We start from the raw sequence: 115343 nt of genomic DNA on the forward strand, positions 1-115343 counted from the left end.
GCAAAACCTGTTCTGCTGCTGGCTGTGGGCATAAAGTGGACAAGCTGCCACTGTCGGTGCGTGAATGGACTTGCCCCGTTTGCGGTGCAGTCCATGACCGTGACGTAAATGCCGCCAAGAATTTAGAAGAATACGCCGTGAGTTACACGGTGTCTGCCTGTGGAGGGGAAGGCTCTGGTCTTGGGCGCAAGCCGAAGACGAAACCAGCCCCCGTGAAGCAGGAATTCAACACCATGACTACTTTTAGTTAGCTATAGGTAGATTTGGGTAGGTTTGAAATAACGGTAAGCATGGCTGGAGCAGGGTAGCTGTCGCTCAGCGGAAATGTTTGCGCCCACACAATCTGTCGGGTCGGGCTGTGTACTAAGCTACTTTTCAGGCTATACCCTTGTGGTTCAGGGTATAAGTCAAAAAATAACGCAAAATCTGCACTGTATTTATGCCATGCGGCTTCCGGCCAGTGTGTGTTTTGCTCTGGTGTCTCATCAGCAAGCATGATCTGGCAAAAGTTGAATGCGGAAGCAGCTTTGACATAATCCTGAGTCAAGCGAGCAATAAAAGACCATCCCTTACTGGTATCCATTAAAAAATGACGCGGGATACAAACAATGCCGGGGCCTTGGGATTGATTTGACGGTGATTCTTCTGCAATGACGGTGTTCGTGGCGGTGGGGCTGGCATGTTGGGTAAAGATTGGCTGGTAAGTACCGGTAGGTAAGACAATACGCAACGGATTAAAACGGCCTTCAGTGGCGTAATATACTTCAACCGCCCATAATTGCAGATTCCTCAAAGGTCTGAAAGTTGAGAGTCAGCAAGGAGTCCAAGGCTTTTTTATGCGTAGTGTGGGTTTGTGCCAAACAGGCATCAATGGCCTGCGCAAACGCGGTAAAGTTTTCATGGTAACGTGAATACAGGCATTCCTTCTTCACAAACTTCCAGAGGCGCTCAATCAGGTTCAGGTTGGGGGAATAAGCGGGTAGGAACAACAGTTCGATCCCGAGTGTTTGGGCGAATGTTTGTACCAGGCTACAGCGCTGGTAACGGGCATTGTCCATCACCAAGGTCACCGGGACATCCAGGGCCAATGCCTTGATTTGCCGAAGCAACTGACAAACACTTTGGGAGTTGATGTAACTGTCATTGGTCACGGTGACCAGTTCATGGGTGACTGCATTCAACGCACCGAGGACATTGTAGCGCTGGCGTCCGGCAGGGGCGCGGATGAACAGCCGGGTGAAACACCACAGGAACCCCAGAAACGGGGCCAGGACAAAATGGGCGGCGTCGACAAAGAAAACGGCGCGTTTTCCGGCCTTGGCCTCCTCAAGACGCGGCTCCAGCTCTTTTTTTAAAAGTCTCCTGGGCAGCAGGGTCGGCTTTCGCCGGTATCATCCCCACCTTCCTGACGGACAAACCCAAGTCATGCAGGAATAGCCGCACGGCTTCCCGCTTGAGTTCAAGGCCGGTTAAGCGCTGTATATCAGCGATCGCCTGACTGATCCGGGTCGGTGGATGCTTCTCAAAATGTTTCTTCAGGGGCTCACGGAAAGGTTCCAACCGGCGGGTTGGGCGACGGAAATCCAGTTGTTCCAAGGCAGCGATCCCACCTTGTTGGTAACGTTTCAAATAACGGGTGACCGTCGTTGAACTCACCTGTGCCAGCCGTTCAATGTCCCCATGCGCCATTCCCTGGCTTTTTAGCCACAACACTTCCATCCGTTGGCGGACGCGAGGGTGGGCATGGCGGTAACGCCCCTCATTCAAGGCGGTTTGATCGGATTCGCTGAAGTCTATCTGGATCATGGAAAGGACGACCGGTTGCCAATAACAGCCGTACTTTGCTTGAGGGCTTCTCATTATTCAACAGCTATTCACGGGCAAAGTATAGTTTTCTAATTGTTTACGTAAGCGTCCTGCCTGCATTCGTATCAATGGATCAATGCCAGCATCAAAATCGGCGGGTTTACCCAAACCCTCTACCGCAATAGAATATTGATCAATGTTGGCTTGGCTTTCCCCTAACGCTCTTTCAACAATATACGACAAGAATTTTTGCAGCATCCTATACGAACGGAAGCCGCGACTCTCAAGTATGCGCCCTAATTCAGCACGGATGGCGGTGTTATCTCTCTGCATGAGAGCCATTCTATCTCTACATTCATCTTTTTCAAAAAAAAGCCATCCAGCAACGTTTTCTGGATAGCCACTTAACTTTAAGGACAAAGACTTGAAGGTTAGAGAGTGTGTAAATGCTTACAGCCCTGAATGCTAACAGGTCAATCATTGAAGCAATAGTAACAGATATTTGTTATAAACAATGTTCAGCGGCGATGCTTTAAAATGGGGAAGTTCAGCCCATATTGGCTCTATTGAAATCATTGCGTTTGAGGATAAAACATGAGTAACCTATTGAATTTAGTATGCCCTGCGTGCAGTGTCACCAATCGCATTCCAGCAGAGCGCCTTGGCGAACACGCTAAATGTGGTAAGTGTGGCAGCGCTTTGTTTAACGGACACCCGACTGAGCTAACCGCTGCCAATTTCGCCAAGCACATCAGCCGCAATGATATTCCGGTGTTGGTAGACTTTTGGGCACCCTGGTGTGGGCCATGCCGGATGATGGCTCCAGCTTTTGAACAAGCGGCTGGGCAACTAGAGCCGCAAGTGCGTTTCACCAAATTGAATACCGAAGATCATCAGATGGTGGGAGCGCATTACAATATTCGTAGCATTCCTACGATGGTGTTGTTCCGGGGCGGGCAAGAAATTGCGCGTCAGTCTGGTGCAATGGGGGCGGCGGATATTGAGCGTTGGGTGCGTAGCCAGCTTTAATCCGCGTATACTCTGTGGTTATTCATTATGGCTACAGAGGTTTTCTTATGTCCCCGAATTTTCTTAACGGCATCACGTTGTTGTTGGTTTATCAATTAGTGGGCGAAGTCAGCACGCGCTTGCTGAATTGGCCTGTACCAGGGCCAGTATTGGGTATGCTGTTATTATTCATCACTTTATTGCTGAGCGATGGCTTGGCGTCTGTAGTGGAGCCTGCCTCCAGTGCCTTGCTGAGCCATTTGTCGTTGCTGTTTGTGCCTGCTGGTGTAGGGGTGATGGTGCATGTTGGGCGTATCGGCTCGGCATGGTTGCCGATCAGTATGGCATTGATTTTCGGTACACTCATCACAATGGCAGTGACGGCTTGGGTGATGGTGGGAATGCAACGCTTGTTGGGGAGGAAGTCTACACATGATGCCTGATACAAATCTGGAACAAGTTTGGGTTTACCTGTCTGCCTCGCCGTTGTTTGGTTTGACCATGACCTTAATTGCCTACGGCATCGCTTACCGGGTGTATGTATGGAGTAAAGCGAATCCCTTGCTGAATCCGGTGGTAACGGCGGTGATTTTACTCATTGCCTTGTTAGTACTGACGGATACGCCGTATCAGGATTATTTCGAAGGCGGGCAATTTGTGCATTTTTTACTAGGGCCTGCGACAGTGGCATTGGCTATTCCGCTGTATCGGCAATTGGGTAAGTTGAAAATGCTGTGGTTGCCGGTGTTAGTGGCTTTGTTGGTTGGCGTGACAGTGGGCGGTGTTAGTGCCGTGGGGATCGCATGGTTATTAGGGGCAGATACGCCAATTTTACTATCGCTTGCTCCAAAGTCGGTCACAGCGCCTGTGGCTATGGGGATTGCGGAGCGCATCGGCGGTATTCCGTCACTCACTGCGGTGTTGGTTGTGATGACGGGGGTTATTGGCGCGGTGTTGGGGACGAAATTGTTCGATGTGTTACGTATTCGGGATTGCAGTGCGCGTGGGATTGCGATGGGCGTAGCGGCACACGGTATTGGTACGGCACGTGCGTTTCAAGTGAGTACGGAAATGGGCGCTTTTGCGGGGTTGGCAATGGCATTGTCCGCATTGCTGGCGTCAGTCATTTTGCCGTGGTTGTTAGGGTGGATGAGGTAAGGCAGTGATGGTTTTGAATAAAACCTTGGCGGCGTGGGGAACACCTGCGTTTCAGGCGGTTTTTAAAGCGGAAGTGCAAGCATTGGGGGCGGAAGCCTTACCCTTGCAAGCCGGATTGGCGCATAGCAGTCAAGTTGTTGGTGATGAAATAACCATCATGGTATTGGATGCGACAGAAACACCCACACAGCTTCAAGTTCGCACTGGTATTTTTTATGCCGGAGTGATTGTCGGCAGTTGTTGTGCGGATGACCCCAGCCCTTTGTGTGAGCAGCCCGAATATTGCGAACTGCGCATTGAGATTGAGAAGTCAGGTGCTGGGGCAACAGTTACCCTAGTGGGTTAGGGCGTGGTGGCACTGACTTGCGGTGCGGCGTCCATTTTGGTTAATTGGATCGGCAAGGATTGCTCCGCATTGTCATAATAGCCGTTAAGTTTTGCTGTATTGCCCCCCGCTTCACTGATCATGAGGTAGAAGCGGTGTTGTTGTTGCGCATCCGCTAAGTACAGAAAGGGGGATGTATTGAGTTGCCCGTTGAGATAGCTTGGGCTGGTCGCTGTGTATGTTTTGCCGTTAAGGGTAAAACTGGCGGCTTGTGGGGTGATTTTCAGGGAGAGATTCGGCGATAGGGTGCTCCATTCACCGTCATAGGCCGCCGTTTCTTCGGCAAAAGCGGTACTGCTGAGTATTGTGCTTGTCAGTAAATAACTACAGACACGCACGACGGTTTTGAACCGTTGTTCCTTTTTCATGATGTTCTCCTAGCGATTTGGGTATTATTCGTTTAAAACTATTTTAGTTGATTTATACCGATAAAGGGAAACAGGGAACCATGAATTTGAGCGTAACCACTCGCCAACGTTGGGCTTGGGCATTTTATGATTGGGCTAACTCGGCTTTTATTACCACGGTAATGGTGGCGTTCTTCCCGATTTTCTTTCGTCAGTATTGGGCGAAGGGGCTACCGTCAGAAGATATTACCTTGCATTTAGGCACGGCGAACGCCATGGCTAGTCTTTCCATTATGTTGCTGGCGCCATTTCTGGGGACAGTTGCGGATCAGGGGGGGATCAAAAAGCCTATGATGGCAGGGTTCGTTACCTTGGGGGTATGCGCGACGTTGGGATTGACGCTGGTAGGTGAAAGCCAGTGGCAATGGGCGATGTTTGCCTTTGTATTAGCCGTGGTGGGATTTTTAGGGGCGAATATTTTTTACGATTCGTTGCTCGTGGACGTGGCTGAGGAAAAGGATTTTAACCGGGTATCTGCACTGGGTTACGGTTTGGGGTATTTGGGCGGAGGGTTGTTGTTTGCTTTATGTGTTTTGCTGACCTTAAAGCCGGAGTGGTTTGGGTTGGAAGATAAAGTAGCTGCTGTGCGTTGGGCCTTTGGGGTGACAGCATTGTGGTGGGCAGTATTTTCGGTGCCTCTCTGGTGGTGGGTACGGGAACGTGTGCCTGTGCAAGCTGTGCGTCCGCCCTTGTTCACCTTGTTGCGTCAATCGGTGCGACAGTTAGTGGCAACCTTTCGGCATATTCGTCAGTTGCGTGTGGTTTGGCTATTTTTGTTGGCGTATTGGTTTTACATCGACGGCGTGGATACCGTGATTCTGATGTCGGTGGATTATGGCAAAGCGATTGGTTTTGCAGATGATGGTTTGATTACGGCTTTGTTGATTACGCAATTTATCGCGTTTCCTGCGGCCTTAGCCTTTGGTTGGGTGGGCAACAGAATAGGTGCTAAGCGTGGGATTTTGTTGGGGCTAGCAGGCTATGTGGTGATTACCGTGATGGCATCACAGATGACGAATGCTCATGAGTTTTATTGGCTGGCAGGCGTGGTGGGCTTGGTACAAGGTGGAGTGCAGGCATTGAGTCGCTCCTTGTATGCGAGTTTGATTCCTGTTGAACAAGCAGCAGAGTTTTTTGGTTTTTATAATATGCTGGGGAAATTTGCGGCCATTATAGGGCCATTATTGGTTGCATGGGTCGGGGCTTTGACGAATTCGCCCCGTTCAGGCTTACTGGCGGTGCTACTGTTGTTTGGTCTGGGGGCTTGGCTATTATGGAAAGTGCCGCGCCGTTAGTTGCAAACAACCAGAAGTCGGGGGATTTCCCCCGATAAGTTATGGCAAGCTAATGCTTGATTCAGCTCAGTATTTTTAAGCCGGTAGCAAATGCTTCGTTTGATGACTGGCATGAATCGGTTGTTGCGCCGGGAGTGGTCTGCCGACCATGTGGCCTGTTTCATCATAACGGTAAATGAGAGTGCCTTTTTGGACATTGATGGCGTTGGGGCTGAAGCCTTTGAGGCCATCTTCAGGCCAACGTCCCGGTGCTGAAACGGAAGTAATTTGTTTGCCATTATGGTCATAAATGTAGATGAGAGTGCCTTTTTGTACGGCATATCCGATGCTCATATCTGTTTCCTCTTCCTAGTGGTAATGTTTTTATATTATTGCGCTGGGGCTTAGCTGTTAAAGTTTGTCATATCAGTGCGCTCTCTGAAGTGAAAACAGACTAACGTAGGGTTGCCCCTTGTGTTAGCAGCAATAACCAGTGGTAAGATAGTGCCTTTATGTAATGCCCTCATGGAACAAGAGTTATGCTGGACCCAAAACGTTTAAGAACCGAACTGGATGAAATCACCGCGCAATTGGCGCGACGTGGTTTCAAGCTGGATGTTGATACCATTCGTGCGGTTGAGGAGCGTCGTAAAGCCTTACAGGTCGAAACCCAAAACTTACAAAATGCACGCAATTCTCGTTCTAAAGCCATCGGTCAGGCCAAAGCCAAGGGCGAAGACATTCAGCCGTTGCTGGCAGAAGTGGCTGATATGGGGGATACCCTGAAAGAAAAAGAGCAGCAGCTCGCCTGTTTGCAAACCGAATTGGATGCAATCGTGACTGGCATTCCCAATGTGTTGGATGCGTCTGTGCCAGATGGTAAGGATGAAAATGCTAACGTTGAAATCCGTCGCTGGGGTGAGCCGACGGCTTTCGATTTTGAACCTAAAGATCACGTTGATCTCGGTCTGCCCAATGGTTGGATGGATTTTGACGCAGGTGCAAAACTCACCGGCTCCCGCTTTGTGGTGATGCGTGGTGCAATGGCGCGAATGCATCGGGCATTGATCCAATTCATGCTGGATACGCATACCCAAGAGCACGGTTACACCGAGGCGTATGTGCCGTATATGGTGAATGCTGACAGTTTGTACGGCACGGGGCAGTTACCTAAGTTTGCTGAAGATTTATTTAAGTTGGAGGGTGATCAGGGGTATTACCTAATTCCGACGGCTGAAGTGCCTGTAACCAATCTGGCACGGGATACCATTATTGATGCGTCTGAATTGCCAGTGAAATACGCTTGCCATACGCCGTGCTTCCGTTCTGAGGCGGGGTCTTATGGCAAGGATACCCGTGGTTTGATCCGCCAGCATCAGTTTGAAAAAGTGGAAATGGTGCAATTGGTGCGCCCAGAAGATTCCACGCAAGCGCTGGAAAGTCTGACGGGTCATGCCGAAGCGATTCTGCAAAAGTTGGGGCTGCCGTACCGGGTGATTGTGTTGTGTGCAGGCGATACCGGCTTTTCCTCGATGAAAACCTATGATCTTGAAGTGTGGTTGCCGGGGCAACAAAAATACCGTGAGATTTCATCGTGTTCCACATTTGGGGATTTTCAAGCGCGGCGTATGATGGCGCGTTACCGTAACCCTGAAACCGGCAAACCTGAATTGCTGCATACGTTGAATGGTTCAGGGCTTGCCGTAGGGCGCACCTTGGTTGCTGTGTTGGAGAATTATCAGCAAGCCGATGGCAGTATCCGTATCCCTGCCGTCCTACGTCCTTACATGGGTAACGCTGAGTACCTCTGATAAGTCAGTGAAATAGTGTGCTAACTTGATTCTGCGCAATGTAAACCGCGCAGGGTCGGGTATGATGCAGGCTTTTCACCCCGTCCGGCAAAGCCAACGATTGGATATTGCAACATGAGTATTGAACAAGCCATCCAGCCTAAAGCCTCTCTTCAACCGCGTTCGGTAGAAGGGCGTTTTCGTAACATTAAAACCGGCATTTTGTTGCTGGGCTATGCGGTGTTTTTTTTATTGCCTTGGATTCGCTGGGAACGTGCCGTGGGGCCTGATCAGGCGATCTTGTTTGATATTCCTGGGCGGCGTTATTACATGTTCGACTTGGTGATGCACGCGCAGGATATTTTCTGGCTGACGGCGTTGTTATTCCTTGCAGCGGTATTGTTATTCTTTGTGACCACGCTGTTTGGGCGGGTGTTCTGCGGGTATTTCTGTTTCCAAACTTTGTGGACGGACGCATTCCGCTGGATTGAGCGCTGGGTGCAAGGCGACCGGGTAGCACGGTTGCGTTTGGATAAGCAGCCGTGGAATGCGGAAAAGATTCGCAAGGTCGGTCTGACTCATGCCTTGTGGCTGTTGTTGGCGATGTGGACAGGGTTGAGTTTTGGCCTGTACTGGGGAGATGCGTTTGAACTGACGGCTGGCTTTTTTACCGGCACAGCGCCCTCGGCACTATACGGCACCGTCATTATTTTGATGACCACCACTTACCTGACGGCGGGTTGGGCGAAGGAATATGTGTGCTTGCACATGTGTCCTTACTCACGTTTCCAAAGCGTTATGTTTGACCAAGATACCATGATTGTGTCGTATGATATGAATCGGGGTGAAGGTACTACTGGGCGTGCTAAGCCGGTGAAAGAGTTGCGCGATCAGGCGTTCCGTCAGGAGAAAGGTCATGGTGACTGCGTGGACTGTGGTTTGTGTGTGCAAGTTTGCCCCACCGGTATCGACATTCGTAACGGTTTGCAAATCGGTTGTATTCACTGTGCGCTGTGTATTGATGCCTGCGACGGCATTATGGATAAGCAGGGCTGGAAACGTGGTTTGATCCGTTACACCTCTGAACACGGTTTGGAAGGTAAGAAAACTAAAATACTCAAATTGCGCACAGTGGGGTACGGTTTGGCGACGTTGCTGGCAACGATTTATCTGGTGTGGAGCATTGTCAGCAGCAAACAACTGGAAGTGACCGCTGTTCAAATCCGTAGTCCCTTGTACGTTACCTTGTCAGATGGGCGTATTCAAAACAGCTACGAAGTCAAAATTAACAACAAAACCATGGAGGCAGCGCGTTATACCTTGGCAATCGAGGGGCTGCCTAATGCTGAAATGGAATTACAGATCAATGATTTGAGCGTGAAACCGGATTCAACACTGCGCGTCTTGGCAAAAGTCCGCTATACTATGCAGCCTGGTGAGGCAGGCAAAAATCACGACTTCCAGTTCAGGCTCACGCCTTTGGAAGGTAAGGTGGTAGAGCCGGTCATCATCCCTTCACACTTTATGACTCCGTAAGGTTGCATGGAAAATCAAAACATAGCATTCACACTAGGGGTAGGCGTACTGGCTTCGCTTGCCCTATTTGTGTTGTTTTACAAAGTCTTGAAACGCCCCGGTAAACTGGCTTCGTTACTGACCTTTTTGGTGGTATTGGCGGTTTACGTACCATTAGCCGTGTTGTATTGGGCAAGTTTGGATGTGTTCGCCATCCACTTTGCCTTTTTCACCATGGCGGCGGTATTGCCGGGTATTATTGTTGGCAATCGGCGTGGCTCAGATACCGATGGTGGCAGGTTGCATTGGGGGCCGGGGATTATCATTGGCTTTTTCATGATCCTCGTGATTGTGGATTCCACGATTATTACCTTGGCAAACAGTGGTGCAAGTGCTGACTTTATCCGCAAGTTTTTGCCGGAACCGCGCCGTGAAAGTGCACAAAATGTCACCTCGGCTTTTCCTGGTACTGTATCCAACGACTACCAGAAAAAATATGACTTGTATAACAACTACATTGGTCAGTTGAAAACGCAGCAGGAACGCGGTTGGCAGGTTGCTGATGGTTGGTTGGAAAAGCCGCAGCCGAACAAGGTCAGCATGTTCCGTATCCACGTGACCGATAAAGCAGGTCAAGCGGTTACCAGTGGAAATGTACAAGTATCATTTCTACGACCTTCCAATAAAGCGATGGATATAACGTTGGACTTGCCGGAAGCAGCGCCCGGTTTCTATGGTCAGCCGATTGCTTTGCCTGCACCGGGGGCTTGGAATATGGTCATGACCATCAGACGTGGCGATGAAGTTCATGAGGTTAAAGGTGAAACGTGGGTCGGCGACCAACCGTGAGTTTGTATGACTGAAACTGCCTTGCAGGTCGCACCCGGCGATTGTTTCCATTGTGGGCAGCCGATTCCCCCCGGATCGCATTATTTTGTCCGCATTGACCACCAGCCGCGTGAGATGTGCTGCACGGGCTGTCAGGCAGTGGCGACGGCAATTGTCGAAAATAACCTCACTGATTATTACCGTTTCCGTACCGAAATCAGCGATAGACCTGATGATTTAGTGCCAGAAGCGCTGCGTCAGTTACAAGTGTACGATGCCCCTGAATTGCAGAAATCCTTTGTGCGTGAGACGGGTACAAATATCCGCGAAGCCTCGCTAATTCTGGAAGGCATTGTCTGTGCTGCTTGTGTTTGGCTCAATGAGCATCACGTCAAGCAACTCGATGGGGTGCTGGATTTCCGCATCAACTATTCCACCCACCGCGCTACCTTGAAATGGGATAATGAACGCTTGCATTTGAGCCAAGTGTTGCAAGCTATTTCCGAAATCGGTTATCACGCCCACCCCTTTGATCCCGGTCGGCTTGAATCCCTGCAAAAAAAAGAAAAATCCGCTGCGTTGCGCCGCATTGCGATCGCGGGTTTGGGCATGATGCAGGTGATGATGATTGCGGTGGCCATGTATATCGGTGCGGTATCGGATATGGATACCGGAATGCGCGATTTTTTGCGCTGGATTAGTCTGGTGATGACCACGCCTGTGGTGTTTTATTCTGCAAGGGTGTTTTTCAGCTCGGCTTGGCGTGATTTGCGGCGCGGGCGCTTTGGCATGGATGTGCCAGTATCATTGGCAATCGCGATTGCGTTTACTGCCAGTGTTTGGGCAACATTCACGGGGGGCGGCGAGGTCTATTTTGACTCGGTGACGATGTTCACGTTTTTTCTGCTGACCGGTCGCTATTTGGAAATGGCAGCGCGGCATAAATCCGGTCAGGTGGCGGAGGAATTGGTACGCTTAATGCCTGCCACGGCAACGCGTTTGCGTGATGGCGAACAGGAAGTGATTCCGGTCAGTCAGCTTGAACTGGGTGATCAGGTGTTGATCAAACCGGGCGAGGTCGTACCAGCGGATGGTGTCGTTACCGATGGTACGAGTAGCACCAATGAATCGTTACTGACGGGTGAAAGTTTGCCTTGCCACAAACAATGTGGCGATGCGTTGGTCGGCGGTACGGTGAATATGGAAAGCCCGTTGACGATGCGCGTCGATAAAGTCGGCGACAGTACCGTGCTGGCGGCCATCATCCGTTTACTGGAACGGGCGCAAGCCGAAAAACCGGAATTGGCACGCTTGGCGGAAAAAGTGGCTTCGCGCTTTGTGCCGCTGATTTTAGTGACAGCTTTGGCAGTGTTTGCTTGGTGGTATCAACACCAACCCACGGAAGCGTTTTGGATTGCGTTGTCTGTATTGGTGATTACTTGCCCGTGTGCTTTCTCCTTGGCAACGCCAGCCGCTTTGACTGCTGCCACAGGTTTACTCACGTCTAAAGGTGTGTTGACGACCCGTGGTCATGCTTTGGAAACTTTGGCGCGAATCAATCACATTATTTTTGATAAAACCGGCACGCTTACGCACGGGCATTTGGAAGTGGTTGACGTGCAAACCTTGGGCGCTGATTCAACCGCCGTATGCCAGCAACTAGCGGCTGGGCTGGAAATGGCTTCAGAACACCCGGTTGCTCACGCGATTGTACGTCTGAGTGATAGCCCTGCCAGTGTCGTTGATCTGACGGCAGAATCTGGGCGCGGCGTGAAAGGCGTGTATGCAGGCAAGCATTACCGTATTGGTACGCACGCATTTGTCGAAGAATTGACGGGCTGTCAATTGCCTGAGAAAGTGTCAGCCGCTGGTGAGCGTTCACAAATTTTTCTCGGCTCAGACGCTGGCTGGTTAGCGGTGTTTAGCCTTGCGGATCAGTTACGCGCTGAAGCGGCACAAATGGTGGCAGAGTTGCAAGCCATGGGGGTCACAGTGACCTTACTCAGTGGTGATTCCCCGAACGTTGTGGCAGCGGTTGCGCAGCAATTGGGTATTGCTCATGCACACGGTGGTCAATTGCCAGATGCCAAGTTAGCGTATTTGCGTGATTTGCAAGCTCAAGGCGCGGTAGTGGCAATGGTCGGCGATGGGGTGAATGATGCCCCTGTGTTGGCGGGTGCACCCGTGTCGATTGCGATGGGCAGTGGCTCACAATTGGCGCAAGCCAGTGCCGATATGGTGTTATTGTCAGAAAATTTGCGGCAGCTACCGTTTGCTGTGCGTACTGCGCGGCGGATGCAAACCATCATAAAACAGAACTTTTTATGGACGATTGCCTATAATCTGGTGGCGATTCCTTTGGCGGCGACCGGCATGATTGCGCCATGGATGGCAGCAATTGGCATGTCAGCAAGTTCTTTAGTGGTGGTGCTTAATTCATTACGCCTGAAAAATGAGTAATTTCAGTCTATAATGTCATGTTTGGTTAGGATGCAATACGATGGAAGCTTTATACCTACTGATTCCGATTGCACTCGGCGTAATGGTTGTGGTCGTCGTCGCCTTCATTTACACCGTTAAGAGTGGGCAGTATGACGATCTTGAAGGGCCTGCGCATCGTATTTTAATGGATGATGATGACCCACGGATTCCGGGTAATCAGTCTGCTACCCCTGTAAAGACTGACGATAAGATCAAGGAAAAAAATCCTTAGGGCTTTTGAGTACAAGAAATATAAGTGCGCCGCTTGTCGCCACTTATCACCTCTACATCATTTTATTCATAAAGCTGAACATATCATTAACCATAATGCGAAAATTGTTCTATGCTATCTATAACAAAATCCTCTGGTAGCAACTGGTAGGTTTTTTTGATAGATTTTTTTAAACATTGATCAGTAGTAAATATCCGGGAATGGATAACCGGAACAGGGATGGCAAGGATGGATTCTCTGTGGGGTTTGCTAGGACTGGTAATAGGAGAATAGGTAATCATATGGCTGATAGAAGATTACAAGTCTTTCATGCTGTTGCTCGGCTATTGAGCTTCACCAAGGCGGCAGAAGTGCTGCACATGACGCAACCGGCGGTCACATTTCAGATCCGTCAGTTGGAAGATCAGTTTGACACCCGTCTGTTTGACCGGACGCATAATCGCGTTTCCCTCACAGAAGCTGGGAAAATCACATTCGAGTACTCCGAGCGTATTTTCGAGCAATACAGCGAAATGGAAAATGCCATTCGTGAAATGACGAATGACATCAGTGGTTCATTGACCATCGGTGCGAGCACGACCATTTCTGAATACATGCTGCCGTCATTGTTGGGTGAGTTCAATTCCAAAAACCCGGATGTCAGATTGCGTCTGCGTGTTTCCAATACTGAGGGCATTGTTTCCATGGTGGAAAACAACGTCATTGACCTTGGTGTTGTCGAAGGTATGGTCAATAACAAAAACCTGTTGGTAGAAGTCTGCCGTCAGGATGAGTTGGTGCTGATCGTTCCGCCGACGCACGCACTGGCGAGCAAAGCAGCGGTTAAACTGAAAGATGTGTTGGAATACCCGTTCATCTGCCGTGAAGAAGGTTCAGGCACACGTGAAGTGGTTCTCGACTACCTGTATGCCTTAGGCATGGACAAACACGCGATGAATGCTTGTTTGGAACTGGGTAGCCCAGAAGCGGTAAAAGGTGCAGTTGAAGCAGGCATGGGTGTTTCCATTGTCTCTAGTGCTAGCATCGGTAAAGAACTGAAACTCGGTTCACTGGTTGCTATCCCGCTTGATCCGCCACTGACTCGTGACTTCTCTTTTGTGCGCCAGCGTCAAAAGTTCAAAGTCCGTGCGATGGAAGAGCTGCTGGAGTTTGCACGCAGTTATTGCGAAAACCTCAAAAAGCAGAAATAAAATCCGCATTGGGTGCAGCGTGACGCGCTGTACCCCGGATTATTTGCATGACACAGGAAACCCCCATGTTACCCGGTATGCCACAATCAACCGGCTCTGCCGAAGAAAAGCGTCTTCGCAAGCTATACCGCGACATGAGTTCAAACGATCAGGCAACCCTGCTGCGGTTCGCCGAGTTTCTCGCAGGCTCACCTACGCCTGAGTCTGAACCCATGACCGAATTTCCCACCCCCGAAGCTATTCCACGCCCCGAACAGGAAAATGTGGTCAAAGCGATTAAGCGTTTGACGGCTACTTACCCGATGATTCCGCGTGAGCGTTTATTGAATGAAACCTCTAGCCTGATGACCGCGCATGTGATTCATGGCAAGTCAGCGACGGTGGTAATTGATGAACTGGAAGTGATGTTTGCACAGCATTACACCACGCTGAAGACTGAATTCGAGCAAAAAGCGTAGGTCGGGCTTCAGCCCGACATTTCCGTAATAGCAAGCATTCACGCTGATTGTCGGACTAAAGTCCGACCTACTCCAGCCCGAAGACTCGCGCGCGGATGTGTCCAATCTGATCACGGACTGAGGCTGCTTGTTCAAACTCCAGATTTTTGGCGTGCTGGAACATTTTTTCTTCCAGCTTTTTGATCTGCTTAATGGCTTGATCGGGCGTTAAGCTGCGGTATTCAGCCGCTTCTTCTGCTACTTTCTTTTCGCCGCGTGTTTTGCCTTTGCCCTTGGTGGCATTGGCGTAAGCGCCTTCCATGACATCGGCAATGCGCTTGCGAATGGTTTGCGGGGTAATCCCCTGCGCTTCATTGTGGGCAAGCTGTTTGGCGCGGCGGCGGCTGGTTTCATCCATTGCTTTGCGCATGGAATCGGTGATTTTATCGGCGTACAAAATCGCTTTTCCTTCGGCATTGCGGGCGGCGCGTCCGATGGTTTGAATCAGGGAGCGCTCGGAACGCAGGAAACCTTCTTTGTCAGCATCCAGAATCGCCACTAGTGAAACTTCTGGTATATCAAGACCTTCCCGCAGCAAGTTAATGCCAATTAATGCATCGAACTCGCCTTTGCGCAAGTCGCGGATGATTTCGACGCGCTCTACGGTGTCGATGTCGGAGTGCAGGTAGCGCACCTTGATATTGTGTTCCATCAGGTAATCGGTGAGGTCTTCCGCCATGCGCTTGGTCAGGGTTGTGACCAGTACGCGCTCATTACGTTTGGCGCGTTCGCTGATTTCGGACATGACGTTATCGACTTGCGAAATGATCGGGCGAATTTCCACTTCGGGGTCAACGAGTCCAGTCGGGCGCACCACTTGTTCGGCGATATTGTCGGAATGTTCCAGCTCGTATGTGCCGGGGGTGGCGGAAACGTGGATGGCTTGCGGAATCAGTTTCTCGAATTCGTCAAAGCGCAGCGGGCGGTTGTCGAGTGCCGAGGGCAGGCGGAAACCGTAATCGACCAGTGTGCTTTTGCGGGAATAGTCGCCTTTGTACATGCCGCCGAATTGCGGGATGGTGACGTGGGCTTCGTCGATAAACACGATAGCATTGCGTGGCAGGTAATCGAACAGACACGGCGGTGGTTCACCCGCAGGGCGTTTCGAGAGGTAGCGCGAATAGTTTTCGATGCCGGAACAGTAGCCGGTTTCGACGATCATTTCGATGTCGTATTGGGTACGCTGTTCGAGGCGTTGCGCTTCCACTAAGCGGTCGTTTTCGCGCAAGACTTTGAGGCGCTCTTTGAGTTCGGCTTTGATGTGGTCGATGGCGGCTAACAGCACTTCGCGTGGGGTGACGTAGTGCGTTTTCGGGTAAACCGTGAGGCGTGGCACGCGGCGCAGCACTTCGCCCGTCAGCGGGTCGAAATAGCTGAGGTTTTCGATTTCATCGTCGAAGAGTTCGATGCGAATCGCTTCTTTGTCGGATTCGGCAGGATGCACGTCGATGACTTCGCCGCGTACCCGAAACGTACCGCGTTGCAGGTCGAGGTCGTTGCGGGTGTATTGCATTTCGGCGAGGCGACGCAGCAGGGTGCGTTGGTCGATACGGTCGCCGCGCACCAGAATCAGCAGCATTTTCAAATACGATTCGGGGTCGCCCAGACCGTAAATGGATGAAACCGTGGCGATAATAATGACATCTTTGCGCTCGAACAGGTTGCGGGTGGCAGACAGGCGCATTTGTTCGATGTGGTCATTGATGGCGGAATCTTTTTCGATGTACACGTCTTTGGACGGCACATACGCTTCCGGCTGGTAATAATCGAAGTACGAAACGAAGTATTCCACCGCATTGTTGGGGAAGAATTCTTTCATTTCGCCGTAAAGCTGTGCCGCCAGCGTTTTATTGTGTACCAGAATAATCGCGGGGCGCTGGGTTTGCTGGATGATATTCGCCATCGTGAAGGTTTTGCCCGAACCGGTCACGCCCAGCAAGGTTTGGTGCAGCAAGCCGTCGTTTAAGCCATTGACCAGCGAGCGAATCGCTTCCGGTTGGTCGCCAGCGGGCTGGTAGGTGGTGTGGATCTGGAAGGTTTGTTCCGTCATGGAGGATGCCTGCACAATCGTGACTGAGCATCAAGCCTAGTCAATACATTGAGAAATGGCAATTGACACCTCTACGAATACCCTCTACTTTCGAGTGAGTCTAAGCAAAATAATGAGGAGTAGAGCGTATGAAATGCCGTGCAGCCGTGGCGTGGGAGCCAAAAAAACCACTGGTGATTGAAGAGATTGAAGTTGAAAAGCCGCGTGAAGGCGAAGTCCTGTTGCGGGTGGTGGCTTCGGGCGTGTGTCATACCGATGCTTTTACCTTGTCCGGCGATGATCCTGAAGGCGCATTTCCGTGCATCCTCGGTCACGAAGGTGGATGTATTGTCGAAGAATGCGGCCCTGGGGTGAAAAACCTTAAACCGGGCGATCATGTTATCCCGCTATACATCCCTGAATGCGGTGAATGTGAATATTGTCATTCCACCAAATCGAATTTGTGCCAATCCATCGCTTCGACGGTGTGGACGGGTTACATGCCAGACCATACGCGCCGTTTTACCTGCAAAGGGCAGCCGATTTATCACTACATGGGCTGTTCCACGTTCTCGGAATACACGGTTGTGCCGGAAATTGCGTTGGCAAAAATCAACCCTGCTGCACCCTTGGACAAGGTGTGCTTGCTGGGTTGTGGCGTGACCACAGGCATTGGCGCGGTGCTGAATACGGCGAAAGTTGAGCCGGGTTCTACCGTGGCGGTGTTTGGTTTGGGCGGAATCGGCTTGTCGTGCATCCAAGGCGCGGTCATGGCGAAAGCAGGGCGCATTATTGCCATCGACATTAACCCCGGCAAGTGGGCAATGGCGCAAGCACTGGGCGCGACCGATTTTGTTAACCCCAAAGACGTGAACGGTTCGATCAGCGAATACATCAAGGAAATCACCAACGGTGGCGTGGATTATTCCTTCGAGTGCATCGGCAATGTCCACGTGATGCGCGATGCGTTGGAATGCACCCACATGGGTTGGGGCGTTTCCACGGTGATAGGGGTTGCGGGGGCTGGGCAGGAAATTGCTACCCGTCCGTTCAACCTTGTGGTGGGGCGTACTTGGAAAGGCACTGCCTTTGGCGGCGTGAAAGGGCGTACCGAATTGCCCGGTTACGTGGAGCGTTACCTGAGCGGCGAAATCGAGCTGGATAGTATGGTTACGCACACCATGCCGCTGGATGACATCAACCGTGCGTTTGATTTGATGCACAGCGGCGAAAGCATCCGTTCCGTGATTATTTTCTAAGGATCGCGCATGAAGCTGATTGAAAGTGTTAAAGAATTCGGTGGCTACCTCAACCGTTACACCCATTATTCGGTGGCGTGCCATTGTGAGATGACGTTTTCGGTGTACTTGCCGCCACAGGCTGCGCACGGCAATGTGCCTGCGCTGTATTGGCTGTCGGGATTGACCTGTACCGATGATAATTTTCGGGTGAAGGCGGGTGCGCAACGTTACGCTGCCGAGCAGGGCATTGCGCTGATTATTCCTGATACCAGTCCGCGTGGTGATGACGTGCCGGATGTGCCGGAACGTTATGATCTGGGGCAAGGTGCAGGATTCTATGTCAACGCGATTCAGCCGCCGTGGGATAAGCATTTCCGCATGTACGATTATGTGGTGGAGGAATTGCCTCATTTGGTGGAGACGCATTTGCCGCTGATTCCGGGGGTGAAATCCATCAGCGGGCATTCGATGGGAGGGCACGGTGCATTGATTGCCGCGCTGAAAAATCCCGATGCTTACCGTTCGGTGTCGGCGTTTGCGCCGATTTGCCACCCGCTGAATGGTGCGTGGGGTAAGGGCTGTTTCGCGGCGTATTTGGGTGAAAATGCCACGTTGTGGGAGGCGTATGATGCAACGTGCTTGGTGCAGGCGGGGGCGCATGTGCCGGAGATCTTGATTGATCAAGGCACGGCGGATGAGTTTCTGGTGGAGGGGCAATTGCTGCCGGAGGTGTTCCAAGCGGCTTGTTTGCAGGCTGAGCAGCCGTTGTCATTGCGGATGCAGGCGGGGTATGACCATAGCTACCATTTTATCGCTACGTTTATGGGTGAACATATTGCTTGGCACGCTAGGGCGTTAGTCTGAACTAGGATTTTCAAGATTAAAGGATTTCCATGATGGGCGCTCCGACTATCCTGCCCATCCTTTAATCCTAGAAATCCTAGTTCAAAACAAATGATGAAGACGATTTAAGCTATCCCCAACCACTTGTGGGTTTGCACACTCAACTTCCATTGCGGGTATTGCATACAATACGCAATCGCCGCTTTGGTGTTTTGCGCTTGTGCCGCTCCATCCATTGCTTGCAGGTAGAAATGCTGGAAATCCAGCCCTGCAAAGCGTTCTGGCATGGCGAGCGGCTGCGGGTATACCAACTTCAGTTCATTGCCATGCGTTAGTACGATCTCGCTGTCGGCTTTGGGGCTGACGCAGAGCCAGTCGATGCCTGCGGGGGCGGGTTTCGTGCCATTGGTTTCTACGGCAATCTCGAAGCCTTCTTGGTGTAAAGCGTCGATCAGGGCTTTATCCAATTGCAATAGCGGTTCGCCGCCGGTGAAGACGATGAAACGGTTCATGTCTTGTTTTACGCCGATCCACCATGCTTGAATGATCGCCGCGACCAGTGCCTTGGCATCGCGGAATTTGCCGCCGTTGATCCCATCCACGCCTACAAAATCGGTGTCGCAGAAGTTGCACACGGCTTTGGCGCGGTCGGCTTCTAGCCCTGACCATAGGTTGCAGCCAGCGAAGCGGCAAAAGATGGCGGGGCGACCGGCGTGGAAGCCTTCGCCTTGCAGGGTGTAGAAAATTTCTTTGACGGAATAGGTCATACAGGCAGTCCCGGTTCGTGTGCGCCCCATGATAATACCACGCCGCAGCCCGGTGTTTCGTACAGGTCGATGCGGTCGAGTTGTGGCAAGCCTGCGGTGGCTTGGGCGCGTATCCAGCGGGCAACGCTGGCGGGGTCGGGTTCGTCTAGCCCGGTTAGGTCGTTGAGGTTGTGGTGGTCGAGCTGTTGGTAGATCGGCTTGAATTGCGTTTTTACGTCGCCGTAATCGATTGTCCAGCCCATTACGGTGTCGAGCGGGGCGGTGAGGTGCAGGCGGAGTAAGTAGCTGTGTCCGTGCAGGCGGCGCACGCTGTCAGAGGAGTCGGCGCGGGTCAGGGTTAGGGCGCTTTCAAAGCGTTGGTCTTTCCAGATGCGGTAATGTTGCCCGTCGTAGTGGCTGCCTGCGGTGACGGTTTCGTAGACGCTGACCCATGAGAGCGCGTCGAGTTCGGGCTTGAGGCGTTCCCATAGCCATGCGGCGAGGGTTTCGCTGGTGGGGTTGTCCAAGCCTTGGATGTCGTTGAGGCAGTGGTGGTGCAATTGGTCGTGCAGCGGTTGCCAGACGGCTTTGATGCGGTCGAAGTCTACGCCCATGTCTTGCGCTTGCAGGTTTTGGTTGGCGTGGAGGATGACTTCGAAACCGTGGCCGTGCATCCGTCCGCATTGGTGTCCGGGGGCGACGTTGGGGAGGCGGTGTGCGGCTTCAAATCGGAAGCGTCGCCAGATGTGGGCGTTGTCAGCAAGGTCGAGGTCTGCGCCTTGGTGCAAGGTGCTTTGCACGCCGACTGAAGCGACGCTGGGAAGGGCAAGGCGGGCGCGTATCCAACGGGCGAGGTTTTCATCCGTGGGCATCGGTAGGAATTGGTTGAGGTCGTTGTAGTCGAGCGGCGCAACGCTGTGGGCGAGCTGTTGGCGTAGGGCTTCGACGGAGCTTGTACCGATGGCGCGGACTTTGGCGAGAAAGCTGTGTCCGTGCAGGCGGCGGGCGGGGTGTGCGGCGGAAAGGGGGGATTGCCCTAGGGCATTTTCGACGCGGCAGGCGGCTTCAAAGGGGGCGGCGGCGACGTAAAACAGAGTTTCGTTCATGGGGTGGAGGGGGCTTGCTGGGAATCAAGCGGGAATTATGGCGTAGGCGGGGGCGTTGCGCTATGTTTTCGGTATACTCGACAGACTTGCATAAAATTAACTGTAACCTGTTGTGTTACATTGCTTGGCGGATTATAGTAGCTAAAAGGAAGCAAGATGATCATTAGCTTTATTCATAAAGGGTTAGAACGCTTTTACCTGACAGGTAGTAAAGCAGGTATTCAACCTGAACACGCTCCGAAATTGCGTCGAATTCTGACCGTTTTGGAAACAGCCCAGATACCAGATGATATGGATTTGCCCGGCTACCGACTTCATCCCCTGCAAGGCAATAGACAAGGAACATGGTCTGTTAGGGTCAGCGGTAACTGGCGTATTACGTTTCAATTTACTGAGCAGAATGTTGAACTTGTCGATTATGAAGACTATCACTGAGGAAATACGATATGCCGATGTATGATCCTGCCCATCCGGGTGAAATCCTTGGAGAAGATATTCTCAAAGAGTTAAATATAACCATTACCGCAGCCGCTGAAAAACTTGGCATTAGCCGGAAGACACTTTCTGCTATCGTTAATGGTCATGCCCCCATTACAGCAGAAACCGCTATCAAATTGGAGAAAGTATTTGGCAAGCCTGATGCTGAGCATTGGCTACGTATGCAAATGACTTATGATTTGTACCATGCTCGTCAGAAAATGGCGGCATAATGTCAAATCTGGCGGGTGCGGTGGTGGGTAAGATCGGTATATTCGACAGGCTTGCAAAGCTGATCTATCGGCACGGGTGTGCCTGTATGCTGCAAGAAGCCGCGCAATGATTTTGCTGGATAAAGTCCCTTTTCTTTGGCTTCGAGTATGACAATCTGAACGATATTGCCGTCTTTATCGTAGCTGATATTGATATTCCAGCTCTGCGAGACTTCACGGACAATCGGGTTATTGTTGAACCGTTGAACAAGGATGTCATCATCTTCGTAGTATTTAATGTTCATCGTTTAACTCCCAGTTGATCATAGCCGTCTTTCCCACGTATCAGCGCCGTAGACAAACTTTCTCGTGTTAGCGCATGACGGAATCATCTTTATTCGGTCATCGAGCAACTTGTTGGTGCAAAATCATTATCACCAAATAATCTGGACAGGATAATGCTTGAAAACCCCATCACCACTCAGAAACACCATTTCCTCAACATTGGCTTGGGCAATCAGAAGACGATCAAACGGGTCTTTATGAACATCAGGTAAAGCAGCAACCCCCAACACATGGGCTGTCTGTATCGGTAAAATCTGAATGGCATTTTTTTGCACTTGTTCTGAGACCAGCCTATCCAACGGCAGATGAAGTTCCAATTTGCCTAATTGATGCTTTATCTGCATCTCCCAAATGCTGGAAACGCTCAAAAATATCTCATTTTGAGTATCTTCACACAGTGCCAGCACCTTGGCGGGAAGTTTGTTTGGTTGGCTGTCCCACCATAAAAATGTGTGGGTATCTAACAGCAGCCTCATTCTGTACCCAGCCAGAAATCGTCTGATAAGGGCGCATCGAAATCAGCAGTCATCACCGCACAACCAGCGTGTAAGCCAGCCTGACGTGTTGTTGGCACAGCAGATTGGGCAAGGGGCGCACTGTATTTATTGAACAGAAATTCAACAAAATTAAGTATTTCTCGTTGAACACTCTCCGGCAAACGGCGGGTGTGTTCAGTGATTAGCTCTACTGTACCCATAATGGTATCACTCCAGCTATTTCTCTTGGATCAGTATAGCCAAGGATACCCCTGTTGACCATTCTCGGTGTGGCACGAACCTTCCCGCGTATCAGCGCGGCGCACGAATCCAATATTTTCGGCGTTTGAATCTGGCATGGATTTTCTCAGGTTAGCACATGAGGAACTTATACCATCGGTAAATGAAAATTCGGCGCGGAGTTTACAGACGAATTCAGAAGTAGGGTTTTCAGTGTCTTTCATCGGGTCATTCCTCTTAGGTTGCTTTGGGCATATTCCATCGCGGGAGTATGGTGCAATTGGTCGTGCAACGGTTGCCAGACGGCGGCAAGGTGGTCGAAGTCTACGCCCATGTCTTGCGCTTGCAGGTTTTGGTTGGCGTGGAGGATGACCTCGAAACCGTGGCCGTGCATCCGTCCGCATTGGTGTCCGGGGGCGACGCTGGGCAGGGCGAGGCGGGCGCGTATCCAACGGCGAGGTTTTCATCCGTGGGCATCGGCAGGAATTGGTTGATGAAAGCGCATGCGGGAATGCGCGTTGTGGCGTGAACCTTGCTACTATCGGGCAAAACGAACGAGGTAGGTTTATGCACACACAGCACCACGATTTGATCCAAACCATCCAACGCAATTGCCATATTGCCGACGCACGCCACGCGGGTGATTACACCTTATGCGTGTATTTGCTGAAAATGCGCGAATTTTACCGCTGGGAAAAAGGCATCCTCCTCAGCGAAGTCGTGACCAGCGATGACGTGGGCGAATGGCTCACTCAGCGCGAAGCCGTGTGGGATGCGCTGGATACACAAGATTACGCCCCGTTACCGCTCAATGGCAGCGGTGAACACGACCCGTTTGCCAATGAAACCATCAACGCCGCGTTGAATAGCGCAGGGTTGGTCTACAGCGCTGGTTACGGTCGGCGTTGCCGCCCGCTGTTTTTCCTGGCGGAACTGGAACAAGTGATCGAACAAGATGGTTACACCATTCTGGTCGCAGGGCGAGAACTGGCGCGGGATGTGGAAGCGCCACCCGCCATGAATCAAGGCAAACAGGTCTTCATTCGCCGCGAATCCTTACGCCGCATGGTGTGGGAAAAAGTTGACGAATGGCGTTGGAGCGGGCTGGATAACCCGATGGGCCGTGCGTTGGCGCACTACGATTTCGATGCGGATGTGGAAGCGGCGTTGGATGCAATGGCGGCGGCTGAAATTCAAACCGTGATTGCGCACGAAATCGGCGAAGTGAAAGCGGGGCAAGCCTTGGGTGATGCGGCATGGCAAACCATGTTGTTTGCTTTGCCGCCGTCGCACGCTGACATTATGTTGCGGGCGGTGCGTGATTTACTGGCGGATTGTTTGCATACCTTGCCGGAATTGTTGGTGCGTGGGAACGCTGCGTCGATCCATTTTTATTTCGGCAATCTGGCAGCGATGCGCAAGAAACTGGCTCCGCAGTTGGTGGCGGCGTATCAGCATTGGCATGAGACGGGCGATGCGGAGAAGATTGCTGCGTATGCGGAGTGGGGGCGTGAGCATTGGGCAACGGTTGGGCGCAAGGCGTTGGCGGTGTTTCAGGCTAAGGGTGTGGCGGCGTTGGCGGAGATTGAGGCGATGGTGTCTTGTGGATAAAACCTTCAATGACACTACGCTAAGTTCGCGCCCAGCACTCGCTGCCAGCTTGTTTCGTGATGGTTTGATGTCATTAGGCAAAGCAACCCAATTTAGCGGATTAAGCATGAGCGCTTTCATCACGCATTTGGCGAGTTTTGGCATTGAAATTGCCCGACCCGATGAAACTACCGCACATGAAACTCAAGATTTGTCGGCATGGCTGTCATAATCAGCGACATTGGTCCGCTCTATTGGCATTTGCGGGCATTCATCAGCTAATGATTCTGCAACAACTGTTTACTTGCAACGCAAGTTGGCATTTGTCGGTACGGTGAAAGTGTTATGGATAGCAGAGCAGCGGCATTTGATAAATGATGCAGCCGTGCTGTTAGATGCGATGGCGGCAAATGGTTATTACTTGTCCCGCCAATTGTTGCAGCAAATCAGCGAGTGAAGTTAGTGAGACTCTTGCCAACTGCAACTAACGTAGTCGGGCAGTGTCATTGGGTATCTCTTGTGATACGACGCGGTGGTGCTTCTAATTGTGGTTCTGAACCTCCCGATAAATCGAGGTGTCGGGCGCACACTTACTTTGGATGATATTCGGCATTATCAGAAAATCATTGTGGCGTTGAAAGAAACTGACCGTCTGATGCAAGAAATTGATCAGGCATGGAAACCTTAAACATGTTAGCAGTAAACTCTTTGCGGGAACGTTTGGTAGAAGAAGCTTACCAGATTAGTGATACCAAATTTGCGGAACTATTGGATGAGTTAAAACATTGCATCCGCCAACCAAACCTTGGAAGCCGTGTTGGAAAAAACCGTGGATGTATTGCACCTGCGCGGACTCACCAACTCACGCCTGAAAGCCCGTATCGAACAGGAAGCCGTTTATGTATGACCGTGAACTGCTGATTGAAAAGCTGCAAACCTTGCTGGCAGCACTGCGCCGCATCCCTCGCCGTTTTGCTTCAATCACTGAACCTTCCGATTTCTATCTGACGGAAGACGGCGAGGATAAGCTGGATGCCATTTGCATGATTTTAATTGCAGAGCAGGTGAAGAGCTGAAAAATATCGACCGTAAAACCGAAGGTAAACTTTTCCCGCAATACCCAGCGGTAAGATGGCGTGGGGCAATGGGAATGCGGGATGTGCTGGCACACACCTACTTCCATGTTGACGCAGAACAGTTATTCAATATCTGTAAAAATGACATTCCCACCATGATTGCGGCATCATTGCCCAGCCCGGCAGAATCCGTTTCCACATTCGCCCAGCTAGAAAAAACCTGTTCAGCGGTCGGGCTGCGCAAGCGGTTTTGCGTACAGATGAATAGGGCGCGGATCATTGCGGGTGACTCATGATTAACGAAATGGCGGAAATCCATCAAAAAACGGGTCAAACCCAAAGTCTGGTTCAGGCAAGCGCACGTTTTTCAGCCAAGCTTTAAGGTATTTCACATCCTTAAATAGCCGCAAATCTTGCTGGATACGTTTAATTTCTGCCTGCATCGTTTGAATGTCTTGCTTGAGTAACATCGCCAGGCGTTTGGGGGAAAGCGGTTCAAACGGTGGAATTTGCACCATCATGCGGATTTGGTCTTCTTTAAGCATGACTTCTTCTTGTAATTCAGCCAGTTGGTCACTGAGGACTTTGTTGTAATGCTTGAGGCGTTCGGCACTCAGGCTGCTGAGTTTGCTTTGGTCGATTTGCTCAACCGCGAGTTGTAATTCCAGCAGTTTCAGCAAATCTTTATTGGCGTAAGCGACGGTTACTTGCTGCATCAGTTCGGTTTTGCGTTCGCGTTCTATCGGGTCTTGTTCGCGGTCGGGGTGCAAGGCACTGGTGAGTTGGCGGTAAACGGCTTGGATGGATTTGCTGACATTGGCGGCTTCTTCCGCATCCTTGGCTTCTTTTGCCAGTTGTTTGGCGGATTTTTTGCGTTGGGGGCGGGCAGCAGCAGCGGCTTCTGCCTCGGCTTCGCGCTGTTTGACCTTTTCGGCGAGGCGTTCGGCGGTTGCTTGCGGGTTTTGCAAGTCGAATTCATCATCGTCCAGGCTTATCCCGAATTCTTTTTCAAGCATGGATTTCATGAACTCGTTTGCCATCATTTGTTCTTCTTCCGCTTCGGTATCGTAGTCGCTGGCGGTGTATTTGTTATACATGGCTTTTAACTCGTCGTCGTCACCGCTGCGTAGCAATTCTTCGCAGAGTTCCACGATGAGGTGCGTGAGTTTTTCTTGTTGGGTTTTGGTGAATTTATTGGCGGTGAATTGCTGATCCAGCAGGTGAGCCATTGCCGTTTGCTGTTCCTTCATGCTTTGTTTTAACGGCTCTAGCTTGTCGACGGCATCGGTGCGGCAACGCTCGAACGTTTCCTGCCACTCTGCCAAGAGTTGTTTTTGCGCGTCGATCTTTTTGATGAGGCTGTTGAACTTCTTTTGTGCGGGTGACAGTACCGCTTGTGCGGGAGCGGTGTGAATGTGGACAACTTTTTTGCTGGACATGGGGCTTCCTAATACTGATTTTAGCGGTAGTGTGGCATCAGATGACGCTTTGTTCCAGCAGGAAATCTGGGGAAAGTTTCGTTTGGTCAGGAATGCACTGGCAGTCGTGAGAAAACGACCTAAACTTGCAGAATGTTACGAAAATTTCTGAAGATTGTGCTTATTCTGGCCTTATTGCTGTTTTTGGTGCAAATCGGTTTGCACTTATATCGTACTTGGCAGGATAAGGTGGAAACGTTACCAACGGGGCAAGTGCGAAAGCCTGCTACCTCAGTGGTATCACTGTTGGGAATTAATACCAACGAAATCAGCTATAACGATGCCAGTCTGCCGTTTGTTGATTTGTTTCGTTCTGCCAATCCGTTTCAGGAAAATGTGCTGCGCTTGAAGGCAGAGTCTGTCACCTACGATATCAATGGCTGGTCGAATAATCTCAACGGCGGTGAGGCCGGTACGCGCTTTCTCGGTGAATTGCCCGCCGATGCACTGCCTGCTGGTGAATACACGGTGCTGTATGACGGTGAGGGGGAAATCCGTTATGGTAATGATGCCAAGCTGATTACGCATTCGCCGGGGCGCGACACCATTACACTGGAAGCGGGTGTGAATGCACGTTTGGATGCTAGTCTCGTGATCGCTCGCAGTAATCCAGCGGATTATGTGCGCAATATCCGTATCTTACCGCCCGGTGGTATCTGCCAACACAATCCGTTTCAGCGGGTGACGGATGCATCGGCTTGTGCGGGGGATGCGGGTATGTATTTGTCGTTCGCGGATCACTACGCCGAGATTGTCTTCAACCCTGACTACCTGGATTTTATGAAAGATTTTCAGGCAATCCGCTTCATGCCAATGTCAGGCATTACCCGCAACCCTGAGGCGCATTGGCAGGAGCGCCCCAGCATGGATGAAGCCACTTGGGGCGGTACGTATGGTGCTCGCGGCGCACCGCTGGAAATTATGGTGGAACTTGCCAACCGTTTGCAAAAGGATGCTTGGTTCAACCTGCCGCACGCGGCTGACGACGACTATGTGCGCAAATATGCCACCTATGTGCGCGACCATCTTAACCCTGAACTGAAAATCTACCTCGAATATTCCAATGAAATTTGGAATACCAACTTTAACCACGGCGAATATACCCAGAAAAAAGGCATTGAAATGGCGTTGGGGCTGAATGCTGCCGACGTGGGTTATGAGTATTACACCATCCGCGCCCGCGAGATTTTTGCCATGTGGGAACAGGTATTCGGTGGGCGGGAACGTTTCGTGCGCGTGCTGGGCGCTTGGGATACGCGCCCTGATTTTGCTGAAAAAGTGCTGAGTTACGATGACACGTATCAGTCGGTGGATGCGTTGGCAATTGCGCCGTATTTCGGCGGTAATATCAAAGGCTATCGTGAAGCAGAAACCGTGGAAGATATTTTTCACCTGACCACAGCGCCGGACTCTTACCGTTCATTGCCGGAAGTATTGGAAAAAGTGCAGCGTCATGCGCAACTGGCGCAACAGTTTGGAGTGACATTGCTAGGCTACGAAGGTGGGCAGGGCTTGGTGGATTGGGCAACCCGCAAGCCGGATCAGCACCCGAATCCGCTATTTTTCGCTGCTAACCGTGATCCGCGCATGGGACAACTTTACACCGAATTTCTGGAAGGGTGGCAACGGGCAGGCGGGCAATTGATGATGCTGTTTTCCGCGCCCCGTGTTTGCCAATGGTACGGTTGTTGGGGGCTAAAGGAACACATTCGTCAACCGCGTGAACAAGCGCCGAAATACGCCGCCGTGTTGGATTTTATGGCGACACACGCACCTCAGCCTTTACCTGTGCCACAGAAGCCAGCCCATAATCCATTAGCCATTGCCCCGCGTAATCCAAATGACCCCGTGATTGTGTGGCGACCAGCATTTGACCCAGAGCGGGTATTTGTCATCGAAAACCCGATTACTTTGGATTTATTGCTGGAAGGGTCGGCGTGGGATAAACGTAACCTGTTTGGGAAATGGCAAGGGCGCTGGGATGACGATTTCCTGTTCCTGACCGTGCGCGTATACGACAGCAAACGGGTGTTTGATTCGGCGCATCCGGCGGATGATGATTCCGTGGGGTTTTTGATTGACACGGATAATAGCCGCGATGCCACGCTGGACGGCAAGCACGATTTCCACCTGATTTTTGCCTGTGATCGTGAGCAAGTGGTGTTGGGGAAAAATTCTGCGCCACTGTCTGCGGAAGCGTTGCGCAGTATCCGTTTTGATACGCGGGCGTTTTACGACGGTTACGTGTTGGAGGCGTGGATTCCTTGGCAAGCCTTGGGCATGAACCCTGCTATTAAAGATCGTGTAAGCGTCAATGTGGAAGTGAACGATGATGACGATGGCGGCACACGCGATGGCAAAATCGCGTGGATGGCGCAAGACAAACAAGCCCTAACCGACCCACGCCAGTGGGGTGTGGTGCTATTTAGTGGTCGGTGAGGCATTGATCAAGCGTGGTTTGGTTTTCGTTTTGGGTAGCAGTTCCATTTTGGCTTTTTCCTGGCGAATGCGTAACACATAGCCGCCCAGTGCGCCCCCAGCCGTGGTCAACATCAGCAACCCTAGCGTGATGAATTGCGTGAGCAACAACAAGCCACCAATACCGGCAGCCCCCGCAAACGCCATGCCCACTTTGATATTGGCTTGGGTCGAGGTGCGGCGTACTTCCTGAATGGTTTCCTGATGCGCTTGTTTAATCACGCGGTGTTTGGCGCGTTCGGCATTGACGCGCAGCGCTTCGCGTTCTTTGGCGTGGCATTCTTGCAAGCGGCTGATTTCATCTTTGTTGTGGTGTGCCGCCATTGAACTGAACCACGCGGCGGTGAGTACGCCCACAATGCCAACGGGAATCACCAGTCGCAACCAGCCCCAGCCGCTCAATTCGGCGGGCGCAATCAATACCAATACCACGGTTATGACTTGTAGCAATAAAATGCCGGGTAGAAATTTCAGCACTGTGAGTGTCCTTTTCTTCTGTCAGGTTCGGATTCGGGGATTATAATGCTTGTTGGATTCAACAGGACATTACCATGCTGCCGAAAGACCTTGTGGATGAACTCATGCACTTCCGCGCCGAGCGTGATTGGGCGCAGTTCCACACCCCGCGCAACCTTGCGATTTCGCTCTCTTTAGAGGCGGGCGAGGTGTTGGAATTGTTCCAGTGGGAAGACCGTCGTGGTACGGCGTTGGATCACATTATGCCGCAGTTGCGGGATGAAGTGGCAGATGTGGCGACTTACCTGACGTATTTGTGTGCGGATTTGGGGATTGATCTGGAAGCGGCGGTGCGCGAGAAGATGGTGCAAAATCGGCGTAAATATCCGGTGGCATTGGCGAAAGGGTCGGCGAAGAAATATACCGAATTGCGGGCAGGAGACGAAGCATGACCCCATTCGTCCACCTCCGCCTCCACACCGAATATTCGTTGGTTGATAGCACCATCCGCATCAAACCACTGATGAAAGTCGCCGCGAGCAAAGACTTACCCGCTCTCGCGATTACCGACCAAAACAACTTTTTCGGCTTGGTGAAATTCTACAAAGCCGCAATGGGTGCAGGCATCAAACCCATCTTCGGTCTGGATCTGTTGCTGGCAGATGAACAAGGCACGGATACCTTGTTTCACACGATTTTGCTATGCCAAAACAACACCGGCTACCGTAACCTCACCAAGCTCGTATCCCGCGCCTACCAACAAGGGCAGGTACTGGGCGTGCCGCGAGTGCAACGCGAGTGGATCAAGGAATTCAGCGAAGGCGTAATCATGCTCTCCGGCGGACGCGAGGGCGATATAGGTCAAGCCTTGCTCTCCGGCAATCAAGAACTCGCCGACAAGCGCCTGCAAGAATGGTTGGAAACTTTCCCCGATCGTTACTATTTAGAACTGCAACGCACCGGACGCGATGGCGAAGAAGACTACATCCACGCAGCCATCGACCTTGCCCTTGCACACGACATCCCCGTGGTCGCCACCAATGACGTGCGTTTCATTGCCGAATCCGATTTTGCTTCCCACGAAGCGCGGGTTTGTATTCGTGACGGCTACGTGCTGGCTGACCCCAAACGCCCCAAACGCTACAGCCCGCAGCAATATTTGCGCACGGGCGACGAAATGGCGGAATTGTTTGCTGATATTCCCAGCGCGATCAGTAACACGGTCGAAATTGCTAAACGCTGCAATGTGTCACTGACCTTGGGTAAAAATTACCTGCCACAATTCCCGATTCCTGAGGGCATGACCGAAGCGGAGTATTTTTGCAAAGTCAGTGAGGAGGGTTTGGAAGAACGCCTCGATTTCCTGCTCGGTGACAAATACCCGCGTGGTACGCCTGCCTTCATCGAAAAGCGCAAAGTGTACGACGAACGCCTAAAAATCGAACTCGACGTAATCAATAAAATGGGGTTTCCCGGCTACTTCTTGATCGTTGCGGATTTCATCCAGTGGGCGAAGGATAACGGCATTCCGGTCGGCCCTGGGCGGGGGTCGGGTGCGGGTTCATTGGTGGCGTATGCGTTGAAAATCACCGACCTTGATCCGTTGGCTTACGACTTGCTGTTTGAACGCTTCCTCAACCCTGAGCGCGTGTCCATGCCTGACTTCGACATTGACTTTTGCATGGATAACCGCGACAAAGTAATTGATTATGTTGCCAGAACTTACGGGCGTAATCAGGTTTCGCAAATCATCACTTACGGTTCGATGGCGGCGAAAGCGGTAGTGCGTGACGTCGGGCGGGTGTTGGGGCATCCCTACGGGTTTGTGGATCGGATTGCCAAACTGATTCCGTTTACCATTGGCATCACCTTGGAAGACGCGCTGGGGCGTACCCCCAAGTCCGAAAAAGATTCCGAATTGGTATCCCCCGACCTGATCGACTTGTATAACAAGGATGAAGAAGTTAAGTCGTTGTTGGATTTGGCGATTTCTTTAGAAGGCTTGTCGCGTAACACCGGTAAACACGCGGGTGGGGTATTGATTTCCCCGACCGATTTGACCGATTTCACCGCGATTTGCTGCGAAGAAAACGGCGAAGGCGTGGTGTCGCAATTCGACAAAAACGACGTGGAAGAGGTCGGGCTGGTCAAGTTCGACTTTTTGGGCTTGCGCAACCTCACCATTATCGACTGGGCGTTGCAAACTATTAACCGCCAGCAAGCGGCGAAAGGCTTGCCGCCGGTCGACATTAACCGCATTCCGTTGGATGACAAAGCCAGCTTCGATCTGCTCAAGGCGCAAAAAACCACCGCTGTATTTCAGCTTGAATCACGCGGCATGAAAGACCTGATCCGCCGCTTGCAACCGGACGTGTTCGAGGATGTGGTGGCATTGGTGGCACTGTTCCGCCCCGGTCCGTTGCAATCGGGGATGGTGGACGATTTTATCAACCGCAAAAAAGGCATTGCCAAGGTCGAATACCCGCATCCGAGCCTAGAGCAAATTCTCAAACCGACCTACGGCGTTATTGTTTACCAAGAACAGGTTATGCAGATTGCGCAAGTCCTTGCCCAATACACGCTGGGTGGTGCGGACATGTTGCGCCGTGCAATGGGTAAAAAGAAACCGGAGGAGATGGCAAAACAACGTTCCATTTTCATGGAGGGGGCGCGAAACAATCATGTCGATGAAAATCAGGCTGGCTATATATTTGATTTAATGGAAAAATTCGCGGAATATGGTTTCAACAAATGTGTGGTCGCTTCTACTTGTATCATGAATGCTGATACAGGGTTTATGACTACCGTTGGGGAGCTGTTCAAAAACCGACGGGCTTTCACCATCCATGCCTTGAGTGATGATTGGAAATTACATAAACGTCAAGTGGTGGATGTTATGTGGAACGGGCGCAAACCCGTTTATGAACTGCGCACCCGTTTGGGCAAACGTATTACGGCTACCGCCAATCACCCGTTCCGTACCTTGCATGGCTGGAAAAACTTGGGCGATTTGCAAGTCGGGGAACGCATTGCCGTACCGCGCTGCTTGCCTGTTAGCGGACTGTCGCATTGGTCTCAGCATGAGTTGATTACGCTTGCTGGGCTGTTATCGGAAGGCAATACCTGCCACCCCTCATCCTTGTATTTCTTCAATAATAACCGTCAGATGATTGATGATTTCGCGGCAGCAGTGGCGGAGTTCCCCGATACTGTCGCCCGCATTGATACCCGCAGCAATGGGCGGCTTGAGGTTTGTGTCAATACCGGACGTAAAACCCGCTTCCATGCCGGACAAGTGCCGTGGAATGCCCGTGCAGCAGTCGCAGTGCAAGATGAACCGCCTACCCGCAGTGGTGCGTATGTCTGGGCGGAAACCTTGGGGTTGCTGGGTAAAAAAGCGACTGAAAAAGTTATTCCCGCTGAAGTATTTGCCCTGCCAGATGAAGATATTGAGCTGTTCTTGGGGCGCTTGTGGTCTGGTGATGGTTTTATTGCCAATGCAACGCTGCATGTGCCATTTTATGCCACTTCGTCGCTGCAATTGGCAGATGATGTGCAAACCTTATTGCTGCGTTTGGGGATTCCTAGCCGCATTCACTCCAAGCAATTCCGTTATCGCGGTGGACATCGTGCAGGTTACACCGTGCATGTGTTAGGGCAGGGTAGTGTGGAAACCTTCCTGCAACGAATCGTCCCGCACGTTATTAGTCGGGAAACACAGCTTGCGCATTTGCATCAGCATTTGCACACCACAGATCGCGGGCGCAGTAGCAAGGACACCATTCCGGCGGATGTGCGTCAGTGGGTTGCGGAAGAGCGCCTCAAGGCAGGTTTGACTTGGAACGAATTGGAATGTCGATCGGGTCTGTCGATGAAGGAATTTTACGGCAACGGCAGTGCCAATAAACAGGGTTTTTACCGTGACACCATTGCACGGCTGGCGGAGATTTTCCATTCGGCACGGTTAAAGACAGTGGCAAATTCAGATGTTTTCTGGGATGCCGTGGTCAGCATTGAAGCGCGTGGCGAGGAAGATACCTATGACCTGACGGTGGAGCAGGATCACAATTTTGTTGCGGATGGCATCATCGTCCACAACTCCCATTCCGCCGCCTACGCCCTTGTTGCCTTCCAAACTGCATGGCTAAAAGCCCATCACCCCGCCGCATTCATGGCAGCCGTCATGTCGGCGGATATGGATAACACCGAAAAAGTGGTGACGTTGCTGGATGATTGCCGCCAGCTTGGGCTACAGGTGTTGCCGCCGGACATTAATCGCTCCGAATACCAATTCACGGTGGATGATCAAAACCGCATTATTTACGGGCTGGGGGCAGTGAAAGGCGCGGGTGAAGCCGCCTTGAGTGTGTTGGTGGAACAGCGCAATAAAAACGGGGCATTCCAATCACTGGCGGATCTCTGCAAACGTGCTGGCACACAAAAGGTCAATCGTCGTGTGCTGGAAACCCTGATCAAATCAGGCGCTTTCGACAGCTTGGGCGGGACGCGCCGCGCCATGCTTGAATACTTGCCCGAAGCCATGCGCATGGCAGAACAATACAACCGCAATCAAGGCACGGGGCAAACCGACCTGTTCGGCGGATTATTTGGCGGCGGCGTGGCGGAATCGACCCCAGAGGCGACCATGCCCAGCCGTGAGGAATTTCCTGAAAAAGAACGCTTGCGTTTGGAAAAAGAAACACTGGGTTTGTACCTGACAGGGCATCCACTGGATGAATACAAGGAGGAAATTGCCGGATTAGGCAGTCGCAAAAAACTGGTGGATATTGCCGAAGATGACAGCACCAAATACCGTCGTGAGCCGGTGATGTTAGCTGGTTTGGTGACCAGCGTGCGCACCCAATATACTGACAATGGTAAACGCGCTTTTGTGCAGCTTGACGATAATACCGCTTATTATGAGGTGATGATTTTTACTGACACATTTACCCAATATGGACATTTACTGGAAAAAGAAGCCTGTATTGTATTGGAAGGCTCGCTCGATACCGATCAACGCACCGGTAAGACACGTTTGAGGGTGGAAAAAGTCCATGATATGCGTTCGATACGCGAGAATTTCTTACGCAAACTGGTGTTGCGGCTAGAGGAGCAACAGATACAACAAGGAATTTTACCGGTGTTGCGGCAATATTTGAAACCTGCTGAGGTTGCTGGCACGTTCCCAATTGCGGTTGAATACCGCAATACCCAAGCACAAGCGGAAATGCGCTTGGCAGGGCAGTGGACAGTGCCGCTAGATGATACAGGGTTGCATGATCTGCGGCAGGTATTGGGTAGAGAAAACGTGAGTTTAGTGTTTTAACTCACGTTGCTAACGTGCTTTGGTCAGTATGACGCCGACCATATTGGTTCGTGCCTGCTTCAGGCGTTCAAATGCCGCATGTAATGGGCGGCGGCGGGTTTGATTGCACGCCACGACCAACAACGTTGCATGGACGCGATTGCTGATAAGTAATGCATCCGCCATTCCCATCACGGGGGGCGAGTCAATAATGATCACGTCAAAGCGGGAGTCGTTTTGTTCCGCATAATTAATCAGTTGTGTCATGCGCTCACTGGATAGCAGTTCAACTGAGTGCGGGGTAATAGGGCCAGAAGAAATAATATGCAATTCAGGAATAAAGGTGGGACGAATCAAGCCTTCCAGTTCATCCAGACCTGCCAAATAATTACCTAATCCTTTGATATTATCCACGCCGAAATGTTTGTGTAAGGTAGGACGGCGTAGGTCAGCATCAATCAATAAGACATTTGCGCCTGATTGGGCAAACGTTGTGGCTAGATTAATACTGGTGCTGCTTTTGCCTTCGCTGGCATCAGTACTGGTGATATTAATAATTTTAGGGCGTTTCTGGTGAGTGATGACTAAAAAGTTGTTGCGTAGAGAACGAAATGCTGCGGCCACATGAGAATCGGGGTGGTTGGCGCTTTGAAAAGCATAACTCCCCGCTTTTTTACGGATGGCGGGTGCAATGCCTAGCAAGGGAAGCGGTAGCACCTTTGAGAGTGTTTCAGATGTTTTGATAACGGCATCCGTTCCTTCGCGGATAAAGGCGGCAATGACGCCAGCACACAAACCTAAAATAAAACTTAGAATAAAATTGCGGACTAGATTAGGCTGTAAGGCTTCGCTGATGAAAAGCGCAAAGAGGAATACGCCAAGATAAACGCTCAATAATGTTTTTTCGCGGCGTTTAGCAATAATACGTAATTTGTGTAGCTCGTCCCCTAACGAAGTACCTCCGGTATGAAATGTCGGTACTTGCACAAATCCCCCTTCTGCTGAGAATGTAGTCTGCCGTTTGGGCAATACGTTTGGCGTGTTCATTGTCCCCTGATTTCCTATTTTAGCCCTTGGATTGTTTTATTATACATAAAAAAATATGATTTGCATGTTTGAGAATCTGCATAAATAAACGTAATTCATCGCGCTTTATACAATAGATCATTCCACGACCATTAAGTTTCCATGAAACCGCACATAGACACTCTGTCGGGCAGCGCGTAAAATGCACTTCTACTAAATTCTTTCGACGGGATGAGCCATGCCTCATCCCGTTTCGTATGTAGACTTCGGAGGTTCTTTTGAACAAGCAAGCACTGCTGGTGCTGGAAGACGGGAGTGTTTTCCACGGGCGTTCCATCGGCTGTGATGGCCAAACCACGGGTGAAGTGGTCTTTAATACCGCACTGACAGGCTATCAGGAAATCCTGACTGACCCGTCGTATTCACGCCAAATCGTTACCTTGACTTACCCGCATATTGGTAACGTCGGTGTCAATCAGGAAGATTGCGAATCCACCCAAGTCCACGCGGCTGGCTTGATCGTGCGCGATGTGCCTGCGGTTTACAGTAGCTGGCGTGCGGAAGAATCCCTGCCAGACTATTTAGCCCGCAATAACGTTGTCGCGATTGCCGACATCGACACGCGCCGTTTAACGCGCATTTTGCGTGAAAAAGGCGCACAACGCGGCTGCGTCATGGCGGGTGAAAACCTTTCGGTGGACATTGCACTGGACGCAGCACGTTCCTTCCCCGGCTTAAAAGGCATGGATTTGGCGAAAGAAGTCACCGTCAAGTCCAGCTATGTGTGGACAGAAGGCAGTTGGCAATTAAACCCCGCCACCCCACGCCCTTCCACCGCGACAACGGCTGAATTCAACATCGTCGCTTACGATTACGGCATCAAAACCAATATCCTGCGCATGTTGGTGGATCGTGGTTGCCACGTTACTGTCGTGCCTGCGCAAACCCCAGCGGCAGATGTACTGGCGATGAAACCAGACGGCGTATTCCTCTCCAACGGCCCCGGCGACCCAGAACCGTGCGATTACGCAATTGCTGCCATCCGTGAAGTACTGGAGCAAAAAGTCCCAACGTTTGGCATCTGCCTTGGTCATCAATTGCTCGGCCTTGCCAGTGGTGCGAAAACCGTCAAAATGAAATTCGGGCATCATGGCGCGAACCATCCGGTGCAAGATTTGGACAGCAAGCGCGTCATGATCAGCAGCCAAAACCACGGTTTCGCGGTGGATGAAACCACGCTGCCAGCCAACGTGCGTGCCACGCACCGCTCACTGTTTGATGGCACTTTGCAAGGCATCGAACGTACCGACTGCCCCGCACTGAGTTTCCAAGGACACCCCGAAGCCAGCCCCGGCCCACACGACGTAGCCCCTGTATTCGACCGTTTCATTGAGATGATGAGAGCTGCACATGCCTAAACGCACTGACATTAAAAGCATTCTGATTATTGGTGCAGGCCCGATCATTATCGGTCAGGCGTGCGAATTTGACTATTCCGGGGCGCAAGCGTGTAAGGCGTTGCGTGAGGAAGGCTACCGCGTCATTTTGGTCAACTCCAACCCCGCGACCATTATGACCGACCCGAACATGGCGGATGCGATTTATATCGAGCCAATTCGCTGGGAAACCGTCGCCAAAATCATTGAAAAAGAACGCCCTGACGCGCTATTGCCAACCATGGGTGGGCAAACCGCGCTCAACTGCGCCCTTGATCTTTCTCGCCAGGGTGTGCTGGAAAAATTCGGCGTGGACATGATTGGTGCGAACGAAGTCTCCATCGACATGGCAGAAGACCGCCAGAAATTCAAAGTGGCGATGGACGAAATCGGTCTAGAATCCGCCCGTTCCGGCGTAGCGCATTCGATGGACGAAGCTCGCGCTGTGCAAGCCACCCTCGGTTTCCCCGTGGTTATTCGCCCCTCATTCACGATGGGCGGTAGCGGTGGTGGTATTGCCTACAACAAGCAGGAATTTGAAGCCATCGTGGCGCGTGGTCTGGATTTGTCCCCCACCACCGAAGTTCTGCTGGAAGAATCCCTGCTCGGTTGGAAAGAATACGAGATGGAAGTCGTGCGTGACCGCAACGATAACTGCATTATCATCTGTTCCATCGAAAACCTTGACCCGATGGGCATCCACACGGGTGACTCGATTACGGTAGCCCCGGCGCAAACCCTGACCGACAAGGAGTACCAGTTACTGCGGAATGCCTCCATCGCGGTCTTGCGCAAGATCGGCGTGGATACCGGCGGTTCTAACGTCCAATTCTCGGTCAACCCGAACAACGGGCGCATTATCGTTATCGAGATGAACCCGCGTGTGTCGCGTTCCTCCGCACTCGCTTCCAAAGCCACCGGCTTCCCGATTGCGAAAGTCGCGGCGAAACTGGCAGTCGGCTACACGCTAGACGAATTGCGCAACGAGATTACTGGCGGGGCAACGCCTGCGTCATTCGAGCCATCCATCGACTACGTTGTAACCAAAATCCCGCGTTTCACCTTCGAGAAATTCCCGCAAGCCGACTCGCGTTTGACCACGCAAATGAAGTCCGTGGGCGAAGTCATGGCAATGGGGCGCACCTTCCAAGAGTCGTTCCAGAAAGCCCTGCGTGGTTTGGAAACCGGTATCGACGGCTTGAGCGAGCGTATTGACCCGCAAGACCCAGATGCGAAAGACACGCTGCGCCGTCAACTGACCGAAGCCAGTTCCGAACGTATTTTGTACGTGGCGGATGCCTTCCGTTTGGGCTTGAGCATCGAAGAATTGTTCGCGCAAACCAGCATTGACCCGTGGTTCTTGGTGCAAATCAAAGAATTGGTTGATATGGAAAACGGCTTGAAAGACCGTTTGCTGAATAGCATTAGCGTTGACGAAATGCGCAACTTGAAGCGCAAAGGCTTCTCCGACCGCCGCTTGGCTAAACTGTTGCACGAAACCGAAAAAACGGTACGGGTGGCACGTCACAAGCTCAATGTGCGCCCGGTGTATAAGCGCGTCGATACGTGCGCGGCGGAATTTTCTACCAATACCGCATACATGTATTCCACTTACGAAGAAGAGTGCGAATCCAACCCGACCGACCGCAAGAAAATCATGGTGTTAGGCGGCGGCCCCAACCGTATCGGTCAAGGCATCGAGTTCGACTACTGCTGCGTTCACGCGGCGTTGGCGTTGCGCGATGATGGCTTTGAAACCATTATGGTGAACTGCAACCCAGAAACCGTTTCCACCGATTACGATACTTCCGACCGTCTGTATTTCGAGCCGTTAACACTCGAAGACGTGATGGAAATCGTCGATCTGGAAAAGCCTTACGGTGTGATCGTGCAATACGGTGGGCAAACCCCGCTGAAATTGGCACGTGATTTGGAAGCCTTGGGTGCGCCGATCATCGGTACATCGCCGGATTCCATCGACTTGGCGGAAGACCGTGAACGTTTCCAGCAATTGATCCACAAACTCGGCTTGAAACAGCCACCGAACCGCACCGCGAGAAGCATTGACGAAGCGGTACGCTTGGCAGACGAAATCGGCTACCCATTGGTAGTACGCCCGTCTTACGTGCTGGGTGGACGGGCGATGGAAATCGTTTACCACGAAAACGAATTGCGCCGTTACATGACCACGGCAGTTTCCGTGTCCAACGATTCGCCGGTATTGCTCGACCGTTATCTGGATGACGCGATTGAAGTGGACGTTGACGCAATTTGCGACGGTGAAAACGTGTTAATCGGCGGCATTATGCAGCACATCGAACAGGCTGGTATCCACTCCGGTGACTCGGCGTGTTCTTTACCGCCGTATTCCTTGCGTGCCGACATTCAAAACCAATTGCGCGAGCAAATGTCACAGATGGGCAAAGCCCTCAATGTTATCGGCTTAATGAACGCGCAATTTGCCATCAAGGGTGACGACGTATACGTGCTGGAAGTGAACCCGCGTGCTTCACGTACCGTGCCATTCGTGTCCAAAGCCATCGGTCGTCCGCTGGCAAAAGTCGCGGCACGTTGCATGGCTGGCCAAAGTTTAGCGTCGCAAAATGCACTAAACGAAATCATCCCATCCTATTACGCGGTGAAAGAAGCGGTATTCCCATTCATCAAATTCCCCGGCGTTGACCCCATTCTTAGCCCGGAAATGAAATCCACCGGCGAAGTCATGGGCGTGGGCAGAACGTTTGCTGAAGCTTTCGGCAAAGCGCAATACGCAGCGGGCGAAGTGTACCCAACCTCTGGGGTAGCTTTCATTAGTGTGCGTGAAGCGGATCGCCGCCACTTGAAAGAAATCGGTGAAATGTTGGTCGGTCAGGGTTTCAGGATCGTGGCTACCCGTGGCACGGCACGCGAATTGCAGAACGTCGGTGTCACCTGCGAAATCGTCAACAAGATGCGTGAAGGCCGCCCCAACATCGTCGACATGATTAAGAACGAGGAAATCGACCTGATCGTGAACACGACCGAAGGCGAGCAGTCCACCCGCGATTCGTTTGAGATTCGCCGTGAAGCTTTGCAGCACAAGATTACCTACACCACCACGATTGAGGGTGCGCGGGCACTGTGCAAGGCAATGGCCTACACTGACAGTGAGCAGGTTTATTGCTTGCAAGATTTACATCAGGAAATAACACAACAAGGGGTTTGAAGCGATGAGTACTAGACCACCGCTAACATTGAAAGGTTCTGAGCGTTTGAAGGCTGAGTTACAGCGTTTGAAAACTGAAGAGCGTCCGCAAATTATTCAGGCGATTGCGACTGCACGCGAACACGGCGATTTGAAAGAAAATGCCGAATACCATGCAGCACGTGAGCAGCAAAGTTTCTGCGAAGGGCGTATTAAGGAGTTAGAAAGTACCTTGTCGATGGCGCAAGTCATTGATGTGGTCGCGGTTGGCGCAATGAATCCCGGTAAAGTGGTTTTTGGCGCAACCGTTGAATTGGAAGAAGTCGAGTCCGGTGAAACCATTACGTATCAAATCGTGGGTGACATTGAGGCTGACATTAAGCATAACCGTGTTGCTGTATCTTCCCCGATTGCCCGTGCCATGATTGGCAAGGAAGAGGGCGACGTTGCGGTGGTGCAGGCGCCGGGCGGTGTGCGTGAATATGAAATTGTTGCAGTTACTTATCAGTAGTGGCTAATAATTTTACTCATATCGGTTTGTTGCAACACGGTGCGGTGGAAGCCGGAGATGTGTTTTGTGGCGAACTTGAAACCCCGCTTAGCAAGTTGGGTTGGAAGCAGCTTAAGCAAGCCTTCGGACGGTCGGGGGCTGATTGGGATGCTGTGATTACTTCACCCCGGATGCAGTGTGCTGCCTTTGCGGAATGGTTTTCCCAAAAGCATGATTTACCGCTGGTACGGGATGAACGCTTGCGGGAAATTCATTTTGGTGAGTGGGAAGGTTGTACTCCACAAGAGGTGATGGCCACTCATCCTGAGCAGTTGGCCGAATGGTGGGTGAATCCTGCGCAGGTGTCGCCGCCGGGAGCGGAGGGGTTTGGTGAGTTTCGTGCACGTGTCTTGGATGCATGGATGGATCTGGGGCGTGCCTACCGGGGTGAGCGGGTGTTGGTTGTTACGCACGCTGGGGTGATTCGCGTGATTCTGGCGCATGTATTGCAAATGTCGGATGAGCGTTTGTTGGCGCTCAATATCGAATACGGTGCATTGACGCGCTTACGGGTGCTGCGTGATCGCAGTGGTGAATGGGCCAGTTTATTAGCGCATGGTTGCGGATGATCACCGCAATCTTCCGTTCTTTACAGGTGGCGGTGCGCGTATTGACGTTATTGCCAGCCCCACCGGTTACGGATTTTTCTGCGGAGGAAAAAGGCCGGGGTTTGATTTGGTTTCCGGTGGTGGGGGCATTAATGGGGGGCATTCTTGCCCTTACTGCTTGGAAGTTGGAAAGTATTGAACCTATGTTGGCCTCGGTCATTTTGCTGACGGCTTGGTTATTTATCAGCGAATTACATCATCTGGATGCATTGGCTCGCAGCATTAATGTATGGCTGTTTGGCGGGTGCGGTGCAGCAGAGAAAAATGAACTGGGTGACAAGTTTTTGCCCGCGCCACATTTCGGTGTGATGGGGGTGATGGCACTGATTATGATGGTTAAATTTTCAGCACTTTCGGTGTTGATTGAATACAAGCTGTGGCCGTATATCCTGTTGGCACCGATTGCAGCACGGCTGTTAGTGGCTGCTCTGATTGGTTTTACGCCAAGTGCCCCTGGGGAGTCTCTTGCACATGAGTTTCGGGTCGAATTTCCGTATGTGGCGCTTTTCCTTTGGTTATTGTTGGCCTTGCCCGTGGCCTTGGTGGCGGGTATGCCCTTGTTAGCGTTGTTTGTATTGCTGTTGCTGATTCGGTTGCGCATGAAACAGACGTGTGGCGGGCTTACTTGGGAGTCGATTGGTGCAAGCATTGTGTTATTGGAAGCTATAGGCTTGTTTGTGGCGGCAGTGACTGCTTGAGGCGACTAATCCCCACCTTGGTGGTATGGTATTGGCATAAGTGTTAGGATAACGTTGTTATTTTGCAGCTTTAAAGGCAGGGCATATTAATCATGTCAGAAGAACAGTTCTCCACAGAAAGACGCATCTTGATGGCGATGCGTAAAACCCTCGGCGGCATTATCCGTGATTTAACACCTTCCGATGCTGCGACTCGTTATCCATTGTCTGATGCGACGGTGGAAGACGTGAAAAAATGCTTCGATCTGATTGCGGCACGTGAGCGTGAATTGGCGCAATTTGCTGGGGTGAGCGAAGAACGCCCCCATTTTATTGATGAAGTCAGTGCTCCCAAAGTGGTGTCGATTGCTGGCCTGAAAAAGAGGGATTAATCATGCAAACCTTTTCAGCCGAGGAGATGGGGGCGTTGACGCGAGCCGTGATCAACCACATGGATGAGTGGAAGATCAGCGCGGAACAGATGTTGATGATTTTGGGTTTGGCTGAAGAAGTCCGACCGCGTCATTTGCAACAGTACCGTCAGGGCGATAAAACTTTTCCGCAAACACCTGACATGATGGATCGTATTGATCACATTGTTGGCATTGCCGATGCGTTACGCACAACCTTCCCGTTCAGCAGTCAAATGCGCGTCATGTGGTTAAGCAAACCGCACCGCCGTTTTCAGCGTCGTGATCCGTTAGCGGTGATGTTGACAGAAGGGGTGGATGGTTTGATGAAAGTCCGTATTGAAGTCGATTGCGCCTATGGCTACGCAATCAACGACGCTTTACATGCCGCTGCTGAAGAGAAGAAAAAAGCAGCGGCTGCTTGAACGCTACGCTAGGGCAGGGCTTGATGCTTCAAGCCCGCCCTCATGACTTTGCTTACGCTGCATCGCCTTCAGTTGCAGCGTCTGGTTTTACTGCTTCTTTGACCATTTTCTGCAATTCACCGTTTTGGTACATTTCCAGCGTAATGTCGCAACCACCAATCAGTTCACCGTTGATGTAAACCTGTGGGAACGTCGGCCAGTTAGCGTATTGTGGCAAGTCTTGGAAAATTTCAGGGTCGCCCAATACATTCACGTAAGCAAATTCTTCACCACAGGCCATCAAGGCTTGGGATGCGCGGCTGGAAAATCCACATTGCGGCATTTGCGGCGTGCCTTTCATGAAAATAATGACAGGGTTGCTTTTAACGGCTTGGTCGATACGGTCTAGTGCGCTCATTCAGGTAATCCTCGTTATTGATAGATGATGATTACATTCTACCTGTTGGCTGAAATAAATAAACGTCAGATTCCATGAGGAATAGGCGTGTTTCAGTGTTTGCGGCGTTGTTTCATGGCTTCAAATTCGCCGCGTGAGGTTCTTCCTGAAAGTGCTGTGCTACACTGCGCCTTAACACACTATCCACGAGTACCGCATCATGGAAGCTCTCAAACTCAAAACCGTCGATGATTTATTGCTGGAAAATCAGCAAGATCAGCGCATCGAGTTAATTAACGGCGAAATTGTCAAGCGCCCGATGGCGCGTTCCGAACATGCCTTGGCACTAGCGGGGTTGTCGGGGCAATTCTTACCGTTGTCGCGTAAGGGCAGGGATGGCGGCTGGTGGATCATGAGTGAAATCAGCGTGCGTTATTCAGAACACCATTGCCCGACGCATGATCTGGCGGGGTGGCGCAAAGAACGTGTTCCCAATCGACCGACGGGGGTGATGGACATCTTGCCCGACTGGGTTTGCGAAATCACCTCGCCGGGGCATGAACGCAAAGATACCTTTACCCAATTGCTGCGTTTACAGGCATACCAAGTGCCGCATTACTGGCTGATTTCGCCGGAAGACAAAACCCTGATTGCTTATGCGTTGGATAATGGGCATTACCGCGTGGCGTTTTCGGTGGAATGCCATGATGCAGCGGCTTGCAGTCAGCTTGTGATACCGCCGTTTGCGGGGCAGGTGTTGGATTTTGGGTATGTGTTTGGGGAAGATGAATAATCTATTTTTCAAAAATTACGCCGCTTTCTGAATTTTGGGGGTGGTATTCTCCAGCGCATCAAACAAGCCGTCGATCACGTTATCCTTACCCGCAAACAGTGCATCGGGGCCGCCGGAGTGCAAGCTGGTAAAAGGTGCTTCATACAGTGCGCTGGCTTCCATAATCCCGCGAGCGGTCAGTTGTTCGATGATCATTTCAATGAAGCGTATTTGTGCTGGGGTCAGGCTTTTGTCATGCAGGAATTGTGAAAAGGCTGCGTGTGCTGCGCTGTGATCCATTCCCACCATACTACGCACGAAATGCGGGAGCGAAGGGGCTTCGTGGCGGGCTAATAAATCCGAAAACAAGGCATTCCCTTCATCTTCACCAATCTGGATCAAAGTGGTTTCCAAGCCTTGCAAATCCGTTGCAGTCAGTGCCTTGTTAGTGCGCAAGCGATGAATCACAAGGCTATCCAAATGGGAGCGCAAGTAATCTTTGACCTTTTTATCGTACTGAGTACTGGTCATTTTCGGCATGTCAAAGGGCGCATCCTTTTTGATGTCAAGAATCTCGTCTTTGAAGTTGGTGTAGACAATCTTGCGCTCTCGTTTGTCAATGAATGGCACGAGCGCGGGTGTGAACAAAAGTGCGGTGTCCTGTAGACTAAGATGGCATCCCCTAAAACCAGAGAAAAAGGACTTTCCCATGTTGACAGTTAGCTCCCGCGACCAAAAACTTTTAGAAGCCTTGAACCGCAACCCCGCATTAAAAGCTCGGATGGAAGGGCTAATCGAGGTGGTTGAAAATGCCGGTGATGACATTATCAAAGCAGCAGACGCCGAACAGCGGGTGATAGAAGAACTGCGCCAAATGGGAAATGATGCGATCACTGCATGGGCAAACAAACGTGTAGAAAAATGCACAGCCCCAGCCTGTGAAGAAGGCATTGGGAAGTATGTAAAGAGTGGAAAAAAAACTGTCATTGGCACACGACCTACGGAAAAATCCACATAAGCGAACCGGTCTACCGGATTCCCGGCAAGCGTGTCCGCCCCTTTAGCCAGAGTGCCGAGGTTGTTTGCCGAGGCTGTTCGCTCCCGCTGCAACGGGCGGTGACGGACTTTGGGGCGGACTGTTCATTTGCTCAAGTGCCTGATAAATTAGAAGAACATTACGGGATACGGCTGGCATCCAGCAGCATCCGACACATCACCGAAGGTCACGCCAAACGCATCCATGAATCCCAAGTGTTGATAAAAGACTATCCAAGCACGTTGGGAAAAGCCTATGTCATTGCCGAAATGGACGGCAGCATGATCCCCATCGTCGAGATTGACGAAACAGCCCCCGACAAGCGCAAAGGCAAAAAGGAAAGCTGGAAAGAAGCCCGCCTGTGTCTTGCCCACGCCAAAGGCAGTGCTACGCCAACGTTTGGCGCAATATTCGGTGGCACGGTAGAAGATGCTGGAAAAATCTTATTCGACACCGCCTGCCGTGCTGGATTTGGAAAAAGCACGTTCCTCCATGCGGTGGGTGATGGGGCAAGCTGGATCAACCGTCAAGTGGATGAACAATTTGGCACACAAGGACATTACCTGATTGATTTTTATCATGTTTGTGAATACCTATCAGCAGCATCCGCAAGCTGTTCATGCCTCAAGGACAAGGATAAATGGTTTGCCAAACAGAAAAAAGCCCTACAGGATGGTCAAGCTCAAGCGGTCATCGACACACTGAAACCTTTCCTCGAAGCAGAAACGGTAGAAGACAGTAACGCCCCAGTACGAGCTTGTCACCGTTACCTGAGCAACCGCATTGAGCAACTGGATTACCCGACAGCAAAATCCCTCGGATTGCCCGTGGGGTCGGGCGAAATAGAAAGTGCACACCGTTACATCATCCAGCAACGCTTAAAAAAATCGGGGGCATGGTGGAAAAGTGATAATGCGGCGGATATGTTGGCGTTGAGGGTCATGCGGGGAAACCAGCAATGGAAGCATTATTGGCGAAACACCGCTGAGGCGGCATGAGGTTTACCGCACTTTTGTTCACACCCCACGAGCGCACGTAGGCGCAAGCGCAAATCTTCGAGAATGTCAGCGTTAGTACCTTCCCAAAACGTTGGTTCCTGCAAGGCTTGCAAATAGCTGATTTGTGTTTTGACAGCGGGGATATTGGTTTTTTCTTCCAGTCGTATGGCAATGTCCAACACTTTGCGGCGGTGCGTTTCAAAGGTTCGGGCATCGCCTTGCAGCAGGGCGACTTGCATCCGTAATACGTTGAGGTCGAACATACGTGATTCAACATCATCGGCTTCTGGCTGGAAGGGTAATTGCGCCACTTGTTGGTGCAAGGTTTGGCAATCTTCCTCGCTGAGTTTGTCCCAATTGGCGCGTTCCTGAAAACGTTCTACTGCACGGGTGTGTTGGCGCACGATGAAATTATCCCGGTTCATGGCGGCAACCGAGTTGAATAGCCCATTTTTCAAGGTGTTTAGCAGCGAGGTGTTCCCTTCGGCTATGTTCCCTTCGACTTCTTTCCCTTCGACTCCGCTCAGGGAACGGGGCGTGTTCGTTGGCTGAGCGGAGTCGAAGCCAACTTCAGAACCAGCCGCAGCCTGCAATGCCGCCAACAGTTGCACCCGTGTCTGAAACAGGCGCGAACCTAATGAAGCACTCGTCCCCGCTTCAATGCCTTGCGGTTTTTCGCGGAAGAAATCGAAGTTGAAACAGAAATCAAAAATGCGGAAATCCTGCTTGTCTTCTCCCGGTGCGAACAGGTCAGGGCATGGGCGTGTGCCGCGCCCGATCATTTGCCAAAATTTGATGCGTGAGTAAACGGGTTTAAAAAACACCAGATTCAGCACTTCGGGCACATCAATGCCGGTGTCGAGCATATCCACCGAAATGGCAATGTGCGGAGCTTTATCTACCACCGAGAAATCGTCAATCAGGCTTTGGGCGTACTTCACTTCATTGTCGATAATGCGGGCAAAATGGCCTGCGTGTTCGGGGTAGTGGTGATTGAAGCGTGATTCAATGAATTGCGCGTGTTTGTGGGAGCGGGCAAAAATGATGGTCTTACCGAGACGATCATTGCCTGCAACTTTATGCCCATGCTCCATCAGGTGTTTGAGTACCTTGTCGGCGGTGTCGATATTGAATAGCCACTGATTGATGGCGGTGGCATTCACTTTTTTGGGCATACACTCACTGCCATCCGCATTATCGCCCCAGTCGGTGCTCTCCCATTCTTCTTTTTCTTCATCTGACAGCGAGTCGTAATCAATGCCGTCACGCGGGAAACGCAGATTCACTTGTTCCACTTTGGGGCGCACTAAAAATTCGTCCCGTATCGCCTTTTCCAGTTCATACGCATCAGTCGGCACACCCGGTTCCAACTCAAACAGTTCATAGGTGTTTTTATCCACCTGTTCACGCGGGGTGGCGGTCAAACCGACCAGCAAGCTATCGAAGTAACTGAAAATGGAACGGTATTTCTGATACACCGAGCGGTGGGCTTCGTCGATAATAATCAGGTCGAAATAGCCCACTCCGAAACGCGCCTCGCCACTTTTGCCTTGGGTTTCGTTAATCAGCCCCATCATGGTGGGGTAGGTGCAAACGTACACGCGCCCTTCGGTATCTTTTTCTGTGACCAGATTGACGGGGCTGGAATCGGGTAAGTGCTTTTTGAAGGCATTCGCAGTCTGTTTCACCAGTGATACGCGGTCTGCCAGAAACAGCACACGTTTGATCCAGTTGGCACGTTGTAACGCATCGACCAACGCAATCGCGGTGCGGGTTTTGCCTGTGCCGGTTGCCATGACCAGCAAGGCTTTACGGCGTGACTGGGAAAATTGTTTACAGATGCTACCAATGGCGCGTTTTTGGTAATAACGCCCGGCAATGTCTGCATTCACCAGCTTGGTATCGAGTGGCTGGCGGTTGCTGCGGCGTAAGATCAGGCTGCTGAGGGCAGCTTTATTGTAGAAACCACTGACCTGACGTGGCGGGTATTGGGTGTCATCCCATAGCCATGTGTCATAGCCGTTGGTGTAGTAAATGATTGGGCGTTGAGCGTGCATTTGCTCCAAACAATCCGCATACAGCTTGGCTTGCTGCTGCCCTTGGGCGGGGTCAACGGTGGTGCGTTTGGCTTCAATCACTGCCAAAGGTTTGCCGTCGTCACCCCACAATACATAGTCAGCGTAGCCGATGCTTTGATTGTTGGGCATTCCGGTGACTTCATATTCACGGTCGCGCTTTTGGTTCAATGACCAACCCGCGCGGTGAATTTCCACGTCGATGAGGTAAGCGCGGGTTTCGGCTTCGGAATAGTCGTGGGTATCGGTTTGTTGCGCGGCTTGTTGGTGCAGGTCGGCGAGTTGCTGGCGCAGGGTTTGCAGCTCTTGATTGAGTGCATCGGCGGTTTGCTGTTGTTTGAGGGCTTTTTCGCTTTCGGTGGCAAGCTGTTTTTCCAGTGCTTCGAGTTGCTTGCGTGGCACAACCGCATCGGGGGAAAGCGGGCGCGGGACGAGTGCATCATCCCAGTCAATGGCCGGGGGCAGGGGGCGGGTGTAGTTGCGGGTCAGCCAGTAAGCGATATGGTGCAACTCTTTAACCATTTGCAGCGCGTCGAGTTGGCGGACGGGTGCGGGGTTATGCACGGCTTGGTTGCCAATGCGTTGGATGGCTTTGGCTTTATGAAAGAGTTGCTGTGGAATCAGGTTTTGAAAATCCGGCTCGTGTAACAGGCTATTGAGCGAGTGGTCGTAGGGCATCCGCAGGGTGTTGTCGTAACGGTAGAGCCAATGCACCGCAGCTTCGAGGGCAAAACGCGCGTGGAAACAGGCGGCGCGTGGATCGCCGTGGATGTGGCTTTCGGCTTTTTGTGCCGCTTGTTTGAAGTCTTGAAACTGATTCGGCAGAAAGGCGAAGTTGCTCATGTGATAGCCCTGACAGCAAGCAAAATGAATAATGGGCAGATAATACCACTTATTCGCTTAGATGAAAGATTGCTCTGAGGAAGCCAGCACTGTTTTGGGTTGGCAAGATTCAGATGTGCTACCATAATGGGTAACATAAAAACGGGAGTTATCAGCCATGCAAACCTTTTCCATCCGTGACTTGCGTGAAAAGAGTGGGGAGTTGAGCCGCGAAGCGGAAGCCGGGCGGGCTTCTCTGATTACCAAACGTGGTGAACCCATTTTGGTGGCTTTGCCCTTTACCGCTGCGCTACTGGATAGCGGCATTAAAGTTGCGTTAGCGGAATACCTGTTCAAGGAAGGTATCCTCTCTTTAGGCAAAGCAGCCAAAATTGCCGGAATGCCTTATGTATTGTTCAGTGAACATCTGAGCCGTATGGGGATTGCTGTGGTTGATTATCCGCCAGAAGAATTGGAAGATGAATTGCGGGTTGCGAGCCTATGAGCCTATTGATCGTTGCGGATATGGGGCCGCTGGTGATTCTTGCCAAACTCAATCATTTACCGCTATTGCATCAGCTTTACACGGAAATACGCATTCCCGAAACCGTGCTGATGGAGGCAACCACTTTGGCTTATCGGCAAGATGCTAAACGTATTGTGGGATTTGCTGCCCAGTACTCACAGGTCATGCCGGATATTGCCGAAGATGACCCTGATTATCTGGATTACGGTTTGGATGCGGGTGAAGCCCAAGCTATTTCGTGGGCAAAGCGTGCTAATTGCCCTGTATTACTGGATGAGCGACGCGGCAGAGCTGTTGCTAAACAAGAACACTTGGCGGTGTTGGGTACAGTCGGTTTATTGCTCAAAGCAAAGCAGGCGGGGCTGATCCCAGAAATCAGCAGCCTGTTGGATAATATGCTCGCACACGATTACCGCCTTGCGCCTGCGTTGATTCAGCAGGCGAAACTATTGGCGGACGAAGGTTAGTTTTTGGTTGGCTTCGACTCCGCTCTTGCATTCCTACAAATATCGGTTTTTCTATGGCAAAGACGGCAAGCGTATTGTTGGTTATGATAATGAACGAGGGAAGGGCGACCACAAGCATATCAACGGTGTTGAGTTTCCCTATACTTTTGCGGGCATCAGGCAGTTGATCAGTGATTTCCGCGATGATATTCAGCAGGTACGACAACATGAGTGATAACACATTAATCATTAGTATCGGTGATATGGACGATGACTTTGCCGATGTGATCAACGTTTGGGAAAGTGGTGCAGCCGTTGCTCCTTTAAACCGTCTGACGTTTGAATCCATGACGGGCTTTTTGTCGTTCCTCACCCCCAAACGCTGGGAATTGGTAACGGTATTGCGCAAACACGGGCATATCAGCATCAAAACGCCCCTCCCCTGATAAGGGGAGGCTGGGAGGGGTTTCTTAAAGCTCGCCGTTGAATGCGCGTTGCTGAAGCGAAGCGAGCAGAGTATCGAGTTCAGTTAGATGCGCTTGTAATCGCTCTTTCTGTGCTTCGATAGCCTCAACAATCCCCGCGAATTTTTCCTGTTTATCCAATGGGGGAAGTGGTAAAGGTAGGTTCTTCAATTTGACACCGGTAAGGTGAGGAATTGTTGCTGAGTTCGCGAAAGAATCAAATCCTCCATTTTTTGCCATACTCCAAAAATATCGCTGGATGTATTCGGGTGTGGTTAGTGACTTATTAACTCTAACTCGATGCAGTGCTTTTTGGAAAAAAATCTCTTTACCTTCTTGTCGCCATATTGCAGCACGACCTACCTCACCGCCTTCACAAATCAATAAATCTCCATTGCAAAGGCTGAATTCTTCTCGATCTAATTTATTAAAATTCATGCAGCGTAGTTCACTTAGCTCAATCTTCCCCCATTGAACATTAAAATTAGCTAAATAAGGATATTGTTCATCACTGGACTCTTTCCCTTTATCGAGCATTTTTCCTAGTCGACTTTGGGTAACATCCTCAATTTTGACAACATCCCACCCTTTCGGATTCTCCACCGGATCGCCAAACATTTCCAAAAACGTCGATTGCAGCAGCAAATCCAGTTCCGCAATGGACTGGCGGCGTTGAGTACGCAAAGCATCGGCAGCATCGAGAATAGCGGCGATGCGTTTTTGTTCGGGGAGAGGCGGGAGCGGGATTTCAATTTTATATACTTCTGAGGGTCTTGCTCTTAGTAGCGAACCACCAACGCCTGAAACAGTACTCATGAAAAGTTTATGGAAAGGGTCAGAAATAAGAAAGTATTTCAAGTATTGAGGAAATACATTGTCACTTCTAAATTGTATCCATTCCCCAGATGCTATTTGACGGTAGCCAAGTGATTCTCCAACTACCCAGCTTCTACGGATATGAGGGACAATTCTTGATAATAAGACATCATTAGGCTCAACACACTTTTTTGCAGACCCTATTTCTTTTCCTTTACATACTTCTGCTTTGCCAGTGTCAAATGCTGGAATGCTAAATAGCTCAAATGTTTCATCTGGAAATTTTTCTGGATTTACAGAACCACCGCGTTTTACAGACAAATCTTCTAAAGGAACACTATGCAACTTCATCCGATTAGCTCCTTCAGTGCTTTTTGACCTTTGGTAATTTCTTCTTCGAGTTTTGCCAAGCGTTCGAGTATGACTTTCGGCGCGTCATACGTGACTTTTTCGTGTTTCACTTCTTTGTAGCGATTGATCGACAGGTCGTAGTCATTCGCGGCGATTTCTGCCTTGGGAACAAGGAAACTTTTGTCGGTGCGCTTGCGTTGGCTTTCCGCTTCCCCATCGCGCTCTTTCCACCGCTGCAAAATATCCGGCAAATCGGACTTGTCCGGCTGCGGATTGCGCTTGTCATCCAGTGAGAAACCATCCGCCTGCATGTCGTAAAACCAAACTGAATCCGTGCCGCCTTTGTTGGTTTTGGTAAAGAACAAAATCGCGGTGGATACCCCCGCATACGGCTTAAACACGCCCGAAGGCATCGACACAATCCCATCCAGCTTGTGCTTTTCCACGATCATTTCGCGTAATGCCTTATGCGCATTACTCGAACCAAACAGCACGCCATCCGGCACAATCACCGCCGCCCGCCCGCCGGTTTGCAACAGCCGCAAGAACAACGCAATAAACAGCAATTCGGTCTTTTTGGTTTTCACCATCCGCTGCAAATCTTTCGCGGTGGACTCGTAATCCAGACTGCCCGCAAACGGCGGATTCGCCAGAATCAGCGAGTAGGTTTCGCTGTCATCGCCTTCATTATCGCCGCGCTCCGCCAGTGAATCCTTATAACGAATATCCGGGTTATCCACCCCATGCAGCAGCATATTCATGCTCCCAATCCGCAACATGGTGTTATCAAAATCAAAGCCGAAAAAGGTGTCTTCGATGTAACGTTTGGTGCTGTTCGCATCGCGGTAAATCTCAGTGCGGTGATGCGCTTGCAGATATTCCGCCGCCGCTACCAGAAACCCCGCCGTCCCACACGCTGGGTCACAAATCGCATCTTGTGGCGTAGGCGCGGTCATATCCACCATCAGCTTGATAATATGGCGCGGGGTGCGGAACTGCCCGTTTTGCCCCGCGCTGGCAATCTTGCCCAGCATGTATTCGTACAAATCACCTTTGGTATCGGCATCACTCATATCAATGCTATCAAGCTGATCCACCACGTTCGACAACACACGCGGCGACGGCATGGTAAACATGGCATCCTTCATGTGCTGGCTGTAAGTGTTTTGCGTGGCTTCCGCATCCGTCGTGTTCTGCCCCAGCGTTTTGATGAAAGGAAACACCTGATCGCGCACCGTAGCGAACATCACATCAGCATTCATGTCTTTGAAACGTGACCAGCGCAACGCGGCTTGTTCCTCACTGAAAATCGGATTTTCCAGCGGTTTGCGGGTACGGTTCGCCTGTTTTTCCTTGAGCGTATGCAGCTCATCTAACCGCTTGATAAACAGCAGGTAGGTAAGCTGTTCAATCACCACCAGCGGGTTGGAAATACCGCCCGACCACATCGTGTCCCAGATTTTGTCGATTTTGGATTTGAGTTCGCCCGTGATCATAGGGTAAGCATCCTTGTTGGCCTGTGCCGAAATGAAGAGAGGGTGCGGATTATAGCGTTAGAGAGGGGATAAAAGGCAGGTTTCCTTGATGTTCCCTTCGACGATGCTCAGGGAACGCTAATTCTTGTTCCCCCTCTGCCGCTTGGCGGGAGAGGGGGCTAGGGGGTGAGGGTCTTCTTACCCAATCACACCCTTCTCCCGCAACAACGCCTCAATCTCCGGCATAATCGTCACATCATCAATGGTGGAAGGCACCACATACGGCTGCCCATTCACCATCTGCCGCAAGCTCTTCCGCAAGGTCTTGCCCGAACGGGTTTTCGGCAAACGCTTCACGATGTGGGTTTCTTTGTAGCAAGCAATTGCACCAATCGCACTGCGGATCATCTGCGTCAGCTCCTTCGACAAGGTTTCTTCGTCGATGTCCGCACCCGTTTTCAGCACCACCAAACCCATTGGCAATTGCCCTTTCAGGTCATCATCGCGTGCAATCACTGCGCATTCGGCAACAGACGGATGCCCGCCCACGACTTCTTCCATCTCGCCCGTAGACAAACGATGCCCCGCCACATTCATCACGTCATCCACACGCCCCATGACGAATACATAGCCGTCTTCGTCGATGTAACCGCCGTCGCCGCTGGCATAATAACCATCAAAGGTTTGCAGATAGCTGGATTTAAACTTCTCGACATCGCCCCAAATCGTCGCCAAACAGCTTGGTGGCAAAGGCAGTTTCAGCGCGATAAATCCTTGTTCATTTCTGCCCAACACTTGCCCGTTTTCGTCCAGAATCTGCACGTTGAAACCGGGGGTCGGCATGGTGGAAGAACCCAGCTTGACCGGCATTGGCTCAACGCCTTGCAGGTTGGCAGTAATGCCCCAACCCGTTTCAGTTTGCCACCAATGGTCAATCACTGGCTTGCCGGTTTTTTCCATCATCCACTCTTGCGTCGGTGGGTCAAGGCGTTCGCCCGCCGAGAAGATAGTCAGCAAGCTGCTGGTATCGTATTGCTTGATCAGATCCGCATTCGGGTCATCTTTCTTGATGGCACGGAACGCAGTCGGGGCAGAGAACAAGCCTTTCACGCCGTACTCTTCAGTAATGCGCCAGAATGCACCCGCATCCGGTGTCATCACCGGCTTGCCTTCATACACAATCGTAGTGCAACCGCGCAGCAGCGGCGCGTACACAATGTACGAGTGACCCACCACCCAGCCCACGTCAGACGCAGCCCAGAACACATCGTCGGGGTTCATATTGTAAATCGCCTGCATACTGTAGTTCAGTGCGACAGCATGACCGCCATTCTCACGCACCACGCCCTTGGGCTTGCCGGTTGTGCCAGACGTGTAAAGGATGTACAGCGGGTCAGTGCCTTTCACCGGAACGCAATCCGCCGGAGTCGCCGTTGCCATCAACGCATCCCATTCGTAGTCACGCCCTGCAATCAGCGGGGAAGTGGCTTGCGGACGTTGGAAAATAATGCAGCTTTGCGGCTTGTGTGCCGACAAATCAATCGCTTTGTCGAGCAGTGGTTTGTACTCAATCACGCGCTTGATTTCGATCCCGCAAGAGGCAGAAATCATGACTTTCGGTTGCGCGTCTTCAATCCGTTGCGCTAATTCCGGTGCAGCAAATCCGCCAAATACCACGGAATGGATAGCACCCAAACGTGCGGTTGCCAACATGCTGATCACCGCTTCGGGGATCATCGGCATGTAAATGACAACGCGGTCGCCTTTTTCCACCCCCAAACCCGCCAACATACCCGCCGCTTTAGCGACTTCATCGCGCAATTCGGTATAGGTGTAGGTTTGCTTGGTGTCGGTAACGGGCGAGTCGTAAATGATTGCGACTTGATTGCCACGCCCGTTTTCAACGTGGTAATCCAACGCCATGTACGCAGTATTCATTTCACCATTGGCAAACCAGTGGAAAATGCCGTGTTCGTCTTGCGACAGGATTTTTTCAGGGGCTTTGAACCACTTCAGGGCAGCGGCTTTCTCTTTCCAGAAACCTTCTGGGTCGTTCATCGAGCGGTCGTATTCGGCCTTGTAACTCATTGTAAACTCCTCCTCTCAAACTTAAAAACTGTCGCCCGGAATGCGTACCCAGCCTTCCATCAACACCCGCGCACTGCGGCTCATCACCACTTTTTCCACTTTCCAGTCGCCGTTGGTGGCACTAGCAGCCGCACCCACTTTCAACGTACCGGAAGGGTGTCCGAAGGTCACAACACTGCGCTCTCCACCGCCCGCAGCGAGATTAACCAAAGTGCCGGGAATCGCCGCCGCCGTGCCAATCGCCACCGCCGCCGTACCCATCATCGCGTGGTGCAATTTGCCCATCGACAAGGCGCGAACGTTCAAATCAATGTCGGTGGCGTTGATCTGTTTGCCGCTGGATGACACGTAGGTTTGGGGTTTGCCCACAAACGCGACTTTAGGCGTGTGCTGACGACCTGCCGCTTCCGCCAAATCCTTAATCAAACCCATTTTCACCGCGCCGTAAGCGCGGATGGTTTCAAACATCGCCAGTGCTTTGGCATCGCCGTTGATAGCGTCTTGCAATTCGCAACCGGTGTAACCAATGTCTGCCGCGTTCAAAAACACAGTTGGAATGCCAGCATTGATCATGGTGGCTTGGAACGTACCCACACCCGGCACGTCCAGTTCGTCCACCAGATTGCCAGTGGGAAACATCGCGTCGGTAGCATCCACCGGGCTGATGAATTCCACCTGCACTTCTGCCGCTGGGAAGGTCACGCCGTCCAGCTCAAAATCGCCGGTTTCTTGCACTTCGCCATTGGTCATCGGCACGTTGGCGATAATGGTTTTCTGGATGTTTTTCTGCCAGATGCGTACCACTGCCGTGCCGTTAGCGGGGATACGATCAGCATTGACTAAGCCGTTGCTGATGGCAAATGAGCCAACCGCAGCGGTCAGGTTGCCGCAGTTGCCGCTCCAGTCCACGAACGCTTTGTCGATGGCAACCTGCCCAAACAGGTAATCCACGTCATGGTCAGGCTGCTCGCTTTTCGCCAAGATCACGGTTTTGCTGGTGCTGGAAGTCGCGCCACCCATGCCGTCGGTTTGCTTGCCATACGGGTCGGGGCTGCCGATCACGCGCAACAGGATTGCGTCACGTGCAGCACCGGGGACTTGCGCCGCTTCGGGCAAGTCGGTCAGGTTGAAAAACACACCTTTCGATGTGCCGCCCCGCATATACGTAGCGGGGATTTTGATTTGGGGGACATGGGACATAATTATCCTTTCCTGTTAATCGTTTTCCCTCACCCCAACCCCTCTCCCAGAGGTAGAGGGGCTAAGAGAAGAGGTCATTATCTTGCTCCCCCTCTACCTCTGGGAGAGGGGGCTGGGGGGTGAGGGTTTTTAAGCCGCTCCTTCCAAAAAGTCTTGCGCAAACCGCTGCAATACACCGCCAGCGTTGTACACGCGCACTTCGGCAGCAGTATCCAAACGGCAAGTCACAGGAATACGCACAGTTTCGCCGTTTCTGCGATGCATCACCACGGTTAGCGTTGCACGCGGGGAAATCTCACCTTCCACGTCATAACTTTCTGTACCGTCGATGGCGTAAGTCTTGCGCGTTTCGCCCGCTTTGAATTCCAGCGGCAATACGCCCATACCGACCAAGTTGGTGCGGTGGATACGCTCGAAACCTTCGGCAACGATGGCTTCGACACCTGCCAAGCGCACGCCCTTAGCTGCCCAGTCACGGCTGGAGCCTTGACCGTAATCCTCGCCTGCGACGATGATCAGCGGTTGCTTGCGTTCCATGTAGGTTTCGATGGCTTCCCACATGCGCATGACAGTGCCTTCTGGCTCCACACGCGCCAAGGAACCTTGCTTGACTTGACCATCCACCACTGCCATTTCATTGATCAGCTTGGGGTTGGCGAAGGTGGCACGTTGTGCGGTCAAATGGTCGCCACGGTGGGTTGCGTAAGAGTTGAAGTCTTCTTCCGGCAAGCCCATTTTGTGCAGGTATTCACCCGCCGCACTGTTCAGCATGATCGCATTGGAAGGCGACAAGTGGTCGGTGGTGATATTGTCGGGTAACACCGCTAACGGCAGCATTCCTTTCAGAGTACGCTCGCCAGCCAATGCACCTTCCCAATACGGTGGACGGCGGATGTAGGTGGACATAGGTCGCCAGTCGTACAGCGGGCTTTTCGCCTGTTCAATCACACCCAAATCAAACATCGGGATGTAGATTTGCTTGAACTGTTCAGGCTTAACGCTCGCGGCAACGATTGCGTCGATTTCTTCGTCAGCAGGCCAGATGTCTTTCAGCGTAATCGGGTTGCCATCTTTGTCTGTACCCAGCACGTCTTTTTCGATGTCGAAACGGATTGTTCCTGCAATCGCGTAAGCTACCACTAATGGCGGAGACGCAAGGAACGCTTGCTTGGCATACGGGTGGATACGCCCGTCAAAGTTACGGTTGCCCGACAGTACAGCGGTTGCATACAGGTCGCGGTCGATGATTTCTTGCTGGATTTTCGGGTCGAGTGCGCCGGACATACCGTTACAGGTAGTGCAAGCAAAGCCGACGATACCAAAGCCCAGTTGTTCCAGTTCCGTTAGCAAACCCGCTTCCTTCAGGTACAGTTCGGCAACTTTAGAACCCGGTGCAAACGACGTTTTCACCCACGGTTTGCGCAGCAGTCCCAGCTTGTTGGCATTGCGTGCCAGCAAGGCAGCAGCCACCACGTTGCGCGGGTTGGAGGTGTTGGTGCAAGACGTAATCGCGGCGATGATTACTGCGCCATCCGGCATTTTGCCTTCTGCTTCTTCGGCAAGGGCTTTATCCAGATCAACCGCAATACCGCGTTCTGCTAGGTCAGACGTTGGCAGACGGCGGTGTGGGTTGGAAGGCCCTGCCATATTGCGCACCACGGTCGACAGGTCGAATTCCAGTACACGCGGGTATTTCGCGTTCACCAGTGCGTCCGCCCACAGCCCCGTGGTTTTGGCGTAGTTCTCAACGAGAGCGACTTGCTCAGGTTCACGCCCGGTCAGTTTCAGGTAGTCGATGGTTTGTTCGTCGATGTAGAACATGCCAGCAGATGCGCCGAATTCCGGGGTCATATTGGAAATGGTGGCACGGTCGCCGATGGTGAGGTTTTTCGCGCCTTCACCGAAGAATTCCAGCCAAGCAGAAACCACCCGTTCTTTGCGCAGGAATTCGGTGATGGCCAGCACGATGTCAGTCGCGGTGATGCCGGGTTGACGTTTGCCGGTCAGTTTCACACCGATAATGTCGGGCAGGCGCATCATGGAAGGCAGACCCAGCATGACGGTTTCGGCTTCCAGACCACCGACACCGATGGCGATAACGCCGAGTGCGTCAACGTGTGGGGTGTGCGAGTCAGTGCCGACGCAGGTATCAGGGAACGCAACGCCGTCACGCGCTTGAATCACCGGAGACATTTTCTCCAAGTTGATCTGGTGCATGATGCCGTTACCAGCAGGAATTACGTCGACGTTTTTGAATGCAGTTTTCGTCCACTCGATGAAGTGAAAACGGTCTTCGTTACGACGGTCTTCAATGGCGCGGTTTTTCGCGAAGGCATCGGGGTCGAAACCGGCGCATTCGACTGCCAGCGAGTGGTCAACGATCAATTGCGTTGGTACGACGGGGTTAACTTTCGCCGGGTCGCCGCCTTGGTCGGCAATCGCGTCACGCAAGCCTGCAAGGTCAACCAGTGCAGTTTGACCGAGGATGTCGTGACAGACCACGCGGGCGGGATACCAAGGGAAATCCAGATCCTGTTTGCCTTCAATCAATTGCTTGAGCGAGTCAGTCAGCATCGCGGGTTCGCAACGGCGCACCAGTTGTTCTGCCAATACGCGGGATGTGTACGGCAGGGTTTCGTAGCTGCCGGGTTGGATGGCTTCGATGGCGGCGCGGGTGTCGAAGTAGTCCAGCGTTGTGCCGGGTAATGGTTTACGGTATTCGGTGTTCATGTATTTTCCCTTAACCCCGTTCTGCCAACGGCGCAAACACCAGATTCTCTGGCCCGACGTAATTCGCGCTAGGGCGAATAATCTTGCCGTCTTCACGCTGTTCAATCACATGCGCACCCCAGCCAGTCACGCGGGAGATGACGAAAATCGGTGTGAACATATCGGTCGGCACACCCATCTGTCCGTAGGAAACCGCAGAGAACCAGTCGAGATTCGGGAACATTTTCTTCAGTTCCCACATGGTGCTTTCCAGCCGGTCGGCGATGTCGTACATCTTCATGTCGCCGTTTTCTTCGGCAAGCTGCTTGGCAACGCGCTTGATGACGACGTTGCGCGGGTCAGCAATGGTGTACACCGGATGTCCGAAACCAATGACGATTTCCTTCTTGGCAACGCGCTCGCGGATGTCAGCTTCGGCTTCGTCAGCACTGTTGTAACGGGTCTGAATACGTTGTGCTTCTTCGTTTGCGCCGCCGTGTTTGGGGCCACGCAATGCGCCGATTGCACCGGTGATGCAGGAATACATATCGGAATTTGTGCCTGCAATGACGCGGGCAGCGAAGGTGGAAGCGTTGAATTCGTGTTCGGCATACAGGATCAGCGAGGTGTGCATCGCACGTACCCACGACTCGCTCGGCGTTTCACCGTGCAGCAGGTGCAGGAAGTGCCCGCCGACGGTTTCATCGTCAGTTTCGACTTCAATCACCTTGCCGTTGATGGCGTAGTGATACCAGTACAGCAGCATGGAACCGAAGCTGGCAATCATGCGGTCGATGATATTGCGTGCATCAGCAGCAGGGTGGTGTTCCTTTTCTGGCATACATGCGCCGAGCACGGAACAGCCGGTGCGCATCACATCCATTGGGTGCGTGGAGGGTGGCAGGGCTTCGAGTGCCTGCTTGACGGGCATCGGCAGGCCGCGCAGTGATTTCAGCTTGCGTTTGTAGGCTTTCAGCTCAGACGCATTCGGCAGTTTGCCGTGCACGATCAGGTGGGCAATTTCCTCAAACTCGGCTTGTTCGGCGAAGTCGAGAATGTCGTAACCACGGTAGTGCAGGTCGTTACCAGTGCGTCCAACAGTACAAATGGCGGTATTGCCTGCGGCAGTGCCGGACAGGGCGACGGATTTTTTTGCTTTAGGTAAAACTTGCTCTGACATACTTTCTCTCCTCTCTTATTCCGCGCCTTTCTCGGCAAACAATTGATCCAGTTTCTGCTCGAAAGCGTGATAGCCGATGGTGTCGTACAGTTCCATACGGGTTTGCATGGTGTCGATCACGTTCTTTTGCGTGCCTTCGGTCAACAAATGGGTGTAAACGTTTTCAGCCGCTTTGCACATGGCGCGGAACGCACTCAGTGGGTACAGCACTAATTGCACGCCAACCGCTGACAGTTCAGCCGTGGTGTACAACGGGGTTGCGCCGAATTCGGTAATGTTTGCCAATACCGGTACTTTAATCACACTGGTGAATTCCGCGTACTGTTCCAGCTTGTTCATGGCTTCGGGGAAGATCATGTCTGCGCCCGCTTCCACGCAAGCCATGGCGCGGTCGATGGCAGATTGCATCCCTTCCACAGCCAGTGCGTCGGTACGTGCCATGATCACGAAGCTTTCATCAGTCCGCGCATCGACGGCGGATTTCACCCGGTCTACCATTTCTTGCAACGACACAATCGCTTTGTTGGGGCGATGACCGCAACGCTTTTGCATTACTTGGTCTTCGATGTGGAAACCGGCAACACCTGCTTGTATCATTTCGCGAGTAGCGCGGGCAATGTTGAAGGTGCCGCCCCAGCCCGTGTCGATGTCAACCAGTAGCGGTGCGGAGGTAACAGCGGTGATACGTTTAGCATCTTCCAGCACGTCGTGCAGGGTGGTAATGCCAAGGTCGGGTATGCCTAATGAGGAAGCAGCCACGCCACCGCCGGACAGGTACAGGGCTTTGTGCCCAACCTTTTCCGCAATGATGGCACTGTTGGCAGTGACTGCCCCGACGACTTGCAGGGGAGCGTGGTCTTTAACTGCCTGACGCAGCTTTTGACCGGGTGATAAGTTTTGGTTTGCTGTCATGTTCCTCATCCATCATTTGACTAATACTTTTCCATGCCCCGCTGATATGGCGACGCATGAGAATTTCCGCCAATTCGCCGTCACGCGCCGTTAGCGCATCAACGATATGGCGGTGCTGTTGCAGGGCAGGGCGAGTCCGTGCAGAAAGTCGGCTGGTGCGGTAACGGCACATGCGCAACAATTGGTACAACTCGCCTGCCAGCAAGTCGATCAACATCTGGTTACGGCTACCCAGTGCGATCTGGTAATGAAAGTCGAAATCGCCTTCGCTTTGGATGTAAACCTGCCCGTCCGTGGCTTCGATTTGCTCGGCGTGTTTTTCGAGTAACAGCCGTAGCGTTTCAATTTCCGCGTCCGTCATGCGTAAGGCGGCGGTACGGCAAGCCATGCCTTCCAAGGCTTCGCGCACGGCGTACAAATCCGCCATCATGTCGCGATCAAGCGTGACGACACGCGCCCCGGCATGTGGTATGCGCTTTACCAGACGCATTCCTTCGAGTTGGCGTAAGGCTTCGCGCAAGGGGCCGCGCCCGATGCCGTAACGTTCTGCCAATTCCGCTTCGTTTAACTTTTGTCCTTGAAGGAGTTCACCCGTGATAATGGCTTGCGTTAATTTCGTTGACGCAACATCAGCGAGAGTCCCTTCGGGTGTATGTAGTGCTAACATGGTGTGTTTCTCTTAGATTGTTGACAATCTTTTTCTGAATAATAACATTATAGACGAAAAAGTGAAGTTTTTATTTACTATTGTAGACAAAACAGTAATTGCTGGGGAACGTGCTGATGGTTTGACCGTCAAGCAGTAACTTTTGACATTATGCCAGCAGAACAGTGATAAAATGGCGTAAGTTATCACTGATAGTTTACTAAATTTCAAAGGAAACAGTTGTTCATGAATAAACATAAAGTCCGCAAGGCTGTGATTCCGGTTGCTGGTTTGGGTACGCGCATGTTGCCCGCCACCAAAGCGATCCCGAAAGAAATGCTGCCGATTGTTGACAAACCCTTGATCCAATACGTGGTGAATGAATGCGTGGCGGCGGGCATTAAAGAAATCGTGCTGGTCACGCATTCCAGTAAAAATTCCATCGAAAACCATTTCGACACCAGTTTTGAGCTGGAAACCATGCTGGAAAAGCGCGTCAAGCGCCAGTTGTTGGATGAAGTGCGTTCGATTTGCCCGCGTGATGTGACCATTATGCACGTCCGCCAAGGGCAGGCGAAAGGTTTGGGTCACGCGATTATGTGTGCGCATCCGATCGTGGGGAACGAGCCGTTTGCGGTGGTGTTGCCGGATGTGATTATTGATGACGCCGCCAGCGATCTGACCAAAGACAACCTTGCTGCCATGCTGGAGTTGTATGACGAAACCGGCTACAGCCAGATCATGGTCGAGCCTGTGCCGATGAAAAAGGTGTCTTCTTACGGCGTGGTGGACATTAACGGGGTTGTGCTTACGGCGGGTGAATCCGTGCCGATGACGGCGATTGTGGAAAAGCCTGCGGTCAGTGAAGCACCGTCTAACCTCGCGGTGGTTGGGCGTTACGTGCTGGCACCGCATACGTGGGGTTGGTTGAAGCGCACGCCATTGGGTGCGGGCGATGAAATCCAACTGACGGATACCATCGGTTTGCTGATGCGTGAATACCAAGTCAACGCCTTCCATGTGACTGGCAAGAGCCACGATTGCGGCTCGAAAATGGGCTATATGATGGCGAATATTGAATACGCTTCGCGCCACAGCGACATTGGTAAGCGTTTCAATGCTTTCCTTAAAGAGTATGTGAAAACGCTGTAATGCCCGCTGCGAATCACCTTCCTTCTCTTTTCCATCCGTTGGATGAACAGCTTGCCAGTTTGCTGAAGCGGCTGGATGGCGGTGCAAGTGCGCGAGGTTTAACCACCTTGGTACGGCATGTGAGTGCGCGTACCCGCGAAGGCGTGATTGCTGTGCCGCTGCTGGATATGCCGATGGCGGCGCTGCTCGATTCGCCGGTGGTGGGGCGGGAAGGGGATTATAAGCCGTTGATTGTGAGCGATACCCATGCGTGGTTGTATCGCTATTGGTTGTATGAAAAACGCCTTGCTGAGTGTATCCAAGCGCGGATGCGGGATGGCAAGCTGATGATTATTTCCGGTGGCCCCGGCACGGGTAAAACCACGCGGGTGACACGCTTGCTGGCGGAGGCGATTGCGGCGGGTACGCCAGTGGCGCGGATTTTGCTGGCAGCACCGACGGGCAAAGCAGCGATGCGGATGTTGGAATCCATTCGTGATACCCGTCAGCGTGAAGCGATCACGGGCGCGATGCCGGAGCAGGCCAGCACCTTGCACCGATTGCTGGGGTTTTTGCCCAATCGGGTGGCGTTTCGCCATACGGCACACCACCCGTTGCCTGCGGATCTGGTGATTGTCGATGAAGCTTCGATGATCGATATTTCCTTGATGACGCATTTGTTTGAGGCAGTGCCGCCACACGCCATGTTGATTTTGCTGGGGGATAAAGATCAATTGGCTTCGGTGGAAACCGGCTCGATTTTTCGGGATTTGTGCAGCGGGGAAGCGTTAGCCGCGCAGATGACACTATTGCAAACCAGCTACCGTTTTAGCGAGGCGGATGGGATTGGGCAATTGGCGCAAGCGATTCGCGCGGCGGATGAGACGCGCTTGTTAGAGGTGCTGACCTCCGCCGAGTTTGCCGATGTCACCTTGGATGAGGCGTACACGGGGTTGGATGCGAACTGGTTGCGGACGGGTTGGCAGGATTATGTGGCGGCGGTCAACGCGGGTGAGTTGTTGGCTATTTTCAACACGTTTAATGCCTTGCGCATCCTCACACCGTTGCGGCAAGGGCGGTTGGGGGTTGAGGGGCTGAATCCGTGGGTCGATGGCGTGATGCAACGGCTGCTGCCTGCGCATGAGGGGGCGCAACGCCCGTGGTATGTTGGCAGACCCGTGATGGTGACGCAAAACGATTACCGCCAGAATTTGTTTAATGGCGATATTGGGATTGCCTTGCCGAATGAGGCGGGGGAATTGCGCGTGTGGTTTCCGGCGGGTGCTGCGGGGGAATACCGGGCGGTTGCGCCGATTCGCTTGCCTGCGCATGAAACCGCGTGGGCAATGACCATCCATAAAAGCCAAGGTTCGGAATTTACGCGGGTGTTGCTGATTTTGCCGGAAGCGGACGATTTGCCGTTGCTGGGGCGGGAATTGCTGTATACGGCGGTGACGCGGGCGAAGCAGGGGATTCACATCCTCGCCAGCCGCGCCATGTTGGGGAAGGCGTTACGCACGGTAACGCCGCCTTCGTCACAGTTGCAGGAACGCTTGCAGGCTTAAACCGTTTTTGCGCCCAGTAACTTCGCACATTCGCGGAAAATGCGTTTGTCGCAAGTCGCACAAATGCTGTAATCCAGCCGTTTGGTCAGCGATTGCAGGGCAGCTTCTTTGCTGGAAAACACATTGCCTGCGCCGAAATCTTCCACGAAATCAATTCTATCCATAAAATCGTAGACTTTGCTTTTTGCGCCTTGCAAATACAAGCCGCCGCCGATAGATTTCAAGCGTTTGGCTTCCTGAATCAGCATTTCTGCCCCAGCAAGGTCGATGAAGTTGATGCTTTCGCCCACGATCAGGACATGCTTGAATGTACGCGAGATGGAAAACCTGATTGAGCGCGGCGTGGCGTTGGCGCGGAGCAATGAATTGACGCTGGCGGAATTGCCTGCGGCTTTGGCGGCGCAAGCGATTCATGCCTTGCCGGAAGCCCCGACGGAATTGCCGTCGCTGGTGCAGCGCGAAGAGGAATACATCCGCTACGTGCTGGAGCATTGTGACGGCAACCGCACCAAGGCGGCGCAGATTCTGGGGATTGACCGCGTGTCGTTGTGGCGCAAGCTGAAAAAATACGGGTTGGTGGAGGGGGAGGAATAACGTTTACGCCGCGTTTGTCACCCATTCTGTGCTTTTTGGTTATCAAGTTGTTAACAGTGGCATGGCAGTCATCTGTTCTTGGTCAACCAAGGATTGGTAGCGATTTTGATACTGTTCGGTAATGGTTGGGATGCTGTAAAGTTGTTGAATGCGTTGTACAGCACGTGAACCCACTTCTTTACGCCATGCTTCTCCGGCATTTATCCATTCCAACCAAGTAAACGCGAGTGCCGAAGGCGTAGTGTCGTGTATCGGCAAGCGTTGCCCGGTATTACCTATAATCCGTGCAACATCGCTGACATCGGTGCTGATACACGGAATTCCACAAGCCATGGCTTCTGCCACACTGTTGGGAAAGCCTTCCCCGTAAGTTGAGGTTAGTGTGTATAGATCTAACGCATTCAGCAAGTTGGGTATGTCTTTGCGCTCGCCGAGGAGGTGTACGTGTTGTTGCTTAGGAATGTGCTCTAGCAGATAACGTAACTTGGGGTTGAGTGACGTAATCTCCCGCCCGGCAAGAATGAAGTGAACCTGGGGTTTGTGTTGCAACAGCAGGCGAGCAGCTTCTAAAAACAAGGCATGATTTTTCACCGGATGATAATGGGCAAATAGGCCAATCACGAAGGCATCGCCAGGGATTCCTAAGCTTTGCCGTATGTTGTCTCGGTGATAAACATTCGGTGCAAACAGTTGGGTATCAAAGCCGTTGGGAATGATAAGGTTACGCTGTTTATTGTAACCAATAGCATTGTGTTGATCCGCATTCAGGTAGGTGTTGTAGAGGATGTGTGCGGGGCTGGTTGAACGTTTAGCCGCTAGTTCAATGACCCAGCGCGTGGTGCGTGATGCTTTGCTGATGTCGTGCAAGGGGTGGGGTATGTTCCACAGCACCGGATAGTGGTTGCCCAATGAAAGGTTTGCCAGTGATGCAGCAAGATTGCCGTGGTACATCCAGCCTTGAAGGATGTCAGGTTGTAGGGTGCGCAGTAACCGTGTCAGTTTGAAGATTTGCCAACCTGCGGTGATGTTGCTGTGAATGTCCAGCGAGTAGACGTTAATACCGTGTGCGCGAATGCGATGACTGAGCGCGGTTTCTCCATCCAAAGACAGTACTATTGGCTCAAAGCGGCTGCGATCAGTGTGCGCCATGAGTTTGTATAACATCATGGCAGCACCGTCGGTATTTTCTGTGTGCAAACGGGTAATGATATGTATCACCCGGATTTTCTTGGTTTTGTTTGCCATTAGGATCAATTCCCCCTCGTGTGTTTGGCATTAACGCTTGCCCGTCATCGGTATGTGTTCATGCTGTTACAGATAGTGTGTTGCGGAAAGTAGGGGCAGGATGGAGAAGGGGATTTATCGGATAACTGTGTGAATGCACTGAAAATGGCATTCGCTTGATATATGTCAATAACCCAGTGTTTGTGTGAATTTATCAGCAGCTTAGGCGACGGTATATTGACTTTAATCAAGCATGGTTTGTTTCCTCTGGAGGATGCTTAGCGCACCGGAGTGTGTTATTTCACACAGTATTGTGTGTTGTTACCGTTTCTTCGGTGAGGTGTTTAACTCTTTCGGAGGGATCTTATGCAAAACCAGCAGACCTACAATTACAGGGTCGTGCGGCAGTTTGCCATTATGACGGTGATTTGGGGGATCGTCGGCATGTTGGTAGGCGTGATTATCGCCGCACAGTTACGTTGGCCGGAATTGAACTTTGATATTCCATGGTTAACGTATAGCCGTTTACGCCCATTGCACACTAACGCAGTTATTTTCGCCTTTGGCGGTTCTGCCTTGTTTGCGACTTCGCTGTATGTGGTACAGCGTACTTGCCATACCCGCCTGATTTCTGACAAATTGGCGGGTTTTGTGTTTTGGGGATGGCAGTCTGTCATTCTGCTGGCAGCGATTACCTTACCGTTAGGTATCACCTCTTCCAAAGAATACGCGGAACTGGAGTGGCCAATTGATTTGCTGATTACGGCGGTGTGGGTTGCCTACGCCATACTGTTCTTCGGTACTATCATGAAACGTAAGACACCACATATCTACGTGGCGAACTGGTTCTACGGTGCATTCATTTTAACCATTGCATTATTGCATGTGGTGAATAGCGCGGCATTGCCAACGGCGATGTTTGGTGCTGGTGACTGGACTAAATCTTACTCGGCGTATCCGGGGGCGATTGATGCGATGGTGCAGTGGTGGTATGGGCATAACGCGGTCGGTTTCTTCTTGACAGCGGGCTTCTTGGGGATGATGTATTACTTTGTTCCGAAGCAGGCTAACCGTCCAGTGTATTCGTATCGCTTGTCAGTGGTGCATTTCTGGGCGTTGATTTCTACTTATATGTGGGCAGGCCCGCACCATTTGCATTACACCGCGTTGCCTGACTGGACTCAGACCTTGGGAATGGTGTTCTCGCTGATTTTGTTAGCACCAAGCTGGGGTGGGATGATCAACGGTATTATGACGCTTTCCGGTGCTTGGCATAAATTGCGTACTGATCCGATTTTGCGCTTTATGGTGGTCTCACTGTCATTCTACGGGATGTCGACCTTTGAAGGGCCGATGATGGCGATCAAAACCGTTAACGAACTGTCTCACTACACCGACTGGACTGTGGGTCACGTTCACTCCGGTGCATTGGGCTGGGTGGCAATGATTTCCATTGGTTCAATTTACGCTTTAGTACCGAAATTGTTCGGGCGTGAGGGCATGTATAGTGTCAAGTTGATTGAAATCCATTTCTGGGTCATGACGGTTGGGGTGGTGTTGTACATCGCTTCTATGTGGATTTCCGGGGTTATGCAAGGCTTGATGTGGCGTGCAGTGAATGCTGATGGCACGCTGACTTACAGCTTTGTGCAATCGGTTGAAGCCACTTACCCGTATTACACCGTGCGTTTGCTGGGTGGTCTGATGGTGCTGACCGGCATGTTGATGATGGCCTATAACGTGTGGAAGACCGTCGCAGGTGGCAAACCTGCTATTGACGCGATTCCCGCAGCAGCACATTAAGGAGGCAAACCATGAGTAGCAATAGCGGTCACGCAGTCGTTGAAAAAAACGTAGGTCTGATGGCCATTCTGATTTTGATTGTGGTGAGCTTCGGGGGATTAGCGGAAATTGTCCCACTGTTCTTCATGAAAGATACCACTGAGCCAGTCGCAGGTTTGAAACCGTACAGTGCGTTACAGCTCGAAGGGCGTGATGTGTATATCCGTGAAGGTTGTTATAACTGCCATTCACAGATGATCCGTCCGTTCCGTGCGGAAACGGAGCGTTACGGGCATTACTCGGTGGCGGGCGAATTTGTCTACGATCATCCGTTCCAATGGGGTTCCAAGCGGACTGGCCCTGATTTGGCACGGGTTGGCGGGCGTTACAGTGATGACTGGCATCGCGTGCATTTGACCAATCCGCGTGATGTGGTGCCGGAGTCCAATATGCCCGGTTATCCTTGGTTTGCTGAAAACGTGCTGGATGGCGCGGATACCGCCGCCAAAATGAAAACCATGCAGGCGTTAGGCGTGCCTTATACCGATGAGGAAATCGCCAAGGGTGCAGAAGAGGTGAAAGGCAAAACCGAAATGGATGCTGTCATCGCTTATCTGCAAAATTTGGGTACTGCCATCAAAACACAGCGGTGAATACGATGGATTACAGTGATTTCCGTGGCATAACGACGTTGCTGGTTATGATTGCATTTCTTGCAGTCGTATGGTGGGCATATAGCCGTAAACGTCAACAACGTTTCGATACGGCGGCGAATTCCATCTTCGATGCGGATGAGGAAAAGGTGCACAGCGCGTCAGTTAAGGAGGTAGACAAATGAGTGGTTTCTGGAGTGGTTGGATCATCCTGATCACATTGGGCAATATTTTTGCCTGTTACTGGTTGGTTCGCTGGACAACGAAAAAGCGTCCGGGGGAAGCGGCGAGTGGTGAAGTAACGGGTCATCAGTGGGATGGCTTGGAAGAATACAATAATCCCATGCCGCGCTGGTGGCTGTGGTTGTTTTACATCACCATTATTTTTTCACTGAGTTATCTGGTGTTATTCCCCGGCTTGGGTACGTTCAAGGGCGTGTTGAATTGGTCGTCACAAGGCAGCCAATACGATGCTGAAATGCAGCAAGCTGCGCAAACCTATGATCCGATCTTCAAGAAATTTGCAGCATTACCCATCGCGGATGTGGCAAAAGATGAGGAGGCGCAAGGCATGGGGCGGCGGATGTTCTTAAGCTATTGCGCTCAATGCCACGGTTCGGATGCGGAAGGTGCGAAAGGTTTTCCCAACCTTGCCGATGCGGATTGGCTTTACGGTGGTGCGCCGGATCAGATCAAGCAATCTATCCTTGCGGGTCGTAATGGTGTTATGCCGCCGCATAAGGATCGGGTTGACGAAGCCGGTATTGATGCCTTAGCCAATTACGTCATGAGTTTGAGCGGGCGTGAATCTGATGCTGCAAAAGTCGCGCAAGGTCAGCAATTGTTCACCGCTAATGGATGTCTCGCTTGCCATGGCGCGGATGGTAAAGGCAATCAGGCATTGGGTGGCCCGAACCTGACCGACAATACGTGGTTGTACGGTTCCTCGGCTGAAACCATCAAAGAAACCATTGCCAATGGGCGCATGGGCATGATGCCAGCGCACGCTGATTTCCTTGGGGAAGACAAGGTGCATTTGTTAGCAGCTTATGTGTATGGTTTGTCACAGAAAAAGTGATTGAGTGACCAATGAACGGGTCGTCGTATGACGACCTGTTTCTTGACAAATATCCTGAAAGTGGTTCGTAAAACAATAATCTGTTTTCCAATCCGCTTTTTATCAAATAAATCCGTTATGTTGCGTGTTAGCTTACGAGCCTTGTTACTCATTCAGGCTAAAGGATATTGATATGTCTGAACATTCTACGAATTCATCATCCAGTAAAAATCAAAATAGTGGTTTCTATAAACAGCACCAGAAAATTTACCCGCGTCAAACTAAAGGGGTTTTTACGACCCTGCGTAAGTTTTCGGTGTGGGGATTATTGGGGCTGTTTTATTTACTGCCGTGGTTAAAGTGGAATGATCAGCAATTGGTGCTGTTTGACCTGCCTGCGCGTAAATTTCATTTGTTTGGTATGACTTTTTGGCCGCAAGATTTTTTCTATTTGGCAGTCATTTTGATTTTGGCCGCATTATTACTGTTCTTTGTTACGGCGTTGGCGGGTAGGGTTTGGTGTGGGTATGCCTGCCCGCAAACCGTTTGGAGCGAAGTCTTCATTTGGATTGAGCAATGGGTGGAAGGCGACCGTCCGCAGCAAGTCAAACTGGATAATGCACCGTGGGATCGCGTCAAAATCGGTAAAAAAGTGATTAAACACGTACTATGGCTGTTTTTCTCACTGTGGACAGGCTTTACCTTTGTGGGTTTCTTTGTGCCCGTCGAAACCCTGTGGTTTGAGCTTAGCAGCGGTATTATCGGTGGCTGGGCATTATTCTGGGTTTTATTTTATGGCTTGGCAACTTACGGAAATGCGGGTTTTTTGCGCGAACAGATTTGCCTGTACATGTGTCCGTATGCACGTTTCCAAAGCGCGATGTTTGATAAAGACACGCTGATCATTTCGTATGATGAGGCTCGTGGAGAACCACGCGGTTCGCGCAAACGTGGGGCAGAAAAGCCTACGGATAAAGGTGATTGCGTGGATTGTACTTTGTGTGTGCAAGTTTGCCCGACGGGAATCGACATTCGTAATGGCTTGCAATACGAGTGTATCGGTTGTGCTGCCTGTATTGATGCTTGTGATAGCATCATGGATAAAATGGGTTACCCACGTGGTTTAGTACGCTATACCACCGAGCACGCTTTACAAGGTGGCAAAACGCATATCTTGCGGGGGCGCACCTTTATTTATGCAGGGTTATTGCTGGCGATTAGCAGTGCCTTGCTGTATTCGGTGATGCAACGAGTACCGTTGGAATTGGATATTATTCGTGACCGTAATGCGCTGTTCCGAGATACGGGCGATGGCAATATCGAGAATATTTACACCCTGAAAATCATGAATATGGATGAAAGGGAACATCAATACAGTGTGAGTATTGCCGGTATCGAGGGTATTAGGTTGCAAGGGGTGGATAATCTGCATGTCGGCTCTGGCAAAGTGGCAGAAGTACCGATTAAGGTGATAGCAAACCCTGACAATATGACAGATCGTAGTCAGGAGATTATGTTCCATATTGAGGCTAAAGATGATCCGTCAGTCGCACAAACGCAGAAAGCCCGTTTTTTAGGCCCTAACAAGTAAGAGGTACGCAGCATGTATGTTGATGCGAAAGACACTACGCCATGGTACAAACAGCCTTGGCCTTGGCTATTGATGGTGATGCCTGCCACGGCAGTGGTTGCGGGTTTGTATACTTACTCGTTAGCAGCCAGTGGTAGCAGTGGTTTAGTGGTGGATGATTATTACAAAGTGGGCAAGGCGATTAATCATTCGTTGGCAAAAGGCCAGCAAGCCTCCGCTTTGGGGTTGCAGGGAAATCTTGCGTTAAATGGTACGGCGGTACGTTTGTTGTTGGATCACTCGGAGGTGCAGTCCCAACAGCCTTTGGTGTTGAAGTTGTTTCATGCCACCATCCCCGATCGTGATCAGTCAGTCACGCTGAATTATGCAGGGACGGGAATGTGGGCAGGTGAGATTCAAGCGTTAGCGGCGGGGAAATGGCATGTGCATTTGTTGCCATTAGATGAGCGTTGGCGGCTGGAGGGGGTTATGCCAACAGCAGAGGTGACAACATTGATGCTACAACCGGCTCAATAAACGTAAAGGCTAGAACGAAAAAAAGCTCTCCCGAAGGAGAGCCTAAGTGCTTTAGGGTATGTAGAGCGTTGAAGATTACTGATTCAGAGGAGGTAACGAAACATCGACATCAGCAATCTTCGGAAATGATTACACCTGTTTTCTGTAGGGTTTACAATGCACCCGCTTTCGGTTTCTTGATACAGGTCAATTAAGTTTAATGTTTTGTTTCAAGCGCTTGTCATGGCAGGGTAGATGCAGCGATTATGTACCCGCTTGGCTTTGGGTTAAAAAAGAGGTTGGTATGAGTGCAATTCAATTCGATGCAGATTTGATACGTCGTTATGACACGGCGGGGCCGCGTTATACGTCTTATCCGACAGCGGTCGCGTTTGGGCCTTTTACCGAAGACGAATACAAGGCTCATGCTTACTTGAGCAATGAAGACCCCATCCCGTTGCCCTTGTCCTTGTATTTTCATGTGCCATTTTGCGATACGGTGTGTTTTTACTGTGCTTGCAACAAGATTGTGACCAAAGATCATTCCAAAGCTGAAACCTATCTGCAATACCTGTTCCGTGAAATTGAGATGCAAGCCAAGCTGTATGATCGTGACCGCATGGTGGAGCAACTGCATTGGGGGGGCGGTACGCCAACCTTTCTCAACCATGATGAAATGCGGGCGTTGATGGATAAAACCCGTGAGCATTTTTCCTTGCACATCACCGATGAGGGGGATTATTCCATTGAGATTGACCCGCGTTCGGTGACGGCTGAGACCATTGGCCTGTTACGTGAGATTGGTTTCAATCGCTTCAGCCTCGGTGTGCAGGATGTGGATGAGCGTGTGCAAGTTGCCGTTAACCGCATTCAGCCCATTGCGCAAACCTTGGCAATTATTGATGCCTGTCGCGCTTATGGTGCAAAATCTATCAGCGTGGATTTGATTTACGGTTTACCGTTTCAAACCGTTGAAAGTTTCCGCCAAACACTGGATACCATCATTGAAATGTCACCGGATCGCATTTCAGTGTTTAACTATGCACACATGCCAAACTTGTTTAAACCGCAGCGGCGCATCAATGAGGCGGATTTGCCATCCCCTGAAACCAAATTGCAAATCATGCAGTTGGCGGTGGAGCATTTAACCGCAGCAGGTTACGAATACATTGGAATGGATCATTTCGCCAAACCCGATGATGAATTAGCAATTGCCCAGCGCCAGGGAACGTTACACCGTAATTTCCAGGGCTATACCACCCACGCTGATTGTGATTTGGTGGCAATGGGCGTGAGTTCCATTAGCAGTGTGGCGGAATGTTATAGCCAGAATGCGAAGACCTTAGAAGAGTACTACGCTGCCATTGATGCAGGGCATTTGCCCGTGATCAAGGGCTTGACGCTGGACGATGATGATGTGTTGCGTCGTTATATTATCCAGCAATTGGCCTGCCACTTTACGCTGAATTTTACTCAAGTTGAACGGCTTTTTAATCTGGTGTTTGCAACGTATTTCAGCCGTGAACTGGAGTTATTGCAGCCAATGGTGAGCGACCAATTGTTGCAATTTACGGATACCGGTTTAGATGTTACACCGCGTGGGCGCTTTCTCATCCGCAATATTTGTATGGTGTTTGATGTCAGCTTGCGCAAACAAAGTGTGCAACAACGTTTCTCACGGGTGATTTAAGCGTCGCTTACAGTGCATCACCTGCGGGGCGGCAGGTGTGATGTGCCAACTGTTTGAGGCGGCTCATGTCTTCGATTTTGACTAAGCGATGTTGCACTGCGATGATTTTTTCTTCCTGTAAGCGTGAAAACATGCGGCTCAGCGTTTCCACTGCCATACCAAGGTAGTTGGCAAGATCGTGACGCGCCATCGGCAGGTTGAATTCATTGCTGGAAAAACCGCGATCTTTATTGCGTTCCGACAAGCTGGACAGAAACGTAGCAAGGCGTTCTTCGGTACGCATTTGCCCCAGTGTCAGCAGCAACATCTGTTCACGTTCCAGTTCTGAGCCAATTTGGCGCATCATTTGCCCGCGCATAATGGGTAATTTGCCGCACAGCTCTTGGAAATTATCCATGCTAAGCTCGCAGACGAGGGTGTCGTCTAAGGCTTGCGCATCACAGGTGTGGCGGTCGCGGGCAAAGGCATCAAACCCTAGCAAGTCACCGGGTAGGTAAAAACCTAGAATCTGTTCCTCGCCATCAGGCGTTGATAATGACGTTTTGATCGCACCTGCTTTGACGGCATAGATAGATTGTTGTTGGTCATCGCGGTGGAACAAGTAGTCTTTTTTCTTAATTTTGACCGTTTTATTAATGGCATTTTCCAATAACTCCAACTCATCACGATTAAGGCCACGTGGCAAGCAGAGTTCACTTAGGCTGCAATTATGGCAAGAAACGGCTGATTTTTTGGCGCTGTGTAAAGCAATTGTCTTCATGCGTCATCCCAAGCTGTGATGATATTTAAGGATTGTCAGGTTTTTGTGTGATGGGGCTCTCAATTCCATCTAACCTCATGTTTTTTTGATGTAAATCAAAACAATGCGAGCGTATTCACCTAAACTTCGGATTGTACACGTTTATTACCATTAGTGTAGGAGAATAGGTTGCCATGATTGAGCTATTGTTTGGAAGCTGGATGGGTGTGCTAACCATTATCGTGATTCTATTCATGTTGGTGATGATGGGCTACTTGGGTTGGGTGTTCATCAAAAAGTCGGGTGAATAAGTTGTTGTAACAGGAACGCATTCCACTGTGGCACAATGCTAGCTACTATGCATCTATAGCAGTTAAACGGGACATTTCAGTGGAAGAGCGACAACTAAACGTAAAATCCTCGCCCAGTAGGGGCATTTATTTACTGCCCAATTTGTTGACCACCGGCGCTATGTTCGGTGGTTTTTATGCCGTAGTGGCTGCGATGCAGGGCAAGTTTGAAGCAGCAGCGGTGGCGGTTTTTATTGCCATGATTTTGGATGGGTTGGATGGGCGGGTTGCCCGCATGACCAATACCCAAACCGAATTCGGAGCGCAATATGACAGTTTGGCTGATCTGATTTCTTTTGGCGTTGCACCGGGTTTAGTTATGTATCAGTGGGCGCTGGTGCATTTACAGGCTTCGGGCACAGCATGGGGAAAGGCTGGTTGGTTAGCTGCTTTTGTTTACGTGGCGTGTGCAGCGCTACGTTTGGCTCGGTTCAATACACAAATTGGTAAGGTCGATAAGCGCTTTTTCGTGGGGTTGCCGAGTCCAGCCGCAGCAGCAGTTATGGTGGGGATGGTTTGGGTATTCCATGATCTGGACGTGACGGGGCGTAACTTACAGATTCCTGCCTTATTGTTGACGTTATCCGTCGGCTTGTTGATGGTTAGCAATATCAGTTTTTACAGCTTTAAAGATTTTGACCTGCGTAATCGCGTGCCGTTTGTGGTGGTACTGGCGGTCGTGCTGGTATTTGCGTTGACGACGATTGATCCGCCTAAAGTATTGTTTGGGGTATTTTTATTGTATGCCCTGTCAGGGCCGTTACTGTGGGGGGGGCGGCGGTGGCGTAAGTTCCAGCGGCGTAAAAAGGGTGTTGATGCTTGAAGTGGAGTAAATTCTTACGCCCTGCGGGGCAACACGCGCTATTATTACATCCACTTTCAGATTGATACTTCGGTTGCTCAATAAACCAGTGCGCAGCCGTGTTTAGGAGCAGGAACATGTCTAAAGACCGTTTGATTATTTTTGATACCACATTGCGCGATGGTGAGCAAAGTCCAGGCGCATCCATGACGCAAGAAGAGAAAATCCGCATTGCCTTGATGCTGGAAAAAATGCGCGTGGATGTTATCGAAGGCGGTTTTCCGATTGCCAGCCCCGGCGATTTTGAGTCAGTGAAAGCGATTGCCAGCCTTGTTAAGGACAGCACCATTTGCGGCCTTGCGCGTGCCTTGGAAAAAGATATTGACCGTGCCGCCGAAGCCATTAAGCCTGCCAATTCCGGGCGTATTCATACGTTTATTGCGACCTCACCGATCCACATGCAGAACAAACTGCGCATGACGCCGGATCAAGTCGTTGAGCAAGCCGTGTTTGCGGTGAAACGGGCGCGGAATTACACCGATGATGTCGAGTTTTCGTGCGAAGATGCGGGGCGTTCTGAATTCGATTTTCTGTGCCGGGTGATCGAAGCCGCGATTACAGCGGGGGCGCGTACCATCAACATTCCCGACACGGTTGGCTACCAGATTCCGGCTGTGTTTGGTGATATGGTCGGGCGCTTGATTGCACATATTCCCAATGCTGATAAAGCCGTTTTCTCGGTACACTGCCACAATGACCTTGGCTTGGCGGTCGGTAATTCTTTGGCTGCGGTGATGCAAGGCGCACGTCAGGTGGAGTGTACTATCAACGGTTTGGGTGAACGCGCCGGTAATGCTTCGTTGGAAGAAGTGGTGATGGCGATTCGCGTGCGCCCCGACGTATTCCCGGTCGAAACCTGTATTGATGCGACCCACATCGTGCCAACGTCACGTCTGGTGTCTAGCGTTACCGGCTTCCCGGTACAGCCAAACAAGGCCATCGTCGGCGCGAATGCGTTTGCCCACGAGTCTGGCATCCATCAGGATGGCGTCTTGAAGCACCGCGAAACCTACGAAATCATGCGAGCGCAGGATGTGGGCTGGAGCGACAATAAAATCGTGCTGGGCAAGCATTCCGGGCGCAATGCGTTCAAGACCCGTTTGCAAGAACTCAACATCGAATTGACGTCTGAAGAAGAACTCAATGCTGCATTTTCGCGCTTTAAAGATTTGGCAGATCGCAAACACGACATCTTCGACGAAGACTTGATGGTGTTGATGATGGATGCGCGTTCTGCGCAAGAAGATGTCGCGTATGAGTTGCTGGCGTTGAATGTTTGTTCCACCACCGGCAAAGCCCCGGATGCAAAAGTGGCCCTGAAAGCCCATGGTAAGGAACAAACCGCCAGGGCTATTGGCGGTGGGCCGGTCGATGCGGTGTACAAAGCCATCGAAAGCATTGTCGGTGAAACCGCGACACTGGCATTGTATTCCGTCAATAACATTACCAGTGGTACGGATGCGCAAGGCGAGGTTACGGTACGTCTGGATAAAGACGGGCGTATTATCCACGGGCATGGTGCGGATACTGACATCGTGATCGCTTCCGCTAAAGCCTATGTGGATGCGTGGAACAAACTGGCCAGCCAGGCACTGCGCGAACACCCGCAGCACCATCAGGGAGTGTAAACACGGGTGGATTTGCAGGTACGCAAGCGCTACATGCAGGCAATGGGAATTCCGGTGTGGATGCCGAAAGCAAGTGTAGAGGAAGAAATCCCCCCCGCCCCCCCTTTTTCAAAGGGGGGAGTAGAGATGCTCCTTCCCGTTGTTCCAAGTTCTCCGCTTCCTGTCGCATCCGATTTCTCCACCCTCTCATGGCAAGACCTCCGCACAGCGGTGCAAGCTTGCACCCGTTGTGCCATCAGTAAAACCCGCACCCAAACGGTGTTTGGCACAGGTAATCAACAAGCTGCGTGGATGGTTATCGGCGAAGCGCCCGGTGCGGAGGAGGATCGTCAGGGCGAACCCTTTGTGGGGAAGGCGGGTCAGTTGCTCAATAATATGTTGTTAGCGATTGGAATGCCGCGAGAAACCGTTTACATCGCTAATGTCCTCAAATGCCGACCGCCTAATAATCGTGACCCGCAAGTCGATGAAGCTGCGAATTGCCGGGGTTATTTGGAACGGCAAATTGCGTTGGTCAATCCCACGCTGATTTTGGTAGTGGGGCGTATTGCTGCACAAAACCTGTTACAAACCACTGCGCCATTAGCACGCTTGCGTGGGCAAGAACACCGTGCTCCCGTTAGTGGTACGCCTGTAGTGGTCACTTATCACCCAGCTTACTTGCTACGCCAACCGTCTGATAAGCGTAAAGCATGGCAGGATTTATTGTTTGCCCGTGAGGTGTTTGCCCGCCATGCCCAGTCACCACACTGAGACTGATTTTTTACCGCTGCGCCCGATGACACTGGATGATTTAGGGAGAGTGATGACGCTGGAAAATCGTGCTTATCCCTTTCCTTGGACACCAGCGATTTTCAGCGATTGCCTTAAACACGGCTATTCTGGCTGGATTTATGAACAGGATAGTGAGTTGTTAGGCTACGCGATGCTGATGTTTGTGTTGGATGAAATGCACTTGTTAAATATTTGCATTGCGCCTGAATTACAGGGTCAAGGTTTCGGTAGTCGCTTGTTGAAAACGCTGGAACGTGTTGCGCGGGCGGCTAACGCAGAAACCTGTTTTTTGGAAGTGCGCCAGTCGAATTTTTCCGCGATCCGCTTGTATGTGAACGCAGGGTTTAATGAGGTCGGGGTGCGCAAAGGGTATTACCCAACCGAATTTGGGCGCGAAGATGCGTTGGTAATGGCAAAAACCCTGTTCTAGGGTGTTGTAAAAAAGTGGCGGATAGGGTAGGTATTGCCGCCTTGTAGTAGTATTATTGCCACTTTTATGGCAGGAGCTTAAACAAAAGTGTGGGTAAAACGGAATTTTCAGGGTCAGTGGCAATGCTGAATCCAGTCGATGCTACGCACGTGCCGCCTGCCGTGCATCATATCCCCGCTGATAAGGTCTGTGGGCGTGCTAAAGATGTGATTCGGCGCTTACAAAAAGCGGGCTACGAAGCCTATCTGGTTGGTGGTTGTGTCCGCGATTTATTGCTGGGTTTAGTGCCGAAAGATTTTGATATTGCGACCAGTGCACATCCTGAAGAAATCCGGCGCTTATTCAATTCCTGCCGTTTGATTGGGCGGCGTTTCCGTTTAGCGCATATTTACTATGGGCGTGATTATTTGGAAGTCGCTACTTTCCGCGCCCCGCATGATGACAGTGAGGATGGCGGTAAGGTCAATGATGCAGGGCGTATCATCAACGATAATGTCTATGGCACGTTGGAAGAAGACGTGTGGCGGCGCGACTTCAGCATTAATGCGTTATTTTACGACCCGATCAGCGATGAGTTGTTGGATTTTGTCGGTGGTTTAGACGACCTGCGCCATGGCAAAATCCGCTTGTTAGGCGACCCGGAGCAGCGTTTCCGTGAAGATCCGGTGCGTTTGCTGCGTGCGATTCGTTTCGCGGCGAAATTAGGGTTTGAAATTGAACCGGCTACCTTAGCTTGTATGCGCCCGATGGGTATTTTGCTCGAAGGCGTTTCCTCCGCACGTTTATTCGATGAAATTATTAAGTTATTGCACAGTGGTCATGGCTGGAATACCTTTCAGTTATTGGGTGAATACGAGCTTCTGCAATATTTACTGCCCTTAACTTACGAAAGCCTTGAGGATGATGATACGGGCAACTTTGCGCGAATGATTGAGCTATCGTTGCGCAATACCGATCAGCGCCTAGTCGAAGGCAAATCCGTGATGCCTGGATTTCTCTATGCGGTGTTGTTGTGGCATGAAGTATCGGTAGTGGCTGAAGAGTTACAGAGAAAAGGAATGCCGGAACTGCAAGCGATGACCCAAGCCGCAACCGATGCTTTGCAGGATCAGGTGGATTTCACTGCTGTACCGCGCCGTTTCAGTAACATTACCCGTGAAATTTGGTTATTGCAGTCACGTTTTCGTTACCGTGATTTGCGGCGTGCGAATCTTTTACTGACCAATCCACGCTTCCGTGCCGCTTATGATTTTCTGTGCTTGCGTGCCGAAGCGGGTGAGCCTGTGAAAGATGAAGCCGAATGGTGGACAGCATTCCAAACGGCAACGCCCGAAGAGCGTGAGGTGATGTGCAAGGGGGCAGCGGTAAAAGGCAGTTTGCGCCGTCGGAAAAAGCGTCGCAAACCGGGCATTGTTACCAAAGCGGCGCATACGCCAGCATCATGAAGCCAGTGCTTTGCTATATTGGTTTAGGCAGTAATTTAGGTAATCCCACTGCCAATCTGCATTCTGCCATTGCGCAACTGTCCGGTGTTGAGGGCATTGAGTTGCGGGGCGTATCCCGCTTTTATGTGAGCAAACCGATGGGGCCGCAAGACCAACCGGATTATGTGAACGCGGTGGTTGGTATCCAAACCCGCTTTGCTGCACATGATTTGCTGCAAATCCTCTTTACGGTGGAACGGGCGCATGGGCGGGTGCGCGATGCCAGCCAGCGCTGGGGTGCGCGAACTTTGGATCTCGATTTGCTGCTTTACGGTGATGCTGTGATTGCGACTGCCGATTTGCACGTACCGCATCCCGGTATTTGTGAACGTTCCTTTGTGCTATTACCCTTGGCTGATCTTGCACCGCATCAGGTGTTTCCTGACGGGCGTAAGTTGCAAGATTGCCTCGCGGCCTTGGCATGTGATGATCTTCAGCCGCTGGGTTGAACGACGTGCGTAAATGCTTGGTGTCCTTGCGTCATTTTGAACCACACGGTGTATAACGCTGGTAAAAACAGCAGGGTCAACAGCGTTGCTACCAGTAAGCCGCCCATGATCGCAATTGCCATTGGCCCAAAGAATACGCTTTTCGATAGCGGGATCATTGCCAAAATCGCTGCCAATGCGGTGAGCATAATGGGGCGAAAACGCCGTACTGCGGCTTCAATCACTGCCTCACGTGGGACTTGCCCTTCGTCAATATTGCGTTCAATCTGATCCAAAAGAATCACCGAATTGCGCATGATCATGCCGGAAAGTGCAATGGTTCCCAACATGGCGACAAAGCCAAACGGGCGGTTAAACAGCAATAGGAACAATGAAACTCCAATTAACCCAAAGGGAGCGGTTAGCACTACCATGATCACGCGCTGAAAACTTTGCAACTGAATCATGAGCAAAGTCAGTACCACCACGATGAACAGCGGGAAGCCTGCACCAATGGATTCATTGCCCTTAGCACTTTCTTCCACTGCCCCGCCGGTTTCCAACTTGTAACCTAACGGGAGTTTGGCTCGTATTTCTGGCAAGCGGGTTTCGACTTCTGCGGTCACGGTCGGTGCTTGAATTCTGCTGTAAATATCGCCGCGTACTGTGATGGTGCGGGTACGGTTGCGATGCCACAAAATACCTTCTTCTTGTACGTAGTCGATACTTGCCAGTTGCGACAACGGCACTGTTTTGCCGGTGGATGTCGGTACATTCAAGCCAGCCAGCCGCGAAATCATGTCACGTTCACCCTCGACACCGCGCAGCAAGATGGGAATGGTTTGGTCGTGTTCACGGAATTCGCCAATCGGCGTGCCGCTCAAAGTGCTTTGTAACACTTGCGACAGGGCGGATTGGGTGACACCGAGGCTGATGGCTTTTGCGGTATCCAGTTTGAGGCGAATCGCTTTGTTGCGTTCGTTCCAGTCCAGATGCACATTCACCAGATGCGGGTTGGCACGCATCACATTAGCGACTTGTTCGCCGAGGTCACGCAATGTCCACAAATCGTCACCCGAAACGCGGAATTGCACCGGATAGCCGACAGGCGGGCCATTTTCCAAGCGAATCACCCGCCCACGCGCATGGGCAAATTGCCCACTATTGTCCAGTAACTCGATCAACTGACCGCGCAAGGTTTCACGATCGGCAATACTCTTGGTAGTAATCACGAACTGTGCAAAGCTGGCGGCAGGTAATTGCTGATCCAGCGGCAAGTAAAAGCGCGGTGAACCGTTGCCGACATACGCCACAAAATTCTCGACGTGCGCTTGCTGAGTATTTAAGTAGGTTTCCAGTTTATCCACTTCTGCTTGGGTGGCGTCTAACGACGAACCTTCAGGTAACTTCAGGTCAACGATCAATTCCAAGCGGGTGGCGTCCGGGAAAAACTGCTGTTGCACAAATTGGAACATGAAAATAGATCCGGCGAACGTCGCCACCGTCAGGACGATGACGGTCAGTGGGTATTGCACGCAAGCACGAATCAACCCCCGAAACCAGCGGTAAAATCCTTCGGCAAGATGGTGTTGGGCATCAAGCAAAGGTTTGAGCAGCCGCCCCATCACGCCCGTTTTTTTGGTGCTAGGGTCATGTGGCACATGATCCGGCAATAATTTGTAGCCCAAATACGGGATGACAATGACTGCCGCAAACCACGAAATGACCAATGCAATCGTCACCACCTGAAAGATGGAGCGGGTAAACTCACCGACCGACGATTGCGCCGTCGCAATCGGCAAAAAACCGGCTGCTGTCACCAGTGTTCCCGTCAGCATGGGGATCGCGGTGGTGGTGTAGGCGAAACTGGCGGCTTTGACCCGATCCCAGCCGTCTTCCATTTTCACCACCATCATTTCAATCGCGATAATGGCATCGTCCACCAATAGCCCCAGCGCCAGCACCAAGGAGCCTAATGAAATCTTGTGCAAACCAATACCGAACAGGTGCATCATGAAAAACGTCCCCGCCAATACCAGCGGAATGGAGAGTGCGACCACTGTTCCCGCCCGCATTCCCAAGCTGATAAAACTCACCGCCAACACGATGATGATGGCTTCAGCCACCACTTGCAGGAATTCATTGATGGAGCGTTTGACGGCGGAAGGCTGGTCATTGACGCGGTGTAATTCCATGCCGATGGGGAGCTGGCTCTCGATGCGTACCAATGCGGTATCCAAGGATTTGCCCAGCGCAATAATATCGCCGCCTTTGCGCATCGACACGCCAATCCCCAAGGCTGCTTGCCCCTGATAGCGGAACGTGGAGTGTGGTGGGTCGGCATAGCCACGTTTTACCTCGGCGACTTCGCGGAGGCGCAAGGTGCGGTTGCCTAGATTGATTGGCAGGTTGCGGATGTCTTCCAGCTTGCTGAAAGCCCCTTCGGGACGCACGTAAATCCGGTCGTTATCCGTGTTATATGCACCCACTGCGGTGATGGTATTTTGTGCCTGCAATACGTCCACTAATTGTTGGACGCTGAAACCGAGGTTCGCCAGCTTGCTGTTGGAAAGTTCGATGGTGACACGTTCCTCTTGCTCACCAATGCTGAGGATTTTGGCGACATCTTTGACCAGTAATAGTTCTTTGCGGATATTATCAGCGGCATCACGCAATTGGGCGAAGTTGAAGCCATCCCCCGTCAGCGCAAAAATATTACCGTAGGTTTCGCCGAATTCGTCGTTGAAGGTGGGGCCAACCACCCCTTGCGGCAGGGTATGGCGCATATCCCCGACACGCTTACGAATGTCATAAAACATACCGGGCATGGCAGCAGAAGGCGCATCGTCTTTGGCTATGACGAAAATATTGGCTTCACCGGGGCGCGAAAAGCTGCGCACGACATCAATATAATCCGTTTCCAAAATGGTTTTTTCGATGCGCTCGGTGACTTGCGATTCCATTTCCTGCGCGGTAGCACCCGCCCAATACGCTTGCACCAGCATGACTTTAAAGGTGAAGGGCGGGTCTTCCGATTGCCCTAATTTGTTGTAGCCGAAAATACCCAAGCCTAGGGTCAGGATCATCAAATACAGCACAAAATTGCGGTGGCGTAGCGCCCATTCTGACAGGTTGAAGCTGCTCATGCGCCCGCCTTGCCATCATACGGGATGGGGTTGATGATTTGCCCATTGCTCAGTTTGTGGACTCCGGCAGCAATGATTTTTGTGCCTGCTGGTAAGCCTGTCACGGTAACGCCTGTTTCGTGAAAAGCAGTTACGGTGACGGGCTGCAATTGCACTTGGTTGTCGGTATTCACTACCCACACGGCGGTTTGCTGGCCTTGTTGGAACAGTGCCGAAGCGGGCAACCAGCGGTCGTCGTTGGTGTGAATGTTGGCGAGGCTGACATCTGCTGTTACGCCTAGACGTAAATCGGGTGGCGGGTTCAACAAGCTGATTTTGACCAGAAAGCTGCGGGTAGTGTCGGTCGTGGGTGATACTTCGCGGACTTTGCCCTGAAAGACAGTGTTGGGTTGTGACCAGAGTTTGATGTCAGTGAGTGCACCTGTTTGCAGGGTTTGTACGGTGGTTTCGCCGACACGGATGTGGACTTCACGTTCACCTGCGTAAGCAATGCGGGCAACCGGTGTCCCGGCCGCAACCACTTGCCCCACTTCGATGTTGACTTGCGTGATAACGCCTGCTTGTGCGGCGCGTAATTCGGTGTAACCTGCTTGGTTGCCGCTCAGTTTGAGTTGGGCTTTGGCAGCAGCTACTTTGGCAGCGGCGGCATCATGGGCAGCTTGGGCGTTATCTAATGCAGATTGCCCGATGAATTGCTTGCGACGTAATTCGGCGACCCGTGCGAGTTCGGTTTTGGCGTTGGTGAAATCGGCTTCAGCGGCGGTCAGATTGGCACGAGCACTGCTTGTGTTCAGGTTTAAGTCAGTCGTATCAAGGCTGGCAAGCACTTGCCCTGCGGTAACCGCATCGCCGACCTCGACGTTACGTGCCATCACTTTGCCACCGACGCGGAAGGCGAGATCGGCGGCTACCCGCGCTTGGGTTTCGCCGGAATAGGTTGCGCTGTTACGAGTGGCTTGGTCGCTGACTGTCCAAACTTGTGCGGGGCGGATGACGGTTGTGGGTGTTTCTGGCTCTTGACAGGCGCTGAGTGCCAGTAACAGTAGTAAGGGAAGAAAAGCTGAGTGCTTCATGGATTCTCCGGGGTCAGTGCGCCGCGCCATAACGCAGTCAAAGCATTTTCCAGCATGAGCAGGTAATCGTTGGTGCAGGCACAGATCAGTGAACGTTCTTTCATCAATTCTTTGAGCGGGGTAGGGCGTAGCAGTTGCCATAATCCCAGAATGAGTGCGTAGCTTTGCAGCATCAGTGCTTGGTTGATCAAAGGGAAATGGCGTTGCAAGGCGGTCACTGTCGTATTGAGGCGAGCATAGGTGCGTTCCTCAAAAGCGTAACCCACTTCCAGAGGAATGTGCTTTTCCATCATGCCGTGGCATTGCGTTGCTAAGGGCAGGAAAATGGGGGTATCAAGCAGGAATTGGCGCTTGATGGCGAACATATCGCCCATTACCATCGGCGTATCTTGCAATGCCCGTTGTGCGACACGGTTAAAAAACTCGGTTACATGGCGCTCATGGATGGCGAGAAACAATTCTTCTTTGCTGCGGAAATACAGGTATACCGTGCCTTTTGCCACACCAGCCGCAGCGGCAATCTCAGCAACGTTCGTTATGCGGTCGGGTTGGGCAAGCCACTGCTGTTCAGCAGCATCCAAGATGGCTTCGCGGCGTTGTTCTTTGTCTTCGGGATTGGTGGCACGGATTTGCATATAAATGACTGCTGGTCAGTTGTTTGTAAAGATTGTAAATGACCCACAGTCAGTTGTCTAGCGTATTGTTTCTTGCAGCGTTATCTCAATATCCATACAATTTGATGATCATGATGTGAGATTGTATGAAATGCTAATACGTAACCTTGCCGTCACGCTGCGGCGACTCGCAACTGCCTTTCCTGTCGTGACTGTCACCGGCCCGCGTCAGTCGGGTAAAACCACGTTGGTGCGTGCGCTGTTTGCGGATAAGCCTTATGTTACGTTGGAAGACCCTATCGAACGTGAGTTTGCCCGCGAAGACCCGCGTGGTTTTCTTGCCAGATTTGCCAGCGGCGCAATCTTTGATGAAGCCCAGCGCTGGCCTGATCTATTCTCTTATTTGCAAGGCATGGTGGATAATGACCGGCAAGCGGGGCGTTTCATTTTGACTGGCTCACAACAGTTTGGTTTGTTAGCAGGGGTATCGCAATCTTTAGCCGGGCGAGCAGGTGTTACCCGTCTGTTACCGCTCACCGCCGATGAAATACCCGCAGTCAGTCAGGGTGACATTAGCCTGAATCAGTTATTACTGACGGGGGGCTACCCCACGTTGCATACGCAAGTCATACAGCCACACGATTGGTTTGCCAGTTATGTTGCCACGTATGTTGAACGTGACGTGCGCCAAATCATTAATGTGCAAGACCTGAGTACTTTTCAACGGTTTCTGCGTTTATGTGCCGGACGTACTGGGCAATTATTGAACCTGAATGGTTTAGCCAGCGAAACCGGGATTTCCCATACCACCGCCCGTGCGTGGATGTCGGTGCTAGAATCCAGCGGTCTGGTGCATTTACTGCCCCCTTATCACCGCAATTTCGGCAAACGTTTGGTCAAAACGCCCAAACTGTACTTCATTGATACCGGATTAGCGTGTTGGTTGTTGGGCATCCGTGCTGAAGAACACCTCGCCTTACACCCTTTGCGCGGTGAGTTATTTGAAACCTGGGTCATCAGTGAATGCCTGAAAGCGCGTTACAATGCGGGTTTGCCTGCCGACTTGTATTTCTGGCGCGACAATAACGGGGTGGAGGCGGATTTGGTTTTCGAGTCTGGCAACCAATTGCAAACCGTTGAAATTAAATCGGGGCAAACCATCACCAGTGATTACATCAAAGCCGGTAAACGTTCCACCGCTTTTGCTGCTGGTGAAGCAACGTTAACACCTTGGTTGATACATGGCGGTACGGATAATTACTTGCGCAGTGGCGTTGAGGTGATTGGTTGGCAACGACTTGCTCGTAAATTTGTATACAATAGCCCAATCATCGACTAACAATTGAGGAATCCACTATGAAGGCCGACCACGCCAAAATTGTACTGAATGCCCGTAAAAATGCCGACGAACGCGCCAAAGGCTACCGCGAACAAGCCTTGAAGCTGTACCCGTGGATTTGTGGGCGTTGTGCGCGGGAATTCACGCACGCCAATTTGCGCGAATTGACCGTGCATCACCGCGATCATAACCACGACAATAACCCGCCAGATGGCAGCAACTGGGAGCTGTTGTGCTTGTATTGCCACGATAATGAACATCAAAAGTTAATCGAAGCCGAGCACGGCGGTTCCGCCGGAACCAGTGGTCCTGCGGCAGCAACGCACAACCCGTTTGCCGATTTGAAAGCGAAGATGCAGAAAAAATAGGCTACTGTTTACGATGATGACGTTTTCGTTTCCGCATGGTGTAGTTTTCCCCTTATTTTGCGGAAACCCACCAAAATATCATCAATAAACGTAAACACCACCGGAATCACCAGCAAACTGAGGAAGGTGGATGCCAGTAATCCGCCAATCACCACAATGGCCATCGGTTGGCGGAAGCTGGGGTCTGCTGCCAACCCTAGAGCCGTCGGCATCATCCCCGCACCCATCGCAATCGTGGTCATCACAATCGGTCTTGCCCGCTTGTGGCAAGCATCCAGTAGCGCATCGACACGCCCTTTTTGGTCACGTTCCCGCGCCATGACGGCATAATCCACCAGCAAGATCGAGTTTTTGGTCACGATTCCCATCAACATCAGCAAGCCAATGACCGCAGGCATCGAGAAACTCATGCCAGTTATCAGCAACGCCACGAATGCCCCGCCCACCGACAAAGGCAATGCCGCCAAAATCGTGATCGGCTGTAAAAAGTCGTGGAACAGCAATACCAGCACGATGTAAATCAGCATGACCCCGATCAGCATTGCCCCGCCGAAACCGCCGAACAGTTCCGCCATCCGCTCGGCATCGCCGGAACTCTGGCGATGCACACCGGGGGGCAGGGTTTGCAGACTGGGCAGTTTATCGACCATTGCCGTGACTTGTCCGACCGGCAAGCCGTTCAGTTCCACATCAATACTCACATTGCGCATCCGGTCGAAGCGGTCAAGCCGTGCTGGGCCGCTGCCCAGCTTTATATCGGCGACGGCTGCCAACGGCACGGAACCGTTGCGCCCCGGAATCCGCAACTGGCGGATGGTGTCGAGGTCTGCACGTACTGTTTTGTCAAATTGCACCCGGATCGGGATTTGACGCTGTGGCAAATTCAGTTTCGGCAGGCGGGTTGAAAAGTCACCACTGGTTGCCACCCGCACCACGCTGCCCAAGGTTTCTGTGCTGACGCCCAATTCGGCAGCACGGGCGTAATCGGGCTTGATGTGGATTTCCGGGCGTTGCAGGCTGGCTCCTGATACGACGTTGCCGATGCCCTGTAAGGTGCGTAAATCGCGCTCGGCAGCGCGTGCGGCGGTAAGCAGTGTGTCGCCATCGTCGCTGGCGAGTACCACTTGCATCTTATCGCCCGCACCACCCGAACCGACGGTGAAACGTACTCCCGGCAAGGGTTTCAGGGTTTGGCGAATTTCGGCTTCCACTTCTGTTTGTTTGCGTGAGCGTTCTTCGCGAGTGGTCAGGGTGAGTGTTAAGGTCGCTTTGCGCACATCTGCACCACCGCCTTCACTAATCGGGCCGCTACTCACGCCACTGGATGCACCCACCAAGGTAAAGACTTGTTTGACATCGGCAAGTGGTTCCAGCAAGTGGCGGGCTTGTTCAGCAGTCGCGTAGGTTTCTTCCAGCGTACTACCCGGTTGCAATTCTAGGGTGACTGAGGTTAGTGCGGTATCCGCCGGTGGTACAAAACCTTTGGGCAATAGCGGTACAATTTGCAGCGAGGCCACAAAAATCACAATAGCTGCTACCAAGGTGATGATGCGGTGTTTTAAACACCATCCCGCTGCTTGCATGTAAGTACGCATGAACCAGCCATCTTTGAGCGGCTTTTCCGGGTGAGGTTTAAGCATATAAGCCGCCATCATTGGCGTGAGTAAGCGGGCGACGGCGAGTGAGAAAAACACGGCAACGGCGGCAGTAATTCCAAACGATTTAAAGAATTTACCCGGTACGCCGCCCATGAATGCCGTTGGCAAAAATACAGCAACCAGTGTAAACGTGGTGGCAATCACCGCCAGACCGATTTCATCAGCAGCTTCGATAGCGGCTTGTTTGGGGGTTTTGCCCATACGCAAGTGGCGTTCGATGTTTTCGACTTCCACGATGGCATCATCGACCAAGACCCCCACGACTAACGCCAATGCCAGTAGGGTGAGAATATTCAGCGAGAAGCCGAAATATTGCATCGCCATGAAGGTGGGGATAATCGCCAAGGGTAAGGCCGCCGCCGATACCAGTGTTGCCCGCCAGTTGCCTAAGAATAGGAATACCACCAGAATTGCCAACGCAGCACCTTCGTACAACAAGTGCATGGAGCCTTCGTAGTTGGCTTGAATGCGTTCGATGGTGTCGTAGGCTTCTGCAATCTGAACCTGTGGATGGGCAGTGGAGAAGGTGGCAAGTGCCGCCCGCACACCTTCCACTACATCAATTTCACTGGCACCGCGTACCCGCGTGATCTGAAAGCCGACCACGGATTTGCCATCCAGCAGGGCATGGGTGGCACGTTCAGCGATGGTGTCGCGGATGGTGGCTATTTGATCAAGTCTTACATGACGTCCGTTGCTGAGTGGAATGTCAATAGCACCAAGTTCTGCGGCGGTGCCGACGCGGCCTAAGGTGCGCACGGACTGAATGCCCCCGCCAATGTCACCGCGCCCACCCGGTGCGTCTTGCTGCATTTGCCCCAAACGGTTGGATACGTCGGCGGCAGTAACGCCCAGTCCCGCCATGAGTGCAGGGTTAAGGTCAATGCGAACTTCGCGGTTGACGCCGCCCACCCGTGCGACGTTGCCTACACCTTTGACGGACATCAGGGTGCGGGTAATGTCGTTGTCCACGAACCATGACAGGGCTTCTTCGTCCATATTGGCGGAAGCGACTGTGAACGTGATCAGCGGGCTACCTGCCGTGGTGACTTTCGATACAATCGGGTCGTTCATCTGCTGGGGCAGATTGGCGCGAATGGTGTCCACCGCGTTGCGCACTTCGTTGAGGGCGACTTCGGTATCTTTGGCGATGTCAAATTCGGTGGCAATGCTTGCCGAACTGTCGGTCAGCGTGGTGCGGATGTGCTTGACGCCAGTGATGGTGGCAAGCTGGTTTTCGATCTTGCGGGCAACTTCGCTTTCCAACTGTTCCGGGTCAGCGCCTTCCAGCGAGGCATTGACGATGATGGTAGGCAGGTCAATGTCGGGGAAGTTCTGGATGCCAAGTGCCTTGAAACCTTTGACGCCCAGAAAGCTGAGTAGCGCGAATAGCAGAATTGCCGGAACCGGGTTGCGGATCGACCAAGCGGAAACGTTCATGGTTTATCCCCGGTGCTGGTGGCAGTGGGTTTGTCTACCACTTGTACAGTATCACCATCGTTGAGAAAACCACCACCCGTCACGACCACGCGGGCAGTCGCCGTAACGCCGTCAATGATTTCGGTTTGACCTTGTGTGGTTCTGCCGACTTTGACCGGGCGCTGGGTGACTTTGTTGGCTGCGCCTACCTCAAACACGTAGTAATTGCCATCGCGCAGGATCACAGCGGATTGTGGCAACGTCATGGCTGGTGCCGAACCGGTGAGAATTTCGCCTTCTGCAAACATGCCTGCTTTGGCAGGGCTGTCGCTGGGTAGGCTGATGTAGACCAGTGCATTGCGGGTGTTGGGGTCGAGTGTGGGGGAAACCATGCGTATTTCGCCAGTGACGTTTTCACCACCGGGGAGAGTCAGGTGTGCCTGTTGCCCCGGCTGGATGCGGGAGGTGTCACGCCCGGAAACTTCGGCTCGCCATTCGAGCTTGTTCTGACGCACCATGCGGAAGAGTTCTGTGCCGGTTTGCACGACAGCACCGAGAGTGGCGGTGCGGGCGGCGATTACGCCGTCATCGGGGGCGAGGATACGGGTTTGGGCAAGGCGGATTTGTTGGGCTTCAAGCGCGGCTTTGGCAACGGCCTCCGCTGTTAAGTACTGGTCAATTTGTTGGGTAGGTAATGCACCGCTGGATTTGAGGCTACGGGCGCGGTTGGCGTTGGCACGGGCTTCTTCCAGTTTGGCTTGGGCTTGCGCTACATCGGCTTTGACGGCAGCTTGCGATAGTTTGACGAGTTCTTGCCCTTTGTGGACTTCTGCACCGACATCCACTAGCACGTCGGTGATTTTCAGGCCGCTGATTTCAGAGGCGATAATGGCTTCCTGCCAAGGGGTGAGTGCGCCGCTGGCGGTAATGGTGGTGCTCCAGTCTTGCATTGTTGGGAGGGCAACACTGACCGCAAGAGCCGGGTTCGCTGCGGGAGCGGGGGCTGCGTCTTCTGCCTGTGCCGTGAGCAAGGGTAAACCTGAGAGGCTGGTGGCTAACAACAGCATGAGGAATAAACGAGGTGTTAGCACAGAAGTGTTGTTCATGTTAATGACTGCCGGTCAATTGATTAGGGCGAATCTTAAATGACCAACAGTCAGTTGTCGAGTGTTTCGCGTTTCACGTCCCATACCCCTAGTGTATGTGCTTGGCTGTTGTGATTTTGATTTTAACCATCCTCAATTATTGATACCGCTTGTGCTGCGGTCATGATTTGTATAAGTCAGCATCGCCTGTTATCAGACAGTCTGCTTTGCCCGCTAATGCCACATCCAGAAACGGGTTGTCTTTTTTGTCACGGCACAGTTCTACCGTTTCCCCAATTTCATAGAACAGTCCCACCCGGCGCATGTTGTTGAGGAAATTCTGCCGTTTTTCGGTTGAAAAGTAGCGGTCAAACTTTTCCCGCCAGATAACTTCCTCCAACTCGGCAAACGTGGTTGTCGCAGACACAGCGTTCAAGGCTTGTCATTCAGGATCGCTTCCAGCACGGATTCCGTCAGACCACTTTGTTCCGCTTCAGTGCGCAAAGCGTCCAGTGAAGCCAACAACTGCTGGCGTTCCTGCTGCATGGCTTCTGCCCGCCTGCGGAGCAGGAATGCTTCACCACCCAGCATTTCAAAATCCCGCATGGACAGGATAACGGCAGTGTCGCGTTTATTGCGGGTGATTTTGAACGGTTCACCCTGCCAGACTTTATCAAGCACTGCACCGAGCTGGTTACTGGCCTGACGTGCGCCGATGGATTGCATGGTTTATTTCTCACTGAGTTGTATTGATAGTAGCTATTGTAGCTACAATAGGGCTTTCGAGCAAATTTGCCAGAGGACGCACCCCGCCGCAGTTGGCACGGCAATCGCCTACAATCCCGCCCCACTTTCCGCTATCATACCCTCCTTGATGAACTGCCCATTGGTTTACCCCCATGCTGATCTTCCCCGGTAGCGTTGCCCTCTCCGAATTCCGCCGCAACAAGCTGTTGAGCGCCTTGCAAGCCATCGTGCCCACGATCACCGCTGTGCAAGCCGAATACGTCCATTTCGTGCGCAACAGCCGCGAACTGCGCCCCGACGAACACGCCCAATTGCAAGCGTTGCTGACCTACGAAGAAGTGCAAGGCAGCCACGCGTTCAGCGGCACATTGCTGCTCGTCACCCCGCGCAAAGGCACGATTTCGCCCTGGTCAAGCAAAGCCAGCGACATCGCCCACAACTGCGGCTTGACGATGGTGGAACGCATCGAACGCGGCATTGCCTACGACGTGCAAACCACTGCCGCGCTGTCGGAAGCCGAGCGCCTCGCCATCGCCGCGCTGTTGCACGACCGCATGACCGAAATGGTACTAACCGACCTGCAAGATGCCGTTGTGCTGTTCAGCGAAGCCGAACCTGCCGCCTTGCGCTACGTGGACATCAGCAATGACCCCAAAGCCGCACTCGCCAAAGCCAACACCGACTGGGGCTTGGCACTGTCAGCGGATGAAATCGACTACCTCGCGGAAAATTACGCCGAACTCCAGCGTAACCCCACCGACGTCGAATTGATGATGTTCGCGCAAGCCAATTCCGAACATTGCCGCCACAAAATCTTCAACGCCGACTGGATTATCGACGGCAAAGAACAGCCCAAATCGCTGTTTGCCATGATCCGCAACACCCACGCGCACGCGCCCGAAGGCATCCTCTCCGCCTACCATGACAACGCCTCCGTGATCGAAGGCCCGTTGGCAACGCGCTTTTTGACCGACGTAAAAACCGGCGAATACCACTACACCAATGAACCCGTCCACATCCTGATGAAGGTGGAAACCCACAACCACCCCACCGCGATTTCCCCTTCCCCATTTGCAGGTGCTGTAATATGAGACAACAAGGCAACGTTATTTTCTACACCCAGTCACCAGACTTTCAACAGGATATTTCTGCTAGAATTACCCAAGGTCGGAGTTTGTGGGCATGATGAGTCAGAATGAGATGAAAACAATAATTGATTACCTCAAAGGTGCGTTTACTTATTTATTGGTGGTGTTCCTGATAGTTACTTTGTATACCGAGCTATCCCATTATTGGAGTACCATAGGTAGCGTTAGGGGAGATCTGGTCAAGTTTGAAATCCCATTGGTGTTGCTTCTATTATTTATTGTTTATTTTCCAACCATAAATAATAGAATTATTCGATATTTATTTCCGACAATACCTATTCTTGTTTTATATCTATCGGTAGATGTTTTCTATGGATTTTTGGGTCGTTCTCCCAGACCCTCTGATTTTCAAAATATTAATATGGTTTCTGATTTCTCAGTTGGATTGATGTTTTTGATTTTGCTCTTGGTTTTTTTGATCTGCTTTCCTGTTATTATGCTGTTTTATAAAGCATATCAAAATTGTTCATTTAAAGATATGGTATATTCTGTATCATTCAGGATGCTGTCGGTTTTTCTTGTGTTATTTGTATTTTTATCTGATACGTTTGCTGACTATCATGCATCTAGTTATCAATATGCGGAATGGTCACAAGAAAAGTCTATAAAAGAAAATGGTAGATTTTCCAGCTTTATGTTTTATGGTTATCAAGAAAAGAAAAGTTTTGCTCTTCTTGATGAGTATGGCAAGAAAAATATAGATATAAAAAAAATCTTGTTTCCTGATACGGTTCGGCATCCTCGTAATATTCATATTGTTGTCTTGGAAAGTTTTATTGATCCAAGACTTTTGCTCAATATAAGCTTTAACCGTTCTCCTTTGGCGAATGAGTTGACACCTTATTTATTATCAGCTAGTAATAACTTCTCTCATGTCATCTCTCCTGTGTATGGTGGTACTACTGCTCAGGCAGAGTTTGAGTTGCTGACTGGCATCCATGCGTTTGCAAAGATAGGTAGTGTAGAGTTCAATATTCTACAAGGTGGAAAAACGAATGGGTTTGTTGGTGCATTGAACCAGAATGGGTATAAGAGCATTGCTACATTAGCAACTGGTTCGGGATACTATAATTCAGTTTCGGCTTACAAGAGTCTGGGTTTTGATGATGTCTTGTTTCTGGCTGAAAGCGGTATGATTACTGATAAGGAGAAAGAGCGAGGAGTTTCAGATGCGGGGCTGCTAAAACATAGCCTTTCCAGAATCAAGAATGCTTTGAATACTGCTACGCAACCTATAGTCAGTTACACTTTAGGCATGTATGGGCACTTTCCATATGAGCGTGATTTGAGTGATGAACCAGATATTATTAATTCTGATCATCAGGATGAGCGAGTCAAAAGAATATCAAACCAGTTTTACTACCGGACAAAAGCAGTAGCTAATTTTATCAAGCAACTAACGGCAATTGATTCAAGCTCAATTATTTATATTACCAGTGATCATGTGCCTCCATTGCTGGATAATAATATTCACTATGGTTTGGATCGGCATGAAAATATTTCACTTTTTATCAGTGATGGACATGCAGTTGATGTTTCCGGGAAAAGGTATTATGAGATTCCCTGGCTAATATGGGATGAATTAACGGGTTTAAAGAGTGCGAGAAGCTTGTCAGACAAGGATAGGGAAGAACTCTATTTCAAGCTTTTATCTGAAAGTATCCAGTTTGGTAACCATTGATGTTTGTTATAAAAGGCTCTTCCTCTAGAATAATCCCCTGAAAGGCTGTTCCAAAAAATCACCCCGAAACACTGGGAGCTGATCGAAAAATTGCAGGAAGCCGGAGTCGTCAATATCCGCGAATTGGCACGGCTGCTGAAGCATAATTTTACACTCAAGACCAAGGTTGCCTGATTTCCCCTGCCAAGCTGCGGACGCACCCCGCCGCAGTTGGCACGGCAATCGCCTACAATCCCGCCCCACTTTCCGCTATCATACCCTCCTTGATGAACTGCCCATTGGTTTACCCCCATGCTGATCTTCCCCGGTAGCGTTGCCCTCTCCGAATTCCGCCGCAACAAGCTGTTGAGCGCCTTGCAAGCCATCGTGCCCACGATCACCGCTGTGCAAGCCGAATACGTCCATTTCGTGCGCAACAGCCGCGAACTGCGCCCCGACGAACACGCCCAATTGCAAGCGTTGCTGACCTACGAAGAAGTGCAAGGCAGCCACGCGTTCAGCGGCACATTGCTGCTCGTCACCCCGCGCAAAGGCACGATTTCGCCCTGGTCAAGCAAAGCCAGCGACATCGCCCACAACTGCGGCTTGACGATGGTGGAACGCATCGAACGTGGCATCGCCTACGACGTGCAAACCACTGCCGCGCTGTCTGAAGCCGAACGTCTCGCCATCGCCGCGCTGTTGCACGACCGCATGACCGAAATGGTACTGACCGACCTGCAAGATGCCGTCGTCCTGTTCAGCGAAGCCGAACCTGCCGCCTTACGCTACGTCGACATCAGCAATGACCCCAAAGCCGCGCTCGCCAAAGCCAACACCGACTGGGGCTTGGCACTCTCAGCGGATGAAATCGACTACCTCGCCGAAAATTATGCCGAACTCCAGCGCAACCCCACCGACGTCGAATTGATGATGTTCGCACAAGCCAATTCCGAACATTGCCGCCACAAAATCTTCAACGCCGACTGGATTATCGACGGCAAAGAACAGCCCAAATCGCTGTTTGCCATGATCCGCAACACCCACGCGCACGCGCCCGAAGGCATCCTCTCCGCCTACCATGACAACGCCTCCGTGATCGAAGGCCCGTTGGCAACGCGCTTTTTGACCGACGTAAAAACCGGCGAATACCACTACACCAATGAACCCGTCCACATCCTGATGAAGGTGGAAACCCACAACCACCCCACCGCGATTTCACCGTTTGCGGGTGCTGCGACGGGTTCGGGCGGCGAAATTCGTGATGAAGGCGCAACCGGCAACGGCTCAAAACCCAAGGCGGGCTTGAGCGGCTTCTCGGTATCCAACCTGCGCATTCCCGGCTACCCCCAGCCGTGGGAACACGATTTCGGCAAACCCGATCGTATCGTTTCTGCCCTCGACATTATGCTCGAAGGCCCTATCGGTGCTGCCGCGTTCAACAACGAATTCGGTCGCCCCAACATCACCGGCTATTTCCGCACCTTTGAAATGCAAGCTCCCGGTGCCAAAGGCATCGAGCTGCGCGGCTACCACAAGCCGATCATGATTGCAGGCGGCATGGGCAATATCCGCGAAAACAACATCAATAAAAACCCGTTGCCCGAAGGTACGCCGATTATCGTCCTCGGTGGCCCCGCCATGCTGATCGGTTTGGGTGGCGGCGCGGCCTCTTCAATGGCAAGCGGCACGAGCGCGGAAAACCTCGACTTCGCTTCCGTGCAGCGTGGCAACCCCGAAATGCAACGCCGTTGCCAGGAAGTCATCGACCGCTGCGTGGCATTGGGTACAGAAAACCCCATCCTCTCGATCCACGACGTAGGCGCTGGCGGTATTTCCAATGCCATCCCCGAAATCGTCAACGATGCCGGACGCGGCGGACGCTTTGAACTCCGTGCCGTCCCCAACGCCGAACTCGGCATGGCACCGATGGAAATCTGGAGCAACGAAGCGCAAGAACGCTACGTCCTCGCCATTGCCGAAGACCGCCTCGACACCTTCCGCGCCCTGTGCGAACGCGAACGCGCTGTCTATGCCGTGGTCGGGAATGCTACGGTTGAACAACAATTGCTGGTCGGCGATTCCCTGTTTGACAACAATCCGGTGAATTTGCCGATGAACGTGCTGCTCGGTAAACCGCCGAAAATGCTGCGCGACGTGCATCACCAAACGTTCCACAAGCCGGAAATCGACCTGAGCGGCATTGAACTGGGTGAGGCGATTGAGCGGGTGTTGCGTTTGCCAACCGTTGCCTCCAAGTCCTTCCTGATCACCATCGGCGACCGCACGGTAACGGGCATGGTGACACGCGACCAGATGGTGGGCGCGTGGCAAGTGCCGGTGGCGGATGTGGCAGTCACCTCCAGCGATTACACCACCAACTTCGGCGAAGCGATGGCGATGGGCGAACGCACCCCGATTGCGCTGGTGAATCCGGCAGCGTCTGGGCGTATGGCGATTGGCGAAGCGCTTACCAATATTGCGGCGGCAGACATTGCCAATATTCGCAATATTCGCCTGTCGGCAAACTGGATGGCAGCGGCGGGTTATCACGGCGAAGATGCCGCGTTATTCGACACCGTGAAAGCGGTCGGCGAAGAGCTGTGCCCGCGTTTGGGTCTAGCGATTCCGGTTGGTAAAGATTCGCTGTCGATGAAAACGGTGTGGCAGCAAGACGGCGAAAACCGTGAAATGATTGCGCCGCTTTCCTTGATCGTCACCGCGTTTTCACCCGTGCAGGACATCCGCAAAACGCTGACTCCGGCATTGTGTAGCGACGTAGGCGATACCGATCTGATTCTGGTGGATCTTGGCAAAGGGCGTAATCGCTTGGCAGCGTCGGCATTGGCGCAAGTCTACGGGCAAATCGGGCATCACGCGCCGGACGTGGATAACCCTGACGCGCTCAAAGCGTTTTTCGACACCGTGCAAGATTTGCGTGGCGAAAACCTGATTTTGGCGTACCACGACCGTGCCGATGGCGGCTTGCTGGCAACCTTAGCAGAAATGAGCTTTGCGGGGCATGTGGGCGTAACGGCTTGTATCGGGCAAATCAGTGGGCAAATGTTGCCAGCGCTGTTCAGTGAAGAACTCGGCGCAGTGCTGCAAATCCGCCATTGTGATACGGATGCAGTGTTGGAAGCGTTCCGTGAGGCAGGCTTGGCGCATTGTACCCACGTCATTGGCGAGTTGAACGACAGCGACGAGCTGGTGCTGACCTTTGCGAATAAGGAAGTGTACCGCGCTCCACGTGCCACTTTGCAGAAAATCTGGGCAGAAACCAGCTACCGGATGCAGGCATTGCGTGACAATGCTGATTGCGCCGCGCAAGAATTCGAGCGCTTGGATGATGTGCAAGACCCCGGTTTGCCGTTCGCGCCAAGCTTTGAGTTGGATGAAGATGTGGCAGCGCCGTATATCCGCACCGGAGTACGCCCCGCAGTTGCGGTATTGCGCGAACAAGGTGTGAACGGGCAGGTGGAAATGGCTGCGGCGTTCGACCGTGCCGGTTTCAAGGCGGTTGACGTACACATGACCGACATTATCAGTGGTCGGGTGAAGTTGAAAGATTTCAAAGGCTTGGTGGCGTGCGGCGGCTTCTCTTACGGCGACGTGTTGGGCGCTGGCGGCGGTTGGGCGAAAACCATTCTGATGAATCCACGAGCCAGTGATGAATTTGCAGCGTTTTTTGCGCGGCAAAATTCTTTCGGGCTGGGCGTGTGCAATGGCTGCCAGATGTTCTCGCAATTGCGTGACATGATCCCCGGTGCAGCGCATTGGCCACGTTTCTACCGCAACCGTTCCGAACAGTTCGAGGCGCGTTATTCGGCAGTGGAAGTGTTGGAATCGCCATCATTGTTCCTGCAAGGCATGGCTGGCTCGAAGCTGCCGATTGCAGTGGCGCATGGCGAAGGGCGGGCGGTGTTCGACACGGCGACGGCTGAAGGGATGTTGGCGGAAGGGCTGGTCGGCTTGCGTTACGTGGATAATCGCGGCAATGCCACCGAACATTACCCCGAAAACCCGAACGGTTCACCGTTGGGGATTACGGGTGTGACCACGGCGGATGGGCGTTTTACCATCATGATGCCGCACCCCGAACGCTTGTTCCGTGCGGTGCAGCATTCGTGGAAGCCGGATGATACGGGTGAAGATGGCGCGTGGTTGCGGATGTTCCGCAATGCGCGGGTTTGGGTAGGCTAAACGTTAGCCCTATGCAACACCAACGTATTCCCATGACTGTCGATGAATACCACCTGATGGAGCAGCCGTTCGGTTACAAGGTGGAATACTGGGATGATCATGCGGTTATTACGCCGCGTGAAAATCATGTTGTTACCCAGTTAAGGGTGGTGGCACGGGTAGTGTCGCCTGTTTGCCGTTTGGTTGCGCTTGACACTAGCCGACAGCAAGAAATGGCTGAAACTTTCTTTGCCGCTTTCCACGATACGGTTGAGTTTTGTGACTGGAATGAGAGCCATATTCGGGAGTTCGCCGACCGTAGTATTAGCGGTTATTTTGCAGGGAAGCGCGGTGTACCACATCCTGCTTCTGTGATGGCATTGGCTCAGGATGGCAGCATTATTGGGCTGGCGTTATTGCTGACAGACGAGGCGGGGGAGGTATGCTTGGATTTGTTGTGTGTTGTGCCTGCCTACCAACGTCAGAAAATTGCGACCAGCATGGTTGCGACTGCGGTCAATCAATTGTCTGTGTTGGGTGTCGAGACATTGAGCAGTGTTTACCACCTTTGTAATGAAAGTAGTCGTGATTGGCATCATCGGTTTGGTTTTGTGGATGTTTACGACCAGATGTATATCCGCTTGAAATATGCTTGGTATCGGAATGAAGTTTGGCGGCGTGACAAGCTGGGGTTGTTCGATGGCTTGGATGCGCTGAAGGCGGAACGGGATTTTTGGTTGGCGCAACTGGATGAGTCATCCAGTTTTGGCTAAAAATTGGGATATATCCACGATTATTAGCCAATTCTTCCTGTATTTACACGCCCAACGCATCCAGTTCATCCAGCAGTTGCAATGCACGCTTGGGATTGCCGCGTAACTTTGCAGCCATGAAGCGTTGTTTGGCTTCTTCCTCAGCCAATACTTGCACCGATAATTCAAACATGAGCTTGTTCAGGCTGATGTCGCGGATTCTGGCGACGCGCTTGAGCTTTTCCGCCATGTCTTCGGGTAAACGGATGGATAACGTTGTCATGCTCTTAATAACCTCAGTATCTGTTCCGGTGTGATGACTTCATAGCCCAAATGCTTGAGTTCAGCGCGGGCAAAGTCGTTCACGTTATTGGTAATAATGTAGGTAGCTCCGGCAGCAATTGCCAATTCCACTACATGGTTGTCGGCTTCATCGGTTAAATTGGGTCGCCACAGGTAGCGTGCATCAACAGGTGTGCAGACTTGGGCAAAGCCATCTAGGAATTCCATCAGAGTCACAGAGGTTTGCTTACAAAGTGCCTGAATATTCTTCCGATTCAGCAAGTCCTGATATTCCATGTAGAGTGCATTGCCAACGCATGGTTGCAATTCACCTTCAAGGCAACGGCGGAGAACTTCCCGATTTGGTCCTTTGCCGCCGATTAATCCGGCAACTAGCACGTTGGTATCGACTACGACTTTGATTGCCATCCAGAATTGCCATCATATATGCACACAAATGCCATTGTGTCATAGAATTTCGAAGACTTGAAGCATATTTGTTATGAATATGGTCTCTGCGCGGCGGGTGAGCCGCGACGTGAAGGCAGTGCATACGGATGTTCATGCGCTGCTCAATGCTGGAATCTTGTCAAAAGCGGATGACGGGCGAATTGTGTTTCCGTTTGATGCGTTGCATGTGGATTTTATGTTGCAGGCAGCTTGATCACAGCCGAAGAAAATCGGGGACATCCCCGATTTCCTAATTTCATCGTTAATGATGCTTAGCGTAACATGCACTTTTGCAAGTGTATTCTGCATCTTTAACTTGGTCTTCACACGTGGCTTTTAAATTTTCCCTGATAAGAAATTTCCCCTCATCTAGTCCAGTACAACCAGTTGCAATGGCACGTTCAGTTTGAGCTTCACAGTCTTTTTCACAAGCAAATTGTGCTTCAAAGGCAGGGTCTGCCGTTGTGCTACCGCCACTACCAAATAGCAATTTTCCGATGCCGCCAATCATCTTGGCTGCTCCCTCTACAGCGCGAGCTTGTCTTGCTTTTTTTTCTGCCAATTCTTTTTGGTAAGTGGTTTCGTTCAAATTCCATGGATTACCTGCGTATTCTTGAACCGCTTTCTGTCTTGAGTCGTAGGTTCTAGTGCATTCGCTTTCAGTGCGGCTCATATAGTAGTCACTACTGTCAGCAATACCGTTGGCAAGTTTAGCTTTGACAGTGAATTGCTTTGCTGGGGTACAGCTATCGACATATTCGATAAGCGGGTTATTGTCATCACTACCAGTCGACCAAAGATAAGAGTGTCCCGGTTTGAGTTCCACTGTTTTAGTTGCCTGTTGTGTGGCGGTTTCTTCCGCTTTAGCAACACTTTGGCTGTGCAGGCTCATGATTCCACCTAGCAAGAGAAGTCCACCCACCACAGCGGCGGCTTGCCCATCTGACATTTCACTTTCACTGGATGATGAACCCGTGCCAGTAATAGTTTTGTCTGCGAAAACGTATGAACTGTTGGCAATAAGCGAGATTGCCAAGCATGTGCTGAGGATATGCTTTTGCATAGGATGATGCTCCTGATGATTATTAAGGAAGTAAATGCCCGGTACATCATCAATTCTACGAATTACGTAGAGAATGCTCAAGTAAAATTTACGAATATCGTAGGATGTCAAAGCATCCTCAATCATTATTCGGTTCTCGTTTGCGTACAGCGCGAATACTTGCGGGTTTACCGCAGGATCGTTTGGGTGTGTTGATTGGGTTGGATGAGGGATGCAGCAGCGCCCGAATCAGTCGTTACGAAACGGGGACGCATGAACCGCCTTTCGAGACGGCTAAAAGTTTGGCAGCAGCATTGGGTATTCCGGCAGCATATTTCTATTGCGTATCAGACGAACTGGCGGACATCATTCTGGAGAGTCACGACTTGTCCGTTGATGAATTAATCAATGTTCTGGAATGGCTGCGTCATCTGAAGCAAGCAAGACAAGTCGGTAAAACCTGACCTACATCAAACTTATCCACAACCCCACCTTGAATTCCCTCACTTGCTACCCCAGATTTGTTCCATCTGACGCACTCGCGTCCAACCCAAATAATATAGGTAGCCCACATGAGAATGGACAAACTCACCAGCAAGTTCCAACTCGCCCTGCAAGACGCGCAATCGCTCGCGTTAGGGCGTGATCACCAATTCATCGAACCCGCCCACTTAATGATCGCGCTGCTCGATCAGGAAGGCGGTTCCACACGCGGTTTGCTCACCAAAGCCGATGTCAACGCCAACCAATTGCGTTCCAAACTGGGCGAAGCCCTCGACCGGATGCCCTCTGTGTCCGGCGGTGATGCAGGCAGCGTTCACGTTTCCAACGACCTCAGCAAACTGCTGAACGTCACCGACAAAATCGCCCAGCAGCGCAAAGACCAGTACATTTCCTCCGAACTCTTCATCCTCGCTGGGTTGGAAGACAAAGGCACGCTCGGCAATTTGCTGCGTGAGTGCGGCGCAACCAAAGGCGCGGTGGAAAAAGCCATCGAAGGGATGCGCGGCGGGCAAACGGTCAACGACCCCAACGCCGAAGACCAACGCCAAGCCCTCGACAAATACACCATCGACCTCACCGAACGCGCCGAACAGGGCAAGATTGACCCGATTATCGGGCGTGACGAAGAAATCCGCCGCATGGTGCAAATCCTGCAACGCCGCACCAAAAACAACCCCGTCCTGATCGGCGAACCGGGCGTAGGCAAAACCGCGCTGGTCGAAGGCTTGGCGCAACGCATCGTCAACGGCGAAGTCTCCGAAGGCATGAAAGGCAAACGCTTGCTCTCGCTCGACCTCGGCGCATTGCTCGCAGGCAGCAAATACCGTGGCGACTTTGAAGAACGCCTCAAAGCCGTCCTCAACGACATCGCCAAAGCCGAAGGCAATATCATCCTGTTCATCGACGAATTGCACACGATGGTCGGCGCAGGCAAAGCCGACGGCGCAATGGACGCAGGCAATATGCTTAAGCCTGCCCTCGCACGCGGTGAATTGCATTGCTTGGGCGCTACCACGCTCGACGAATACCGCCAATACATCGAAAAAGATGCCGCGCTCGAACGCCGCTTCCAGAAAGTGCTGGTCGATGAACCAACCGTGGAAGACACCATCGCCATCCTGCGCGGCTTGCAGGAAAAGTATGAAGTGCATCACGGCGTGGAAATCACCGACCCTGCGTTGGTCGCTGCCGCCACGCTGTCACACCGCTACATCACCGACCGCCAGTTGCCTGACAAAGCCATCGACCTGATCGACGAAGCTGCGTCGCGCATCCGGGTCGAAATCGACTCCAAACCGGAGGTGATCGACAAGCTCGACCGCCGCCTGATCCAGCTCAAGATCGAACGCGAAGCCTTGAAAAAGGAATCCGACGACGCTTCCAAAAAACGTCTTGCCGACTTGCAGGCTGAAATCGACCGTCTGGAAATCGAATCCGCCGATCTGGAAGAAATCTGGAAAAGCGAAAAAGCCGACGTGCAAGGCACTTCCCACATTAAGGAAGCCCTCGACCAAGCGCGGCTCGAATTTGAAACCGCCCGCCGTGCGGGCAATTTGCAACGCATGGCGGAACTGCAATACGGGCGCATCCCCGAACTCGAAAGCCAGTTGGCGCAAGCCGACGATGCCGCCGCCCACACTGAATCCAAAGCACCTAAGTTGCTGAAAACCAAGGTGACGGAAGACGAAATTGCCGACATCGTGTCACGCTGGACAGGCATCCCGGTCAGCAAAATGCTCGAAGGCGAAAAAGACAAGCTACTGAAAATGGAAGAGGTGCTTGCCAAGCGCGTGATTGGGCAAACCGAAGCGGTGGTCGCGGTATCCAACGCCATCCGCCGGGCGCGTGCTGGGCTTTCCGACCCCAATCGCCCCAGCGGTTCGTTCCTGTTTTTGGGGCCGACGGGCGTGGGTAAAACCGAACTCACCAAGGCGTTGGCGACCTTCCTGTTCGACACCGACGACGCGATGGTGCGCATTGATATGTCCGAATTCATGGAAAAGCATTCCGTCGCCCGCCTGATCGGTGCGCCTCCGGGCTATGTTGGCTATGAAGAAGGCGGCTATTTGACCGAAGCGGTGCGCCGCCGCCCGTATTCCGTAATCCTGTTGGACGAGGTGGAAAAAGCCCATGCCGACGTATTCAACGTGCTATTGCAAGTGCTGGACGACGGGCGTTTGACCGACGGGCAAGGGCGAACGGTCGATTTCCGCAACACCGTCATTATCATGACCTCGAATCTCGGTTCGCACATCATTCAGGAGCTGTCGGGCGAAGCTAACTACGAGCGCATGAAAGCAGCGGTGATGGAAGTCGTCGGTACGCATTTCCGCCCTGAATTCATCAACCGAATTGACGAAACGGTGGTATTCCATCCGCTGGATCAGGCAGAAATTCGCAAGATTGCAGACATCCAGCTCAACAACTTGCGTCAACGTTTGGCAGCGCGGGATTTGGGGATTCAGATTACCGATGCGGCACTCGACTTGCTGGCAGGGGCTGGTTTCGACCCAGTGTATGGTGCTCGTCCGCTCAAACGCGCTATCCAGCAGCAGGTTGAGAACCCACTGGCGCAGCAAATCCTCGGTGGCAAGTTTATGCCGGGGGATACGATTGCGGTGGGAGTGGAAGAGGGTAGACTGACGTTTATGCCGTTGGTAGTGGCGCAAGAGGTGTAACCGTAGGGTGGGTGGAGTGATGAGCTTCACCCACCCTCAAAATAATCCGTATCCACTTTCTTCACCTCGTAATGCTCAACCACTGACACGCCCACATTATATTCCACCATCAACGCCGCGAGCTTTTCCCCGTCAATCAAAATAATCCGCGTCTCAATCGAGCGAGCATATTCCTTAGCCTCACGGGAAAAGTTGGAGGTCGTCATGAAAATCCCTTTCTTCGCCCGCTGCCCTTGCAATGCCCCAGCAAATTTCTGGATTTCGGGGCGACCCACTGTAGCCTCCCAACGTTTCGCCTGCATGTACAGCACATCCACGCCCAAGCGGTCTTCGTTGATGATGCCGTCAATGCCGCCGTCGCCACTTTTGCCAATGGCACGACCAGCATCCTGACGATTGCCGCCGTAACCCATTTTGATTAGCAAATCGACCACCAGTTTTTCAAAGAAGGTCGGCGAGGCTTCTTTAATGGTTTCCAGCACTTCCTGCTCAAGATTGCGGCATAACAAACGGTGCGCGGAGGCGAGGATGTCTTCTGGTGTGTCATCGAAAATGACATCGGAATCCATGTCCAGCGTTTGCCCACTTTCAGTTTTAGTGGGGTGGCGGCGGTTTTTGAACGCTTGAAATTCGGGGAATGCTGTCAGTGTGGCAATGCGGATGCTGTGCGGATTAGCATCGAGCAATTGCCGTCCACGTTGAGTAATTACAAAATAGCCGCGTCGTGGCGAACGCAATGCTTCCGCGTGCTTGAGGTAGGAACGCGCCCAGCCCACGCGGTTGCCAAACACCGATTGCGTGCCGCTGGGGAGGATTTCGGTGCGTTCGGTTTCCGTCAAACGGTATTGGTCAGCAAGTGCGCTGACGGCATCACGCAGTTTGTGTTCTTGCCCATCCGCCGCGAGTTGCAGCAGGGGGCGCATCAAGGTTTGGTAGTCGGGTATGGGCATGAAGTCATGTTATGTTGTCGGATAAACACGATAATGCCACAAAAATACTGCTACGAGAGCGGCATTTTGTACGAATAACCGTAGGGATTTCTACTACGCCCGTTTGATGAGACGTATGATGAATAACAAAATGACAGCACCGACGGTTGCCCATACGATAGCACCCCAAATATCGGGGATATGAAAACCGGCTGCGCCTTCGATGAATCTTCCAACAAATCCACCGATAAATGAACCAATAACCCCGATAATAATATTACCGATTAGGCCAAAGCCAGCCCAATTCATGACGATACCTGCAAGCCAGCCTGCAATTGCGCCAATAGCTAAGAAAATGATGAGCTCAACAATACCCATAAGTAGACTCCTTTTAACCTGTGGTAAATTTATATAATTCGGCAAACGCCAAAATCAGTATAGGCACTAATTTAAAAATGGGTTATCTAATTGTATTTATTAGGACTATTAACGGTAGTGTTCACAGGATGAATGATAGGTTTACAGCGTGTGATGAGGTCATTAAGATGCGGCGTGCATTCATTTGCCAGTAAAGAAAGAGGTGTTGGCATGAGGCGTTTTGGATTGATGTTATGGCTGGCGGTGCAGGCAATGTTGGTGTCTGTCAGCGTGGATGCGGCTCCCGTTTTGGAGGTGCAAAATAGTTTGGTGCTTCCCCCGCACACGGTGAATGGGGTCAAAATCAGTGAACTGTCTGGGCTGGCCTGGGATCAGGATGAGCAATTGCTCTATGCCATTTCTGACAAAGGCGCGGTTTTTCATTTTCGTCTTGATTTGCAAGGCAATCGCCTACAAGCAGCTAATGCGGTGTATGCAGCAAACCTTGTGGATAAGGAGGGGGAACGTATCAAAAAAGGTCGTGGTGATTCCGAAGGCTTAACCCTGATGAATGCCAATAATGGCAAATACGGTGATTCGCAATTGGTGATTGCGTTTGAGGGTGTGCCACGCCTGATTCGGTTTACCCCACAAGGGCGAGCCATCAATAACATTACATTACCGGCAGTTTTGGATGATAGGCGTAACTATCGACACGGTAATCACGCGTTGGAATCCGTTACGTTTCATCCACGTTACAGCTTTATCACTGCCCCGGAAATGCCGCTTAGAGGTGAACCACGCAATTTACATACGCTGTATTCTACCAAGGGGCAACAATGGTCATTTACGGCGTATCCTGCCAAAAATAGTGCGATCAGTGGGCTAGAAGTCTTGCCTGATGGTAATTTATTGGTAATGGAACGGGCATGGTCAGGATTTTTGAACCCCTTGGTCGTTAGTTTACGTTATCTGGACTTCAAGCAGTGCTCTAAAGATCAGGTATGTACACTGCAAGACTTGAAGGTTTTTTCCAACCATCTGCTGGTTGATAATTACGAAGGGCTAACCCATATTCAGGGCAATCAATATCTGATGGTCGGTGATGACGGCAATGAAGATTTTCTGCCGACGACGCTGACCTTGTTTACCCTTGATCTGGGGAAATAAGTAAATGAACAAAAGTCGTTCGCTGATGGTGTTTCTGTGGCTGTTGTTGGCAGTACTGTTGTTATGGGTGGCACAACCGGTGTGGATTCCCTGGTTGCAGGAGCCTTCGGGAACAGCGCCTCGCCCGGTAATAGCACGTGGTGATTTGGCTGAAAATGAGCAAGCCACGATTGAGATTTTCGAGCGTAACAGCCCTTCGGTGGTTTATATCACGACAGTGGAGCGTGTGCTGAACTTGTGGAGTCGCAATGTGCGTGAAATTCCCCAAGGTACCGGAACTGGGTTTGTATGGGATAACACCGGACATATTGTAACCAATTACCATGTGGTGGAAGGTCATGATTCAGCCAAAATCCGCTTTGCTGATCAGCGGGTGTTTGAAGCGGCTGTGGTGGGGGTTAGCCCAGAACATGATTTAGCTGTATTGCGTTTGCAGGACATGGCAGATGCGCCACCGCCGGTGCAAATTGGCAGTAGCAGTGACTTGCGGGTCGGGCAACACGTATTGGCGATTGGCAACCCGTTCGGCCTCGACCATACCCTGACGGCTGGAATTATTTCCGCGTTACGTCGTTCTATTGATGGCGAGGAAGGGGGCAGTATGGATGGCTTGATTCAAACCGATGCCGCCATTAATCCCGGCAATTCGGGGGGGCCGTTGCTGGATAGTGCTGGGCGCTTGATTGGGGTGAATGTGGCGATTTATAGTCCATCCGGTGCGTCGGCTGGGATCGGTTTTGCGATTCCGGTGGATGTGGTGAATCGTGTGGTTCCCCGCTTGGTGAAAGAGGGGCGTTATACCCGACCCGTCTTGGGCGTGGCGTTGGATGACAGCATCAGTGAACGGATTAATGCTAAGTTGAATACAACTGGCGTTTTGGTGTTACAGGTGCAACCGAATACACCAGCGGCACAGGCGGGTATTCGAGGTACGCAATTGACTGTGCAAGATGAGCTAATTTTGGGGGATATTATTCAAGCTATTGATGGTAAAGCCATCGGTAATATCAATGAGTTAAATAGCCTGCTGGATAACTATTCCCACAACAGCAAAGTACGGATTAGCTTACTGCGCCAAGGGCAGCAGCTTGAGGTGGATGTGGTGTTGTCATTGTTTCGTTAATGTTGGGGGGGGCAAAGGCTGCGTAGAGCGCAGCCTTTGACATTTCAGGTAATATCAAGCTTCGTGATACAGCTTTCCGCCCATTTTTACGAATTCCACCGCTTTTTCCTGCATACCTTTTTGCTGTGCGGCGTAATCACGTACATCCTGCGTAATTTTCATTGAGCAGAAATGCGGGCCGCACATCGAACAGAAATGCGCCACTTTTGCGGAATCTTTCGGCAAGGTTTCATCGTGGTATTCACGCGCCCGATCCGGGTCTAGCCCCAGATTGAATTGGTCTTCCCAACGAAACTCAAAACGCGCTTTCGACATGGCGTTATCACGGACTTGTGCGCCCGGCCAACCTTTCGCCAAATCCGCCGCGTGTGCCGCAATTTTGTAGGTAATAATACCGACGCGTACATCTTCCTTGTTCGGTAAACCCAAATGCTCTTTCGGGGTGACGTAGCACAACATGGCGCAACCGTACCAGCCGATATTTGCTGCACCAATTCCTGAGGTGATGTGGTCGTAACCAGGTGCGATGTCTGTAACCAGCGGCCCTAAGGTATAAAACGGTGCTTCAAAGCAATCCCGCAATTCCTTGTCCATATTTTCTTTGACCATGTGCAACGGCACGTGACCGGGGCCTTCAATCATCACTTGTACATCGTGTTGCCAGGCGATTTTGGTCAATTCGCCCAAGGTTTCGAGTTCAGCAAATTGCGCCGCGTCATTAGCATCCGCCGCAGAACCGGGGCGCAAGCCGTCACCCAGCGAGAAGCTCACGTCATAAGCTTTCATGATCTCGCAAATGTCTTCAAAATGGGTGTATAGGAAGTTTTCCTTGTGATGTGCCAAGCACCATTTCGCCATGATTGAACCACCGCGTGACACAATGCCAGTGAGGCGTTCCGCCGTCATTGGCACATACGCCAAACGCACACCTGCGTGGATGGTGAAATAATCCACGCCTTGTTCGGCTTGTTCAATGAGGGTGTCGCGGAAAATTTCCCATGTCAGCTCTTCGGCTTTGCCATTCACTTTTTCGAGTGCTTGGTAAATAGGAACTGTGCCGATAGGCATCGGCGCGTTGCGCAGAATCCATTCACGGGTTTCGTGGATGTTTTTACCAGTGGATAAATCCATTAGGGTGTCGCCGCCCCAGCGTGCCGACCATGCCATTTTTTCGACTTCTTCTTCGATGGAAGAGGAAACCGCTGAATTGCCGATATTGGTGTTGATTTTGACGCGGAAATTGCGCCCAATAATCATCGGTTCGAGTTCGGGGTGGTTGATATTGGCGGGGATAATGGCGCGGCCTTCCGCCACTTCTTTGCGCACGAATTCGGGGGTGACTTCCGCAGGCAAGTTCGCACCCCATGCTTGTCCACCGTGCTGGCGTAGCAATTTGCGGTAACGCGGGTCGGCTCGCAGTTCTTGTAAGCGCAGGTTTTCGCGGATGGCGACGTATTCCATCTCCGGTGTGATAATGCCTTGGCGGGCATAATGCATTTGCGAGACGTTTTTGCCTGCTTTAGCACGACGTGGGGCGCGAATGTGTGCAAAGCGCAGGTGTGCGAGTTTCGGGTCGTTTTGGCGAGTTAAACCGTATTCGGAAGTAGGGCCATTGAGTTGTTCGGTGTCATCGCGTTCCAAAATCCAGTTCAGGCGCACATCGGGGATGCCTTCCATCAGGTTGATGGTGACAGCCGGGTCGGTGAACGGGCCTGAGGTGTCGTAGACTGGAATCGGCGGATTTTCTTCCGCACCAAAGCTGGCGGCGGTTGAGTCTTGGTCAATTTCACGCATTCCCACGCGGATGTCGGCGCGTGAACCCTGCACGTAAACTTTACGGGAATTGGGGAAGGGTTTTGTCACTTCGCTGGATAGTTCAGCGGTTTTTTTTAGGAAAGCTGCGGGTATTGCGCTCATCATTCTTTGCTCCATGAAGGTTCGGGTAAAAACTCCACGGCAAGCGCTGGAGCCTCCCTACACCGGTATGATCCGTATCAGGTTCCAAGGGTATAATCTCAGCCTGTCAAGGCACCCCCGGCTCATCAGGCTGCACTGTAACAGATTCGTGGCTAATCAGGTATAACCCGACAAATTGTCGCAGGAATAACACACTTGATCGGTACTTTGCGTTTTCTAAATTTGTATTTTAGCAAAGTCTTATATTATGCTGCGACTTTTAGAGTGTTATGTAGGAGCTTATGCATGAACGATTTAGTAGCACGCACTTATTGTGCAGTGCCATCGGAAGTGCTCAAGGCGCTATTGTTTACGGGGATCGCAGGGGTTATTTTCCTGAGCATCGCGCGGCTGATGGGGGTGGAAATACCGTCTGCTTTGATTGTTGGACTGATTGGTTTTTTCTTTGTTGGGGCTATTTTAGCATCACATGGCCTGTCTATTTTGCGTAAACCAGGACTCGTCTTGTTAGTGGGAACCGTGTCTATTGTTGCGGCTGTCCAGTTACAAGATGCTATATTGAATATTATCTAAGCACATCTGACGCCTCGGCAATCCATTACTGTTGCCGAGGAACAGACGGGTTATGCCGCATGATTACGCATGACTAATACGTCACACTGTGTTGCTTTGACAATGGCATTAGCAGTTGAGCCTAGAAACCCTAAAAATCCTTTTTTGCCACTGTGGGCAATAACAATTAAGTCAATATTTTTCTGCTGAGCAAACTCAAGAATGGCGTCAGTCGCAAAGCCTTCTTTGATGGCTGGTTCAACGCTCAACGGTAGATTAAGTTGTTGTACGAGTGCTTGCATCTTTTTCTCAGCGCTTTTTTGTTGTTGCTTACGTAGTTCTTCATTCAACATCAGGCTGGTGGACTCACCAAATGGTTCTATACCTAGCGGCACATCTTCGAGAACATGCAGCAGTGTCAGGCGAGCATCGTACATTTCTGCTAACTCCCGTGCGCGTTGAACCACGTTGATACTGGAGTCTGAAAAATCAATGGGAGCAAGTAGGTGTTGATAGCGGTACATACTGAAACTCTCCTTCTTTGCTTCTATGTCTATTTATGATTTTAGTCTAGTTGAGAGCATATAGTGAGAGTTTGAGCTATATCTGTATTCTCTGATTTAGGTGTTGAAGGAGTATCTGTGTCCAAGTGGTTCGTGAATTGTGTGACTGATCTTCTTATCGTCTTTGCTTTAGCAACGTTGTTGTTATTTTATGTGGCGGTGACGCATCCTGAGTTTTTCCCGCAACGTTTTTTTCAATATTGGGTTGTTGCTAAGCCTGAGTCGGTATCTACGGTTCCTGCACAGATTTCTGTGGTCACACAGGTGCAACCTTAATGCTTATCTGTTATGTTGCGCCCCAGAGCTGATCGGGCAATCGCTGCTTGTTGCGCAAGTAACAGGTGGAGGAAAGTCCGGGCTCCATAGGGTAGAACGCCAGGTAACGCCTGGGCAGCGTGAGCTGACGGAAAGTGCAACAGAAAGTAAACCGCCTTTGAGTTCGCTTAAAGGTAAGGGTGAAAGGGTGTGGTAAGAGCGCACCGCGTCGCTGGTAACAGTCGATGGCACGGCAAACCCCGTTCGGAGCAAGACCAAATAGGGATGCATTGGTGTGACCCGCACTGCATCCGGGTAGGTTGCTAGAGGTATACGGTGACGTATATCCCAGATGAATGATTGTCCATGACAGAACCCGGCTTACAGATCAGCTCTATCTTTCTTTTCATTACTTCTATTTGGTTCAGGCATTAAAACAAAATAATAGGCTGGCATGTCTTAATTTATTACCTTAAGAATCAATTGTAATTTATTGATAATAACTTGATTTTTTCATCAAAATCTTCGCTATTTGTTTTGTTTTTACCCCTCATTATCTTATTTAAAGTGATTTTTACGTGATTTTATTGACAGGGCTGTGATGTCTGCCTATATTCCCTCATAAGTGGAAGAAAGTGGGGTAAAGTGGATTGATTTCCCATTTTGAGTGGAATTAGACAGCATGTTTCGTGGTATTTCTAGTATATCGATTGATCCAAAAGGCAGGTTCGCTATGCCTGCTAAGTATCGTGAAGATATTGTAGAAAATGCGGGTGGTCAGATCGTTATTACAGTTGATCACACGGATAAGTGCTTGCTGGTTTACCCGCTGGATCAGTGGCTTAAAGTAGAGAAAACCCTGATGTCATTACCCAATATGAATCGGCGGGTACGCAATATGCAACGCCTGATTTTAGGGCACGCTGCTGAATTAGACCTGGATGCGCAAGGGCGAGTGTTATTGCCGATTCCCTTGCGTGAGTACGCCGGTCTCGACAAGAGAGCTGTATTGGTTGGTCAGGCTAATAAACTTGAATTGTGGAATGCTGATAGTTGGGATACCGCTCGTGAGTCTTGGTTGCAGGAAGCGCAAGAAGATAGCGAAGTGAGTGAAATCCTGAATCAGGTTTCTATGTAATATCGACAAAAGGTGGTTGATTCTGTGTTGAAACACGACACGGTGCTATTGCAGGAAGCCGTAATGGCATTAAATGTTCAGGAATCAGGCTGTTATGTCGATGGTACCTATGGTCGGGGCGGTCATTCTGCCTTGATTTTGGAGCGTTTGGGTGTAAACGGACGTTTGATCGTCATTGATAAGGATCCTGTTGCGGTTGAGTACGCACATCAGCGTCATGCGAATGACCCTCGTGTATTTGTCTGGCATGGTTCTTTTCGTGATTTTCCTCAAGCGTTACACGTTGCTGGTGTTACTGAAAAAATTCAGGGTGTCTTGTTGGATTTGGGGGTGTCTTCCCCGCAATTGGATGATGCAGAACGTGGTTTCAGTTTTATGCGAGAAGGGCAACTGGATATGCGGATGGATACTTCCAGAGGTGAAAGTGCTGCTCAGTGGTTAAACCATGCGGATGAATCGGAAATAGCGGATGTATTATGGCGTTACGGTGAGGAGCGTTTTTCTCGTCAAATTGCCAAGGAAATTGTCCGTGTCCGTGTACACAGCCCAATGGAAACCACTATACAACTGGCTGACTTAATTGCCAATGTGGTACGTAAGCGTGAGCCTGGGAAAAATCCTGCGACCCGTAGTTTTCAAGCAATACGTATTAAGGTCAATCAGGAATTGGATGATGTCGAGGCATGTTTACAACAAGCCGTTGAGTGGCTCGCTCCTGCTGGGCGTTTGGTTGTCATCAGTTTTCATTCATTGGAAGATCGTATTGTCAAACATTTTCTGCGTGATGTTTGTTCCGTACCTAGCTTGCCGAAGGGTTTACCCGTAATACCAGTCTTTATCCAACCGCCGATGAGAATGATTGGTAAGGCACAGCGTCCATCAGATGCAGAAGTGCAGGGTAATGTGCGTTCCCGCAGTGCAATGATGCGGGTGGGGGAGCGTGTGGCATGAACCGTGGAGGTTTGTTGAGCGTGGCACTGTTATATGTGTTAGTCATCGGTATGGCCTTATTGATTGTGGCTAATCGTCATCACTCGCGCCAATTATTTGCTGAGTTACAAAAGCTGGAAAAAGAACGCGACGAACTGAGTGCTGATTGGAGTCGTTTAAAGTTAGAGCAAAGCACCTTGTTGAATCAAGTACATGTGGAAACCCGTTCTAAACAGGTATTGAATATGCAGAAACCCTCCGCTGACAACATCAAGGTTATACGCGAGTGAAGCGCAAAGTATTGAAGTCACCTGTGTTTCAGGGAAGACGTTTGTTCTTGATGTTAACCTTGTTAGTGGTAATCGGTATTTTAATGTTGCGGGCAGCATGGTTGGAAATATTCCAACAGGAATGGCTGCAACAGCAAGCAGACAAGCGTCAAATGCGCGTGGTTACGGTTCCTGCTTATCGGGGGATGATTACGGATCGTAATGGTGATCCGATGGCAATTAGTTCGCCCGTTTCCTCGCTGTGGTGCAATCCACAAGAATTATTGCAAGCAAGGGAAGCCTTGCGCAACGAATATGAGTTATCCCGTCAAGTGTCGGAGGCAACTGCTGGGGATACTGCTGCTGAGGAGAGTGAGGCTCAGGCATTGGCTTCGACTCGCTTTGCCCGCTTGGAGTCTGGTTTCCGTCAAATTGAAAAAGAACTGGGCATGGAAGAGGGTAGTTTGCCCGCCAAGTTAAAGGAAGCTAGTAGTAAGCAATTCTTCTATCTCGGTCGACAATTACCGTTAGAGGTGGCAGATGCCATCCTGGATCTGGATTTGCCGGGTGTTGCCGCGACGCGAGAATACCGCCGTTATTATCCATTAGCAGAAACGGCTGGGCATGTGGTGGGTATGACCAATGTGGACGGTAATGGCATTGAGGGTATTGAAAAAGCGCAAAATGACATTTTAGCAGGTAAAAATGGTCAGACGCGGGTAGTGCGTGACGCTAAAGGCAAGCTGGTTGAGAGCGTTATTAGTATGGAGGAAATGCAGCCTGGGCAGAATGTGCAATTGAGTATTGACCGCCGTATTCAATACCTTGCCTATAAAGAATTGAAAACCCAGGTGTCGCTATTGAATGCCAAAGCAGGTTCATTGATCGTGCTGGATGCGCATACCGGTGAAATTTTGGCGATGGCTAATGTGCCTTCCTTTAACCCGAACAACCGCAAAGAGTTGGAGCCGTATCTGTATCGTAACCGTGCGGTTACGGATAAATCCGAACCTGGTTCAACTATTAAGCCTTTAACGATTGCTGCGGCCTTAGAGGCACGAGTTTTGGGGGCTGATGTTGAAATTAATACGTCACCCGGGCAAATCAACTTTGGTAAATACAGCGTCAAGGATCCGAAAGATTATGGTTCTATCACGTTGTCAACGTTATTAGCTAAATCCAGTAACGTGGGTGCTAGTCGGGTGGCGTTGCTGATGGCTGCGCGTGATCAGTGGATGTTCCTCAATCGCGTGGGGTTTGGGCGTGTGCCGAATGCTGGTTTTTCAGGTGAAACAGCGGGGCAACTAACCGATTATACCAAGTGGGGTAAAGTTGATCGTGCTTCACATGGTTATGGATATGGCTTGTCTGCCAGCTTGTTGCAAACTACCCACGCTTATGCGCCATTTGCGGCTAATGGCGTGTTTATGCCAGCTTCCATTTATAAGCTCGATAAGCCCGGCTTAGGTCAACAGGTGATGAGTCCTGATACTGCCAGTGCCGTGTTGCGCATGATGGAAGCGGTGGTGCAAAAAGGCGGAACAGGTGAGAAAGCTATGGTAGATGGCTACCGTATTGCTGGTAAAACAGGTACCGCTTATAAATATATCGACGGCAAATACCAAAATGACCGCTATTT

At 51.5% G+C, this 115343-nt stretch carries 114 protein-coding genes, 1 other RNA gene, 3 pseudogenes and 1 riboswitch (2 of these 119 running past the window's edge); of the genes and pseudogenes, 75 read left to right on the top strand and 43 right to left on the bottom strand.

The window, feature by feature from the left end; all coding sequences use genetic code 11:
• Positions 1-251, top strand: the end of a protein-coding gene (locus QJT81_06140; GenBank protein WGZ95564.1) for an RNA-guided endonuclease TnpB family protein. Its footprint begins 958 nt before the window's first position; the window shows 251 of its 1209 coding nt (coding positions 959-1209); its start codon lies off the left edge, out of view; its stop codon occupies positions 249-251.
• Here QJT81_06140 and QJT81_06145 read toward each other — a convergent pair.
• The 3 genes and pseudogenes from QJT81_06145 to QJT81_06155 all read right to left on the bottom strand — a co-directional run bounded on the left by QJT81_06145 (position 248) and on the right by QJT81_06155 (position 2226).
• The gene (locus QJT81_06145; protein ID WGZ95565.1) at positions 248-730 is read right to left on the bottom strand and encodes a hypothetical protein; all 483 of its coding nucleotides are present in this window, start codon (positions 728-730) and stop codon (positions 248-250) included. The genes QJT81_06140 and QJT81_06145 overlap by 4 nt on opposite strands.
• Positions 731-764: 34 nt before the next feature.
• Positions 765-1806: pseudogene (locus QJT81_06150) on the bottom strand (IS630 family transposase).
• A 57-nt stretch (positions 1807-1863) separates the two neighbouring features.
• Positions 1864-2226, bottom strand: a complete 363-nt coding sequence (locus QJT81_06155; GenBank protein ID WGZ95566.1) for a hypothetical protein — start codon at positions 2224-2226, stop codon at positions 1864-1866.
• Positions 2227-2400: 174 nt separating this feature from the next.
• Between QJT81_06155 and trxC the strand changes: the two genes are divergently transcribed.
• From trxC to QJT81_06175, 4 genes are read left to right on the top strand one after another with little or no spacing between them, the layout of a single operon-like run.
• Entirely contained in the window at positions 2401-2835 is a 435-nt protein-coding gene (gene trxC / locus QJT81_06160; GenBank protein WGZ95567.1) for a thioredoxin TrxC, read from the top strand.
• A gap of 47 nt (positions 2836-2882) precedes the next feature.
• A complete protein-coding gene (locus QJT81_06165; GenBank protein WGZ95568.1) occupies positions 2883-3257 on the top strand; it encodes a CidA/LrgA family protein in 375 nt (124 codons plus the stop codon).
• Complete coding sequence (locus tag QJT81_06170) at positions 3247-3972, top strand: LrgB family protein (protein ID WGZ95569.1); 726 nt, start codon at positions 3247-3249, stop codon at positions 3970-3972. Before QJT81_06165 ends, QJT81_06170 begins: the two co-directional genes overlap by 11 nt.
• Positions 3973-3979: 7 nt before the next feature.
• On the top strand, positions 3980-4318 hold the full coding sequence (locus QJT81_06175; protein ID WGZ95570.1) for a hypothetical protein: 339 nt from the start codon (positions 3980-3982) through the stop codon (positions 4316-4318).
• Here QJT81_06175 and QJT81_06180 read toward each other — a convergent pair.
• Positions 4315-4725 carry a hypothetical protein gene (locus QJT81_06180; GenBank protein ID WGZ95571.1) on the bottom strand — a complete coding sequence of 137 codons (411 nt, stop codon included), beginning with the start codon at positions 4723-4725 and terminating at the stop codon, positions 4315-4317. The genes QJT81_06175 and QJT81_06180 overlap by 4 nt on opposite strands.
• An 80-nt stretch (positions 4726-4805) precedes the next feature.
• On the opposite strand from QJT81_06180, the gene QJT81_06185 reads away from it, so the two are divergent.
• Positions 4806-6059, top strand: coding sequence for an MFS transporter (locus QJT81_06185; protein ID WGZ95572.1), 1254 nt, complete (start codon positions 4806-4808; stop codon positions 6057-6059).
• A 75-nt stretch (positions 6060-6134) separates the two neighbouring features.
• On the opposite strand, the gene QJT81_06190 is transcribed toward QJT81_06185, so the two are convergent.
• Positions 6135-6392, bottom strand: a complete 258-nt coding sequence (locus tag QJT81_06190; GenBank protein WGZ95573.1) for a hypothetical protein — start codon at positions 6390-6392, stop codon at positions 6135-6137.
• Positions 6393-6577: 185 nt separating this feature from the next.
• Here QJT81_06190 and serS point away from each other — a divergent pair, with 185 nt between their 5' ends.
• From serS to QJT81_06225, 7 genes are all read left to right on the top strand, one after another.
• Positions 6578-7849: a serine--tRNA ligase gene (serS, locus tag QJT81_06195; GenBank protein WGZ95574.1), complete on the top strand. Its 1272-nt coding sequence runs from the start codon at positions 6578-6580 to the stop codon at positions 7847-7849.
• 114 nt (positions 7850-7963) lie between these two features.
• Positions 7964-9364, top strand: a complete 1401-nt coding sequence (ccoG, locus tag QJT81_06200; protein WGZ95575.1) for a cytochrome c oxidase accessory protein CcoG — start codon at positions 7964-7966, stop codon at positions 9362-9364.
• Between the two features lie 6 nt (positions 9365-9370).
• Positions 9371-10192 carry a FixH family protein gene (locus QJT81_06205; protein ID WGZ95576.1) on the top strand — a complete coding sequence of 274 codons (822 nt, stop codon included), beginning with the start codon at positions 9371-9373 and terminating at the stop codon, positions 10190-10192.
• A gap of 6 nt (positions 10193-10198) precedes the next feature.
• Positions 10199-12631 carry a heavy metal translocating P-type ATPase gene (locus tag QJT81_06210; GenBank protein ID WGZ95577.1) on the top strand — a complete coding sequence of 811 codons (2433 nt, stop codon included), beginning with the start codon at positions 10199-10201 and terminating at the stop codon, positions 12629-12631.
• Positions 12632-12671: 40 nt separating this feature from the next.
• A complete protein-coding gene (ccoS, locus tag QJT81_06215) occupies positions 12672-12884 on the top strand; it encodes a cbb3-type cytochrome oxidase assembly protein CcoS (GenBank protein WGZ95578.1) in 213 nt (70 codons plus the stop codon).
• A gap of 281 nt (positions 12885-13165) precedes the next feature.
• Entirely contained in the window at positions 13166-14074 is a 909-nt protein-coding gene (locus tag QJT81_06220; protein ID WGZ95579.1) for a selenium metabolism-associated LysR family transcriptional regulator, read from the top strand.
• Positions 14075-14121: 47 nt separating this feature from the next.
• Positions 14122-14532, top strand: coding sequence for a hypothetical protein (locus tag QJT81_06225; protein ID WGZ95580.1), 411 nt, complete (start codon positions 14122-14124; stop codon positions 14530-14532).
• Positions 14533-14599: 67 nt separating this feature from the next.
• Here QJT81_06225 and uvrB read toward each other — a convergent pair whose 3' ends face one another.
• Complete coding sequence (gene uvrB, locus QJT81_06230) at positions 14600-16621, bottom strand: excinuclease ABC subunit UvrB (protein WGZ95581.1); 2022 nt, start codon at positions 16619-16621, stop codon at positions 14600-14602.
• 128 nt (positions 16622-16749) lie between these two features.
• Between uvrB and QJT81_06235 the strand changes: the two genes are divergently transcribed.
• On the top strand, positions 16750-17859 hold the full coding sequence (locus QJT81_06235; protein ID WGZ95582.1) for an S-(hydroxymethyl)glutathione dehydrogenase/class III alcohol dehydrogenase: 1110 nt from the start codon (positions 16750-16752) through the stop codon (positions 17857-17859).
• A 9-nt stretch (positions 17860-17868) separates the two neighbouring features.
• Positions 17869-18705, top strand: coding sequence for an S-formylglutathione hydrolase (gene fghA / locus QJT81_06240; protein ID WGZ95583.1), 837 nt, complete (start codon positions 17869-17871; stop codon positions 18703-18705).
• 104 nt (positions 18706-18809) lie between these two features.
• Here fghA and queE read toward each other — a convergent pair whose 3' ends face one another.
• Together queE and QJT81_06250 are read right to left on the bottom strand one after the other, a co-directional pair.
• Positions 18810-19451, bottom strand: a complete 642-nt coding sequence (gene queE, locus QJT81_06245) for a 7-carboxy-7-deazaguanine synthase (GenBank protein ID WGZ95584.1) — start codon at positions 19449-19451, stop codon at positions 18810-18812.
• The gene (locus tag QJT81_06250; GenBank protein WGZ95585.1) at positions 19448-20536 is read right to left on the bottom strand and encodes a 6-carboxytetrahydropterin synthase; all 1089 of its coding nucleotides are present in this window, start codon (positions 20534-20536) and stop codon (positions 19448-19450) included. Before QJT81_06250 ends, queE begins: the two co-directional genes overlap by 4 nt.
• Positions 20537-20692: 156 nt before the next feature.
• Between QJT81_06250 and QJT81_06255 the strand changes: the two genes are divergently transcribed.
• Positions 20693-20971, top strand: a complete 279-nt coding sequence (locus QJT81_06255; GenBank protein ID WGZ95586.1) for a type II toxin-antitoxin system RelE/ParE family toxin — start codon at positions 20693-20695, stop codon at positions 20969-20971.
• Positions 20972-20982: 11 nt separating this feature from the next.
• A complete protein-coding gene (locus tag QJT81_06260; protein WGZ95587.1) occupies positions 20983-21246 on the top strand; it encodes a HigA family addiction module antitoxin in 264 nt (87 codons plus the stop codon).
• 2 nt (positions 21247-21248) lie between these two features.
• Here QJT81_06260 and QJT81_06265 read toward each other — a convergent pair whose 3' ends face one another.
• The 4 genes from QJT81_06265 to QJT81_06280 form a co-directional block, all read right to left on the bottom strand.
• Positions 21249-21530 (bottom strand): DUF2283 domain-containing protein, encoded by a 282-nt coding sequence (locus tag QJT81_06265; GenBank protein WGZ95588.1) that lies wholly within the window; start codon positions 21528-21530, stop codon positions 21249-21251.
• Positions 21531-21659: 129 nt separating this feature from the next.
• A complete protein-coding gene (locus tag QJT81_06270; protein WGZ95589.1) occupies positions 21660-22046 on the bottom strand; it encodes a type II toxin-antitoxin system VapC family toxin in 387 nt (128 codons plus the stop codon).
• Positions 22043-22267 (bottom strand): DUF2281 domain-containing protein, encoded by a 225-nt coding sequence (locus tag QJT81_06275; protein ID WGZ95590.1) that lies wholly within the window; start codon positions 22265-22267, stop codon positions 22043-22045. Before QJT81_06275 ends, QJT81_06270 begins: the two co-directional genes overlap by 4 nt.
• A gap of 239 nt (positions 22268-22506) precedes the next feature.
• A complete protein-coding gene (locus QJT81_06280; protein ID WGZ95591.1) occupies positions 22507-22680 on the bottom strand; it encodes a 6-carboxytetrahydropterin synthase in 174 nt (57 codons plus the stop codon).
• Positions 22681-22853: 173 nt separating this feature from the next.
• On the opposite strand from QJT81_06280, the gene QJT81_06285 reads away from it, so the two are divergent.
• The 6 genes from QJT81_06285 to QJT81_06310 all read left to right on the top strand — a co-directional run bounded on the left by QJT81_06285 (position 22854) and on the right by QJT81_06310 (position 25248).
• Positions 22854-23897 carry a hypothetical protein gene (locus tag QJT81_06285; GenBank protein WGZ95592.1) on the top strand — a complete coding sequence of 348 codons (1044 nt, stop codon included), beginning with the start codon at positions 22854-22856 and terminating at the stop codon, positions 23895-23897.
• Entirely contained in the window at positions 23890-24108 is a 219-nt protein-coding gene (locus tag QJT81_06290; GenBank protein ID WGZ95593.1) for a UPF0175 family protein, read from the top strand. Before QJT81_06285 ends, QJT81_06290 begins: the two co-directional genes overlap by 8 nt.
• A 72-nt stretch (positions 24109-24180) precedes the next feature.
• On the top strand, positions 24181-24333 hold the full coding sequence (locus tag QJT81_06295; GenBank protein WGZ95594.1) for a DUF3368 domain-containing protein: 153 nt from the start codon (positions 24181-24183) through the stop codon (positions 24331-24333).
• A gap of 90 nt (positions 24334-24423) precedes the next feature.
• Complete coding sequence (locus QJT81_06300) at positions 24424-24564, top strand: hypothetical protein (protein ID WGZ95595.1); 141 nt, start codon at positions 24424-24426, stop codon at positions 24562-24564.
• Positions 24565-24775: 211 nt separating this feature from the next.
• The gene (locus QJT81_06305; protein ID WGZ95596.1) at positions 24776-24952 is read left to right on the top strand and encodes a hypothetical protein; all 177 of its coding nucleotides are present in this window, start codon (positions 24776-24778) and stop codon (positions 24950-24952) included.
• Positions 24916-25248: a DUF86 domain-containing protein gene (locus QJT81_06310; GenBank protein WGZ95597.1), complete on the top strand. Its 333-nt coding sequence runs from the start codon at positions 24916-24918 to the stop codon at positions 25246-25248. The genes QJT81_06305 and QJT81_06310 overlap by 37 nt, the downstream gene beginning before the upstream one ends.
• Here QJT81_06310 and QJT81_06315 read toward each other — a convergent pair whose 3' ends face one another.
• Complete coding sequence (locus tag QJT81_06315; protein WGZ95598.1) at positions 25249-26391, bottom strand: molecular chaperone DnaJ; 1143 nt, start codon at positions 26389-26391, stop codon at positions 25249-25251.
• A gap of 132 nt (positions 26392-26523) precedes the next feature.
• Between QJT81_06315 and QJT81_06320 the strand changes: the two genes are divergently transcribed.
• On the top strand, positions 26524-28869 hold the full coding sequence (locus QJT81_06320) for a sugar-binding protein (protein WGZ95599.1): 2346 nt from the start codon (positions 26524-26526) through the stop codon (positions 28867-28869).
• Here the strand turns inward: QJT81_06320 and QJT81_06325 are convergent.
• Complete coding sequence (locus QJT81_06325) at positions 28852-29385, bottom strand: hypothetical protein (GenBank protein WGZ95600.1); 534 nt, start codon at positions 29383-29385, stop codon at positions 28852-28854. The genes QJT81_06320 and QJT81_06325 overlap by 18 nt on opposite strands.
• A 74-nt stretch (positions 29386-29459) precedes the next feature.
• On the opposite strand from QJT81_06325, the gene QJT81_06330 reads away from it, so the two are divergent.
• The 3 genes and pseudogenes from QJT81_06330 (at position 29460) to QJT81_06340 (ending at position 34690) form a co-directional block, all read left to right on the top strand.
• Positions 29460-29816, top strand: a complete 357-nt coding sequence (locus QJT81_06330) for a nucleotide pyrophosphohydrolase (protein ID WGZ95601.1) — start codon at positions 29460-29462, stop codon at positions 29814-29816.
• A pseudogene (gene dnaE, locus QJT81_06335) lies at positions 29813-33403 on the top strand (DNA polymerase III subunit alpha). Before QJT81_06330 ends, dnaE begins: the two are co-directional and overlap by 4 nt.
• A 12-nt stretch (positions 33404-33415) precedes the next feature.
• Complete coding sequence (locus QJT81_06340) at positions 33416-34690, top strand: OB-fold nucleic acid binding domain-containing protein (GenBank protein WGZ96455.1); 1275 nt, start codon at positions 33416-33418, stop codon at positions 34688-34690.
• A gap of 9 nt (positions 34691-34699) precedes the next feature.
• On the opposite strand, the gene QJT81_06345 is transcribed toward QJT81_06340, so the two are convergent.
• Positions 34700-35716 carry a polysaccharide biosynthesis tyrosine autokinase gene (locus tag QJT81_06345; GenBank protein ID WGZ95602.1) on the bottom strand — a complete coding sequence of 339 codons (1017 nt, stop codon included), beginning with the start codon at positions 35714-35716 and terminating at the stop codon, positions 34700-34702.
• Between the two features lie 257 nt (positions 35717-35973).
• On the opposite strand from QJT81_06345, the gene carA reads away from it, so the two are divergent.
• The 7 genes from carA to QJT81_06380 all read left to right on the top strand — a co-directional run bounded on the left by carA (position 35974) and on the right by QJT81_06380 (position 42985).
• The gene (carA, locus tag QJT81_06350) at positions 35974-37113 is read left to right on the top strand and encodes a glutamine-hydrolyzing carbamoyl-phosphate synthase small subunit (protein WGZ95603.1); all 1140 of its coding nucleotides are present in this window, start codon (positions 35974-35976) and stop codon (positions 37111-37113) included.
• Positions 37106-40336, top strand: a complete 3231-nt coding sequence (carB, locus tag QJT81_06355) for a carbamoyl-phosphate synthase large subunit (GenBank protein ID WGZ95604.1) — start codon at positions 37106-37108, stop codon at positions 40334-40336. The genes carA and carB overlap by 8 nt, the downstream gene beginning before the upstream one ends.
• 4 nt (positions 40337-40340) lie before the next feature.
• A complete protein-coding gene (gene greA, locus QJT81_06360; GenBank protein ID WGZ95605.1) occupies positions 40341-40826 on the top strand; it encodes a transcription elongation factor GreA in 486 nt (161 codons plus the stop codon).
• On the top strand, positions 40826-41434 hold the full coding sequence (gene cobC, locus QJT81_06365) for an alpha-ribazole phosphatase family protein (GenBank protein WGZ95606.1): 609 nt from the start codon (positions 40826-40828) through the stop codon (positions 41432-41434). Before greA ends, cobC begins: the two co-directional genes overlap by 1 nt.
• A complete protein-coding gene (locus QJT81_06370) occupies positions 41401-42171 on the top strand; it encodes an adenosylcobinamide-GDP ribazoletransferase (protein ID WGZ95607.1) in 771 nt (256 codons plus the stop codon). Before cobC ends, QJT81_06370 begins: the two co-directional genes overlap by 34 nt.
• A 92-nt stretch (positions 42172-42263) precedes the next feature.
• Positions 42264-42542 carry a segregation and condensation protein A gene (locus tag QJT81_06375; GenBank protein WGZ95608.1) on the top strand — a complete coding sequence of 93 codons (279 nt, stop codon included), beginning with the start codon at positions 42264-42266 and terminating at the stop codon, positions 42540-42542.
• A gap of 2 nt (positions 42543-42544) precedes the next feature.
• Positions 42545-42985: a DUF2384 domain-containing protein gene (locus QJT81_06380; protein ID WGZ95609.1), complete on the top strand. Its 441-nt coding sequence runs from the start codon at positions 42545-42547 to the stop codon at positions 42983-42985.
• Positions 42986-43037: 52 nt separating this feature from the next.
• On the opposite strand, the gene grxD is transcribed toward QJT81_06380, so the two are convergent.
• The gene (gene grxD, locus QJT81_06385) at positions 43038-43382 is read right to left on the bottom strand and encodes a Grx4 family monothiol glutaredoxin (GenBank protein ID WGZ95610.1); all 345 of its coding nucleotides are present in this window, start codon (positions 43380-43382) and stop codon (positions 43038-43040) included.
• 199 nt (positions 43383-43581) lie between these two features.
• Between grxD and QJT81_06390 the strand changes: the two genes are divergently transcribed.
• Complete coding sequence (locus tag QJT81_06390; protein ID WGZ95611.1) at positions 43582-44154, top strand: Uma2 family endonuclease; 573 nt, start codon at positions 43582-43584, stop codon at positions 44152-44154.
• 15 nt (positions 44155-44169) lie between these two features.
• Here the strand turns inward: QJT81_06390 and QJT81_06395 are convergent, their stop codons facing one another.
• Positions 44170-44781, bottom strand: coding sequence for a type I restriction-modification enzyme R subunit C-terminal domain-containing protein (locus QJT81_06395; GenBank protein WGZ95612.1), 612 nt, complete (start codon positions 44779-44781; stop codon positions 44170-44172).
• A 61-nt stretch (positions 44782-44842) separates the two neighbouring features.
• Here QJT81_06395 and QJT81_06400 point away from each other — a divergent pair.
• Positions 44843-46167, top strand: a pseudogene (locus tag QJT81_06400) (UPF0236 family protein).
• Here QJT81_06400 and QJT81_06405 read toward each other — a convergent pair.
• On the bottom strand, positions 46137-49085 hold the full coding sequence (locus tag QJT81_06405) for a DEAD/DEAH box helicase family protein (protein ID WGZ95613.1): 2949 nt from the start codon (positions 49083-49085) through the stop codon (positions 46137-46139). The pseudogene QJT81_06400 and the gene QJT81_06405 sit on opposite strands and share 31 nt — an antisense overlap.
• A 157-nt stretch (positions 49086-49242) precedes the next feature.
• Here QJT81_06405 and QJT81_06410 point away from each other — a divergent pair, with 157 nt between their 5' ends.
• From QJT81_06410 to QJT81_06425, 4 genes are read left to right on the top strand one after another with little or no spacing between them, the layout of a single operon-like run.
• Positions 49243-49569, top strand: a complete 327-nt coding sequence (locus QJT81_06410; GenBank protein WGZ95614.1) for a UPF0175 family protein — start codon at positions 49243-49245, stop codon at positions 49567-49569.
• Positions 49566-50057 (top strand): DUF3368 domain-containing protein, encoded by a 492-nt coding sequence (locus tag QJT81_06415; protein WGZ95615.1) that lies wholly within the window; start codon positions 49566-49568, stop codon positions 50055-50057. Before QJT81_06410 ends, QJT81_06415 begins: the two co-directional genes overlap by 4 nt.
• Before the next feature lie 7 nt (positions 50058-50064).
• On the top strand, positions 50065-50271 hold the full coding sequence (locus QJT81_06420; GenBank protein WGZ95616.1) for a DUF6516 family protein: 207 nt from the start codon (positions 50065-50067) through the stop codon (positions 50269-50271).
• The gene (locus QJT81_06425; protein ID WGZ95617.1) at positions 50264-50482 is read left to right on the top strand and encodes a hypothetical protein; all 219 of its coding nucleotides are present in this window, start codon (positions 50264-50266) and stop codon (positions 50480-50482) included. Before QJT81_06420 ends, QJT81_06425 begins: the two co-directional genes overlap by 8 nt.
• 24 nt (positions 50483-50506) lie before the next feature.
• Here the strand turns inward: QJT81_06425 and QJT81_06430 are convergent, their stop codons facing one another.
• The 8 genes from QJT81_06430 to QJT81_06465 all read right to left on the bottom strand — a co-directional run bounded on the left by QJT81_06430 (position 50507) and on the right by QJT81_06465 (position 61898).
• Complete coding sequence (locus QJT81_06430; protein ID WGZ95618.1) at positions 50507-51667, bottom strand: restriction endonuclease subunit S; 1161 nt, start codon at positions 51665-51667, stop codon at positions 50507-50509.
• Complete coding sequence (locus QJT81_06435) at positions 51664-53163, bottom strand: class I SAM-dependent DNA methyltransferase (GenBank protein WGZ95619.1); 1500 nt, start codon at positions 53161-53163, stop codon at positions 51664-51666. The genes QJT81_06430 and QJT81_06435 overlap by 4 nt, the downstream gene beginning before the upstream one ends.
• A 177-nt stretch (positions 53164-53340) precedes the next feature.
• A complete protein-coding gene (locus tag QJT81_06440) occupies positions 53341-55230 on the bottom strand; it encodes a propionyl-CoA synthetase (protein ID WGZ95620.1) in 1890 nt (629 codons plus the stop codon).
• 21 nt (positions 55231-55251) lie between these two features.
• On the bottom strand, positions 55252-56430 hold the full coding sequence (prpF, locus tag QJT81_06445; GenBank protein WGZ95621.1) for a 2-methylaconitate cis-trans isomerase PrpF: 1179 nt from the start codon (positions 56428-56430) through the stop codon (positions 55252-55254).
• Positions 56431-56559: 129 nt separating this feature from the next.
• Positions 56560-59160, bottom strand: a complete 2601-nt coding sequence (acnD, locus tag QJT81_06450) for a Fe/S-dependent 2-methylisocitrate dehydratase AcnD (GenBank protein WGZ95622.1) — start codon at positions 59158-59160, stop codon at positions 56560-56562.
• Positions 59161-59170: 10 nt separating this feature from the next.
• Positions 59171-60319, bottom strand: coding sequence for a 2-methylcitrate synthase (gene prpC / locus QJT81_06455; protein ID WGZ95623.1), 1149 nt, complete (start codon positions 60317-60319; stop codon positions 59171-59173).
• A gap of 15 nt (positions 60320-60334) precedes the next feature.
• A complete protein-coding gene (prpB, locus tag QJT81_06460; protein ID WGZ95624.1) occupies positions 60335-61231 on the bottom strand; it encodes a methylisocitrate lyase in 897 nt (298 codons plus the stop codon).
• Positions 61179-61898, bottom strand: coding sequence for a GntR family transcriptional regulator (locus tag QJT81_06465; protein ID WGZ95625.1), 720 nt, complete (start codon positions 61896-61898; stop codon positions 61179-61181). The genes prpB and QJT81_06465 overlap by 53 nt, the downstream gene beginning before the upstream one ends.
• A gap of 225 nt (positions 61899-62123) precedes the next feature.
• Between QJT81_06465 and galU the strand changes: the two genes are divergently transcribed.
• Both galU and recD read left to right on the top strand, forming a co-directional pair.
• The gene (galU, locus tag QJT81_06470; protein WGZ95626.1) at positions 62124-63029 is read left to right on the top strand and encodes a UTP--glucose-1-phosphate uridylyltransferase GalU; all 906 of its coding nucleotides are present in this window, start codon (positions 62124-62126) and stop codon (positions 63027-63029) included.
• Complete coding sequence (recD, locus tag QJT81_06475) at positions 63029-64573, top strand: exodeoxyribonuclease V subunit alpha (protein ID WGZ95627.1); 1545 nt, start codon at positions 63029-63031, stop codon at positions 64571-64573. The genes galU and recD overlap by 1 nt, the downstream gene beginning before the upstream one ends.
• On the opposite strand, the gene QJT81_06480 is transcribed toward recD, so the two are convergent.
• Positions 64570-64863, bottom strand: a complete 294-nt coding sequence (locus tag QJT81_06480; GenBank protein ID WGZ95628.1) for an STAS domain-containing protein — start codon at positions 64861-64863, stop codon at positions 64570-64572. The genes recD and QJT81_06480 overlap by 4 nt on opposite strands.
• Positions 64864-64876: 13 nt before the next feature.
• Here QJT81_06480 and QJT81_06485 point away from each other — a divergent pair, with 13 nt between their 5' ends.
• On the top strand, positions 64877-65167 hold the full coding sequence (locus QJT81_06485) for a helix-turn-helix domain-containing protein (GenBank protein WGZ95629.1): 291 nt from the start codon (positions 64877-64879) through the stop codon (positions 65165-65167).
• Positions 65168-65209: 42 nt separating this feature from the next.
• Here QJT81_06485 and QJT81_06490 read toward each other — a convergent pair whose 3' ends face one another.
• Positions 65210-66412, bottom strand: coding sequence for a glycosyltransferase (locus QJT81_06490; protein WGZ95630.1), 1203 nt, complete (start codon positions 66410-66412; stop codon positions 65210-65212).
• A 345-nt stretch (positions 66413-66757) separates the two neighbouring features.
• Between QJT81_06490 and ccoN the strand changes: the two genes are divergently transcribed.
• The 7 genes from ccoN to hemN all read left to right on the top strand — a co-directional run bounded on the left by ccoN (position 66758) and on the right by hemN (position 73659).
• The gene (gene ccoN / locus QJT81_06495) at positions 66758-68194 is read left to right on the top strand and encodes a cytochrome-c oxidase, cbb3-type subunit I (protein ID WGZ95631.1); all 1437 of its coding nucleotides are present in this window, start codon (positions 66758-66760) and stop codon (positions 68192-68194) included.
• An 11-nt stretch (positions 68195-68205) separates the two neighbouring features.
• Positions 68206-68826: a cytochrome-c oxidase, cbb3-type subunit II gene (ccoO, locus tag QJT81_06500; GenBank protein ID WGZ95632.1), complete on the top strand. Its 621-nt coding sequence runs from the start codon at positions 68206-68208 to the stop codon at positions 68824-68826.
• Between the two features lie 5 nt (positions 68827-68831).
• Entirely contained in the window at positions 68832-69011 is a 180-nt protein-coding gene (locus QJT81_06505; GenBank protein WGZ95633.1) for a cbb3-type cytochrome c oxidase subunit 3, read from the top strand.
• Entirely contained in the window at positions 69008-69904 is an 897-nt protein-coding gene (gene ccoP, locus QJT81_06510; protein ID WGZ95634.1) for a cytochrome-c oxidase, cbb3-type subunit III, read from the top strand. The genes QJT81_06505 and ccoP overlap by 4 nt, the downstream gene beginning before the upstream one ends.
• Before the next feature lie 172 nt (positions 69905-70076).
• Entirely contained in the window at positions 70077-71474 is a 1398-nt protein-coding gene (ccoG, locus tag QJT81_06515) for a cytochrome c oxidase accessory protein CcoG (GenBank protein ID WGZ95635.1), read from the top strand.
• Between the two features lie 12 nt (positions 71475-71486).
• Positions 71487-71990: a FixH family protein gene (locus tag QJT81_06520; GenBank protein ID WGZ95636.1), complete on the top strand. Its 504-nt coding sequence runs from the start codon at positions 71487-71489 to the stop codon at positions 71988-71990.
• 283 nt (positions 71991-72273) lie between these two features.
• Entirely contained in the window at positions 72274-73659 is a 1386-nt protein-coding gene (gene hemN, locus QJT81_06525) for an oxygen-independent coproporphyrinogen III oxidase (protein WGZ95637.1), read from the top strand.
• Positions 73660-73666: 7 nt separating this feature from the next.
• Here hemN and fnr read toward each other — a convergent pair whose 3' ends face one another.
• Positions 73667-74419 (bottom strand): fumarate/nitrate reduction transcriptional regulator Fnr, encoded by a 753-nt coding sequence (fnr, locus tag QJT81_06530; GenBank protein WGZ95638.1) that lies wholly within the window; start codon positions 74417-74419, stop codon positions 73667-73669.
• A gap of 173 nt (positions 74420-74592) precedes the next feature.
• On the opposite strand from fnr, the gene QJT81_06535 reads away from it, so the two are divergent.
• From QJT81_06535 to folK, 7 genes are all read left to right on the top strand, one after another.
• The gene (locus QJT81_06535; GenBank protein WGZ95639.1) at positions 74593-74709 is read left to right on the top strand and encodes a DUF3149 domain-containing protein; all 117 of its coding nucleotides are present in this window, start codon (positions 74593-74595) and stop codon (positions 74707-74709) included.
• Between the two features lie 79 nt (positions 74710-74788).
• Positions 74789-75571 (top strand): CDP-diacylglycerol--serine O-phosphatidyltransferase, encoded by a 783-nt coding sequence (gene pssA / locus QJT81_06540; protein WGZ95640.1) that lies wholly within the window; start codon positions 74789-74791, stop codon positions 75569-75571.
• A gap of 116 nt (positions 75572-75687) precedes the next feature.
• Positions 75688-77238, top strand: coding sequence for a 2-isopropylmalate synthase (locus tag QJT81_06545; protein WGZ95641.1), 1551 nt, complete (start codon positions 75688-75690; stop codon positions 77236-77238).
• Positions 77239-77364: 126 nt separating this feature from the next.
• The gene (locus QJT81_06550; protein ID WGZ95642.1) at positions 77365-77991 is read left to right on the top strand and encodes a uracil-DNA glycosylase; all 627 of its coding nucleotides are present in this window, start codon (positions 77365-77367) and stop codon (positions 77989-77991) included.
• A complete protein-coding gene (gene rimI, locus QJT81_06555) occupies positions 77972-78442 on the top strand; it encodes a ribosomal protein S18-alanine N-acetyltransferase (GenBank protein ID WGZ95643.1) in 471 nt (156 codons plus the stop codon). Before QJT81_06550 ends, rimI begins: the two co-directional genes overlap by 20 nt.
• Positions 78443-78531: 89 nt before the next feature.
• Positions 78532-79887, top strand: a complete 1356-nt coding sequence (pcnB, locus tag QJT81_06560) for a polynucleotide adenylyltransferase PcnB (GenBank protein WGZ95644.1) — start codon at positions 78532-78534, stop codon at positions 79885-79887.
• Positions 79884-80375, top strand: a complete 492-nt coding sequence (folK, locus tag QJT81_06565; protein WGZ95645.1) for a 2-amino-4-hydroxy-6-hydroxymethyldihydropteridine diphosphokinase — start codon at positions 79884-79886, stop codon at positions 80373-80375. Before pcnB ends, folK begins: the two co-directional genes overlap by 4 nt.
• Here folK and QJT81_06570 read toward each other — a convergent pair.
• The 3 genes from QJT81_06570 to QJT81_06580 are packed head-to-tail and all read right to left on the bottom strand — an operon-like array spanning position 80360 to position 85208.
• The gene (locus QJT81_06570) at positions 80360-83500 is read right to left on the bottom strand and encodes an efflux RND transporter permease subunit (GenBank protein WGZ95646.1); all 3141 of its coding nucleotides are present in this window, start codon (positions 83498-83500) and stop codon (positions 80360-80362) included. The genes folK and QJT81_06570 overlap by 16 nt on opposite strands.
• Positions 83497-84573: an efflux RND transporter periplasmic adaptor subunit gene (locus QJT81_06575; protein WGZ95647.1), complete on the bottom strand. Its 1077-nt coding sequence runs from the start codon at positions 84571-84573 to the stop codon at positions 83497-83499. The genes QJT81_06570 and QJT81_06575 overlap by 4 nt, the downstream gene beginning before the upstream one ends.
• Complete coding sequence (locus tag QJT81_06580; protein ID WGZ95648.1) at positions 84570-85208, bottom strand: TetR family transcriptional regulator; 639 nt, start codon at positions 85206-85208, stop codon at positions 84570-84572. The genes QJT81_06575 and QJT81_06580 overlap by 4 nt, the downstream gene beginning before the upstream one ends.
• Before the next feature lie 130 nt (positions 85209-85338).
• Between QJT81_06580 and QJT81_06585 the strand changes: the two genes are divergently transcribed.
• Together QJT81_06585 and QJT81_06590 are read left to right on the top strand one after the other, a co-directional pair.
• A complete protein-coding gene (locus QJT81_06585; GenBank protein WGZ95649.1) occupies positions 85339-86526 on the top strand; it encodes an ATP-binding protein in 1188 nt (395 codons plus the stop codon).
• A gap of 17 nt (positions 86527-86543) precedes the next feature.
• Positions 86544-86894 carry a YajD family HNH nuclease gene (locus tag QJT81_06590; protein WGZ95650.1) on the top strand — a complete coding sequence of 117 codons (351 nt, stop codon included), beginning with the start codon at positions 86544-86546 and terminating at the stop codon, positions 86892-86894.
• Between the two features lie 8 nt (positions 86895-86902).
• Here QJT81_06590 and QJT81_06595 read toward each other — a convergent pair whose 3' ends face one another.
• The 4 genes from QJT81_06595 to QJT81_06610 form a co-directional block, all read right to left on the bottom strand.
• Positions 86903-89992 carry an efflux RND transporter permease subunit gene (locus tag QJT81_06595; GenBank protein ID WGZ95651.1) on the bottom strand — a complete coding sequence of 1030 codons (3090 nt, stop codon included), beginning with the start codon at positions 89990-89992 and terminating at the stop codon, positions 86903-86905.
• Positions 89989-91077: an efflux RND transporter periplasmic adaptor subunit gene (locus QJT81_06600; GenBank protein ID WGZ95652.1), complete on the bottom strand. Its 1089-nt coding sequence runs from the start codon at positions 91075-91077 to the stop codon at positions 89989-89991. The genes QJT81_06595 and QJT81_06600 overlap by 4 nt, the downstream gene beginning before the upstream one ends.
• 160 nt (positions 91078-91237) lie before the next feature.
• Positions 91238-91483 carry a putative toxin-antitoxin system toxin component, PIN family gene (locus QJT81_06605; GenBank protein WGZ96456.1) on the bottom strand — a complete coding sequence of 82 codons (246 nt, stop codon included), beginning with the start codon at positions 91481-91483 and terminating at the stop codon, positions 91238-91240.
• Positions 91484-91488: 5 nt separating this feature from the next.
• Positions 91489-91782, bottom strand: coding sequence for a type II toxin-antitoxin system prevent-host-death family antitoxin (locus QJT81_06610; protein WGZ95653.1), 294 nt, complete (start codon positions 91780-91782; stop codon positions 91489-91491).
• Between the two features lie 173 nt (positions 91783-91955).
• On the opposite strand from QJT81_06610, the gene QJT81_06615 reads away from it, so the two are divergent.
• From QJT81_06615 to QJT81_06630, 4 genes are all read left to right on the top strand, one after another.
• Complete coding sequence (locus QJT81_06615; GenBank protein ID WGZ95654.1) at positions 91956-92894, top strand: hypothetical protein; 939 nt, start codon at positions 91956-91958, stop codon at positions 92892-92894.
• Between the two features lie 91 nt (positions 92895-92985).
• The gene (locus tag QJT81_06620) at positions 92986-94632 is read left to right on the top strand and encodes a sulfatase-like hydrolase/transferase (protein WGZ95655.1); all 1647 of its coding nucleotides are present in this window, start codon (positions 92986-92988) and stop codon (positions 94630-94632) included.
• A 291-nt stretch (positions 94633-94923) separates the two neighbouring features.
• A complete protein-coding gene (gene purL, locus QJT81_06625) occupies positions 94924-98814 on the top strand; it encodes a phosphoribosylformylglycinamidine synthase (protein ID WGZ95656.1) in 3891 nt (1296 codons plus the stop codon).
• An 11-nt stretch (positions 98815-98825) separates the two neighbouring features.
• Positions 98826-99566, top strand: a complete 741-nt coding sequence (locus tag QJT81_06630) for a GNAT family N-acetyltransferase (protein ID WGZ95657.1) — start codon at positions 98826-98828, stop codon at positions 99564-99566.
• A gap of 43 nt (positions 99567-99609) precedes the next feature.
• Here QJT81_06630 and QJT81_06635 read toward each other — a convergent pair whose 3' ends face one another.
• Positions 99610-99828 carry a toxin-antitoxin system HicB family antitoxin gene (locus QJT81_06635; GenBank protein WGZ95658.1) on the bottom strand — a complete coding sequence of 73 codons (219 nt, stop codon included), beginning with the start codon at positions 99826-99828 and terminating at the stop codon, positions 99610-99612.
• The gene (locus tag QJT81_06640; GenBank protein ID WGZ95659.1) at positions 99825-100256 is read right to left on the bottom strand and encodes a putative toxin-antitoxin system toxin component, PIN family; all 432 of its coding nucleotides are present in this window, start codon (positions 100254-100256) and stop codon (positions 99825-99827) included. Before QJT81_06640 ends, QJT81_06635 begins: the two co-directional genes overlap by 4 nt.
• 73 nt (positions 100257-100329) lie before the next feature.
• On the opposite strand from QJT81_06640, the gene QJT81_06645 reads away from it, so the two are divergent.
• Complete coding sequence (locus QJT81_06645; GenBank protein WGZ95660.1) at positions 100330-100491, top strand: hypothetical protein; 162 nt, start codon at positions 100330-100332, stop codon at positions 100489-100491.
• A 48-nt stretch (positions 100492-100539) separates the two neighbouring features.
• Here the strand turns inward: QJT81_06645 and QJT81_06650 are convergent, their stop codons facing one another.
• Positions 100540-101466 carry a hypothetical protein gene (locus QJT81_06650; GenBank protein ID WGZ95661.1) on the bottom strand — a complete coding sequence of 309 codons (927 nt, stop codon included), beginning with the start codon at positions 101464-101466 and terminating at the stop codon, positions 100540-100542.
• Positions 101467-101480: 14 nt separating this feature from the next.
• Between QJT81_06650 and QJT81_06655 the strand changes: the two genes are divergently transcribed.
• Positions 101481-101783 (top strand): helix-turn-helix transcriptional regulator, encoded by a 303-nt coding sequence (locus QJT81_06655; protein ID WGZ95662.1) that lies wholly within the window; start codon positions 101481-101483, stop codon positions 101781-101783.
• 108 nt (positions 101784-101891) lie between these two features.
• Positions 101892-104501: an ATP-dependent chaperone ClpB gene (gene clpB, locus QJT81_06660; protein ID WGZ95663.1), complete on the top strand. Its 2610-nt coding sequence runs from the start codon at positions 101892-101894 to the stop codon at positions 104499-104501.
• Between the two features lie 26 nt (positions 104502-104527).
• Here clpB and QJT81_06665 read toward each other — a convergent pair whose 3' ends face one another.
• Positions 104528-105451, bottom strand: coding sequence for a restriction endonuclease (locus tag QJT81_06665; GenBank protein ID WGZ95664.1), 924 nt, complete (start codon positions 105449-105451; stop codon positions 104528-104530).
• 93 nt (positions 105452-105544) lie between these two features.
• Positions 105545-105808, bottom strand: a complete 264-nt coding sequence (locus QJT81_06670; protein ID WGZ95665.1) for a GlsB/YeaQ/YmgE family stress response membrane protein — start codon at positions 105806-105808, stop codon at positions 105545-105547.
• A 210-nt stretch (positions 105809-106018) separates the two neighbouring features.
• Here QJT81_06670 and QJT81_06675 point away from each other — a divergent pair, with 210 nt between their 5' ends.
• Positions 106019-106957 carry an esterase-like activity of phytase family protein gene (locus QJT81_06675; protein ID WGZ95666.1) on the top strand — a complete coding sequence of 313 codons (939 nt, stop codon included), beginning with the start codon at positions 106019-106021 and terminating at the stop codon, positions 106955-106957.
• 4 nt (positions 106958-106961) lie between these two features.
• Complete coding sequence (locus tag QJT81_06680) at positions 106962-108080, top strand: trypsin-like peptidase domain-containing protein (protein ID WGZ95667.1); 1119 nt, start codon at positions 106962-106964, stop codon at positions 108078-108080.
• Between the two features lie 54 nt (positions 108081-108134).
• On the opposite strand, the gene thiC is transcribed toward QJT81_06680, so the two are convergent.
• Positions 108135-109997, bottom strand: coding sequence for a phosphomethylpyrimidine synthase ThiC (gene thiC / locus QJT81_06685; GenBank protein ID WGZ96457.1), 1863 nt, complete (start codon positions 109995-109997; stop codon positions 108135-108137).
• 37 nt (positions 109998-110034) lie between these two features.
• A riboswitch (TPP riboswitch) is annotated at positions 110035-110126 on the bottom strand.
• 156 nt (positions 110127-110282) lie between these two features.
• Between thiC and QJT81_06690 the strand changes: the two genes are divergently transcribed.
• Entirely contained in the window at positions 110283-110570 is a 288-nt protein-coding gene (locus tag QJT81_06690; protein WGZ95668.1) for a hypothetical protein, read from the top strand.
• A gap of 50 nt (positions 110571-110620) precedes the next feature.
• On the opposite strand, the gene QJT81_06695 is transcribed toward QJT81_06690, so the two are convergent.
• Entirely contained in the window at positions 110621-111073 is a 453-nt protein-coding gene (locus tag QJT81_06695) for a universal stress protein (protein WGZ95669.1), read from the bottom strand.
• Between the two features lie 117 nt (positions 111074-111190).
• Here QJT81_06695 and QJT81_06700 point away from each other — a divergent pair, with 117 nt between their 5' ends.
• The 6 genes from QJT81_06700 to QJT81_06725 all read left to right on the top strand — a co-directional run.
• The gene (locus QJT81_06700; GenBank protein WGZ95670.1) at positions 111191-111388 is read left to right on the top strand and encodes a hypothetical protein; all 198 of its coding nucleotides are present in this window, start codon (positions 111191-111193) and stop codon (positions 111386-111388) included.
• Between the two features lie 24 nt (positions 111389-111412).
• Positions 111413-111767: RNase P RNA component class A (rnpB, locus tag QJT81_06705), an RNA gene on the top strand.
• Between the two features lie 282 nt (positions 111768-112049).
• Entirely contained in the window at positions 112050-112505 is a 456-nt protein-coding gene (gene mraZ / locus QJT81_06710) for a division/cell wall cluster transcriptional repressor MraZ (protein ID WGZ95671.1), read from the top strand.
• A gap of 12 nt (positions 112506-112517) precedes the next feature.
• The gene (rsmH, locus tag QJT81_06715) at positions 112518-113456 is read left to right on the top strand and encodes a 16S rRNA (cytosine(1402)-N(4))-methyltransferase RsmH (GenBank protein ID WGZ95672.1); all 939 of its coding nucleotides are present in this window, start codon (positions 112518-112520) and stop codon (positions 113454-113456) included.
• Entirely contained in the window at positions 113453-113725 is a 273-nt protein-coding gene (gene ftsL, locus QJT81_06720; protein ID WGZ95673.1) for a cell division protein FtsL, read from the top strand. Before rsmH ends, ftsL begins: the two co-directional genes overlap by 4 nt.
• A 50-nt stretch (positions 113726-113775) precedes the next feature.
• Positions 113776-115343 carry the 5' portion of a penicillin-binding protein 2 gene (locus QJT81_06725; GenBank protein WGZ95674.1) on the top strand. The gene runs 229 nt beyond the window's last position, so 1568 of the gene's 1797 nt are visible here — the first part of the coding sequence; the start codon lies at positions 113776-113778; its stop codon lies beyond the right edge, outside the window.

This window comes from Candidatus Thiothrix putei, from assembly GCA_029972225.1.
GTDB classification, from domain to species: domain Bacteria; phylum Pseudomonadota; class Gammaproteobacteria; order Thiotrichales; family Thiotrichaceae; genus Thiothrix; species Thiothrix putei.

Bases quoted from the DNA above. Each gene is read 5' to 3' on its own strand.
- QJT81_06435 (WGZ95619.1), bottom strand. From the start codon at position 53,163: ATGATCACGGGCGAACTCAAATCCAAAATCGACAAAATCTGGGACACG.
- fghA (WGZ95583.1), top strand. From the start codon at position 17,869: ATGAAGCTGATTGAAAGTGTTAAAGAATTCGGTGGCTACCTCAACCGT.
- QJT81_06370 (WGZ95607.1), top strand. From the start codon at position 41,401: ATGGGCCAGTTTATTAGCGCATGGTTGCGGATGATCACCGCAATCTTC.
- thiC (WGZ96457.1), bottom strand. From the start codon at position 109,997: ATGAGCGCAATACCCGCAGCTTTCCTAAAAAAAACCGCTGAACTATCC.
- QJT81_06320 (WGZ95599.1), top strand. From the start codon at position 26,524: ATGTTACGAAAATTTCTGAAGATTGTGCTTATTCTGGCCTTATTGCTG.
- QJT81_06675 (WGZ95666.1), top strand. From the start codon at position 106,019: ATGAGGCGTTTTGGATTGATGTTATGGCTGGCGGTGCAGGCAATGTTG.
- QJT81_06490 (WGZ95630.1), bottom strand. From the start codon at position 66,412: ATGGCAAACAAAACCAAGAAAATCCGGGTGATACATATCATTACCCGT.
- recD (WGZ95627.1), top strand. From the start codon at position 63,029: ATGCCCGCTGCGAATCACCTTCCTTCTCTTTTCCATCCGTTGGATGAA.
- QJT81_06265 (WGZ95588.1), bottom strand. From the start codon at position 21,530: ATGAACATTAAATACTACGAAGATGATGACATCCTTGTTCAACGGTTC.
- QJT81_06330 (WGZ95601.1), top strand. From the start codon at position 29,460: ATGCTGCCGAAAGACCTTGTGGATGAACTCATGCACTTCCGCGCCGAG.
- rimI (WGZ95643.1), top strand. From the start codon at position 77,972: ATGCCCAGTCACCACACTGAGACTGATTTTTTACCGCTGCGCCCGATG.
- QJT81_06315 (WGZ95598.1), bottom strand. From the start codon at position 26,391: ATGTCCAGCAAAAAAGTTGTCCACATTCACACCGCTCCCGCACAAGCG.
- QJT81_06570 (WGZ95646.1), bottom strand. From the start codon at position 83,500: ATGAGCAGCTTCAACCTGTCAGAATGGGCGCTACGCCACCGCAATTTT.
- QJT81_06280 (WGZ95591.1), bottom strand. From the start codon at position 22,680: ATGCACGGCCACGGTTTCGAGGTCATCCTCCACGCCAACCAAAACCTG.
- ccoG (WGZ95635.1), top strand. From the start codon at position 70,077: ATGTCTGAACATTCTACGAATTCATCATCCAGTAAAAATCAAAATAGT.
- hemN (WGZ95637.1), top strand. From the start codon at position 72,274: ATGAGTGCAATTCAATTCGATGCAGATTTGATACGTCGTTATGACACG.
- QJT81_06410 (WGZ95614.1), top strand. From the start codon at position 49,243: ATGCAAACCTTTTCCATCCGTGACTTGCGTGAAAAGAGTGGGGAGTTG.
- grxD (WGZ95610.1), bottom strand. From the start codon at position 43,382: ATGAGCGCACTAGACCGTATCGACCAAGCCGTTAAAAGCAACCCTGTC.
- QJT81_06170 (WGZ95569.1), top strand. From the start codon at position 3,247: ATGATGCCTGATACAAATCTGGAACAAGTTTGGGTTTACCTGTCTGCC.
- serS (WGZ95574.1), top strand. From the start codon at position 6,578: ATGCTGGACCCAAAACGTTTAAGAACCGAACTGGATGAAATCACCGCG.
- QJT81_06305 (WGZ95596.1), top strand. From the start codon at position 24,776: ATGTATGACCGTGAACTGCTGATTGAAAAGCTGCAAACCTTGCTGGCA.
- QJT81_06600 (WGZ95652.1), bottom strand. From the start codon at position 91,077: ATGAACAACACTTCTGTGCTAACACCTCGTTTATTCCTCATGCTGTTG.
- QJT81_06520 (WGZ95636.1), top strand. From the start codon at position 71,487: ATGTATGTTGATGCGAAAGACACTACGCCATGGTACAAACAGCCTTGG.
- QJT81_06255 (WGZ95586.1), top strand. From the start codon at position 20,693: ATGATCATTAGCTTTATTCATAAAGGGTTAGAACGCTTTTACCTGACA.
- QJT81_06505 (WGZ95633.1), top strand. From the start codon at position 68,832: ATGGATTACAGTGATTTCCGTGGCATAACGACGTTGCTGGTTATGATT.
- QJT81_06610 (WGZ95653.1), bottom strand. From the start codon at position 91,782: ATGCAATCCATCGGCGCACGTCAGGCCAGTAACCAGCTCGGTGCAGTG.
- QJT81_06665 (WGZ95664.1), bottom strand. From the start codon at position 105,451: ATGCCCATACCCGACTACCAAACCTTGATGCGCCCCCTGCTGCAACTC.
- QJT81_06545 (WGZ95641.1), top strand. From the start codon at position 75,688: ATGTCTAAAGACCGTTTGATTATTTTTGATACCACATTGCGCGATGGT.
- QJT81_06225 (WGZ95580.1), top strand. From the start codon at position 14,122: ATGACACAGGAAACCCCCATGTTACCCGGTATGCCACAATCAACCGGC.
- QJT81_06415 (WGZ95615.1), top strand. From the start codon at position 49,566: ATGAGCCTATTGATCGTTGCGGATATGGGGCCGCTGGTGATTCTTGCC.
- carB (WGZ95604.1), top strand. From the start codon at position 37,106: ATGCCTAAACGCACTGACATTAAAAGCATTCTGATTATTGGTGCAGGC.
- ftsL (WGZ95673.1), top strand. From the start codon at position 113,453: ATGAACCGTGGAGGTTTGTTGAGCGTGGCACTGTTATATGTGTTAGTC.
- QJT81_06180 (WGZ95571.1), bottom strand. From the start codon at position 4,725: ATGAAAAAGGAACAACGGTTCAAAACCGTCGTGCGTGTCTGTAGTTAT.
- folK (WGZ95645.1), top strand. From the start codon at position 79,884: ATGAAGCCAGTGCTTTGCTATATTGGTTTAGGCAGTAATTTAGGTAAT.
- prpC (WGZ95623.1), bottom strand. From the start codon at position 60,319: ATGTCAGAGCAAGTTTTACCTAAAGCAAAAAAATCCGTCGCCCTGTCC.
- QJT81_06640 (WGZ95659.1), bottom strand. From the start codon at position 100,256: ATGGCAATCAAAGTCGTAGTCGATACCAACGTGCTAGTTGCCGGATTA.
- QJT81_06275 (WGZ95590.1), bottom strand. From the start codon at position 22,267: ATGGGTACAGTAGAGCTAATCACTGAACACACCCGCCGTTTGCCGGAG.
- QJT81_06575 (WGZ95647.1), bottom strand. From the start codon at position 84,573: ATGAAGCACTCAGCTTTTCTTCCCTTACTACTGTTACTGGCACTCAGC.
- QJT81_06690 (WGZ95668.1), top strand. From the start codon at position 110,283: ATGAACGATTTAGTAGCACGCACTTATTGTGCAGTGCCATCGGAAGTG.
- QJT81_06550 (WGZ95642.1), top strand. From the start codon at position 77,365: ATGCTCCTTCCCGTTGTTCCAAGTTCTCCGCTTCCTGTCGCATCCGAT.
- QJT81_06620 (WGZ95655.1), top strand. From the start codon at position 92,986: ATGATGAGTCAGAATGAGATGAAAACAATAATTGATTACCTCAAAGGT.
- greA (WGZ95605.1), top strand. From the start codon at position 40,341: ATGAGTACTAGACCACCGCTAACATTGAAAGGTTCTGAGCGTTTGAAG.
- QJT81_06260 (WGZ95587.1), top strand. From the start codon at position 20,983: ATGCCGATGTATGATCCTGCCCATCCGGGTGAAATCCTTGGAGAAGAT.
- QJT81_06615 (WGZ95654.1), top strand. From the start codon at position 91,956: ATGCTGATCTTCCCCGGTAGCGTTGCCCTCTCCGAATTCCGCCGCAAC.
- queE (WGZ95584.1), bottom strand. From the start codon at position 19,451: ATGACCTATTCCGTCAAAGAAATTTTCTACACCCTGCAAGGCGAAGGC.
- QJT81_06345 (WGZ95602.1), bottom strand. From the start codon at position 35,716: ATGAACACGCCAAACGTATTGCCCAAACGGCAGACTACATTCTCAGCA.
- QJT81_06635 (WGZ95658.1), bottom strand. From the start codon at position 99,828: ATGACAACGTTATCCATCCGTTTACCCGAAGACATGGCGGAAAAGCTC.
- QJT81_06175 (WGZ95570.1), top strand. From the start codon at position 3,980: ATGGTTTTGAATAAAACCTTGGCGGCGTGGGGAACACCTGCGTTTCAG.
- QJT81_06190 (WGZ95573.1), bottom strand. From the start codon at position 6,392: ATGAGCATCGGATATGCCGTACAAAAAGGCACTCTCATCTACATTTAT.
- QJT81_06210 (WGZ95577.1), top strand. From the start codon at position 10,199: ATGACTGAAACTGCCTTGCAGGTCGCACCCGGCGATTGTTTCCATTGT.
- QJT81_06270 (WGZ95589.1), bottom strand. From the start codon at position 22,046: ATGAGGCTGCTGTTAGATACCCACACATTTTTATGGTGGGACAGCCAA.
- QJT81_06405 (WGZ95613.1), bottom strand. From the start codon at position 49,085: ATGAGCAACTTCGCCTTTCTGCCGAATCAGTTTCAAGACTTCAAACAA.
- QJT81_06650 (WGZ95661.1), bottom strand. From the start codon at position 101,466: ATGATTGAGGATGCTTTGACATCCTACGATATTCGTAAATTTTACTTG.
- acnD (WGZ95622.1), bottom strand. From the start codon at position 59,160: ATGAACACCGAATACCGTAAACCATTACCCGGCACAACGCTGGACTAC.
- purL (WGZ95656.1), top strand. From the start codon at position 94,924: ATGCTGATCTTCCCCGGTAGCGTTGCCCTCTCCGAATTCCGCCGCAAC.
- QJT81_06375 (WGZ95608.1), top strand. From the start codon at position 42,264: ATGTCAGAAGAACAGTTCTCCACAGAAAGACGCATCTTGATGGCGATG.
- trxC (WGZ95567.1), top strand. From the start codon at position 2,401: ATGAGTAACCTATTGAATTTAGTATGCCCTGCGTGCAGTGTCACCAAT.
- QJT81_06440 (WGZ95620.1), bottom strand. From the start codon at position 55,230: ATGAGTTACAAGGCCGAATACGACCGCTCGATGAACGACCCAGAAGGT.
- prpF (WGZ95621.1), bottom strand. From the start codon at position 56,430: ATGTCCCATGTCCCCCAAATCAAAATCCCCGCTACGTATATGCGGGGC.
- QJT81_06595 (WGZ95651.1), bottom strand. From the start codon at position 89,992: ATGAACGTTTCCGCTTGGTCGATCCGCAACCCGGTTCCGGCAATTCTG.
- QJT81_06165 (WGZ95568.1), top strand. From the start codon at position 2,883: ATGTCCCCGAATTTTCTTAACGGCATCACGTTGTTGTTGGTTTATCAA.
- QJT81_06285 (WGZ95592.1), top strand. From the start codon at position 22,854: ATGCACACACAGCACCACGATTTGATCCAAACCATCCAACGCAATTGC.
- prpB (WGZ95624.1), bottom strand. From the start codon at position 61,231: ATGACAGCAAACCAAAACTTATCACCCGGTCAAAAGCTGCGTCAGGCA.
- galU (WGZ95626.1), top strand. From the start codon at position 62,124: ATGAATAAACATAAAGTCCGCAAGGCTGTGATTCCGGTTGCTGGTTTG.
- QJT81_06430 (WGZ95618.1), bottom strand. From the start codon at position 51,667: ATGAAGTTGCATAGTGTTCCTTTAGAAGATTTGTCTGTAAAACGCGGT.
- QJT81_06235 (WGZ95582.1), top strand. From the start codon at position 16,750: ATGAAATGCCGTGCAGCCGTGGCGTGGGAGCCAAAAAAACCACTGGTG.
- QJT81_06380 (WGZ95609.1), top strand. From the start codon at position 42,545: ATGCAAACCTTTTCAGCCGAGGAGATGGGGGCGTTGACGCGAGCCGTG.
- mraZ (WGZ95671.1), top strand. From the start codon at position 112,050: ATGTTTCGTGGTATTTCTAGTATATCGATTGATCCAAAAGGCAGGTTC.
- QJT81_06645 (WGZ95660.1), top strand. From the start codon at position 100,330: ATGAATATGGTCTCTGCGCGGCGGGTGAGCCGCGACGTGAAGGCAGTG.
- QJT81_06585 (WGZ95649.1), top strand. From the start codon at position 85,339: ATGCTAATACGTAACCTTGCCGTCACGCTGCGGCGACTCGCAACTGCC.
- ccoP (WGZ95634.1), top strand. From the start codon at position 69,008: ATGAGTGGTTTCTGGAGTGGTTGGATCATCCTGATCACATTGGGCAAT.
- QJT81_06220 (WGZ95579.1), top strand. From the start codon at position 13,166: ATGGCTGATAGAAGATTACAAGTCTTTCATGCTGTTGCTCGGCTATTG.
- QJT81_06580 (WGZ95648.1), bottom strand. From the start codon at position 85,208: ATGCAAATCCGTGCCACCAATCCCGAAGACAAAGAACAACGCCGCGAA.
- QJT81_06390 (WGZ95611.1), top strand. From the start codon at position 43,582: ATGGAAGCTCTCAAACTCAAAACCGTCGATGATTTATTGCTGGAAAAT.
- uvrB (WGZ95581.1), bottom strand. From the start codon at position 16,621: ATGACGGAACAAACCTTCCAGATCCACACCACCTACCAGCCCGCTGGC.
- QJT81_06695 (WGZ95669.1), bottom strand. From the start codon at position 111,073: ATGTACCGCTATCAACACCTACTTGCTCCCATTGATTTTTCAGACTCC.
- QJT81_06205 (WGZ95576.1), top strand. From the start codon at position 9,371: ATGGAAAATCAAAACATAGCATTCACACTAGGGGTAGGCGTACTGGCT.
- QJT81_06680 (WGZ95667.1), top strand. From the start codon at position 106,962: ATGAACAAAAGTCGTTCGCTGATGGTGTTTCTGTGGCTGTTGTTGGCA.
- QJT81_06185 (WGZ95572.1), top strand. From the start codon at position 4,806: ATGAATTTGAGCGTAACCACTCGCCAACGTTGGGCTTGGGCATTTTAT.
- ccoS (WGZ95578.1), top strand. From the start codon at position 12,672: ATGGAAGCTTTATACCTACTGATTCCGATTGCACTCGGCGTAATGGTT.
- QJT81_06590 (WGZ95650.1), top strand. From the start codon at position 86,544: ATGAAGGCCGACCACGCCAAAATTGTACTGAATGCCCGTAAAAATGCC.
- QJT81_06630 (WGZ95657.1), top strand. From the start codon at position 98,826: ATGCAACACCAACGTATTCCCATGACTGTCGATGAATACCACCTGATG.
- ccoO (WGZ95632.1), top strand. From the start codon at position 68,206: ATGAGTAGCAATAGCGGTCACGCAGTCGTTGAAAAAAACGTAGGTCTG.
- clpB (WGZ95663.1), top strand. From the start codon at position 101,892: ATGAGAATGGACAAACTCACCAGCAAGTTCCAACTCGCCCTGCAAGAC.
- QJT81_06535 (WGZ95639.1), top strand. From the start codon at position 74,593: ATGATTGAGCTATTGTTTGGAAGCTGGATGGGTGTGCTAACCATTATC.
- QJT81_06670 (WGZ95665.1), bottom strand. From the start codon at position 105,808: ATGGGTATTGTTGAGCTCATCATTTTCTTAGCTATTGGCGCAATTGCA.
- ccoG (WGZ95575.1), top strand. From the start codon at position 7,964: ATGAGTATTGAACAAGCCATCCAGCCTAAAGCCTCTCTTCAACCGCGT.
- QJT81_06425 (WGZ95617.1), top strand. From the start codon at position 50,264: ATGAGTGATAACACATTAATCATTAGTATCGGTGATATGGACGATGAC.
- QJT81_06465 (WGZ95625.1), bottom strand. From the start codon at position 61,898: ATGTTAGCACTACATACACCCGAAGGGACTCTCGCTGATGTTGCGTCA.
- QJT81_06250 (WGZ95585.1), bottom strand. From the start codon at position 20,536: ATGAACGAAACTCTGTTTTACGTCGCCGCCGCCCCCTTTGAAGCCGCC.
- ccoN (WGZ95631.1), top strand. From the start codon at position 66,758: ATGCAAAACCAGCAGACCTACAATTACAGGGTCGTGCGGCAGTTTGCC.
- fnr (WGZ95638.1), bottom strand. From the start codon at position 74,419: ATGAAGACAATTGCTTTACACAGCGCCAAAAAATCAGCCGTTTCTTGC.